This is a genomic window from Micromonospora sp. NPDC049257, from assembly GCF_040678915.1.
GTDB lineage: Bacteria > Actinomycetota > Actinomycetes > Mycobacteriales > Micromonosporaceae > Micromonospora > Micromonospora antibiotica.
Map to the genome: position 1 here is coordinate 1 of NZ_JBFAQU010000021.1, position 99,143 is coordinate 99,143.

The following is a 99,143-nucleotide window of genomic DNA, read 5'->3' on the forward strand; positions in this document are numbered from 1 at the left end:
CCGGTCTGCTCGTCGCCCAGGTCGATGCGGGACTGCTCGCCCTGCACGCCGTGCGGGATCAGCTTGCCCTTGTCCACGGCCGGCTTGTCGGCCTGGACGACGGCGACGGGGCTGGTGTCGATGGTGGGGGTGTCGCCGAGGTGCAGCGGGCCGGCGGCGAGGCCACCGGCGAAGGCGAGACCGGCGATACCGAGGACACTCTTACGCAGGATCGTGGTCATGGGGAAGCTCCTTCGGGGGGTTGACACCCACCGGGCGCCCGTGGGGACAGGCGGCTGGGGATGCAGGCACCACGTCGGGGCGCTCATGGGGGAAAGTCCGAGGGGCTCCGGTCGGGGCCTGCCGCTGACGCGGTGGCCGCACGGGCCGGAGTCAGATACAACGACCGGGGTCCCGGGGTCATTCCCGGCGGGTGGCCGGGCCGGGTGGGTGCGGTCGTGCACCGGGTGTAACGACCGGCAGTGGTCGGTCATTCCGCGTCGCGGTGGTGGGTCATTCTGCCGGAGGTGGCTGCATCGGGCCCGGTGGCGGGGCTGCCGCTGCGGCCGTCCACCGGGTGTAACGCATCCGGGCCGGCCGGGATTCCGTCAGGCGGCTCACGGCCGTCACCTCCGTCCGTTTTCCGGACCGCCAGATTCGGACATTCTTCGCCGGGCTGGCGGGCTGGCGGGCTGGCGGGCTGCCGGGCTGCCGGGCTGCCCTTATGCCTGTGCTGGGTGCGGCGTCCCCTGCATCACTGTTGCGCGGAAAGCTATATGCCTGTGCGTCATAAATATGCCTGACAGGCATAACGGAGCCCGAGGAGTTGCCCGTCCCGTGGACCATTTTCAGCCGCTCACCGGTCCGACCGGCCGGATGGCCCGGTGACCGGCGGGATGCCCTCGCCACTCGGTCAGCGGGGACGAGCCCGCCGCCACCGCACTTGCACCGTCGTGACGCCAGTCGACACGCCACCGCCCCTGCCCACCCACACCGGGTGCACCGGGCCGCGCGTGACGTGGACGGAACCGACCCGTATGTCGGTCGACGAAGGACCGGCGGGGGAAGTCGAGCAGTGCTGGCCCGGGTTCTGCCGACGGCAGATCCGCTGCCGGTGAACAGGGTGCCGCATCGGTGCCCCCGACCGGCAGGGTGGGACGGATGAGACTGCTGATGCTGGGCGGCACCGGGTTCGTCGGGTCCGCCATCGTGACCGAAGGGGTACGCCGGGGCTGGACGGTGACGGTGTTCAACCGGGGGATACACGGTGGCACCCCGCGGGGCGTACACCGGTTGCGGGGTGATCGGACCGCGCCGGGCGGGCTGGCCGAACTGGCCGGCGGCGGGTGGGACATGGTGGTCGACACCTGGGACGGCGCACCCCGCGCGGTACGCGACGCCGCCACGCTGCTGCGCTGCGCCGGGCACTACGCCTACGTCTCCAGCGGCTCCGTCTACGCCCCGCCTGTGCGCCCCGGGGTCGGTGAGGAATCGGCGGTGGTGGCGTCGGCGGCCGACGACACCGGCGACGACGACTACGCCCGGTGCAAGGCCGGTGGGGAACTGGCCGCGACCGAGGTGTTCGGGGAACGCGCCCTGCTGGTGCGGGCCGGGCTGATCCTCGGGCCGGGGGAGGACATCGGGCGGCTGCCGTGGTGGCTGCGCCGGGTGGCCCGGGGCGGTGACGTCCTCGCACCCGGCCCGGCCGACCTGCCGGTGCAGTACGTCGACGTCCGGGACCTGGCGGCCTTCACGCTCGACCGGGCCGCCGAGGGCGTGGGCGGCGCGTTCAACGTGATCAGCCGCCCGGGGCACACCACCATGGGCGAACTGCTCACCGAGGCGGTGGCGACGACCGGGGCCGACGCCCGACTGCGGTGGACCGACCCCGAGGTGCTCCTCGCCGCCGGGATCGAACCGTGGAACGACCTGCCGATCTGGATTCCGCCGGGCCACGAGTACCGCTGGTTGCAGGAGCGTGGCGTCGAGAAGGCGTACGCGGCGGGGCTGACCTGCCGTCCGGTGGCCGAGACGGTCGTGGACACCTGGCGCTGGCTGGGCCGGGTGGGGGAGGTCCCGCCCCGCGCGGGGCGGCCGGCGCGGGCGACCGTCGGCCTCGACCCGGCCCGGGAAGCCGCCCTGCTCACCGCGCACCGTCCCGGATGACCCGGACCGCGCAAGTCGAGCGTGGTACAGGCCGGGCGGCGGGGGTTCAGCCGGGTGCCACCGCCACGTCCAGCACCTCGTCCACGCTCCGCCTCGGTGTCGCCACCCCCGGCTGGCCGTATCCGATCCGCATCACCATCTGCGGCGTGCCGAAACGTCCCAGCGACAGCCGTAGCGCCTCCCGCGCCCCCGACACCTCGATCGGCTGCGACAGCATCGACACCGCGAGCCCCGCGTCGGTGGCGGTCAGCAGGACCCGCTGCAAAGCCTGCCCGGCGAGCACCTGGTCGGCGACCGTGTTGCCGGCCGCGCCGAGCACCGCCACCAGCGGTTCCGGTTCGAAGTCGCGGCCGGGGGCCCGGTCGAGGCCGCCGAAGCCCCGCGACGGCAGCAGGTCCTGCGGCTCGGTCTGCGGACCACCGGCGCGGGCCGGCACCCCGTCGGGGGCGGGCTCGGTGCGGACCCAGTCGGCGCGTTCGGCCCGGTAGGCGGGGTCGCGTTCGAGTACCCGGTGGGCGCTGCGGGCGACCTCGGCGAAGGCGTTGACGGGGCCCACCCCGATCACCAGTTCCAGCCAGCACTGTTCGGCGCGGGCCGCCTCGCCGAGCCGCCAGCGGGCGTCGGCGGGCACCGGGTCGGGCCAGAACGGCGCCCGGTTGCTGAACCGGCGGCCGATGGCCGCGTAGAGGCTCTGCTCGGTCGGGGTGGGGCGGCGCGGCAGTTCCGGGACCAGTCGGGCCAGCACGTCCGGGTCGGCCGGGTACGGTCGCAGCCGTACGGTCGCCGGGGTGCCCGCCACGGCCAGGGACAACCGCAGGTTGAACAGGGCCGCCCCGCCGGAGATCCGGGTGCCCCAACCGCTCGGGTCGGTGGCCGGCAGCCGGCGGGTCGGGTCGACCGACACCTCGATTCCGCCGTCGCGCAGTCGGAACCGCCACGGCTGGGTGTTGTGCAGGGAGGGCGCGCGGACGGCGTCCGCGACGGCGGCCCGCAGTTGCGTCTCGGTGTACCCGGTGCCCATGGTCGTGCTCCTTCCGTGGCGGTTCGTGCCGCTCCACCCCGAGCGGGGAACGTGTCGCCCCCGGCCGGCCGACGCCGCCCCCGGTTCCCGGTGGTGGTTCCCCTCCACGGTCCGTCACCGGCAGGTGGGCCGGGCAGGGCCGGACGTCCCGACCCACCGGGCCGCCCTTCCCACTGGCGGAGCGCCCCGTGCCCGACCCGCCAGGCCGGCCCAGTCGGCGTGACACGCGAGGGAGGATGGTGCGACGTGCCAGGTTAGGGACCTTCGGCCCGTGCACGAGCGCGTCCGGGCGGGTAGAAACGAGGGATGATCCGGGTGTTCCTCCTCGACGACCACGAAGTCGTCCGCCGTGGCCTGGCCGACCTGTTGCAGAGCAGCGGCGACATCGAAGTGGTCGGCGAGTCCGGCTCCGCCCAGGAGGCGTCCCGGCGGATTCCCGCCCTCCGCCCCGACGTGGCGATCCTCGACGCCCGGCTGCCCGACGGCAACGGCATCGACGTGTGCCGGGACGTCCGGGCGGTCGACTCGTCGATCAAGGGACTGATCCTCACCTCGTACGAGGACGACGAGGCGTTGTTCGCCGCGATCATGGCGGGTGCGGCGGGTTACGTCCTCAAGCAGATCCGGGGCACCGACCTGGTGGACGCGGTCCGTCGGGTCGCGGCCGGGCAGTCGCTGCTCGACCCGGCGATCACCACCCGGGTGCTGGAGCGCATCCGCAGCGGCGTCGAGCAGCCGCGCGAGCTGAAGAGCCTCACCGAGCAGGAACGCCGCATCCTGGAGTACGTCGCCGAGGGGCTGACCAACCGGGAGATCGCCGGCAAGATGTTCCTCGCCGAGAAGACCGTGAAGAACTACGTCTCCAGTGTGCTGGCCAAGCTGGGCCTGGAGCGCCGCACCCAGGCCGCCGTGCTCGCCACCCGCCTGCTCGGCCAACGCCCCTGACCCACCGACCCCGGCCGCCCGGGGGTCAGTCGCGCAGCGGGACCGACCAGTAGAGCTGGGTGCCGTGCGGCTCGATCCGGCGTACCTCGAACTCGCCGCCGTGCCGTTCGGCGCGTTCGCGCAGGTTGACCAGGCCACCCCGCGCGGCGGCCGGGTCACAGCCCACCCCGTCGTCGGTGACCGTCACGGTGACCCGGCCGGCGTCGACCCGGACGGCGACGGCGACCCGGTTGGCCTCGGCGTGGCGTACCGCGTTGGACAGCGCCTCGCGGAGCACGGCGGTGAGGTCGGGGCGGACCGGTTCCGGCACGGCGCTGTCGATGGGCCCGTCCAACTCGACGGCGGGGCGGAAGCCGAGCGACCCGGCGGCCACGTCGACCGCCTCCCGGATCTCGGTACGCAGCGCCGCGCTCATCGGGGTACGCAGCTCGAAGATGGTGCGGCGGATGTCCCGGATGGTGGCGTCGAGGTCGTCGACGGCCGCGTTGATCCGCTTGGCGACGTCGGGGCGGGCGTGCATCGCGCCGCTCTGCAGTTGCAGGCCGGTGGCGAACAGCCGCTGGATCACCACGTCGTGCAGGTCGCGGGCGATCCGCTCGCGGTCCTCCAGGACCACCAGCAGTTCCCGTTCCTCCTGGCCCCGGGCCCGTTCCATGGCCAGGGCGGCCTGGCCGGCGAAGCTGGCCAGCAGGGTGACGTCGGCGTCGGCGGCCCGGCCGGCGTCGGGCCGGTGGGCCACCACCAGCACCCCGTGCAGGGTGTCGGCGGCGGCGAGCGGGGAGACCACCGCCGGGCCGGCGACCACCGGCACCGGCCAGGGTGCCGCCTCGGCCAGGTTGTCGAGCAGTTCCCGGCGACGCTCGGTGACCGAGCCGGCGAAGCTGGTCTCGCTGGCCGGCAGCAGCGCGCCGACCAGCCCGTCGGCGTCACCGTCGGCGGAGTCGACCACCTCGACGGTGAACTGCCCGGCGTCGTCGTCGTAGAGCAGCACCAGCGCCAGCTCCGCCTCGGCGACCTCGCGGGCCCGGCGGGCCACCAGGGTCAACGCGTCGGTCCGGCGTACCTCGCCGAGCAGCACCGAGGTGATCTCGGCGGTCGCGGCCAGCCAGCGTTCCCGGCGGTGGGCCAGGGCGTAGAGCCGGGCGTTCTCGATGGCCACCCCGGCGGCGGCGGCCAGCGCCACGACGATCTCCTCGTCGTCCTCGGTGAACTCCGCCGCGCCCTGCTTCTCGGCCAGGTAGAGGTTGCCGAAGACCTGGTCGCGGATGCGCACCGGCACGCCGAGGAAGCTGTGCATCGGCGGGTGGTTCGGCGGGAAGCCGTACGACTGGGGGTGCTGGGTGATGTCGGGCATGCGGACCGGGCGGGGCTCGTCGATGAGCAGGCCGAGCACCCCCCGCCCGTGCGGCAGGTCACCGATCTTCGCGTGCAGCTCGGCGTCGATGCCGTGGGTGATGAAGTCGTGCAACAGCCGGTCGGGACCGATCACGCCGAGCGCGCCGTAACGCGCACCGACCAGCTCGCAGGCCGCCTGCACGATCCGTCGCAGGGTGCTGCGCAGGTCGAGGTCGGTGCCGATGCCGACCACCGCGTCGAGCAGCGCCCGCAGCCGCTCCCGGCTGGTCACCACGTCGCCGACCCGGTCGAGCATCTCCTGGAGCAGCTCGTCGAGGCGGACCCGGGACAACGGGCTCAGCCCCAACGAGGGGACCGGATGGTCATTGCGGGAAGCAGGGGTGCTGGCGGCCACGCGGGCGAGTTTAGCGCCCGGTGACCGCCCGGCACGAGATCGTCAGGACCGCTGGTCGCGTACCGCGGAGGTGTCGACCACCTGCGCGGCCGGCAGCCGCGGGGTGTGCGGCGGGCCGGCGTGCGCCGGGTCCGCGAGCCCGATCCGCAGCACCAGGTACGGGTAGCCGAGCCCACTGAGCAGTTGCCGCAGCTTCTGCCGGGTGCCGGGCACCTCGACCACGCCGGACAGCGGCACCACCGACACCCCGTGCCGGGTGGCGGTCAGCCACAGTGCGGAGAGTGCCTCACCGGCCTCCAGCCAGCTGTCCGGTTCGTCCTCGTCGCCGTAGAGCAGCCCGTAGACGGCGGCCTTGTCGTGCCCCGGCCCCACCGGGAGGTTGCCGGGGCTGCCGAAGTCGCGGGCCGGGACGGTGGTCTGCGGCTGGTCCTGCGGCAGCACCTCCGGCGGCAGTCCGGTGCCGGTGTCGGCCCGGTGGGTCCAGTACTGCAACTCCTCGCGCGTCTGCGGGTCCTCCGCCTCCACGGTGCCGGCGTGCGAGGCGGTGGCGGCCAGCTCCATCACCTGGTCGGCGTCGAGGATCTGCAACCGGGCGCCCTCGTCGTCCGCCGCGCGGGTGATGTCGTCGACCACCTCGGCGGGCACCGGCTCGTCGCTGACCGGCCGGCGGTCGGTGTGCCGGACCTGCATGCACTGCACCAGCCGCATCGCGTCCGGGTCGGCCCCGGCAGGGGTCAGGCCGGTCAACCGGGCCAGCAGGTCCGGTTGCTGCGGGTCGGGCAGCCGCTCGACCACCGCCGTCCAGCCTTCGGCCGCCAACGCCACCCGGGCGTGGTGCAGGGCCGCGCCGCAGCTGAGCGCCAGCAGGCGGCCCTCCGGGTCGGCGGCGGTGAGCTGCCGGTCCCGGACCACCCGCAGTTCCAGGGCGTCCGGCAGGACCCGCCAGCGCCACGGCTGGGTGTTGTGCACCGACGGGGCGTGGCCGGCCGTCGCGGCTGCCTCCGCGAGCGCGGTGGTCAGCGGGCGGTCCGTCGCGGGCGTCTGGTGGCTCATCGGCACGACCTTTCCGTTTCTCCCATCGTGCCCCACCCGGTCGGTCCACGGGCGGGGATACCGTCCCATCCTGCCCCGTCCGCCCCGGTACGGACACGGCGGCAGGTCCCACCCGGACGGGCACTTCGGCCTGTCGTTTTCCCGTTCGGCGCCACTGACGCGGTGCCGTTGGGACGATCCGCAGGTGGGCACGGAACAGCGGGAGTGCGTTCCGGGGCGACCGGTCGGCCGGCGTCGGGCGCGTTGGCGTGAGTGGACGCCGCTGACCCTGCTCGCCGGGGCGGTGCTGGTCGGGGCGGTCCTGTGGGCGGCCGGTCGGCGGGGAACGGCCGACGTGGTCTGGGCGGCGTCGACCCTGGTGGCGTTGGTGCCGGCGGTCTGGGCGGTGCTGCGTCAGCTGTGGCGGCGGCGGTTCGGGGTGGACGTGATCGCGGTGCTGGCGTTGGCCGGTGCGCTGCTCGTCGGGGAGTACCTGGCCGGTGCGGTGATCGCGGTGATGGTGGCGACGGGGCGGGCACTGGAGGCGTACGCGCAGGGGCGGGCGACCCGCGACCTGCGTGCCCTGCTGGAGCGGGCACCCCGGCGGGCACGGCGGCGTACCCCCGACGGGGGCGTCGAGGTGATCGGACTGGACCGGGTCGCGGTGGGTGACCAGCTGCTGGTCGGGCCGGGGGACGTGGTGCCGGTGGACGGTGTGTTGACGGCCCCGGCGATGCTGGACGAGTCGGTGGTGACCGGGGAGTCGCAACTGGTGGGCCGGGCCGCCGGGGAACAGGTGCCCAGCGGGGTCGTCAACGCCGGTGCCGCCGTGGGTCTGCGGGCCACCCGGGACGCGGCGGGCAGCACCTACGCGGGGATCGTCCGGCTGGCGCGGGAGGCGACCGCCCACCGGGCCCCGACGGTACGGCTCGCCGACCGGTACGCGGCGGCGTTCGTCCCGTTCACCCTGGTGCTGGCCGCGGTGGCCGGGGTGTGGTCGGGGGAGTTCGTCCGGGCGGTCGCGGTGCTGGTGGTGGCGACGCCGTGTCCGCTGCTGCTGGCCACCCCGATCGCGATCGTCTCCGGGTTGTCGCGGGTGGCCCGGCGGGGTGTCCTGGTGCGCGACGGTGGTTCGCTGGAGCTGCTCGGCCGGGCCCGTACCCTGCTGCTCGACAAGACGGGCACGCTGACGGCGGGCCGGCCCTGGGCGGCGGAGACGGTGGTCGCTCCCGGCGGCGACCGGGACGAGGTGCTGCGGCTGGCCGCGTCGGTGGAGCAGCTCTCCCCGCACGTGCTGGCCGTGGCGCTGGTGCGGCAGGCCCGCCAGCGGGGGCTGGCGTTGGCCACGCCGACGGAGGTGACCGAGGAGCCGGGGCGCGGGGTGAGCGGCCGGGTCGACGGCCGGCTGGTGCGGGTCGGGCAGCTCGGTGGTGACCTGCCCGACTGGGCGGAGCTGGCCCGGGACCGGGCCGAGTTGGCCGGCTGGTCGACGGTGTGGGTGAGCGGCGACCAGGGCCCGCTCGGCGCGATCCTGCTGGCGGACCCGGTCCGTCCCGATGCCCGCCGGACGGTACGCCGGCTGCGGGAGGCCGGGTTGTCCCGGTTGCTGCTGCTCACCGGGGACCGGCCGCGTACCGCCGAGCAGGTGGCCCGGCTGGTGGGGGTGGACGAGGTGCTGGCCCGCTGTTCGCCGCAGGAGAAGGTGGACCGGGTCCGGCGGGAGTCGCGGCGGGCGGTCACCGTGATGGTGGGTGACGGGGTGAACGACGCGCCCGCGTTGGCGGCGGCGCACGTCGGGGTGGCGATGGGGGCGACCGGGGCGACCGCGTCGGCGGACGTCGCCGACGCGGTGATCACCGTGGACCGGCTGGACCGGCTCGCCGACGCCGTCGAGATCGCCCGCCACGCCCGCCGGATCGCGGTGCAGAGCGCCGCCGTCGGGATGGGGTTGGCGGTGCTCGCGATGCTGGTCGCCGCCGCCGGTCGGCTGCCGCCGGTGGCGGGCGCCTTCCTCCAGGAGGGCATCGACGTGCTGGTCATCCTCAACGCGTTGCGGGCGTTGCATGGTGGGCTGCGCCGTCGGGACGTGCCGCCGACCACCCGCGCCCTGCTCGACCGGTACGCCGGCCAGCATGCCGGCGTACGCGACGTGCTCGCCCGGGTACGTGACACCGCCGACCTGGTGGCGACCCGGCCGACCGCCGAGGGGTGCCTGCCGGCGCTGCGCGACACGCACCGGCGGCTGACCGACGAGGTGCTGCCGCACGCCGACGCCGAGGAGCGGCAGCTCTATCCGGCGTTGGCCGGCCCGCTGGGCGGCGACGAGGCGACGGCCACGATGAGTCGGGAACACGTGGAGATCCACGGGCTGGTGGACCGGATCGGCGGTCACCTGGCCCGGGCCGACGGGCGGTTGCGCCCCGACCAGGTGCCCGACCTGCTCGCCAGCCTCTACGGACTGGACGCCGTGCTGCGCCTGCACCTGGCCGGGGAAGAGGAGGACTACCTTTCCCTCGATCCCGCCCCGCCCACCCCAGGGTCCTGATCCACTCGCCGGCTCAAACCGTCGGTACCCAGGCGGCGTCCCGCCGCTCGCGGAACGCCGCCACGCCCTCGCGGCCCTCGGCCGCCGATGTCGCGGTGTCAGGTCGTTCGGGACACCGCGACATCGGCCCGCAAGTTGATCACGCAAAGCCGCCCCGGTCGGGGTGGTCAGCGTTCGCGGACGACCGCTACCGGGCAGTGCGCGTGCTGGATGAGCTGCTGGCCGACCGAGCCGAGCAGCATCCCGCGCAGCCCGCCCCGTCCCCGGCTGCCGACCACCACGAGCTGTGCGTCCCGGCTCGCCTCGACGAGCGCGGCGGCCGGCCGGGCCGGTGCGATCTCCACCGTGACCGGCACCTGCGGGAAGGTCTCCCGCCACCCGGCGAGGGCCTGGTCGATCTCGGCCCGGTCCGCCGCGAGCCGGGCCTCGGCGTCCGGGTCGGAGGGCCGCCAGCGGTCGTCCGGCGGTTCGAAGGCCCGCAGCACCCGCAGCGGGGCGTCGCGTTGCGCGGCCCGTTCCACGGCGAACCCGAGCGCGGTGACGGCCTGATCGGAGCCGTCGTAGCCGACCACCACCGGCCCGTCGACCTTGGCCTGCGCCTCCCGCACCACCACCACGGGGCAGTGCGCGTGGGCGGCCACCGACACCGCCGTGGAGCCGGCGAGCAGACCGGTGAAGCCGCCGTGGCCCCGGCTGCCGAGCACCAGCAGCCCGGCCTCGGCGGAGCGTTCCTCCAGCACCAGCGCGGGCGGGCCGTCGAAGACCTCGCCGTGCACGGTGACGCCGGGCCAGGCGGCGGTGGCGTCCGCGGCGGCCTTGTGCACCAGTTCCTCGACCTGCCGTCGGGCGTCGTCGTCCGGCCAGACCCCGGGGGCCACCCCCGGGCCGACCCAGCCGGCGACGGTCATCCACTCGAAGACGTACGCCAGCCGGACCGGGCGTCCGCTGCGCCGCGCCTCGGCCAGCGCCCAGTCCACGGCGACGCCCGCGTCGGCGGAACCGTCGTAGCCGACCAGGATCTCGTCGGAGTTCATCGTCTCGTCCTTTCCTGGCTGGTGGGGCGTGGTGGGTCGGCCGGTGACCGGCCCACCACGGACCCCGGCGGTGTCACTGCCCGTCGAGCTGCTGCGGTTGGGTCTCCCGGATCCAGCGCCACTCGGCGACCCGGGGGTCGTCCTCACCGTGGCGGCGGGTGTGGTCGCGGCAGGCCTGCCGGGTGTCGACCATCTCCTGCCGCAGGTGGGCGGCGCGGGCGGCCAGGCCGGGCACCCGGTCGATGACGTCGATGACCAGGTGGAAGCGGTCCAGGTCGTTGAGCATCACCATGTCGAACGGCGTGGTGGTGGTGCCCTCCTCCTTGTAGCCGCGCACGTGCAGGTTGTCGTGGTTGGCCCGGCGGTAGGTGAGCCGGTGGATCAGCCACGGGTAGCCGTGGTAGGCGAAGATGATCGGCTTGTCGCGGGTGAAGATGGTGTCGAACTCGTTGTCCGGCAGGCCGTGCGGGTGCTCCGACGACGGCTGGAGCCGCATCAGGTCGACCACGTTGACGACCCGCACCTTCAGCTCGGGCAGGTGCTGGTGGAGCAGGTCGGCGGCGGCGAGGGTCTCCAGGGTCGGCACGTCACCGGCGCAGGCGAGCACCACGTCCGGCTCCTGACCGTCGTCGGTGCTGGCCCAGTCCCAGATGCCCAGGCCGCGCCGGCAGTGCTGGACCGCCTCGTCCATGGTCAGCCAGTTCGGGGCGGGCTGCTTGCCGGCCACCACCACGTTGATGTAGTGCCGGCTGCGCAGGCAGTGGTCCATGGTGGAGAGCAGGGTGTTGCCGTCCGGCGGCAGATAGACCCGGACGACCTCGGCCTTCTTGTTGACCACGTGGTCGATGAAGCCCGGGTCCTGGTGCGAGAAACCGTTGTGGTCCTGTCGCCACACGTGGCTGGACAGCAGGTAGTTCAGCGAGGCGATCGGCTCCCGCCAGGGGATGCCCCGGGTCACCTTCAACCACTTGGCGTGCTGGTTGACCATCGAGTCGACGATGTGGATGAACGCCTCGTAGCTGGTGAAGATGCCGTGCCGGCCGGTCAGCAGGTAACCCTCCAACCAGCCCTCGCAGAGGTGCTCGGAGAGCACCTCCATCACCCGGCCGTCGGGGGAGAGGTGGTCGTCGGTGGCCTCGATCCGGCCGTCGAAGGCCCGGTCGGTGACCTCGAACGCGGCACCGAGCCGGTTGGAGGCGACCTCGTCCGGGCCGAACAGCCGGAAGGTCTGCGGGTTGGCGGTGATCACGTCGCGGACCCAGGTGCCGAGCACCCCGGCCGCGCCGACCACCGGCTCACCCGGCTGCTTGACGTCGACGGCGTAGTCGCGGAAGTCCGGCAGGGTCAGGTCCCGCAGCACCCGCCCGCCGTTGGTGACCGGGTTGGCGCTCATCCGGTGCTCGCCCTTGGGCGGCAGCGCGGTCAGCTCGGCGACCGGGGCGCCGGTGGCGTCGAAGAGCTCCTCCGGACGGTAGCTGCGCAGCCAGCGCTCCAGCTCGGCCCGGTGCTCCGGGTTGTCGCGCACCTCGGCGATGGGCACCTGGTGGGCGCGGAAGGTCCCCTCGACCTGCTTGCCGTCGACCTGGGCCGGGCCGGTCCAGCCCTTCGGGGTCCGCAGGATGATCATCGGCCAGCGGGGGCGCTCGACGTGGCCGCCGGAGCGGGCCACCCGCTGGATCTCGGCGATCTCGTCGCAGGCCCGGTCCAGGGTGGCCGCGAGGAGCTGGTGCACCTGCGTCGGGTCGTCCCCGGCGACCAGGTACGGCTGGTAGCCGTGGCCGCGCATCTGGTTGAGCAGGTCCTCGGTGGGGATCCGGTCCATGACCGTCGGGTTGGCGATCTTGTAGCCGTTGAGGTGCAGGATGGGCAGCACCGCGCCGTCGCGGGCCGGGTTGAGGAAGACGCTGGACTGCCAGCTGCCCGCCAACGGGCCGGTCTCCGCCTCACCGTCGCCGATGACGCAGGCCACCAGCAGGTCCGGGTTGTCGAAGGCGGCGCCGTAGGCGTGGCTCAGGGCGTACCCCAGCTCGCCGCCCTCGTGGATCGAGCCCGGCACCTCCGGTGCGACGTGGCTCGGGATGCCGCCGGGGAAGGAGAACTGGCGGAACAGCCGCTGCATGCCGGTCTCGTCACGGCTCACCGAGTGGTACAGCTCGCTGTAGGTGCCCTCCAGCCAGGTGTTGGCGACCAGCGCCGGGCCGCCGTGGCCGGGGCCGGTGACGAAGATCGCCGACAGGTCCCGGTTGACGATGACCCGGTTGAGGTGGGCGTAGAGCAGGTTCAGGCCGGGGCTGGTGCCCCAGTGGCCGAGCAGCCGGGGCTTGACGTGCTCGGGGGCGAGCGGCTCGCGCAGCAGCGGGTTGTCGAGCAGGTAGATCTGCCCGACGGTGAGGTAGTTCGCCGCCCGCCAGTAGGCGTCCAGCCGGCGCAGCTCGTCGTCGGTCAGGGGGCTGTGCAGGTCGAGAGCGGTGTCCATGCTGCCAAAGCCTCTCGCGGGTCGGGGAGTTCTGCACCCGGAAGCGCCGATTCGCCCCGGGCAGACCCAGTCTTCGTGATTGCCCGGTCACCGGTCAGGGCCGTTGGTCCCGCCCTCGCCGGGTCGTCATGCCCCGCCCGCCCCGGCGGAAACCAACCCACGGACGACGATGACCGGCGCGGGCGCGTGGTAGAGCAGGGTCTGGCTCACCTCGCCGAGCATCCCCCGCCCCGGCTGGTCGCCCCGGGCGCCGACCAGCGCCACCTGCACCGACCGGGACTGCTCCACCAGGACGGTCCCCGGATCGCCGCGTACGGTGTGGCACTCCGCCGGCACGTCCGGATGGTGCCGGCGGGCCTGGCCGACCAGCGTGCCGAGCACGTCGTCGCCGTCGTCGGGTCGTCCCGGCTCGATCACCCGTACCGCGATGACCCGGGCCCGGCGGCGGGCGGCACAGCCGAAGGCGAAGGCGAGCGCGGCCCGGGAGCTGGGCGAGCCGTCCACGCCGACCAGCACCGGGCCCGGGGGCGGTGGGTCGCGGCGGACCACCAGCACCGGGCAGCCGGCACGGGCGGCGAGCTGCACGGCGGGCGCGTCGGCGGGTACGCAGCCGCCGCGGCCGGCCATCCCGCCGTCCCCGATGGCCACCAGGAACGCCGTCCCGGAACGGCGGATCAGGGCCTCGACCGGTGCCCCCTCGACGATCTCCCCACTGACCGGCAGCCCTGGTTCGACATCGTTCGCGGCCGTGGCGGCCCGGGCGACCAGTTCCTCGGCGGCGTCGCGGCTGCCGGCGACCGACGGGCCGGCCAACGCGGCCTCCCAGTCGAAGGCGTGCAGCAGGGCCAGGTCCCGGCCGTGCGCGGCGGCCTCCCGGGCGGCCAGCCGGACCGTCGTGAGGTCCGTCGGCGCCGGCCCGACACCGACCACCACCGGCCCGCCCGTGGACCCGGTCATCCGGTTCACCTCCCGGGCGCCCGCACCTACGCCCCGCGCCGTCCCCACCGACGCTAGTCGCGCCGGGGGGGCGGTGGAGCCCGATCAGCCGGACGGGTCGGTCCGGTCCCCGGGTGTACGCGCAGCACGATGGCGGTGGCGTTGTCGCTGCCGCCCTCGGCCAGGCTCGCGGCGAGCAGGGCGCGTACCGCCCGGGTCGGGTCCGGCTCGGCGAGCAGTTCGCGTAGCCGGTGGTAGTCGAGCTGGTCGCTGACCCCGTCGGTGCAGAGCAGCCAGGTGTCGCCGGGGCGCAGCGGCACCCCGAGCAGGTCCGGGTCGGGCCGGTCGGGGTGGCCGAGGTAACGCAGCAGTTGGTAGCGGGCGCGGGACGCCTCCCGGGAGTTCGCCGGCCACCAGCCGTGCAGCACCCCGAGCCAGGCCATCGTGTGGTCCACGGTCACCAGTTCCAGCAGCCCGTCGCGCAGCCGGTAGGCCCGGGAGTCGCCGAGCTGGACGATCCAGGCCAGTTCGCCGTCGGGCGCGGCGAGCAGCGCGGTCAGCGTGCAGCCGGCCAGCTCGTCGACGGCGGCGCCGGCCCGGCGTACCCGGATCTGGGCCTCGGTGACGGCGGCGCGCAGCTCGCGGGGGCCGACGGCCGGCCAGCCGGCGTGGACCAGTTCGCGCAGCGTGTCCCGCGCGGTGCTGCCGGCGACCCGGCTGCCCTCGCCCTCGCCCATGCCGTCGACGACCACCGCGAACGGTAGTTCCGGGTCGACGTGCAGGACGTCGAAGTTGGCCGAGTAGCGGTGACCGGCCACGGTGCCGCCGGCGATCTCCCACTCGATCCGGCCGACGGGCAGCCGGCGGGCCGCCTCGATGGGCTGGTCGGTGGTGCGGCGACGGAACACCAGCGGACGGTAGCACCGTCGCGGGCCTGGACCGGGGTGTCCGGCGTCGTGTCGGCGCAGGTCGGGTGCGTCAACTATGGTTGACAGGGCCGAATTGTCAATGTAAGTTGACAGCATGAGTCGGGCAACGGAACTCGCGGCAGCCGCCGGCAGCACCGACCCCCGGGTCGGCCTGCGCGCGGTGCTCGCCCTGCGTCGGCTCCTCGAACGGCTGGAGGTGGTCCAGGTGGACAACGCCCGACGGCAGGGCTGGTCCTGGCAGGAGATCGCCGACGCGCTCGAGGTGAGCCGGCAGGCGGTCCACAAGAAGCACGCCGGGCGACCGGCGGTCCGAGGAACCTGGGAGGAATGATGTTCGAGCGGTTCACCGATCGGGCCCGCGCCGTCGTCCGGAGCGCGGTCGAACAGGCCCAGCGCGACGGGCGACGTCCCGTCGGCACCGAACACCTGCTGCTCGCCGTCCTGGCCGACACCGATGCGCTCGCCAGCCGGGTGCTCACCTCCGCCGGCGTCGACGCCGACGACCTTCGCGCCCGGATCCGGCGGCACGTCGGTGATGGCGGGCTCGGGCTCGGCGAGGCGGACGCGGCCGCGCTGCGCGAGATCGGCATCGACCTCGCGGCCATCGTCGCCCGGATCGAGGACAACTTCGGCCCGGACGCCCTGCGCGAGGCGGTCCCGGCCCCACGTCGACGGTGGCGGCTGCGCCGGCCGGTCGGCGGGCCCTTCTCGCCCCGTTCCCGCAAGGTGCTGGAGTTGGCGCTGCGCGAGGCGCTCCGGCTGCGGCACCGGCACATCGGCACCGAACACCTGCTGCTCGGCGTGCTCCGCGAGGGTGGCGGCCTGGGGGCGGTGGTGCTGACCGAGGCGGGCGTGGACCTCGACGACCTGCGCCGACGGGTCGAGTTGGCGCTGCGGACGGCGGCCTGACCGGTCGAGTAGGTCCCAACCCGGATCAAACCTGTTTGCGGTCAATGCAACGTCGGTCGTCGTCGGGTCGCTGACCCGGCCGGGGTGCTGCACACTGACGCCGTGGACGGTGCAGAGCAGAAGCGTACGGTGACCGACGGCGACCGCGCCCCGCGCTCGGCGGTGGTGGTCAACCCGACGAAGGTGACTGATCTCGACGAGTTCCGCGCGACCGTGGACGAGGCGCTCGCCGCCGCCGGTTGGCCGGCCCCGACCTGGTACGAGACCACCGCCGAGGACCCCGGCCGGGGCCAGACCGAGCAGGCCGTCGCCGCCGGGGCCGAGCTGGTCTTCGCCTGCGGCGGCGACGGCACCGTGATGGCCTGCGTCACCGCGCTCGCCGGCACCGACGTCGAACTCGCCGTGCTGCCCCAGGGCACCGGCAACCTGCTCGCCGCCAACCTCGGGCTCTCCAACGACCTGGCCGCCGGCCTCCAGGTGGCCGTCGAGCGCGGACGACGCCGACTCGACGTCGGCGTCGTCGACGACCGGTGCTTCGCGGTGATGGCCGGGATGGGCTTCGACGCGCAGATGCTGGCCGACACCTCCGAGACCACCAAGGCCCGGATCGGCTGGCCCGCGTACGTGGTGGGGGCCGCGAAACACCTGCGGGACCGGCCGATGCGGGTCACCATCCGCATCGACGACCGGCCGCCGATGCGTCGCCGGGCCCGCTCCGTGCTGATCGCCAACGTCGGGCGGCTCCAGGGTGGGGTGCGCCTGCTCACCGAGGCCGAGCCCGACGACGGCTGGCTCGACGTCGCCGTGCTCACCCCGCGTACGCTGCGGCACTGGCTCACCATGGGCTGGGCACTGGTCCGCCGGCAGGGCAGCGTCCCGCAGATGGAGGTCCAGCGGGCCCGCAAGGTCGTCATCACCAGCAACCGGGCCCAGCCCCGGCAGCTCGACGGCGACCTGATCGCACCGGGGCGGACCCTGACCGCCGAGATCAGACCCGGGTCGCTCTGGCTCTGCGTGCCGCGCCCGGCCCAGGACCCGGATCTGGCGTACGACGCCGACGCGGCGGCGCAGCGCGGCGAGAAGCTGATCGAGGAAGCCCGCCGTGAGTAGCACCAAGCTCGTCCCCGAGACCCGGTTGATGGCGTCGGACGCACTCTCCGCCGACGACGCCTGGCGTACGCTGCGCCGGCTCGGTGGCTGGCAACTGCTGCGGGACGCGTTCATCCGGTTCCGCTACGGCGACGGGTTCAGCCACTCCCGCGCGTTCGCCCTGCAACTCTGCCTCGCCGTGGTCCCGTTCCTGATCGCGCTCACCGGCCTGATCAGCGACCTGGGTGTCGAGGAGGGCGGCCGGGTGGTCGCCGACACCGTGCTGGCGCTGACCCCCGGGCAGAGCGAGCAGGTGGTGCAGGATCTCCTCGGCGACGGGGACCGCACCGAGAGCACCGGCGAGTTGGCGTTGACCCTCGGCCTGATCACCGGCCTGGTGGCGCTGACCACCACCATGGCCCAGATCGAGCGCGGCGCCAACCGGATCTACGGCGTCGAACGGGACCGCCCCGCGCTGTGGAAGTACCTGCGCGCGGCGGTGCTCGCCGTGGTCGCCGGCCTGCCCGCGCTGGCCGGGTTCCTGATCCTGGTCGGCGGCGGGGCGATGGGCGAGTCGGTGCAGCGCCACTACGAGTGGGGTGATCTCGCCGCCGGCCTCTGGGAGGTGGTGCGCTGGCCGCTGAGCCTCGTGCTGACCGTGGTCGCGGTGGCGGTGATCTTCCGGCACGCGCCCCGACGCAAGCAGCCCGGCCTGTCCTGGCTCTACTTCGGCGCCGGCATCGCCACCGCCCTGTGGTGGCTGGCCAGCCTGCTGCTCGCCGCGTACGTCAAGTTCAGCGGCGGCTTCGGCCAGACGTACGGGGCGTTGACCGGGATGATGGCGTTGCTGCTGTGGGCCAACCTCACCGGCATGGCGCTGTTCGGCGGGTTGTCGTTCGCCGCCCAGTTGGAGGCGATGCGGATCGGCGCTCCGGAGCCGGCCCAGCCGGACCTGTGGGAGCCCGAGGCCGAGCGGGAGGAACTGCTCGACACCGGTGACATGACCGCACTCTGAGCCCGCCACACCGGACGGGCGTGTACGGGACGGCAGAATCGGGTACAGCGCGCCTCGCCACGTTGACGCAGGGAGGTGCGGGGTGACCGCGGTCAAGGACACGACGGCCCGACGGCCGCTCGGCCATTTCGCCGAACGGAGCGTCGCCGGCCTGCTGGCCGTGGCCGGCGCGGGCGTGGCCTTCGGGCTGCTGCTGATGCTCGTCCGGTTCAAGTGGAGCCCGATGTACCACGCCGACCACGAGGCGGCCGAATGGTTCAACGGGCTCGTCGCGCCGCACCACGCGTTGGTCACCGTGCTCCAGGCGGTCACCGACCTGGGTGGCCGACCGGTGCTGATCTGGCTGGTCACGATCGCCGTGGTCACCCTGCTGATCCGTCGCCAGTCCCGGCTGGCGGTCTACCTGATCGTGACCGGGGTGGGCGGGCTGATTCTCGACCCGTCGCTCAAGGCCCTGGTCGGCCGGCTCCGCCCGGTGGTCGACGTCCCGGTGGCCAGCGCACCCGGCAACAGCTTCCCCAGCGGGCACGCGCTCGGCTCGTTCGTCGCGTACGGGGCGTTGCTGCTGGTCTTCCTGCCCGCCATGGCGCCCCGTTGGCGTAAGCCGGCGATCGCCATCGTCGCCGTGCTGGTGGCGCTGATCGGGTTGACCCGGATCGCGCTCGGCGTGCACTTCGTCTCCGACGTGATCGGCGGCTGGCTGCTCGGCGCGGCCTGGCTCGGTGTCACCGCGTACGCCTTCCGGCTGTGGCGGCGCGAGCGTGGCCGGCCGGTGTCGTCGCTGAGCGAGGGGCTGGAACCGGAGGCCGGTGACAAGATCACCCCCGCCCCGGCCGAGGAGCACGTGCTGGAGCACCCGCGCTCCGCCGTAGCCGAGCTGCTGGTCGGCTGGGTGATCGTCTTCGGCGCGCTCTACGCCTTCGGCAGCTACGTCAGTTACCACGCCAAGGGCACCATTCTCGAGACCCTGGACACCGACGTCCCGCGCTGGTTCGCCGCCCGGCACACCGACTTCCTCACCGAGCTGAGCTGGTGGTGGAGCAAGTTCGGCGACACCCACGCCATCCTGATCGTCTCGCTGGTCTTCTGCCCGCTGGTGCTGGCCATCTGGAAGCGGTGGCGCCCGGTGCTCTTCGTGGTGCTGGCGCTCTTCGGCGAGCTTAGCCTGTTCCTCGCCTCGGCCCGGGTGGTGGACCGGCCCCGACCGGCGGTGGAGAACCTCGACGGGCAGATGCCCACCTCGTCCTTCCCGTCCGGGCACATCGCCGCGACCACCTGCCTCTGGCTGGTCATCGCGATCATCGTGTTCGTCCGTACCGACCGCTGGTGGCGGTGGCTCTTCGTGGCGATGGCCGTGATCATGCCGGTCGGGGTGGCGGTTTCCCGGATGTACCGGGGCATGCACCACCCGACCGACTTCATGGGCGCGCTCATCCTCAGCGGCCTGTGGATCGGCCTGCTCTACTGGGTGATCCGACCCAACGCCGACGTCTACGAGGGCAACCGGCCCGAGATCGAGTCGGAACAGGTCGACGAGCTGGACGACGAGCTGGCCAAGGCCGGCCGTCCCGGGTGAGCCGGCCACCGTGCTGCGGATGATGACCTGGAACATCAGGACCGGCGGTCGGGACCGGGCCGGCCCCGACCGGCGGGACCTGGTGTGCCGGGTCGTCACCGCGCAGGCCCCCGACGTGCTGGCCGTGCAGGAGCTGCGCGGCTTCGACCGGCCGGAGGTCCTGGCCGGGTTCGCCGACCGGGTGGGGATGCGCCCCCACCTGGCCCGCAGCTGCTTCGGCCAGCCGGTGGCGGTGCTGGTCCGCCCGCCGTGGCGCATCCGCTCCGCCGGGCCGGTCCGTCGACCGTTGCACCACGCGGCGCAGCGGGTCGAGCTGGCCACCACCGCCGGCCCGCTCACCGTGTTCGGCACCCACCTCGACCCGTACACCGGGCTGCGGCGGCGCATCGAGGCCGGCTGGCTCGCCCGTGCGGTAGGCCGCGTGCCGGGGGAGTTGGCGCTGCTCGCCGGTGACCTGAACACCCTGGACCCGGGCACCGACCACGCCGACCGGGTGGCCCGGCTGCCGGCGGCGTACCGGCGGCGGCACCTGCGCCGCGACGGGCGGACCGTGGACACCCGGGCGGTGGCCCGGCTGCTCGCCGCCGGCCTGGTCGACCTCTGGACCCACGCCGCCGGGCCGCCTGAGCTGCCCCGCGTCGGCGGGCCTGCCGATCCGACCCGCGCCGCCGGCCCGGCCGAGGTCGGGTTGACCGCGCCGACCTGGCACGGCGGTGGCGTCGAGTTCTCCGGCATGCGGCTGGACTACCTGCTCGGCACCCCGGCGCTCGCCGCCCGGCTGCGCGACGTCCACGTGGTACGCGGCGGCGACACCGAGTACGCCTCCGACCACTACCCGGTCGTCGCCGAGCTGGACCTCGACCCGGCCTGACCGCCCACCACCGAACCCGTGCAACCCTTTCCGGTCCCGCCGGCATGTCAACGGAGCCGGCTGGCGTCCGTTCTGAGTTCTCTCCCCCGTGCAACCGTTTCCATACCGGGGGCCATCCGTACGGTGACAGTGCCAGCGTCCGGGACGGGGAGTGGTCGATGCAGGCGACGCAACGGCAGGAATACGTCGACTTCGTCACGGTGGCGATTCCGAAGCTGCGCCGCACGGCGTACCTGCTCACCGGGGGCGACGCCCACCGCGCCGACGACGTCGTGCAGCAGACGCTGACCCGGCTCTACGTCAAGTGGGGTCGGGCACGGGCGGCTGACGACATCGGGGGGTACGTGCACCGGATGCTGGTCAACGCGTTCCGGCAGGAGCGCCGGTCCCGCTGGTTCGGGGTACGCCTGCTCGACCGCCCGCCGGAGCCGGAGCCCAGGGGAGTTCCACCGACCGACGCGGTGGTGAACACGGTCGCGGTGCGGGCCGCGTTGGCGGCGGTGCCACCCGGCCAGCGGATGGTGCTGGTGCTGCGCTTCTACGCCGACCTGAGCGTCGAGCAGACCGCCGAGGCGCTGGGCTGCTCGGCCGGCAACGTCAAGAGCCAGACCGCGCGGGGACTTGCTGCGCTGCGCCGGCAGTTGCCGCTGACGGAGCCGACGGAGGTGAACCGGTGATCCACGACGACGAGACCCTGGTCCGGGAGATGCTGACCCGGGCCGCCGACGACCTGCCGGCCGGGGGGCCGGGAGCAACGGTGTTGGTGACGGCGGGGGAGCGCGCGGTGCGGCGTCGCCGGCTGGCCGTCGCCGCCACGGCGGTGATCACCGCCGTGGCGTTGCTCGGCGTCACCGCACTGCTGGGAGTACGGCCGCCGCCGACCCCGGCCGACCGGACCTGGCCGCCGACGGTGGCACCCACCGCCTTCGATCCGGCCCGGCAGCTTTTCCGGTTGACCTGGCTACCGGCCGACCTGTCCGAACGGAGCCTTCGTACCACCGCTGACCGGCAGACGACCCTGGCGCTCCGCGCCACGCCGGTCGGGGTGGCCCGGACCGACTTCCGGGCCGGCAGCGTCACGGTGACCGTGGGCGCGCGGGGGGTGGACTTCTTCACCGACCAGCTGAGCCGGGACAACAGCAGCGCGGGAAAGCTGCGCAACGAGCCGACACCCTGGGCCACCCCGCCGGGCTCACCTGTCGATCCGGTGCAGGGGCACCCGGCGTTCCTGCACACCAGCCCCAACCGCCAGGAGACGGTGCTCTCCTGGCAGTACGCCCCGGACGCCTGGGTCACGATCACCGGGTTCACCCTCGACCGGCCGGCGGAGGTGCTGCGCCGGGTGGCCGCGGGGATGGTGTGGGAGCGGCAACCGGTCCGGGTGCCGTTCCGGCCGGTGGCGCTGCCGTCGGACGCCCGGCTCTACCAGGCCCACCTCAGCTGGCGGGACGGGCAATGGGGCAGGGCCGTTCTCGACTACCGGCTTCCCGGCTCCTCCGCTGCCGGTGGGGACCTGACCGTCGGCCTGGAGCGTGGCGACCAGCCGGACGACCCGACGGGCGTCGTGCAGGGCCGACCGGCGTGGATGTTCGGCCAGAACGGTGAGTCCGGCAGTTGGTCGGTCGGTGCCGTTCCCGGCTGCGCCGGCTGCCGGGGGGTGGTGGGAACGTGGAGTCCGGCGGGCAGTGCCGCGCTCGGCGGCGAGGACGGTGCCCGGGACCTGGCCGCCGCCGTCCGGCCGGTCGCCACCCACGACGACGAAGCGACCTGGCGACCGCTGTGACGCCACCCGGCGGGGGCGGGCACGCCGACCGGTCCCCGCCGTCACCCGAACCCTGGCTCGGCCGGGTCGGCGTGGCCGGCGGCCAGGACGGGGTGACCGTTCCTGCCGCCGGCCACGGCGGTCACAGGTCGCGGAGCCGGGGCAGTAGCTGCTCCTGCGCCCAGTCGAGGAACATCGGCTGGCTGTCCCCGCCGACCTGCACGATCGCCACGTGCGTGAAACCGGCGTCGACGAAGGCGCGGAACGCCTCGACGTGCCGTTCGACGTCCGGACCGCAGGGGATACCGTCGGCGACGTCCTCCTCCCGGACGAACTGGGTGGCGGCGGCGAAGGCATCCGGGTCTGGCAGGTCGGCGTTGACCTTCCAACCGTTGCCGAACCAGCGGAACTGGTCGTGCACGATCTTGCGGCACTCGGCCTCGTCGGGGCCGTAGCAGATGGCCACCTGGCCGTAGCGGGGCTGCCCGGCGCCGCCCGCGTCGTCATAGAGCTGGATGATCCGGGAGTCGGGTTCGGTGGCGACGATGCCGTCGGCGTACTCGGCGGCGAGGGCGGCAGACGACGGTCCGGATGCGGCGACGGCCATCGGTACGGGGCGCCCTGGCCGGTCCCAGACGTAGGCGTCGGGGACGTCGAAGTGGTTGCCGGAGAAGGTCAGCGTCTCGCCGTTGAGTAGCGGGCGGATGATCTGGAGCGCCTCGGAGAACATCTCGTGCCGCTGCTGCACGTGCGGCCAGCCGCCGACCACGTGTTCGTTGAGGTTCTCCCCGGCGCCGAGGCCGAGGGTGAACCGCCCGTCGGAGAGCACCCCGATGGTGCTGGCCTTCTGCGCCACCACCGCCGGGTGGTAGCGGCGGATCGGGCAGGTCACGAAGGACATCAGCTCGGCCCGGCTGGTGGCGTGGGCGACCGCGCCCAGCACCGACCAGGCGTACGGGGAGTGGCCCTGCGCGTCGAGCCACGGGTAGTAGTGGTCGGACATGACCAGCTGGTCGAAGCCGGCTGCCTCCGCCCGTACCGCGTGGTCGACCAACTGCTTGGGGCCGGTCTGTTCGCACATCAGGGTGTAGCCGACGCGGACCATCCTGGTTTCTCCTCCCGGGCGACGATCGTCACCGGATACCCCTGCGCGACGCCGGTCAACCTCGCCGGTGCGGCCGGCTCGCCCGACCGGGTGACCCTTGACGGTCCCGGGAGGGGGGTCTAGGGTCCGACTTAACCGGTTCAGGCTGGTGGTGTCGCATCCTGTGGTGGGGATGACTGCCCCCTGTGGCGGCCCATGGTCGGTGTGGGTCGCCACAGGCCCGGCGGGAAACGCGTCAGCAACTTAACCGGTTGCCTTCCCGGCTCCATCGGCATACGCTGATCCGCACGCGGCCAGGGAGTTCCGGCGGCGGCTGTCGGGCTGCAGCCGAGCGCCACCCACCAGCATCGCCACCCCGCCAGGGCAACGGGGTCGACCCTTCCTGAGGAAACCCATGAAGAAGCGACTTTCCGTCGCCGGTGTCGCCCTGCTCACCGTCCTCGCCGCCGTGTTCGCCTTCGGTCAGCCGGCCCAGGCCGCAGCCGGTTTCACGGTCTCCGGTGGCAAGCTCTACGACGCGAACGGCAACGAGTTCATCATGCGTGGTGTCAACCACGCCCACACCTGGTACCCGCAGCAGACCACCTCCTTCGCCAACATCAAGGCGCTCGGTGCGAACACCGTGCGGGTGGTCCTGGCCAGCGGTGACCGCTGGACCAAGAACACCGCCGCCGACGTCAGCAACGTCATCTCGCTCTGCAAGGCCAACAAGCTGATCTGCGTGCTGGAGGTGCACGACACCACCGGCTACGGCGAGCAGGCCGGGGCGATCACCCTGGACCGGGCGGTCGACTACTGGCTGAGCATCGCCAGCGCCCTGCAGGGCCAGGAGCGGTACGTCATCGTCAACATCGGCAACGAGCCGTACGGCAACCAGGGCTACGCCACCTGGGCCACCGACAACGCCAACGCGATCAAGCGGCTGCGGGCCGGCGGCATCACCCACACGATCATGGTGGACGCCCCGAACTGGGGTCAGGACTGGTCGTTCACCATGCGCGACAACGCGGCCGGGGTGTTCGCCGCCGACCCGCAGAAGAACACCGTCTTCTCGATCCACATGTACGGCGTCTTCGACACCGCCGCCGAGATCAGCGACTACCTGGGCCGGTTCCGCACCGCCAAGCTGCCCATCGTGGTCGGCGAGTTCGGTTTCGACCACTCCGACGGCAACCCCGACGAGGACACCATCCTGTCGTACACCCAGGCCAACGGGATCGGTTACCTCGGCTGGTCGTGGAGCGGCAACGGCGGTGGCGTGGAGTACCTCGACATGACCACCAACTTCAACCCGGCCGCCCTGACCACCTGGGGGCAGCGGATCTTCAACGGCGTCAACGGCATCAAGTCGACCGCGAAGGAGGCGTCGGTCTACTCCGGCACCACCCCGACGACGCCGCCCACCACGCCGCCGACCACCCCGCCCACGACCCCGCCGACCAGCCCGCCGCCCACCACCCCGCCGGTCACGACCCCGCCGGCGACCGGTGGCTGCACCGCGACGTACACGATCATCGGTTCGTGGCAGGGCGGGTTCCAGGGTGAGGTCAAGGTGACCGCCGGCAGCGCGGCCATCAACGGCTGGACGACGAAGTGGACCTACGCCAACGGCCAGACCGTCAGCCAGGCCTGGAACGCGACGCTGAGCAGCAGCGGCAGCACGGTGACCGCGCGCAACGTCGACTACAACGGCCGGCTCGGTGCCGGGGCCAGCGCGGCCTTCGGTTTCATCGGCAGTTGGACCGGCAGCAACCCGGCCCCCACGGTGACCTGCACCGCGAGCTGACCGCCTCCGCAGCACCGGTGGCCGGGTCCCCTGGGGCCCGGCCACCATCGTCCTCGCCGGGGTGGCGCCCTGCCTCCGGCGGCCGGTCAGTCGACCGCGTCGACCTCCAGCAGCAGGGCCTGTTCCGGGTGCAGGGCCGGCAGGTGCAGACCCACCGTCGCCAGCACCGCGCCGCCCAGCGTCACGCCGGGCAGCCAGCGGGGTTCGGTGATCTGCATCGCCGCCGGCTGCGGCACCCCATCGGCGGGCCGGACGGCGTAGCGGCGGGTCGGGTCGAGGCCGGGCAGGCGGACCGGGCCGGGGGTCTGCGTGCCGGAGGTGGCCACCCGGGACACCGCGTACACGGCGCGGGAGCGGTCGTGGGCGACCACGCCGTGCGCCTGTACGGCCGGGTCCGGATGATCGAACCGCACCACCCGCCCGGTGTGCAGTAGCGGCCGGAGCCGCTTGTGCAGGGCCACCCAGGCGGTCAGCTCGGCCCGCTCCTCGGCGTCGATCGCGACGATGTCCCATTCGATGCCGTGGTGGCCGAAGAGCGCGGTGACCGCCCGGAAGCCCAGGGTGTGCACCCGGCCGGTGGTGTGCGAACGCCCCGGGCCGATGTGTGTGCCGACCAGTTCCGGGGGCAGCAGCAGGCCGGTCCAGCGTTGGATGGACAGCCGTTCCAGGGCGTCGTTGGTGTCGCTGGCCCAGACCCGGTCGGTGCGCCGCAGGATCTCCAGGTCGACCCGGGCCCCGCCGGACGAGCAGCTCTCGATCTCCAGGTGCGGGTGCCGGGCGCGTAGCTCGTCGAAGAGCCGGTAGGCCGCCAGGGTCTGCGCGTGCACCCCGGGCCGGCCGGCGTGCCCGGCCTCGGTGAGGTCCCGGTTGTGGTCCCACTTGAGGTAACTGATCCCCGGGTTCCCGGTGAGCAGCGCGTCGAGCCGACCGAGCAGGTGCGCGTACGCCGCCGGGTTGGCCAGGTCCAGCACCTGCTGGTGCCGCCACGGCAGGGGTAGCCGGCCGGGGGCGGCGAGCACCCAGTCGGGGTGGGCGCGGTACAGCTCCGAGTCGGGGTTGACCATCTCCGGTTCGACCCAGAGCCCGAACTGCATGCCGTGCCCGCGAACATGCTCGATGAGCGGCCCCAGGCCGGCGGGCCAGACGTCGGCGTCGACCTGCCAGTCGCCCAGGCCGGCCCGGTCGTGCCGGCGGCCGGTGAACCAGCCGTCGTCGAGGACGAACCGCTCGACCCCCACCTCGGCGGCCCGGTCGGCGAGGGTCCGCAACCGGTCCAGGTCGTGGTCGAAGTAGACCGCCTCCCAGACGTTGAGGGTGACCGGGCGCGGCGTGCGAGGGTGGCCGGGTCGGGCCCGCAGGTGGGTGTGCAGCAGGTCGCTGAGCCCGTCCAGCCCGGCGGGGGAGTGCACCGCGTAGAGCAGCGGGGTGGCGTACTCGTCGCCGGGGCCGAGGACGATCTCGCCGGGGGCGAGCAGTTCCCCGCCGCCCAGGGTGGACTCCCCGGTCGGGCGGCGTTCGGCGACGGTCACGTGGTCGCCGCTCCACGCGGTGTGCACCGCCCACACCTCGCCGTGGCCGAAGCCGAACCCGGCGGTGCCGGCGACCAGCAGCAGGGTGGCGTCGTGCCCGGTGCGGCCGTGCCGCCCCTCGCGGACCCACGCGCCCTGCGACCATGTGTGCCGTTGCGGTGCGCGTTCGCGGCACCAGCGCCCGGTGAGGTCGAGCAGTTCGGTGGCGACCGGCGGCACGGGCAGCACCGGCGTCAGCTCGCGTACCTCGTAGGGTTGGTCGGCGTCGTTGCGCAGCCGGTGCCGCACGGTCAGCACCCCGACCGGGTCGAGGGTGATCTCGACGGTCAGGGTCAACCCGACGCCCGGGTCCGTCGCCCGCACGCTCACCCGCGCCGCCCCACCCGGGTCGTCGACGTCGAGGCTGTCGAGCCGGAATGCGGTGGACCAGTCGTGGCCGGCGCGGTGGCCGGCGAGGCCGGGCCGGCCGCTCCAGCCGGCGCTCGCCTCGGGCAGCAGGGACAGCACGGTCGGCGCGTCGAAGCTGCTCGGCACCACCGGCGGCACGGTGGCGTCGACCAGGGCCGGCAGGTCGTCGGCGGGCACCGGACCGAGGTCGGCCCCCCAGTGCACGATCCGGGGCAGTCCCGGGCCGCGCGCGTCGAGCACCAGGCTGGTGCGGCCCCGGCGCAGGTGAAGCACGGTGGGAAGGGTCATGGCGCTCATCTCCGGATCCGGGCACGTCGGCGGTACGGGCACGTCGGCGGCGTCGTCACTGTCGTTGCGGCGGCCAGGGGGACATCATTCGCGTGAGAGCGATATGCCTGGCGGTCATATTTATGCCTGACAGGCATATCGCTCTCATGTAAATCCATGTCCCCCCGCGCAGTCGGATACCCCAGCGCCGGGCCAGTGCCGGTGGGGGCGGGACGGTCGGGTCAGCCTTTGGACGCGCCCAGGGTCAGGCCCTTGACGAACTGCTTCTGCAACAGGAAGAAGATCACCAGGGTGGGGATGGCGACCAGCACCGAGCCGGCCGACACCAGGTTGTTGTCGGTGAAGAACTCGCCGCGCAGGTTGTTCAGCGAGCTGGTGACCGGGAACTTGTCGCCGGTGCGCATCAGCACGGTGGCCCAGAAGAACTCGTTGTAGATCCAGGTCACCTCCAGGGTGGCCAGCGCCGCCAGCGCCGGCCGGCACAGCGGCATGGTCACCTGCCAGTACTGCCGCCAGATGCTCGCCCCGTCCACCATGGCCGCCTCGTAGAGGTCGCGGGGCAGCGCCTTCATGTAGTTGCTGAGCACGAAGACGCAGAAGCCGCACTGGAAGGCGACGTTGACCAGGATCAGCCCCCAGTAGCTGTCGTAGAGCAGCTCGGAGTCGCTCATGAACTCCGGCAGCGGCACCTCGGTGAAGATCCGGAACAGCGGGATCAGCAACGCCTGCTGGGGCAGCAGGTTGGCGGCGGTGAACAGCCCGAGCAGGACGATGTTGAGTTTCCAGCTGAACCGGGCGATCACGAACGCCACGCACGAGGCGAGGAACAGGGTCAGCAGCACCGCCGGGACGGTGATGTAGACCGAGTTGAGGAAGTGCTTGCCGAACTCGGCGGTCCGCCAGGCGGTGACGTAGTTGTCGAGCGTCCAGCCGCCGAACGAGACGTACCCGTTGGCGGCGGTGTACTCGTAGGAGCGCAGTGAGGTCAGCACCGCCCAGAGGATCGGGAAGAGCCAACCGACGGCGACCGCGCCGAGGAACAGGTGCAGCGCCACCCGGGCGGGGCGCAGCGGCCGACGGCGCGGGGCGGCCTCGGACGCCGGCTCCGAGGTCGGCGGACGGGTCGTGGTCGACGCGCTCATCGCCGGTTCTCCCTCATGACGACGGCCAGGTAGACGGTGATGAAGACCAGCGAGACGGCCAGCATGATCGTCGCCAGGGCGGAGCCGAAGCCGATCCGGCTGGCCTCGCCGACGACGTTCTGGGTGACCAGGGCGGAGATCAGCTCCAGGCCGTTGCGCCCCTTGTTGATCACCCAGACCAGGTCGAACGCGCGCAGCGACTCGATCACCGTCACCACCAGCACGATGATGTTGATGGGCCGCAGCACCGGGAAGATCACCCGGAAGAAGGTGCTGGTCTCCGACGCCCCGTCGACCGAGGCGGCCTCCCGCAGTGACGGGTCGACGCCCTTGAGCCCGGCCAGGTAGAGCAGCATGATGTAGCCGACGTGCCGCCAGCCGGCCGCGACCAGCACCGCCCAGATGTTGACGTTCGGGTCGCCGTACCAGTCGGTCTGGCTGCCCAGGACGGCGTTGAGTAGACCCTGGTCCCGGGAGTAGATGAGCTGCCAGACGAAACCGATCAGCGCCAGCGACAGCACCACCGGCAGGTAGAGCGCGGTCTGGTAGAACCGGCTGCCGCGGATCTCCTTGTCGAGGAGCACGGCGAGGAACATCCCGAACGGGGTGGCGACCACGAACAGTGCGGCCAGCCAGAGCAGGTTGTTCTGCATCGCCGGCACGAACGGCGGGTAGATGTTGACCACGTCGGAGTAGTTCCGGCCACCGACCCAGTCGATCTCGCTCAGCGGGCCGATGCCGTCCCAGTCGGTGCCGGAGAGCGCCACGGTGGCCAGCGCGGGAAACCAGACCAGGGCGACCACCAGCAGCAGCGGTACGAGCACCATCAGCGTGATCACCACGCGGTCGGTGCGGGACAGGAGCCGTAGCCGCCGACCACGACCACCCCGGGTGGGGGTGGCCGGGGTCGGTGCCGGTACGGCGTGATCCGCTTGGATCAGGGGCAGGTCGGACACGACGGTCCTCCCCCTCTCGCCGTCAGCTGGTGAAGATCGACTTTTTCTGGTTCTCGATGCTGTTGACCAGCCCGTCGATGTCCTTGGGGTTCTTGATGAACTGCTGGAGCGCCGGGATGATCACCGTGGAGGCGAAGTCCGGCCGGGTGTCGCGGTCGAGGAACTGGGCGATCTCGGTGGCCGAGCCGACCAGCTCGGCGGCCTTCTTCTGCAGGGCGGTGTAGCCGCTGGTGTCCGCGCCGCTGTTGGCGACGAGGGTGGTCGGGTCGTTCTTCACCGTGATGTCGGCGGCCTCCTTGGAGCCGACGAACTCCAGCAGTTTCTTGGCGTTGGCCTCGGACTTCGGCTTGCGGGCCAGCATGTAGCCGTCGATCGGCGCGTCCAGCGCCTTGGCCCCGATGGCCGGGTCGATCTCGGGGAAGGTGAAGAAGTCGATGTCGTCCTGCTCGTCGTTGCCGAACTGCTGGGCGACGAAGAGACCGAGCAGGTACATGCCGCTCTTCTTCTGCTGCAACGACTGGGCGGCCTCCTGCCAGGTGCGGCCCAGGCTGTCCGGCTGGTGCAGCGGCAGCAGCCCGGCCCAGGTGTCGAAGACCTTCTTGACCTTGTCGGAGGTCCACGCCTCCTTGCCGGCCATCAGGTCGATGTGGAACTGGTAGCCGTTGATGCGCAGGTTGAGGATGTCGAAGGTGCCCATCGCCGGCCAGCCGTCCTTGTCGGCGAAGGCGATCGGGGTGAGCCCGTCCCGCTTCATCTGCGCGCTGAGGGCGGTGAGCTGGTCGAGTGTGGTCGGCACCTGGTAGCCGTGCTGCTTCCAGACCGACTTGCGGTAGAACATCGCCCACGGGTAGTACGACGACGGCACGAAGTACTGCTTGCCGTCGTCCCCGGTGGACGCCTTCTTGAACGCGTCGGAGTAGCCGGAGAGCTTGCCCCACAGGTCGCTGATGTCGCCGGCCAGGCCCTTCGCGGCGAAGAAGCGCATCCGGTAGCCGGCGAACCACATGAACACGTCGTCCGGCTTGCCCTGGAGGTAGTTGTTGATGTTCTCCTGGTAGGTGTTGTGGTCGACGGTGTTGATGCTGGCCGTGATGCCGGACGAGGTCTTGAACCCGTCCATCACCTTGGCGATGACCCCCTTGGGCTGCGGGTCGGACTGGTTGGAGCCGAGCGACACCTCCTTGCTGTCGCTGCCCGACCCGGAGTCGGAGCCACAGCCGGCGAGCAGCCCGGTGCCGAGCAGCGCGCCCGCGCCGACCCCGGTGAGCAGGGAGCGTCGTCCGATGCCGGCGACGGAGGACGGTACGAGCCGGGAGAGGTACTCGGCTTCGGTGCGGGGACGGGACATGGTGCCTCCTGCGGATGAAGAGGTGCGCTGCGCCCGAGGGCCGTCAGTGGTGGGGGAGGGAGTGGGGAATGCCAACATAGATCCACCGAGAATGAACATTGGCCAACACAAACTCCCGGTGGCGCTTGAAGCTACCCGTCCGTGCGGCCCTGTCAAGAGGGCAGCTCCGGATCGGTATCGGAGCGTTGGCAGGTGGCCTGGGAGGTAAACGTTGGAAAATCCGCTCGTGTTGGAAAGTGTTGACTTGATCGACCGCTAGGGGCACGCTCTGCTCTCATGCGGCAACACGGCAGCTGGCAGGGCGACGGGATCTACTTCGGCGCCGACTACAACCCCGAGCAGTGGCCCGAGCAGGTCTGGGCCGACGACGTCGCGCTCATGCGCCGGGCCGGCGTCAACCTCGTCTCGGTCGGAATCTTCTCCTGGGCCCTGCTCGAACCGTCCCCCGGGCGGTACGAGTTCGACTGGCTCGACCGCGCCCTCGACGTCCTGCACGCCGGCGGCATCCACGTCGACCTGGCCACCGCCACCGCCAGTCCGCCCCCGTGGCTGGCCCACCGGCACCCCGAGACGCTGCCGCGTGGCGTCGACGGCACCGTGCGGTGGCCCGGCGGGCGGCAGGCCTATTGCCCCAGCTCGCCGATCTTCCGCCAGCGTTCGCTGGCCCTGGTCGAGGCGGTCGCCGACCGGTACGCCGAGCACCCCGCCGTGGTGATGTGGCACGTCTCCAACGAGCTGGGCTGCCACAACGTGCACTGCTACTGCGACGTCAGCGCCGATGCGTTCCGGGAGTGGCTGCGGGAGCGCTACGGCGACCTCGACCGGCTCAACGACGCCTGGGGCACCACCTTCTGGAGCCAGCACTACTACGACTGGGCCGAGATCAACCCGCCCCGGGCGACGCTGACCATCGCCAACCCCACCCAGCAGCTCGACTTCCTCCGCTTCTCCTCCGACGAGCAGCGCGCCCAGCTCCGCGCCGAGCGGGAGGTGCTCAAGCGGCGGGTCCGCCAGCCGGTCACCACCAACTTCATGATCGGCATGGCCAAGCACATGGACTACCACTCGTGGACGTCCGACGTGGACCTGGTGTCCAACGACCACTACCTCATGGCCACCGACCCGTACGCCCACCTCGGCCTGTCGTTCGCCGCCGACCAGACCCGCAGCGTCGCCGGTGGTGGCCCGTGGCTGCTGATGGAGCACTCCACCAGCGCGGTCAACTGGCAGCCCCGCAACGTCGCCAAGACCCCCGGTCAGCTGCGCCGCAACAGCCTCACCCACGTGGCGCGCGGCGCCGACGGGGTGCTGTTCTTCCAGTGGCGGGCCTCCCGGGCCGGCGCGGAGAAGTTCCACTCCGCCCTGGTCCCGCACGCCGGAGCGGACACCAAGGTCTTCGACGAGGTCTGCCGGCTCGGCGCCGACCTCAAGGCCCTCGCCGAGGTACGCGGCAGCCGGGTCGAGGCCGAGGTGGCGATCCTGTTCGACTGGGAGGCGTGGTGGGGCGTCGAGCTGGACTCCCACCCCAGCGTCGACGTCACCTACACCGACCGGATGCGGGCGCTCTACGACGCGGTGTGGCGGGCCGGGGTCACCGCCGACGTGGTGCATCCGTCGGCCGACCTGTCCGGCTACCGGCTGGTCCTCGTCCCCACCCTCTACCTGGTCCGCGACGCCGACGCCGAGGCGCTGCGCCGGTATGTCGCCGGGGGCGGGACGGCGCTGGTGACCTACTTCAGCGGGATCGTCGACGAGCACGACCACATCCGGCTCGGCGGCTACCCGGGCGCGTTCCGGGAGCTGCTCGGGGTGCGTACCGAGGAGTTCTTCCCGCTGTTGGCCGGTGAGCAGGTGACCCTCGACGACGGGTCCACCGCCGACGTGTGGACCGAGTGGCTGCACCCGGAGGGTGCCGAGGTGGTGGCGTCCTACGAGGACGGGCCGCTGCCCGGGGTACCCGCGCTGACCCGGCACCGGGTCGGCGACGGCTCCGCCTGGTACCTGGCCACCCGGCTCGACGAGGCGGCCACCGACGCCCTGGTGGGCCGGCTGCTCACCGAGGCCGGTGCCCGCCCGCCGGTTGCCGCCCCGCCCGGCGTCGAGGTGGTCCGCCGCCGGGCCGACGACCGGTCCTGGCTGTTCGTGGTCAACCACACCGACGCCGAGGCGACCCTCGACGTGACCGGCACCGACCTGCTCACCGGGCAGCCCTGCGGCGGGACGCTGCGGGTGCCCGCCGGGGAGGTGGCCGTGGTCCGGGAGGAGCAGGCGGCGACGGGAGCGGTCCCAGCGGTGGAACCGCCCCCGGCCGCAGCGGCCTGAGCTGCGTACCGTTCCCTCGTCCGCGCGGTTGGGAGGTTCGATGCTCGCTCAGCAACGGCAGAACGCCATCCTGGAGCTGATCCGGCAGCGCGGCGGGGTGCGGGTCAGCCACCTGGTCAGCCGGTTCGGCGTCTCCGACATGACGATCCGCCGCGACCTGGAGGTGCTGGCCGAGCGGGGGCTTGTCGACAAGGTGCACGGCGGGGCGACCCTGGCCGGCCCCGGGTCGGCCGAGGAACCCGGCTTCGCCGCGAAGTCGATCCGTCAGCAGGATGAGAAACGGGCCATCGCCGGCCGGGCCGCCCGGATGGTCGAGCCCGGCATGGCCGTCGCGCTGTCGGCCGGCACCACCACCGCCGCGCTGGCCACCCTGCTCGGCGACGTCCCCGGGCTGACCGTGGTGACCAACTCGATCCCGGTCGCCGACGCGCTCTACCAGAATCCGCGCGTCGACCAGACGGTGGTGCTGACCGGCGGCATCCGTACCCCGTCGGACGCGCTGACCGGGCCGGTGGCCGAGGCGGCCATCCGTACCCTCAATGTGGATCTGCTCTTTCTCGGCGTGCACGGGATGAGCCCGCGCACCGGCTTCACCACCCCCAACCTGCTGGAGGCGGCGGTCAACCGGCGGCTGATCGGCGCGGCCCGGCACCTGGTGGTGCTGGCCGACCACACCAAGTGGGAGACGATCGGCATCGCCACCATCGCCCCGCTGGCCGAGGCCGACCTGCTGATCACCGACGCCGGGCTGCCGCCCGACGGCCGCCAGCAGATCGGCGAGCAGGTGGGTGAGCTGGTCGTCGTCGAGGTCGACTGACCCCGGCCGCCCGGCTCACCGGTCGGGGTCGCACGGCCCGTCGTGGTCGGCCCGCGCCAGGCAGCGCCGGCGGTCCGGCATGATCCGGTCACAGAACACCCACCGTCGTACGTGCTGGTCGTCCTCGGCGGACACGGTGGCCCCGGCGATCTCGACCCCCGGCACCAACGCCAACGACCGCGCCAGCGTGTACGCGAAACGCAGCGCCTGATCCTCAGCCGTGACCGTGACGGGCAGGTGCAGCACGTAGCGTGGACCGTCGTCCCTGCCGGTGTTGCTCCCGGCGGTGGTCGTGCTGTCGGCGGCGGTCGGGGGGACCGCCTGCTCACCGGGTGCCGGGTGATGGCTCACCACTGACCCCGGTTGGCCTGGGCGCTGCGGCGGTCCCGCAGCAGCCGTTTGAGCCTGGTGTTCTCCCCGGTCAGCCGGGTCACCTCCTGATGCAGGCTGGCCAGCTCCAGAGCGACCCGGAGCAGGAACCGGCGTACCTCCCGGGGGTCGAGGCCACGACGGCCGAAGCCGGCGGTGGGGAACTGGTGGTCGCGGACCAGGACCGGATGCAGCCGGGCCGGCAGGGTGCCGTCGGGGCGGGCGTCGCGGATCATCGGTCGCCTCCTGGTGGGTGCTCGATGGAGCGGCCCTGCCGTTTCGGGCAGGACCGCCCCGCCCGGCGACCGCAGCCTCATTCGGCGGTACGGCGGCCGGGCTGCCGTTGGTATGTGCAGGTGTCGTGCGGTACGGGGTCGCGGTGACCCCGGCCGCCGTGATAGATATTCAGCAAGTCGGTCGGAGCCGACAGACGAATGCGAATGCGGCTCCACGTAGAGGCCCGACGAGATCCGGTATGCGGCTGCCACCCGCGAGGCCGTCTCTCGTCACCTTCTCGGCTGTTGGCACAGCCGCGGTTACTGCGCTTGCACCGGGCGTCCCCGGGGGCCGGTGATCACCCTCACCCGAAGGCCACATTTCCAGTGGCCTCCGTGTTGGTGCAACCACACCAACGGATTTCTTTCACTGGAACCCGGAGAGGTGAGCATGGCCGCAAAGAGAGAAGCGTTCGTCCACACCTTGCGCGCGCAGTGGCTCGGTCAGCAGATGCGCGAGCTGCGGGAGAAACGCGGCCTGACCCTCAAGTACGTCGCGAAGTTCCTGGAGCGGGACTTCTCGTCACTGGCCCGGTACGAGCGGGCCGAGTGGCCGTTCCGCCGGGATCTTGTAGTGGAGCTACTTGATCTCTATGGCGTCTACGACGAGCGCGAGCGCGATCGGTTGATCCAGCTCGCCCAGGATGCCTGGCGGGTGGATCGTTGGGACAACAGCTTCGACCGGACGATCTACGACACGTCCTTCATCGACTTTCCCTGGCTGGAGTCGAGAGCGAACCAGGTCTGTACCTACGCGTCGCTGTTGATCCCTGGGCTACTCCAGACCAGGGACTACGCCGAAGCCGTCATCAGGAACGCGGAGCCGAGCTCGACCAGCGAGAGTCAGATCCGCAAGTGGGTGCAACTGCGAATAGACCGGCAACGCCTCCTTGAGGGGCCTTCCGCGACCAACCTTGCGGTGATCGTCGAAGAGTCCGCGCTCCGTCGCCCGGTGATGAGCCGTGGAGTGATGGCCGCCCAGCTCGCCCATCTGGGCCAGATGTTGACCAGGCCGACGATCGAGGTAAGGGTGCTGGCGGCCTCGCTGGGGCTCCACGCCGGCCTCGATGGAACCTTCTGGCTGTTTAAGATGCCTGCCCCATACTCCGACGTGGCGCACGCTGAAACTCTGGGCGGCCGGCTGTTCATGGAATCGGACAAGGCCCTGCGGTACGTTCACGCGTACGATCGCCTCCGGGAGGCCGCACTCAGCGTGAGCGAGTCGGCGAAGCTGATCGCAGCACTCGCAGAGGAGCTGTCATGAGCGAGATCATGCCTGAAGTGGCGTGGCACATCAGTACCAGGAGCCCGGACAACGGAGGTAACTGCGTGGAGGCGGGGCCGCTGCTTGATGGCTCTGGTCGGGTGGCTGTGCGGCACAGCAAGGCGCGTGACGCGGCGACGATCGTCTACACGGCCGACGAGTGGGCGGCCTTCGTTGACGGCGTCAAGGTCGGCGAGTTCGACTTCAACAACCGCTGACAGCAGAGGGAGGGGTTGCACCTCAAGCATCAGCCAGATCGCGTCGGCCGGGACCGGAGGGCAGACGCCTTCCGGTCCCGGCCGGCCTGCCGACGATGTTCTGCGTGTATGCCTGATAGAAGGCGAGGCCAGTGCCGGGAAACTTGAATGTCTCGACGGCGGCTGTGGGCGACCCGGTGCTGCTGATCGCTGAACCATCTACCGGAGACCTCGCCTACTTCCGACCTTCCAGGCGGAATACCCTCAAGCCGGCTTAAGCCCTGGCGCGGACTTTGACACAGGCTCTTGACGGCTGGCACGGGCGCTACCAGTACTCTTTCCGGTACGAACGCCAGCAGTCGTACAAAGAACCCTCGATAGCGCCGAGCGCATCGAGTACCGAATCTCGGTCAACCAGCTCGAAGAAGCCAAAGTTGTCAAGCTCTGACACCACCTCGTGAGCTTTGCTGGCGCTAATCTTCGAACGTGCGGCGGCTTGACGCATGGTCGGTCCGTATCTTTCTACCTTTTGAGCGGCCACTGCGGCTGTTAGGCCCCCAAGCCAGAGCAGGTCCGTTTCACTAACATCTTGTGAGCTCGCCTTAATCGAGCGAAGAGGGTGCGATTCGAGCAGAAACGTCTCAGTCCCTATGGCGACACTTTCGAATCGCCCATCAATTTCGCACTGAACGTCGCGATTCAGAATCCAAAAACTGTCAGCCCTTAACCGCTCAGATCGTTCGAGCAGTCGATGTGTTACCTCAGAGACGCGCGCAGAAGTTGGGGAAGATAGACAAATCCAACGTGGTGCATGATCGTTCCTTAAGCGGAACCGGACTTCAAGAATCTCGCCATCTAGCTTGGGAGATATCTCGCTGATTTCCCACTGGTCAAGCAGCCACCTGCCGAAAGGCGTCGACGGGGACCAGCTACAAAGCAGGGGGACATCTGGCACGATCTCTCCTGGCATACCTGCAAAACCGAGAAGTGACCTAAGCGTTGCTTGGGTTGGAAGTGATGCCAAAAAATTCTCTGTACGAGACGTAAGTGGTCCCTCTAAGGCGGCAATCTCAGGAAGTTTCGCTAACTCGCTTAGCGAAACTAGCTGACGCCCTTCATCTGACTCAATCAGATACGCTGTCACCTTATCTACGCCATCAGGAGTGCGATTATATTTGCCCCTTTGCGCCGTCTGCAGGATTGGCTGCGCAAGATGGTTAGCCTCCGCGGCAGCCCGAGTGGCCGAAAACCCCCGCGAGAGGTGCAGGCTTCGGATCTCTTCGTTGATATGTCCAATCAGGGCCGACTGCACGAAACCACTCAACGATCGATGAGCTTCCGATGGTTCGATTCCGGTGCGTGCTACGTTTGTTCTGATCGCGTCGTTATTGGTGACATCCACCAAGGCCCATACAGAGCCTGGCCCAGCGTAACCGGGCGGGGATGTCGTAACCCTAATCCCCTCGACACATGTTCCTGGTGGAATGAGTCGGTCGCTCTGGCTAGCACTCGAATGAGGATTGAGCCGCGAACTAGAGGGATAGTGGAGAATTGATGATTGCTTGAATGTTTTACTCCACCGCGTGACGTAGGCCATCTGCGCACAATCGATTTTTTCCATCCGAACTTCGGCGGCACCATCTTGCCAAAATTCAACGGAATTCTTTAACGCAGCTTCAACGCTGTCAAAGCCGACGTGAGTGAAGGATGGGCTGTCGTCCATGTATAAGCGCACATCGCACCTGGGTACAAGGATCCAGTGGCGCAGAATCTTCTCCACGTCGCCCAGCCTTGCGCTCGGCCTAATGCGCATCCTAACAGACGTGCCATGAGATTTGCTTAGGTTAGGCACTTGACTATCATCTTTTGACAATAGCCGGATAAGGTACTTTCCATGAACTGACCGGAGGGTAAGTTCTCGTGCCTTATCTTCGTCGGGGTGGCACGTGACGACTCGCACTTCATCCGCAACCATAAAAGCAGAAAGAACACCGATACCGAATCGGCTAATCGAGGTAAAGTTTGGGTTCTGCCGCTTGAACTGGGGGTCCTGGTAACGGGATGAACCTACGCGAAGAAAATTACCTTCGACTTCGGTCTGAGTCATCCCAGTTCCATTATCTGTCACTTCTAGGACTCGGCGTTCTCGACTCCAGCGTATCTCGACCTGTGGACTATAATTAGCGCTATTCAGGAACTGATACAGCCTCACTGCGTCAATGGCGTTTTGTACTATCTCTCGAACGGCAACATTACTGTTGTTGTAGAGAGTGTGACCAGTAAGAAGATCGAGAACCTTGTGTTGGTCAATCTGAAACTCGAACGGTTCTGTGATGAATCCATCAGCCACAACACTGTCCGCATTTATTGCTTTCCAGGGAAAGCGATGAGGAGTATCCTCATTGATGTTCGATGCTTCAGCCCAGCGATAGCTTTGCTTAATCTCGGAGTCTGCGTACCTCAAGTAGGACGTTAGCGCAAAGAAACCTTCTTCTTCTGTGAACTCTGCATGCACTTCGATGGTGTCGCGAGGCGCTTGGCGGTTGACCTGTCCATCGTTATTTCGAGCAGGCATGGATCGTACAGTTACAACAGCGTTCTGCTTCGCCCACTCCACCTGGCTAATAGGGTTGCTAGGGTTAATGAAGCGCATCGCCACCGACGGCGCCCGATCTTTCCGAATGTGCAGCAAATCTGCTGAGCGCAGCATAATTGCTACGTACTGAACGTTTGCTGTCTCAGCTTCGGCTTGACCGTAAGGCTTATCTACTCTGTACTTTCCGGTGTCATTAAGGTCCGCAAGGTGATGGCTCTCGCAAACCAGCGCGAGATCTTTCAGAAACGGCTGACCAACTCCACCGATACATTCTTTTATCTGCTCAACTAGAGCGGGATCAAAGCCTAGAGAGGCATCCGGTTCTCCAGCGATCCAGGAGCGGACCCTCCTCGCATGGTTCTCCCGAACGAACTCTTGGTACAAGAACTTATCTCTATCCGCCTCGTGCTCAATTTCGCCTACCCGTGATCTGTAATCACTATCCTGTGCGCCCTTCGCAGCCTGAATGTCGCTCACATAATCGCCGAAGGCTGAGGAACTGCGCCGATTATACTCGGCCTCGGTTACTAATAGGCCGAAATCGTGGAAGTACGTGGCTAGAGTAAGCAATAGCCAGTCGGCTGACGACATCTTCTTTTGGGTATCATCAGGAATAAGCCAATTGTAAAGGCCCAGCATTCCGTCTACGTGAGATATATCATGCTTCGTGTATTCCTGGAAGATTCCGAGACGACCAAAGTGAGATAAAGCTTCCGCGACTTCCGATCTAATCTTTACAAGATTTATCCCACTAAAGGCCGACAGGGCTGTGGCTTCCTGCGCGCGAAGCTCAGCCGTCGTCATCAGGGGGGGAGTCATGGCCTTGGGTCTCCTTCAAGCATAGTTCAGATGCCCCGCAGGGTAATCCCGCCAGATTAGCGATGTCATACGCGGCAGAGATGGGCTGTGGTGTGTCGGATTCACGACACTAGGGCTGATGTCTCCCGCGTACCTGGTTCCCTCGTAGGCTCCACGTACGAAAGGTCCTTGCAGTGAGATGCAATCAGTCTTACCTAGATGGTACAAGTGCAGTCTCTGAGCTGCATGTGGAGCGTTACAAGTTCATCTTGCAGCAACTGCATTCGCTCAATGAGAACGTTTACAAGATCCTTGGCATTTACCAAAGTCTCTCAACTGTGCTTGCTGGTGCGGGAGTTGCCCTCTTCGTTGGCTATAGGAAATGGGAATTATCTCCCGAACTTGCGAGATCTGGAATGATTGGAATTGCTACACTTCTCACCATTGCTGCATCGTTTACAATCCTTTTGATTGTCGTTGGCATGGTTTCGTGGTTTGACTACAGAAATGAAGAGTATCATTTCTTGACCGAAGTCTGCGGTCTTGCTTTTCGGAGTAAGCCATCACTTCGGAATATCTTTCGCTGGTATGAACCGCATGTCATTGGGTTCATTATCATCTCAACGCTGGCTTTGTGGATGCTTGTTGTCTTGCTTATGTTGCCGGTAATGAAATAGGACGCCATTTTATAGCAAACCCTTTCCGCATTACTGCCCCCTCATTCCGTTTTTAAGAGTCGAAGTTCATAAGGCTCATGTCGCCGCTTGGTGACGGGTGGCGTAAGTTGGATGTCACGCCTCGGGAACTATGTCCTGCCCCGGGTCGATGGAGACTCTTCAACAAACCCGGGGCTTGAAACCGTGTCACCTGGGCGGAGCTATTTCGCCTCGCACCAGAGTGCGGGATACCAGCGGGGGGCGCCTCCCGTCGACGGCAACCCGCGTCGGGTGTGTGACGGCGATGGTCTCGACCGCATCAGCCAGGCGGTCGAGCAACTCGTCGCGGGTGCCCTGGTCCATGTCCCGTCCCGCCGCTCGGTGTGGAAGACCCGATGACCGTTCCCTCTGCCGCCCCGCCCGTCGTCCACCAGCTGACCAGCACGTCGTGACTTTATCGTCGGGCCGGCCGGGCCCGGTCGTACGAAATTCGGTGTCGCTGGCGTTGCGGAGCCCGGTATACCCGGGAGATGCGCGAAGAAGTGCTGCCCGGCGGTAACACCACGGGCGCCGTGTTGATCGACGGTGTCGTACACAAGCGGGCGTCGCGGTGGACGGCCACCGTGCACGCGGTGCTGCGACATCTGGAGGACGCCGGGTTCGACGCCGCTCCCCGCGCGCTCGGCTTCGACGACCGGGGGCGCGAGATGCTCAGCTATCTGCCGGGGGAGACGATCGGCGGCCGGGAGCCCTGGCCCGACTGGGCGTCGGCCGACGCGATGCTGGTCCAGGTCGGCCGGTGGCTGCGCCGGGTCCACGACCTGACCGCCGGTTTCACGCCGCCGCCTGACGAGTGCTGGTTCGTCGGCCGCACGATGGGCCCCGGGCTGGTCGTCGGGCACCAGGATGCGTCCCCCTACAACGCGGTGGTGGACGGTGACCGGCTGGTCGGGTTCTGTGACTGGGACACCGCCGGCCCGTCGTCCCGGGACTGGGCTGGCGTTCTCCGCGCTGACCTGGGTGCCGCTCGCGTCGCCGCGCGACGGCAGGCCGTTGACCGACGGCGACCTGCGCGAGCGGGCCCGCCGGTTGCGTCTGCTGCTCGACGCGTACGGCTACGGGGGCGACCGGGGTGGGTTCGCCGCCGCCGTGCCGCAGCGGGCCCGCCGGCAGGCGGACGTGATCCGTCACCTGGCCGCCGCCGGGGATGCTGCCACGACCGCCCTGCTGCCCATCACGGCACTGCTCGAACGGTCCGCGACCGACGTCGAGGCCCTTCCGGCGGCCTTCTGGACGCGGTGACCGCACTCGTGGGCGGAGACGCCACCACCAGCGACTCGCTCTTGCCGAGGTGAGCGCGTCGACAACAACACGGACGCCCACGGAAACGGGTTTGGCAGGATTGCAGCCATCGGGAAGGGTGCACGCATGACCGGTCAGCGGCACGTCGGTTACCACGGCATGTGGGCGGAACCCGAAGCGGACCCCAGGTCCGCCGTCAGCCCTGAGGGCGAACTGGCAACCATCCGTGGCTACCTGTCCAATTACCGCCTGACGCTGGGCATGAAGTGCGAAGACCTCTCACCGGAGCAGTTGGCCTCCCGGTCGGTGCCGCCGTCGACGATGAGCCTGCTCGGCCTGCTCCGCCACATGGCCGCCGTGGAGCACAACTGGTTCTACCGGATCCTGCAGGGCAACCTGAACGCGCCGCCGCTCTACTGGTCCACCGAGGAACCCGACCGGGACTTCGACGGTGCGGTGGCTGACCCGAACGTCGTGGACGATGCGTTCACCACCTGGCGAGAACAGATCGCCATGGCTGACAGGTGGCTGGATTCGGTGACCGATCTCGGCGCGATGGTCAGCATGGCCAACGGCGAGCAGGTCAGCGTCCGCGACATCCTGATCCACATGGTCGAGGAGTACGCGCGGCACTGTGGCCACGCGGACCTGCTCCGCGAATGCATCGATGGACGTACGGGCCAGTAGCCGCCCGACGAGGGGTGCGCAACCCCGTGGATCGTCGCGGACGAGTTCTGGGCCGAGGTCGAAGGCGGAGGTGCGGCTACCGTGGTGAGGGGGCACTACGGGAGGAACGGGTTTGACCGAGGGGTGCACGGTGACGGTGTGCCGGGACTGTTGCTGCGGCAGCCGGACCAAGCACCCGACGGTCGATCACGACGCGCAGCTCGACGGTCTGCGAGAGGCTCTGGAGCCGGATCATCGAGTGCGGACCAGTCTGTGCCTGGACGTGTGCGCGCAGTCCAACGTGATGGTGGTGCAGCCCAGTCCGGCCGCGCGACGCCACGGGGCGCGGCCGGTCTGGTTCGGACTTGTCGCCGACGATGCCGTGGTAGCTGATCTGGTCGCCTGGGTTCGGGCCGGTGGTCCGGGTGTGGCGGCGTTGCCGGCCGTGCTGGAGTTGTCGGTGATCACGTCGCCGGTGCTCACCGGTCGGTGAGGGCGGGCGGGTCGGCGTGACCGGCTGAGGCCGGCCCGCCTGCTGTCCGCCGGCTGGTCAGGAGCGGGCCCGCTGCGAGGTGACCGGGGTGGTGAAGAAGTCGGCGAGCGCGTCGACCAGGTGCTGCGGGGCCCGGTTGAGGGCGTCGTGACCGGCGCGCGGCACCACCAGCGTGCGGGCGTGCGGTAGCGCCCCGGCCAGCGCCTCGTTGATCGGCCGGTAATAGGGCGGGCCACTGCCGCCGTAGGCCAGCAGCACCTCGGCGGTGATGCCGGCCCACCGCTGCGGCGAGCTGTCGTGCTGCTGGATCAGCGCGCTCTCGTCGAGGGTGGTCGGCAGCAGGTCGCCCATGGTGCGCCCGATCGTCGTACGCAGGAACAGCCGGCAGATGGCCACCTGGACGGCCAGTGGCAGGCGCGACGTGGCCGACTGGGTGTTGAGGCCGGCCCCGGTGATCGCCAGGGCGCGGGCGATGTCGCCCGCGTGTGCCGCCGCGCGGGCGGCGGGCACCCAGTCGAGGGGGAACAGGCCGTTGACCTGGACCGCCGGGTCATAGAGAGCGAGGCGGTCGATCGGCAGTCCACGGGCGGCGGCGCGCAGGGCCACGAAGCCGCCGCCGCTGTGGCCGAGCACGTTGCCGACCCCGGTGGCGGTCAGCAGCGCGGCGAGGTCGTCGACGTCCTGCTCGCCGTCGTAGGGCTCGGCGCGGGCCGCCGCGTCGGCCCGGCCGCGACGGTTGTAGAGGTGCACGGTGAACCGGTCGGCCAGCCGCACCGCCAGTCGGCGGTAGACCTCGATGGTGACGCCACCGCCGTGCACCACGATGATGCCCGGCCCGCTGCCGGTGGAGTGGAGCACGATCTCGGCGTCGTCGGCCGCCGGTACCCGTTGCTCGGTCCAGTGCTGTTGCATGTCGTCCTCCCCAACAAAACTGCGAACACCGTTTGCAGTTTTAGAGTGTAGCGGTGACCTCACCCGACGAGCCAGCGCGTACCCCGATCTGGTCCCGGCCGGCCCGTGGGCAGCGCGGGCCCGCGCCGACACACACCCGGGACGAGATCGTCGCCGCCGCGATCGCGACCGCCGACGCCGACGGCATCGGCGCGGTCTCCATGCGGGCGGTCGCCGCCGCGCTGCACACCGGCGCCGGCTCGCTCTACCGCTACCTGTCCTCCCGCGACGACCTGCTCGACCTGATGGTCGACCGGGCGGCGGGGGAGTTGCGCCCCTACCCGGAGGCCGGCGACGACTGGCTCGACACCATGCTGCGCCTCGCCCGGCGGCAACTCGACCTCTACCGCCGGCACCCCTGGCTGGTGGAGGTTCTGCCCCGGCCGACCGCCCCCGGCCCGCAGAGCCTGGCCTGGTTCGACCACTGCCTGGCCGTCCTGCGGCCGGTGCCGGCCGCGACCACCACCAAGTTCGAGGCGATCGCCATGATGACCGGGGTGACGTCGCTGTTCGCCCGGCAGGAGTCCGCCGCCCCGCCGGTCGGCTTCGCCGGCACCGACCTGGCGGCCTACCCGAACCTGGTCGCCGCCGTCACCGACCCGTCACCGTCCGCGCCCCGCGACCTCTTCGCGACGACGGTACGCAGCGTCCTGCGCGGCCTGCTCGTCGACGACGCCGGATAGGCTCGGACGCGCCTGATGGCGGCCCGACACCACAACCCTGCGCCCGCCCGGTCACGGGACTACGGTCCATGGGTGACACCTCCGCGGGTCGAGACGCCGTCCGGGTCGCACCGGCCCGGCCGGGTGGCGGGTAGGCCCTCCATGATCGCGCTGGTGCTGCTGACCGGGGTCGGGCCGTTCGCCACCGACGCGTACATCGCCGCCCTACCCGAACTGCGGCGCTCCCTGGACACCAGCGCCACCATGGCGCAGCTGACCCTGACCGCGTTCATCATCGGCGTGGCCGCCGGTCAGCTCCTGCTCGGCCCGGTCAGCGACGTACGGGGCCGGCGCGGCATCGTCCTGGTGAGCACCGTGAGTTTCGTGCTGCTGTCGCTGCTCTGCGCCGCCGCCCCGACCGCCGGGGTGCTGGTGCTCGCCCGGCTCGGGCAGGGGATCGCGGCCGGCACCGGGGTGGCGCTCGGCCGGGCGATGGTGACCGACGCGTGGCAGGGCGACCAGGCCGCCGCCCGGTTCGGCAGCATCGCCTCGGTGACGTTCCTCGGCCCGGTGCTGGCACCGGCCGTCGGCGGGGTGATCCTCGACCACGGCACCTGGCGTACCGTCTTCGTCGCCCTCACCGGGCTGGGGGCGGCGATGGCGGTGGCCGCGCTGGTCGGCCTGCCGGAGACGCTGCCCGCGCACCGCCGGCACGACGGCGGCCCACGCCCGGCGCTGGCGCGGATGGCCGGCCTGCTGCGCGACCGGACGGTGCTCACCAACCTGATCGTGCTCTGCCTGGCCATCGCCGGGTTCTTCACCTACATCGGCGGCTCGGCGTTCGTCTTCCAGACCGCCTACCGGGTGGACGAGTCCCGATACACCCTCATCTTCGCCACCAACGCCGCCGGCATGGCCGCCGCCGGGCTGCTGTTCCGGGTGTTGGTCAGGCGGGTAGGAGCCGGCCGGTTGCGGGCCGCCGGGCTCGCCGCGTCCACCGTGGCCACCCTCGTGCTGCTCGTCGTCGCCCTGGTCGACCGGGAGGCCGGGTGGCCGCTGGCCGTGCCGTGGACGCTGCTCGCCGTGGTGGTCGCCGGCATGGGTCTGACCCTGCCGGCCAGCACCGCGCTGACGCAGGAGGCCGGCCGGCGTTCCGCCGGCACCACCGCCGCGCTCCAGGGTGGTCTGGGTTTCCTCGCGGGCGCGCTGGTCACACCCCTCACCGGCCTCCTCGGGTACGCGAGCCTGCTGCCGATGGCGGCGGCCATGGCGGTCTTCTTCGTGGTGGCCTGCGTGATGCTGGTGCTGCTGGCCCGCCCCGGTGCGTCCTTTCAGGCACTTCACAGTCCTGGCAATTAGGGTGCGGCGGGTAACCGTGCGTGCTCCACGGTGGAGTACGCGCCGACCGTGAAGCGGGAGTTCCGATGGTCTTCAAAAAGATGCTGAGCGCGTTCGGGGTCGGTGGGCCCAGCGTCGACACCGTCCTGGCCAACCCGAACACCCGGCCCGGCCTGACCCTCGACGGCAACGTGAACCTGGTCGGCGGGGACGCCCCCGCCAACATCGAGCAGGTCGTCATCGGCCTGGTCACCCGGGTCGAGATCGAGGGCGGCGACAGCGAGTACGCCGGCGTCATGGAGTTCCACCGGATGGTGGTCAGCGGCCCGCTCCAGCTCGCGCCGAAGCAGCAGCTCGCCCTCCCGTTCCAGCTGCCGGTGCCGTGGGAGACCCCGATCACCGACGTATACGGTCAGCGTCTGCACGGCATGACCATGGGGCTGCGTACCGAGCTGGCGATCGCCCGCGCGGTCGACAAGAGCGACCTCGACCAGGTCAACGTCCACCCGCTGCCGGTGCACGAGCACATCCTCGGCGCGTTCCAGCAGCTCGGTTTCCGGTTCAAGCACGCCGACCTGGAGCGGGGTCACATCCGGGGCTCCCAGCAGACGTTGCCGTTCTACCAGGAGATCGAGTTCTTCGCCGCACCCCAGTACGCGCAGGCCATCACCGAGCTGGAGCTGACCTTCGTGACCGGCCCGCACGGGGTCGAGGTGGTGCTGGAGTGCGACAAGCGGGGTGGTTTCCTCAGCTCCGGGCACGACGTCTTCGGCCGCTACACCGTCTCCCACACCGACGTCGACCGGGTCGACTGGGTCCAGGTCGTCGACGGCTGGCTGCGCGAGACCACCTCCACGTACGGCAACCTGCGCGCCTCCTCCGGATACGGTGCCCCCACCCACGGCTACCCGATGCACGGCCACGGCCACCACGGCCGGGGCCCGGGGATGGGCGGCGTGGTGGCCGGTGCGGCGCTCGGTGTCGCCGGTGGCCTGGTCGCCGGTGAACTGATCGAGGACGCCTTCGAGGGCGACGACGACGGCGGCGACTTCGGCGGCGACGAGTGAACTGAGGTCACGTCCGGCGGACGGGCCGTCGCCGGGCGGGTCCCTGGTCCGGTGTGGACACACCGGGACGGCCGGACCCTGCTCGGCGGTCCCCCAGAGCAGCGATGGCCCCCGGGAGCAATCCCGGGGGCCATCGTCCCGCGCAGCTCGCGCTGCTCGGGTCAGCTACGGTCAGCGACGACCCTTGCGCTCCGCGCCGGAACGCCGTGCCGAACCCGCCTTCGCCAGGCCCCGGCTCACCAGGTAGGCGCCGGTCAGGGCGGTCAGGAACCACCACGCCTGCGTCGGGTTGTTGATGTTCAGGCCGTTCGTGGCGGTACCACGCCAGAAGGCGGAGATCACCACGACCGCGACTGCGGCGGCGTACACCCAGAACTCGGTCGTCAGGAACGACTGCTTGGTCTCCGTACCCGGAGACGGCATCGCTTCCCGGTGCCCGTCGTGCATCATCGGCATCTGCCGGGTCTGCTCGTTCATCATGGCGTTGCGCTGGGCGGTGTCCATCGGCCGGTTCATGGGCCTGGTGGATGCAGCCTGCGTGCTCATCTGGTCCTCCTCAGGATTTGATGAGTACCTGCGCTCCCTCACCCCGCTACCGCGGTCGGCCACGGCACGGTTCGCCTGCTGTGGCGGGGGCACCCTGGGTCTACCCCCCGACGGCGAGCAGGTAACACCGGCTCCGGCCGAAATTCCGCCGCCGCCGGGCCAGCCCTCCGGTGCCCCGACCGTGGTACGCGGCGACGCCGCGCCGACCCAGCTCCGGTCCGCCCGGGCCGAAGCGGGGTGCGGCCCACGCGTGGTCGGGGCGGGTGCGGTCCGCCCGGGGGCGGGGCGGGGTGCGGTCGCTGTCTCGACCGCCTGCTGCTGACCTGGTCCCCGGGGCTGGATGCGGTGTTTGGTCGTGCGGGCCACGGGCACGCAGCGGGTTCCGCCGAGACTCTGCGAGGTGATGGACGTGCGCGACGACGACATGATGCGGAACTCCACCCGTAAGGCCGAGGAGCGGCTCACCGCCGGGGTGTACGGCCCCGGGGCGCTCGACGAGGTGACCGTGCCCCGGGTCGACGTGACCAGAGCCCTCCAGGAGGACGACCCGGACGACGTGGCCGACGTGCCGATCGACCCGGAGGTATTGCGCGACGGTGGCCCGACCCGGGGCCAGGGGGCGGTGACCACCACCGGCGGCACCGCCGGCCCGGCCAGTGTTCGGCGGGTGGCCCGGCAGCCCGGACGACACCCGGGCACGGTCGCACCGACGACCACCGGCGACGCCACCACCGGCGGGCTGAGCACTCCGACCGGCGGCCCCGTCAGTGACCAGTCGGCCAGCGCCGTCGAGATCGGCGACTTCTCCGACGACTGACCGCACTGCTGGAGGGGCACCCGCCCCATGATCACGCTCGAACATGGATGTAGTGGTCTCCTCTCGCCGGGAGGCCACTACATCCATGTTGCAGCACGGTCTTGCCGATCACGGGCCCGGTGCGTCGGGGCCGGGGTCGGGCGTCGAAGGGGTCGGGCATCGAAGGGTGGGCGTCGAGGGATCGGGCGGACCCCACGGCGGTCGCCCGGTGAACGCGGTGGCCCTCTTCGAGAGGTGGGGGTCAAGGGGTCGGGCGGAGCACCCCCAGGCGTTGGGTGGCGCGGGTCAGCGCGACATAGAGGTCATTGCGGCCCCGGGGGGACTCGGCGACGATCCCGTCCGGGTCGACCACCAGCACCGAGTCGAACTCCAACCCCTTGGCCTGGCCGACGGTGAGCAGCACCACCCGGCTCTCCAGCTCGGGCTGCTCGCCGACCGCCGCCTCGGGCAGCGCGGCCAGCAGTACACCCGCCAGCTCGTCGGCCCGCCCGACCGGCACGATCACCCCGAGCCGCCCCTCCCGGTCATCCGGGCGGGCATCCGCACCGCCACCGTCCAGCCCGGCGGCCTCCCGACGGGCCGCCTCGACCAGTTCCACGCCGAGCCGGCCCGGCTCGACGGTCCGGTCCCACGGCGGCACCCCGCTGTGGCGTACCGAGCGGGGTGGGCGCAGCTGCGGGTCGATCCCGGCGAGCACCTCGGCGGCGACCGCCATGACCTCCGCCGGGGTGCGGTAGCTGACGGTCAGCTCCTCCAGCCGCCAGCGCCGCGCCACGTACGGTTCCAACGCCTCGGCCCAGGACGGGGTGCCGGCCAGCGCACCGGTCTGCGCCACGTCCCCCACGATCGTCATCGACCGGCTCGGACAGCGGCGCATCAGCAGCCGCCAGGCCATCGGGGTCAACTCCTGCGCCTCGTCCACGATGATGTGCCCGAACGCCCAGCTCCGGTCGGCGGCGGCCCGCTGCGCGGTGGTCAGCCGGTCGGTCTCCTCCTGCCGTTCCAGCAGCCGGTCGGCGTCGATCAGGTCGGTGACACCGAGGATCTCACCGCCTTCGGCCTCGTCCTCCACGTCGATCGAGCGGGAGCCCCGGGCGATCTCCAGCACACCCTCGGCGTACTCGCGTTGGAAGGAGCGGATGCGTTCCCGGCGGGCGGTTGCGGCCCGCTCGTCCTCGCCGAGCAGTTCGGCGGCCTCGTCCAGCAGCGGCACGTCGGCCGGCGTCCAGCCGTCGCCCGGCGGCCGGTGCAGCAGGGCACGTTCGTCGTCGGTGAGCATCGGCGCGGCGGCGGCGATCCGCTCCGGCGAGGCGTACAGGTCGGCGAGTAGCCGCTGCGGGGTGAGCACCGGCCAGAGCTGGTCCAGCGCGGCGGTGACCTCCGGTTCCTCGCGCAGTTCCCGGCGGATCTCGGCGCGGTCCGCCTCCTCCAGCAGGTTGTCCCCGCCGAGCGGATCGGCCCCGATCCGCTCGGCGACCTGCTCGGCGAGGGCGTGTACGACCTCGATGTCGAACAGGGCACGGGCCAGGTTGTGCGGGCGGTCGGTGCGCCGGACCCGGTCCCGGGCCAGGCGTACCGTCTCCGGGTCCAGCCGCAGCACCTCCCGCTGGGGCAACTCGATCTCCAGCGGCGCGTCGGGCACCCACTGCCTGTCCCGGACGGCGGCGGCGAGCACCTCGGCCAGCACCGACCGACCCTTGAGTGCGGCGGTGCGGGCCGGTTCGGCGCGGCGGGCGCTGACCCCGGGGAAGAGGTCGCCGGGGGTGCTGAGCAGCACCCCCGTCTCGGCCAGGGCCGGCAGCACCTGGGAGATGTAGCGCAGGAAGGTGGCGTTCGGCCCGACCAGCAGCACGCCCCGGGTGGAGAGCTGCTGGCGGTGGGTATAGAGCAGGTACGCGGCGCGGTGCAGCGCGACGGCCGTCTTGCCGGTGCCGGGGCCGCCCTGCACGACCAGCACCCCGGGCAGGTCGGCCCGGATGATGCGGTCCTGCTCGACCTGGATGGTCTCGACGATGTCCCGCATCCGGCCGGTCCGGCCGGCGTTGAGCGCGGCGAGCAGGGACGCCTCACCGGTCAGCTCCTCGTGCCCGGTGGGGGAGGCGGTCTCGATGTCGAGCACCTCGTCGTTGAGGCCGGTGACCTTCCGTTCCCGGGTACGCAGGTGCCGCCGCAACCGGACACCCTGCGGGTTGGCGGCGGTGGCGAGATAGAACGGCCGGGCGGCGGGAGCGCGCCAGTCCATCAGCAGCGGTTCGTAGTCGCCGTCGGTGTCGAAGATGCCGATCCGGCCGACGTAGTGCCGGCTGCCGTCGGCCCCGTCGAGCCGACCGAAGGCCAGCCCCTGTTCGACCGCCGAGAACTGCTCTACCTGGTCGGCGTACATCCGCACGGCGCTGTCACGTTGCGAGCGGTCCTGCAGGGTGCCGCCGCCGGTGCGCAGCTCGTCGGTGAGCCGTCGGGTGGCCTGCTCACGCAGGTCGTCCAGCCGGCCGTAGAGCATCGAGACGTACTCCTGCTCGCGGCCGATCTCGTCGTCGGGTTGCCGCAGCTCGTCCGGGTGCGTTGACAAGCCGTCTCCTCGTCGATTAAAATCGCTTCTGGAATGGCTTTGTGCCATTCCTTTTTGTATTTCGGGAACTGTTCAAGATACCGCCTGCGTCGGCACTCCACCAAGCCTTCACCCTGCCCCGGCCGACGCCACCTTCCCGTGGCACACCGCAGGGCGTCCCACCCGGTGTGTTGCCACCCTCCCGGCAGGCGAGGTCGGCGCTGCCGGGGTCGGACACGCCGACGGGGGCCTGTACCGGCACACGCCGACGGGGGCCCGTACCGGCTCGCGCCGGCCCGGACCCCCGAGGGTCGTAGCGTGCAGGATTCAGCCCCGCGCGGCCTGGTACAGCCGCTCCGGGGTCACCGCCCCGGCGAGCACCCGCCCGTCGTCGGTGAGTAGCACGCTGAACAGCTTCCCGGCGAACAGCCGGCCGCTGCCCCAGTCCCCGCTGACCTTCGGCAACCCGTTGAGCATGTCGAGGGCCTGCGCCGCGCCGGGTCCGTCGGCCGGTCCCGGCTTCGCCGCGTCACCGACCGGGGTGCGCGCCGCGTCCGCCGCGTCCGTCCGCGCCACCAGCACGGTGGTCCAGCCGGTCCCGACCGTACGCAGACCGGCGTCGTCGCCCGCCCCGGGCTTCGCCGCGGCCCCGGCCTTCCGGTGCGCGTCGGCCTTCGACCCGGCCCTGTCCTTCGACCTGGCCCCGTCCTTCGACCCGGCCACCGCACCCGGGAGGTCGCCGGTCGCCTCGGTCACCTTCACCCCGGGCGGCGGGTTGAAGGTGAACTGGTCGGCGTCCGGCCGGCGGTAGTCGACCTGGGTGAAGGCCATCTCGAAGGCCGGCTGGTCGGCACCGTTGGCGAGCACCTCGAACCGCAGCGGCACGTGCTCGGTCGCGTCGATGGCGATCCGCACCTGGTGCACCAGGGACGCCTGGTCACGCGGGGTCAGCACCAGCTCGTACGCGTCCCGACCGGCGACGGTGGCCGACCGGCCGGTGGTGACCAGCGTGCTCGGGTCGACGGCGGCCAGCGCCCGCTCGGCGGCCTCCTTCGGGGTGACCGGCAACGCGCCCTCCGCCGCCCGCCCGGTCGACTCCGGCAGGGTCCGGTGGGTCGCGGTGTTGGCCTTGCTGTCCCAGGTCCACACGTCCCGGCCGGAACGGATGACGTCCCGCTCACCGAGGGTGTCGAGCAACGCGACCCGCTGCCGGTCCGGACCCGAATACCAGACCCGCAGGGTGTGCGTGCCGCTGAGCAGCGCGGCATCCCCACCGGCCAGGCCGACCAGTTTCGGCAGCCCGAGATCGGCGCGCTGCACCACCGTGCCGGAGAGCCCGTCCAACCGGGCGGTCTGCAGGTCGACGAGCAACTGGGCGGCGCTGCGCGGCGGCAGCGCGGGTTCGGCGTTCGCGGCGAACGTGCCGATCGCGGCACCTCCGCCCACGACGGTGACCGCGGCGGCCAGTGGCACCAGCCACCGCAGGGTGGAACGGTTCTTCAGTACGGACATGGGGCACCTCCTGGGACCATCCTGCCCGTCGGGTGCTGTGAGCCGGCTGAGGACGGCGTCCCGGTCGGTCGCGTCGGGGTGGCACGCTGGGATGATGCGGGTGCTGGTGGTGGAGGACGAGACGCGGCTGGCGGCGGCGTTGCAGCGCGGCCTGACCGCCGAGGGGTTCGTGGTGGACACGGCGGGCACCGGGCCGGCCGGGCTGGACGCCGCCCGGCACGGCGGATACGACGCCATGATCCTCGACGTGATGCTCCCCGGCCTGTCCGGCTACGAGGTGGTCCGCCGGTTGCGCGCCGACGAGTGTTGGCTGCCGGTGCTGATGCTCTCCGCCAAGGACGGCGAGTACGACCAGGCCGACGGGTTGGACTGCGGGGCCGACGACTACCTGACCAAACCCTTCTCGTACGTGGTGCTGGTGGCCCGGCTGCGGGCGTTACTGCGCCGGGGCGCCCCGGAACGGCCGACCGTCCTCGCCGTCGGGGACCTGAGACTGGACCCGGCCCGCCGCCGGGTCACCCGCGCCGACACCGAGGTGGTGCTCACCGCCCGGGAGTTCGCACTGCTGGAGTACCTGATCCGCCGCCCCGGCGAGGTGATCTCCAAGACCGAACTGCTCGACCACGTCTGGGACGCCAGTCTGCGTACCGCACCCAACGCGGTCGAGGTGTACGTCGGCTACCTCCGCCGCAAGATCGGCCGGGACCGGTTGGAGACCGTCCGGGGTGCCGGCTACCGGTTGACCTCGTGAGACGCCCCCGCTGGCCGGTGCTCGGCCTGCGCGCCCGGCTGATGGTGCTCGGCGTGGCCGGCCTCTCCGTGGGGCTGGCCCTCGGCGGGGTGGTGCTGCTGGTCGCGCTCGGCTGGACGCTGCAACGCACCGTCGACGAGGAGGCGTTCCGCACCGCCGACGCGGTCGCCCGGCTGGCCGGCGAGAACGCCCTGCCCGACCCGCTGCCGGTGGCCGGCGGGCAGCTCCGGGTACAGGTGGTCGACTCCGCCGGGCGGATCCGGGCCGCCTCCATCGACGCCGACCGGCTGGTGCCGATGGTCCGTCCCGACCAGCTCACCGGCACCGGCCGGCAACGCACCGTGGTGCCCGGCCAACGCCTCGGCTGGGAGGGGCCGGTGCGGGTGGTGGCGGTGCCCGCCCAGTCCGCGGGGGAACCGTTGACCGTCCTGGTGGGCCGCTCCACCGTCGACATCCGACACGCCACCCAGGCCGCCCGGACCGTGCTGCTGGTCGCCTTCCCGCTGCTGGTGGGGCTGCTCGCGGTGGTCGCCTGGCGGGTGGTCGGGGCGACCCTGCGGCCGGTCGAGGCGCTGCGCAGCGGGGCAGCCGAGATCACCGGCCGGGACGCGGCCGACCGGCTGCCGGTGCCCGCCTCCCAGGACGAGATCCACCGGCTGGCGGTCACCCTCAACGACATGCTGGACCGGCTGGAGGCGGCCCGTGCCCGGCAACGGTCGTTCCTCGCCGACGCGGCACACGAGCTGCGCAGCCCGCTGACGAACATGCGTACCGAGCTGGAGGTGGCCCAGCGCCTCGGCGACCGCACCGACTGGCCGGTCGTCGCCACCGACCTGCTCGCCGACACCGAACGGCTGGGTCGGCTCGTCGACGACCTGCTGCTGCTGGCCCGACTCGACGAGCAGCCGACACCGGGGGCCGGTCACGCCCGCGAGGCGGGGCCGGTGGAGCTGGGCGGGTTGCTCGCCGAGGTCGCCGCCCGCTGGCGGGGCCCACCGCCCTCCCCCGCGACGGAGCCACCGGACGGGGACGACCCGTCCACCCCACCCGGGGCCGGCCCTTCGTCTGTCCCGTCGGATGTGGTCAGCCGGTGCGTTCCGGCTGGTGTCGGCGTTCCGCCTGTTCCGTCGGGTGGGGGCAGCTCATCGGTGCTGTCGGGTGGGGGCAGCGCGACCGTCCCGCCGGGTGTCGGGGATCCGTCCGGGCCGCCGGTCGTGCTCGTCGCTGCGGCGTCGGGGCCGGTATGGACGGTTGGCGTCCCCGACGAACTGCGCCGGGTGCTGGGCAACCTGGTCGACAACGCCGTCCGGCACGCGCGTACCCGGGTCGTGCTGGCCGTCGAGTCGACGACGGACGGGGCGTACCACCTGGTGACGGTGACCGACGACGGGCCGGGCATCCCGGTGGCGGACCGGGACCGGGTGTTCCGCCGGTTCACCCGGCTGGACGAGGGCCGGGCCCGGGACGCGGGCGGCGCCGGGCTCGGCCTGGCCATCGTCCGGGAACTGGTCCGCCGGGGTGGCGGCACGGTCGACCTCACCGACGCGAAACCCGGCCTGACAGTCCGGCTCCACCTCCCGACCCTCCCAGACCCCGACTAACCACCCCCACCCACCCCCACCCCCACCCCCACCCGAGTTGATCAAGAGGTTTGCGTCAGGATTTTCGTTGTGGGTGACGCAAACCTCTTGATCACCGCCGCGTCCAACCGATTGCCTGGGTGATCAAGAGGTTTGCGTCAAAGATCGAGGGTGGGGTGACGTAAAGCTCTTGATCAACTCCGGCGGGGGCGGGGGCGGGGGCGGGGAGGGGGGAGGCGGGAGGGGGGAGGGGGGTTAGCGGCGGGTGGTGCAGATGCGTTTGGCGCGGGCCACGACGTCGGTGGACCAGACCACGGCGACGGTGAAGCAGTAGTTGGTGGTGCGGTCCAGGCCGTGTACGACGAAGTTGTCGGTGCCGGGCGGCAGGGTCTGGAACGGGCGGGGATCCTGCCCGGCCTTGGCGGCGGAGAGGATCACCGGCCCCTCGCTCCCGGCCGGGTACGTCCAGGTCAGGGTGATGCCGTCGGGTCGGTCGCGCAGCGTCACCTTGCCTGGTGGGGTCCCCGGTGAGGCGGGTGGGACGGCGTTCGGCGTCGCGGCGGTCGGCGTTGCCCCGCTCGGTGCGACGGGCGGCGGGTCGTCGGAACTGCCCACCTGGGACACCCCGGCGATCACCGCGATCGCGCCCAGCAGCACCACCGCGACCCCGACCGCCACCAGCGGTACGGCACCCGGGCGGCGTGGGGGCGGGGCGTGCCGGCGCGGCACCAGCACGGGCAGCAGTCGGGACGGGTCCACCGGCGGCTCCGCCGGCACGACCCGGCGTACCCCGGCGGCCTCCTGCCCGGGGTGGCCCGGCGGCGGGGCGTAGGGGAATTCCCGCCGGTCGCCGGTCACCCCGGACCCGGCCGTCGTGGTGGCCGACTCGGGCGGCCAGTGACCGTCGTCCCCGCCCCAGCCTGACCTGGCCGAATAGCCAGAGCCAGCCGAATGGTCCGACCCGGCCGAATAGCCCGACCCTGCCGAATAGCCCGACCCGGCCGAGGTTTCCGATGTCGCCGGATGGTCGGACGTCGAGGGATGGCCGGATGCCGCCGGATAGCCAGGCGTCGTCGGATAACCCGATGCCGCCCGATGGTCCGACGTGGCCGGATAGCCGGTGCCGCCGGGGTGTCCGGTGCCGTCACGGGTGGGGTAGCCGGCGCCGGTCGGCTGGTCGGGGGGGTCGAAGCCCGCCGGGTGACCGAAAGCGGTGGGCCGCCCGGTGCCCTGCGGGTAGCCGGTGTCGTCGGGGGGTAGCCGCTGGCCGGGCACCGTCGGCGGGTACGCCTCGTCGGCGGGCACCACCCCGGCCGACCAGGCCGACAGGTCGGGGGGCCCTTCGGCGGGTGGTGGGGTACGGGCGGCCGGCACCACCGGCGCGTCGCGTTCCGGGGTGGGCTCGTCGTCGCAGACGTGATCCGGGTCGGCAGCCGCCCGGGCCAGCGCGGCGACCTGCCGGGCCAGCGGGTCGTCGGCGGCCAGGTGCTGGCGGGCCAGCTCGCGGGCGAGAGCGAGGTTGTCGTGCGCCTCGTCGAAACGGCCGCAGTCGCGTTGCATCGCACCGAGCCGGGCGAGCATCTTGATCCCGCTGGCGTGCCCGTCGCCGTAGACCTCGCGGTGCAGCTCCCACGCGTCCTGGAGGCGTTCGCGGGCCTGGGCGCACTGGCCCCGGGCGTACTCCACGGTGGCCAGGTCGGCGTGCGCGGCGAGCACCCGCAGCGACTCGGGGCCGTCCCAGGCGGTCAGCTCCAGGATCACCTCGGAATAGAGCCGGGCGGCGCGGGCGTCGCTGCCGACCCGGTGCAGCACCGCCGCCAGGGTGGCCGCCGTGGAGATGGTCCGCTGGTCGGAGATGCCGTACAACCGGCTCGACGCCGCGTACGCGAAGGCGGCCCAGCCGCGTGCCGAGTGTGGTTCGCCGAGGGTGACCAGCAGTCGGGCCTGGAGGCCGGCGGCCTCGGCCAGCTCGGGGGAGGCGTGGTCGGGACGGGGGTCCGCGTCGGTCAGCGCGTCGGCCAGCAGACGCTGGGCGCCGGCCAGGTCGCCGGCGGACACCAGGTGCTGCGCCTGGAGGGTCAGTTCACCGAAGCCGGAAGACACGCCCCATCGTGCTTGGCCGGCAACCGTTAGTACAACCCTTGCCGGTCGGCAACTTGGTCAAGAACCGGTCAGGTGGGCGACCAACGTCTCGCTGATCCGGCGCAGCTGGTCCACCTGGGCGGGGCTGAGCGCGTCGAACAGGTGCCGGCGTACCCCCTCGACGTGGCCGGGCGCGGCGGCGGCGAGGGCCGCGAAACCGTCGTCGGTGAGGACGGCGATCTGGCCGCGCCGGTCGGTGGGGCACTCGTCGCGGCGGACCCAGCCGGCGGTCTCCAACCGGGCGACGGCGTGCGAGAGTCGGCTGCGTGACGAGCCGGTGAGGTCGGCCAGCTCGCTCATCCGCAGCCGTCGGTCGGGCACCTCGGAGAGCCGGACCAGGATCTCGTAGTAGGCGTGCGGCATCCCGGCGTCGCGTTGCAGCTCGCGGTCGAGGGTGTCGCTCAGCGCCCGGGAGGCGGTCAGGAAGGCACGCCAGGTCTGCTGCTCGTCGTGGTCCAGCCAGCGGGTCATGACCGTCATCATAGCCGCAATGGTTGAACGCTCAACCAAAGCGCGCTACCGTGGGTGGCATGGGAATCCACCGCCTCAACCACGCCGTGCTCTACGTCTCCGACCTGCGTCGCAGCATCGACTTCTACCGCGACGTGCTGGGCTTCCGCCCGGTGCCGATGACCCCGGACGGGTTCCGGGGCGCGGCCTTCCTCCAGGCCCCCGACTCGACCAACGACCACGACCTCGGCCTGTTCGAGATCGGCGCGAACGCCGGCCGCTCGCAGGCCGGCCGGGCCACCGTCGGCCTCTACCACCTGGCCTGGGAGCTGGACACCCTCGACGAGCTGGCCGCGACCGCGCAGCGGCTGGCCGCCGCCGACGCCCTGGTCGGCACCTCCGACCACGGCACCACCAAGAGCCTCTACGGCCGCGACCCCGACGGGTTGGAGTTCGAGATCGTCTGGATCGTCCCGGCCGACCAGCTCGACGAGGACACCCTCGCCGCCCGCAAGCGGATCGGCCGGCTCGACCTCGACCGCGAACGGGCCCGCTACGGCGGCCAGACCCGGGGCGGGGTGGGGATCTCCGTCCCGGTCTGAACGGCCGTAGGGTAGAACGACAGCATGTCGATCGACGCCGTCCTGCCGGAGCTGCTCGTCCGCCAGCTCGACCACTGGCTGCCGGGGGCGCTGCACCGCTCCCGGCGGGCCACCCTCGCGCTGGCGTACGCCGGTGATCCGGGCAGCGCCGAGGCGGCCCTGCGGGTGGTGGCCGGCCACGCCGACCGGCTCCGGGGCCGGCGGCTCACCGTGCTGGTGCTCGCCGACGGCGGCCCCGAACTGCCCGCCCGGCTCGGCGTCGTCGGGGCCGGCCTGCCCGGTGACGTGGCCGTGCACGTGGTGCCCGGCGACCCGGCCCGGCTGCCGGTGGCACTCAAGGCGGCCGGCGCGGCGGGCGCACCGCTGCTCACCCTGGTCGACGGTGTGCCGCCGGACCGGGCGCTGCTGGCCGCCACGACCACCGGCCGACCGGCCGAGGTGCTGCTCACCGCCGCCACGACCACCGCCCTGCGGCCGGCCCTGACCGCCGCCGGGTTTCCGCTGGTCGCCGAGGTCGAGCTGGTGCCCGTCGACGGGTCACCGGCCAGCAGGGTGGCCTTCGGCACCGGGCTGGACAGGAGCCTGGAGGCGTTCAAGGACGCCCTCTGGGCCGCCGCCGGGTCCGGCGCCGCCGACAGGTCCAGGGTCACCCACGGGCCCGGGGCGGGCGACGAGTCCAGGGTCACCGACGGGTCCGGGGCCGCCGACGGGTCCATGGTGACCGGCGGGGGCGCTGCGATCCGCTACCGCGACCCGGCCGGCGGGCTGCTCGACGTCGCCGGGCCACCGGCGGCCGGTCCGTTGTGCGGCGAACTGCTCGCCGAGTTGACCCGGCACGGCCCGCGTACGGTGACCGAGCTGCGGCGGCACGCGCTGACCGCGACGGCGTACCGGGCGGTGGACGCCGGGCGCGCGCTCACCGAGCTGCTCGACACCGGTGCGGTCAGCCGGGACCCGGAGCACGGGCGGCTCGGCGGGGACGTGCTGATCAGCGCGGTCCCCGCCCCGGCCGCCCGGTCAACTGCCTGACCACGATGGACGCCCCGGTGGCGATCACCCCGATGCTGAACACCATCTGCACGCAGACGATCGCCTTGGCGAGCTGCCCCTGGGCGTGTACGTCGCCGTAGCCGACGGTGGTGAGGGTGGTCAGGGCGAAGTAGAGCGCGTCCAGCCGGGTGTGCAGCCCGGAGAACTGGTCCGGCCCGCTGCCCGCCACCACGTAGTCGGCCACCGCGAAGGCGAGCAGCCCGGCGACCAGCGCCACCACCAGGCGGCTCAACGACCGGACCTCGTCCTCGCCGACCGGGGCACCGGCACCGAGTTGACGGCCCACCTGGCGGGTCACCAGAAAGGTGACCACGGCGATCAACAGCAGGGTGCCCACCGCGCGCAGGGTCAGCCGCAGGCCGTTCGGATCAGGCTCCAACGGGATCAGGAAGTAGCTGACCAACAGCAGGGCGCAGGCCGCCAGGGTGTGCCGGCGTGCCCGCGCGTAGCTCCCGTCGTCGCGTGCCATGCGGCGATTCTGCTCCGTAGGGGCGGGGCCGACCCGGCGAATCCGGAACCCGACCGGTGCCCTACCGGGGCACAGACGTCGAACGGGACACCGGTGAACCACCGGTGCCCCGTTCGACGAAGGACGTCACGCCCGGGATTTGTCCTGCTTCCAGGACAGCGGCCCCGGCAGGTCGACGCGGTGCGCCTTGGCCTTGGAGTTCCAGGACCAGCGGCCGATCTTGATGCTCCACGACGAGAAGCCGTTCTCGGTGAAGTTCAGGATGATCGGCCCGTACTTCTTGCGCTTACGAAACATCAGGCCCATCGTGGCGCTCCCTTCGCGTTTCCTGTCGTCGTTGCCGTCTCAACCCGGTAGATGCCCGCATCCACCAAATCCGAAACCTGCTCCGGTCCGAGCTGGACGGACGCGGTGACTCAGCGCGGCTCCCACGCGTCGGGCAGGGTGGTCAGCCGCCGCACGTGCGTCGGGAGCCGGCCGCTGACCACCTCGGCGAGGCTCACCTCGTCGAGCACCTGTCGGACGGCGGCGCGGACGGCCACCCAGAGCCGGGGAAGGTTCTCCGCCGAGCCCTCGTACCGGGTCTCCTCGGGGCGCAGCCCGCGTACCCCGGCCAACGGGCCCTCGACGGCGCGCAGGATCGCCCCGACGGTGACCTCGCGCGGCGGTCGGGCCAGGGTGTAACCGCCCTCGGCGCCGCGCTGCGCCCGGACCACGCCGGCCCGACGCAGGTCGGCCAGGACAGCTTCGAGAAACTTGCGCGGCATGTCCTGCTCGCTGGCGATCGCCTGGGTGGAGAGCAGGGAGGGGTAGGCGGTGGCCAGGCTCAGGGCCGCTCGAACCGCATAGTCGCCGCGCGCGGAGATCTGCACCCTGCCATCATGCCCGTCCGGCGGGGGTGCAGGGGTCGCCGGGTCGACGTGGCGCGACGATCCGCTGCGGTGACCGCCCCCGGGCGGCCCGGAACGCACCCGGGCTCACCCCCACCTCCCGGGTGAAGAACCGGCCGAAGTTCGTCGGCTCGGGGAAGCCGAGCTGGCGGCCGATCCGGGCCACCGGCTCGTCGGTGGCGGCGAGCAGCCGGCGGGCCTGGAGCGCGACCCGCTCGTCGACCACCTGCTTGGCGCTGCGCCCGGTCACCGCCAGACAGGCCCTGGTCAGGGTACGCACCGAGCAGCCCAGGCGGGCCGCATAGTCCTCCACCCGGCGGGTGTACGGGTAACCCGCCTCCACCTCCCGGCAGAACCGGCGGAACGTGGCCGCCTCGGTCCGCTGCGGATCGGTGTCGTCGGGTGCCCGTTCGGAGTCGCGGGCACCGGGCAGCAGGGCCAGCCGGATGAGCAGGACGGCGAGCTGGTGCCGGAGCAGGGCGCGGGCGGCCGGGTCGTCCCGGTGCCGCCGGTGGTCCACCACGAGTTGGGAGACCTCGTTGATGACGGCGTCCTCGTCCTCACCGGTCAGCTGGTGGTGGTGCGGCACCGCGGCGGGGTCGACGTCCAGCCCGTGCAGGGCGTCGGCGTGCCAGCGCAGCACGATCGCGTCGAGCCGCGCGGGACAGCGCAACACCTGGCCGGGCGTGGCCCGCAGCAGGGTGCCGGGCCGGCAGGGCAGCGCGTGGAAGTCCAGCTCGACGATGCCGTGCCCACCGGTGACCAGGATGAGCAGATCGTTGTCGAGCAGGACCGGCCGGGGTTGGCCGGCGCCGGGGGTGAGGTCGCCCAGCTCCAAGATGTCGATCTCGGGGCTGGGCAGGTCGGGACGGGTTGCCGGGGGGAGCTGACCGGAAGGGACCATCGTCTTCGACCGTAACCGGGGACGGCCGGGGTCGCATCCCGGCGACGGGACCCGGTCGCGCTCCCGGGTGGCCCGGTCGACCGTCGCGGGGTTGTCCGCCCGCCGGGGCCGGGCTACGTTACCGATCGGTAAGGACTGCGACGTGCGATGGGGTGCTCATGACGGATCTGTTCTCGGTCGACGGCAAGACGGTCCTGGTCACCGGCGGCTCCCGGGGGATCGGGCTGATGATCGCCCGGGGCTTCGTCCGGGCCGGGGCCACCGTGGTCATCTCGTCCCGCAAGGCAGACGTGTGCGAGGCGGTGGCCAAGGAACTGTCCGCCGAGGGGCGCTGCGCGGCGATCCCCGCCGATCTCAGCGACGACGCGGGCGCCGAGGCCCTCGCCACCGCCGTCGGCGAACGGTACGACCGGCTCGACGTGCTGGTCAACAACGCGGGCGCGACCTGGGGTGCGCCGCTGGAGTCGTACCCGGACGCCGCGTTCGACAAGCTCTGGTCGGTCAACGTGAAGGCGGTTTTCCGGCTCACCACCGCACTGCTGCCGCTGCTGCGCGCGGCAGCCGACGACGACGACCCGGCCCGCGTGATCAACATCGGCTCCATCGACGGCCTCCGGGTGCCGGCCATGGAGGTGTACGCGTACTCCGCGACGAAAGCAGCCGTGCACATGCTCACCCGCAGCCTGGCCCACCAGCTCGCCGCTGAGCGGATCACGGTCAACGCGATCGCCCCGGGCCCGTTCGACAGCAAGATGATGGCCTTCGCCCTGGACGACCCGGCGTCGCGGGCGGCAATCGCCCAGCAGGTGCCGCTCGGTCGGATCGGCCGCCCCGAGGACATGGCCGGCACGGCGATCTACCTGTCGTCGCGGGCCGGGGCGTACCTGACCGGCGCGGTGATCCCGGTGGACGGCGGCATCACCACCCACGGCTGACCGGCGTACCCGACGGGTGGCCGGCCGGGCCCGGGGGCCGGCGGTCGGGCCGCGTACCGGCGGGCCAGGTCGCGTACCGGCGGCGGGGGTCGCAATGGTGCGGACTGGAAGTGGACGGCCGGAGCCGCGCGGACTCGGCAGATCCGCGCGGCTCCGGTACGGGTCGGTCAGCGGCCGGCGAGCAGCCGGGTCACCGCCGTGTCGACGTCCAGGTGCTCGGCCTCCCGGCCGCGCGGGACGACGACGTAGGTCCGGCGCAGGAAGCGCACCAGCACGCTGCGCGGGACCTCGAACAGGGCGTTACCGTCGGGCGACGACAGGGCCAGCGCGACGAAGTCGCCGCGCGGGGTGGCCCAGGGCCAGACCCGGACGTCGCCGATGCCGGCCGGCTCGTCGAGGCCGGTGACCAGCAGTTCGCGGGCGAAGGACCAGCTCACCGCCTCGCCCCCGGCCGATTCGGCGTGGAACAGGACATGGACCGCATACGGGTCAGCAGGGTCGTAACGCAGGCTGGCACGCACCGGCAATGCGGTGGCGTCAGGCGCGACGAGCCTTAGCGACGTCTCGACCTCTACGGTCGTCGGTCGGATGACACTCATGGACGTTCTCCCCCCGGCACCGCTGCGGAACGCGCGTGTCCCGCTTTTCCCATACTCAGGTGCTACTGCTGGCTACGCTCCGCCATACGCTGACTTCACCCAGTGGTGGGAAGGGGGTCCGAATCGCCGTGAGAATGTGAGAATTCTTGTAGGATTTCCGGTTCTGCCCAGTCGGGAGCCCGTCCGAAGTCGGGTGGTTCAGTCGTCGACTTACTCCGGTAACGTCCAGTGGTCTGCGCAAGTGACGGTCCAGGACGACACTGGGGGGTGAAATGGCCACGAAACGTTCCTCAGTGGATGCGGTGAGTACGGCCGAGTCGCCGAAAGTAGGGGCCCGAGCAGCCAAAAGGCGGGGTGACAGGGTGCCGATCACACCATCGGACCGGGACGGTCGGACGACCTCCGACACCGGTCGCACCGCCGGTGCCTCCCGCGCCGCCCGAGGCCGGTCCCGACCGGCCGCCAACGGTCGGGCCCGGGGCGGCGCGGGCCGGTCGGGCCGTACCGCCCTGGCCGCCCGTCCCACCGGCTGGCGCTGGCGGCTGCGCACCACCCTTGAGCTGATCCGGGCCAACCCCACCGGCCGGGTCGCCCTCAAGATATTCATCGCCGTCGCCGGGGCGCTCGTGGTGACCGTCGGCATCGCCCTCATCCCGTTGCCCGGCCCCGGCTGGCTGATCGTCATCGCCGGCCTCGCCATCTGGGCCGTCGAGTTCCACTGGGCCCGCCGACTGCTCGGCTTCACCCGCCGCCACGTCCACGCCTGGACCCGGTGGGCCACCACCAGGTCGCTGCCGGTGCGGTTCCTGCTCGGCTCCGTCGGCCTGGTCTTCGTCGCCGTGGTGCTCTGGCTCTCGCTCAAGTACAGCCTCGGCATCGATTTGGTCGCCCAACTGCTCCGCTACCTCGCCACGACCTGAACTGGCACCCCGGGTTTTTGGCTCCGCCCCACGATCGGGTAGAGTCAACGGCGCTGAGGGCGATTAGCTCAGTGGGAGAGCGCTTCGTTCACACCGAAGAGGTCGCTGGTTCGATACCAGCATCGCCCACCCTCGATATGCAAAGCTCAAGGCCCCTCGATCGAGGGGCCTTGAGTCGTTTCTGTCGATCAATACCGGTCGAGAGGCAGCGAGAAGGCAGGTGCCGGCGGCAGGCCGGTGACGCCCTTCTGTGCAACGGCAGTGGCTCAGCTCGCTGTCAGCGGGTCTGAGGCGTACCCCTGCTCCACGCACAGTGTCGCCTCGGGGTAGTGGGCGAGCACCTTCGCGCCGTCGCGCTGCGGGTCGGCCAGGCCCACCGTGACGCACCGGCCGAAGTCGGTGCCGCAGGCGGCGAGCGCGGGGAGTAGCGCGGCCAGGCGGCGGTGCATGGTCGGACCTCCAGTGGTACGGCGGGCTGCGCCCTTCGGGCACGACGGGTACAACGAACCGGCCGGTGGTCGGGGTACCGTCCGACGAGGTGGCGACCGGGTGTCGCCTGGCCCGGTGAGCTTGGAGCGGCGCTATGGTCTCGTCTGCCGACCCGCGCTTCGGTGTAGCTCTGCGTGAGTTTCGGGAGCAGCGTGGTCTGTCGCTTCGTTCCCTGGGGCAGCGTGCTCATCGGAGTAAGAGCCATCTGCACGAGTTGGAGACGGGACTCAAGGCTCCGACAGTCGACACGGCTTGTCACCTGGATCGGGTTCTCGACGCGGGAGGTGCACTCGCGCGGTTGGTGGATGCGCCGACCGACCATGCGGCCGAGGCCGGCGAGCTGAGGGCCAGAGTCGCCGCCAGCGATGTCAGCGCGGACGTGCTCGACCGGATCGAGCAGGGCGTTGACGATCTCGCCAGTGCCTACCCGACGATGACACCGACGGGTCTCCTGCCGTTGGTGCGGCGGCATCTCTCCTACGTCGGGCGGTTGTTGGAGGGGAGGGTGACGCTCGCGCAACGGAGGCGGTTGTTGGTTGCCGGTGGCTGGTTGGCGGTGCTGCGGGCGACGGTTCACATCGACCTGCGGCAACGGACTGCTGCGGTCGCCCACCTGCGAGCCGCTCGTGACCTTGCCGAACATGCTGAGCACGGCGAGATCCAGGCGTGGTGCCTCGAAACCCGGGCCTGGGATGTGCTGACTCAAGGTGACTACCAGGGAGCACTCGATCTCTCCCGTCAAGCGCAGCGGGTCGCTCCGAAGGGGAGTTCCGCCCGCATTCAGGCGACTGCTCAGGAGGCTCGCGCCTGGGCGCGGATCGGCGATGTCGGTGCGACTCGCCGAGCGTTGGACCGGGTGGAGCGGCTGACGGCGAATCTGCCCGTTCCTGAGCGGGCCGAGCACCACTATCGCTACGACCCGGCCAAGGCTGCCGCGTACGCGGCCACGACTTTGGCGTGGGCGGGTGACCCCGGTGCCGAGCAGGTGGCGCGGGCGGTGTTGGCCGAGCTGGACCCGTACGGCGATGGGGGAGCGCGGCCCCGCCGGTCCGCGTCGGCCCGCCTCGACCTCGGTCTTGCCCTGGTCGCCGCCGGTCAGCCGGACGAGGCGGTTGCCCTGGGGGCGCAGGCGGTGGCGTCCGGACGGGTGGTGCCGTCGAACTGGTGGCGTGCTGCGGAACTGCTGGCGAAGGTGGAGCAGTCGGGAGTGCCGGAGGCAGTGACACTGCGCGATGTGTGCACCGAGTTCGCACCGGGACGGCGACTATCAGCGGACAGCACACCCGGTTAGCGGACGCTCACCCTCTGGATCGGTGGCCTGCGGAGCATGAGGCTGGACCTCGCTGAAGCCGGGCACGGAACGAGGAACACCAGTGGGGTGCTGCCCTCCATGCCCTGAAGACGGAGGGCCAGCCACATGGCGGTGAACAGCGGACTCCTGCGGCGAATTGTTGGCCGGTGCTTTCCGTCGTCGCCGGTTGTTTCCGGGGTCGGAGAACGCGTCCAGGCAGTGGAGCAGGACGCCGCCCGGCGACGGTTGTTGGACCTCGCGCGCGGCGTACCACCGCGCCCGGCAACGGGTGGGAATGCCATCTCGTCGAAGCAGCGCGTTCCGTACGACGGGTATCTGTCGGCCACGGCGCTGACCCTCGCGCGCCGGCATCGACCGGTCTGGTGTTGGCGGCGATGGCGGTGGGTCTGTCGGTGCGGGGCCGAGCTGCCCTGCCACGTCCGACACCGGATTCCGATCAGCCGTGGGCACTGGCCGACCGAGGAGGAGCAGTGACCAGTCACGGCCCGGTGCCGCCGGTCTGGAGTTGCGGCGGCTGCGACCGGCCCTGGCCGTGCCCCACCCGGCGGCAGGAACTGCGCGCGGAGTACGCCGACGCGCCGGTGTCGTTGGCCCTCCACCTCGGGGCCTGCTTCGTCCGGGCGGCCGGGGACATGCCCTGGGCACCGGCCGGCCCCCTGTACCGCCGCTTCGTCGGCTGGACCAGGCAGCCGCCGGAGGTGCAGCACCGAAGTGCGGTGACCGTGCCAGCCGCACCCGACCGGCACCAGCGCCACCAGGCCGGATGACACCCGATCCGACGGGCCGGGAGTCCACTGTCTGCTGGCCGGGCAACGGTCCGGCCGGGGACCGTAGTGGCCGTCCGGCCTCGTGACACGTTCACGTCGGTGGCTGCGGGTGCGCCTGCGGGTGCGTAGGGTCGGCGACGTGAACGCCTCCCTCGACACCCTGCCGACGATCGGTGCGCCGGCAACGCGTGCGCTGACCGCAGCCGGCTACCCGACGTTGCGCGACCTCGCGGGTGTGCCGCGCGCCGAGTTGGCCGCACTGCACGGGGTGGGGCCGAAAGCGCTCGGGATCCTTCAGAGCGCACTGGAGCAGCACGATCTCAGTCTCGGGTAGGGGTGCGGCCGGGGAAGTGCGCGACGCTGCCGCCAGCCGGTTCGGTTCGGGAACCTCCGGCCGGGCCGGACCGATCGCCTCGCTTTACGCCCTGCGATGGTCATGGCACGCTTCGTAGGCGTGCGGATGCGTGCGGTTTCAGTATGGTGGGAAGGGTAGGTCGACGGGGTTCGATGGCGAACATATGGCGGCGTAGGGCGGCGTATCCACTACTCCTCTGGCTGGTGTTGGGCGCCGTCATCGCGGGCGCGTGGAAAGTGTTCGGTAGCTCCACCCTGCTGACGGTGCTGACGATCCTGTCCACGGCGGCCGCGCTACTGCCGTTGTTCAAGGAAATCCGGTCTGAACGCGACGTCGTGAGCACCCCGGAGCAGGTCGACCAGGCCGTGCGGGTGCTCGCCATCGAGGTGCGCAAGCAGTGGGACGAGGAGTCTCGTCGGCGTCAGCTCCAGGAGACGCGGCAGATGCCGGTCCGCTGGGAGGTGGCGGAACGGCCGAAAGCCCAGTCACCGCTGCCGTCCACCGGGGAGCTGCCGCGGCTGATCGACGAGTTCGTGGGGCAGCCCCGCGCCATGGTGGTCATCGGCGAACCAGGTTCGGGTAAGACGGGCCTGTGCGTCATTCTTGCCCTCGACCTGCTGAAGGAAGCAGCCGAACGAGTTCCGCTGCTGTTGCAGATCGCCTCCTGGGATCCGGCAGAGAACCTCGACAACTGGATGGTCCGGAGACTGGTGGAGGATTATCCGTTCCTGGGTAGCGAGGCGCGGTTCGGCTCCACCGCCGGCAGTGAGATCGTCACCCAGCGCCTGGTGTTGCCGATCCTGGACGGCCTGGACGAGATGGCACCGGCGCTGCGGTCCGTCGCGCTGCGGGCGCTACACAGCGACTGGTCCGACCAGCCTTTCGTGTTGACCTGCCGTACGGAGGAGTTCCTGACGGCCAACGAACAGAACCTGCTCACGGGTCTGCTGGTCGTCCGTCTTCGGCCGCTGGAACCCCAGGCCGCGGCGAACTTCCTGCTCGACGCCAGCGCCGACGCGCGGTTGGAGGAGTGGGAGCCGGTCCTGGCCGACCTGGTCGCCCATCCGTCGAACGACCTGGCACGGACCCTGACCAATCCGCTGATGCTCGCGCTCGCACGTACCGTCTACGAGGCTGAGGACGTGTCGCCGGGTGAGCTGCTCGACAGGGAGCGGTTTCCCCGGCAGCACGACGTCGAGGAGTATCTCCTGGACCGGTTCGTTCCCACGGTGTTCCGTATCCGCCCGTACCGTGGGGTGCCGAATCCGGCCCGGGTTTCCCGTCGGTGGGATCCTGCGGTCGCCCAGCAGGCGTTGGTCTTCCTGGCCATGCATCTCCAGACCCTGGGGACTCGTGACCTCGCCTGGTGGCAGCTCACCCGTGCGGTGCCCCGTCCGGTCCCGCAGGTCGTACGGGTCACGGTGGGCACGCTGGGGTGCGGTCTGCTGGGTTGGGTGATGTTCGGGTTGTTCGGCCGGCCCTTCCTGGGAGCGGCCTTCGGCCTGGGGGTGGGCTTCCTCGCCGCGCTTCCGTTGGGAAGGTTGCGGGACAAGCGGCCGCGTCGGTTCGTACCTCGGATGCTCCGCCGCGCGGATCTGGCTCCGGAGTTTCTGGTTCGGGACATCGGCTTCGGTGTGGTGGGCGCGCTGGTCGGCGGTCTGATCGTCGGTCTGCTGTTCAGCGCCGGATACGGGGTGTTGATCGGTCTGTTCTTCGGCCTGGTGTTCGGAATGGTGCGACGGTTCACCGAGCCGACCGAGACGAAGGAACCGGCCAGTCCGGGCAACGTGTTGCGCGGCGACCGCAGCACCGTGCTGTACGGGACCGTCCTGGGGGCGACGGCGGGTGGGTTGGTCGGCGGCTTCATGGGGGGCATCGTCGGGGCCGAACAGTACGGGCTGATCTATCACCTGACCCCGGTGATGGAGGGACTCCTCGGCGCCTCGGTGGGGCTGCTGCTCGGGGCTGCCGGCCTCGGGATGATGGTCTACGCCACCAGCGCGTGGGCTCAGCTCGTGTTGGCGCGGATCTGGCTGGCGTGGCGTGGCCGAACGCCGCTACGGCTGATGACGTTTCTTGCCGACGCGCACAAGCTCGGCGTGCTGCGCCAGGTGGGGCCGCTCTACCAGTTCCGGCACGGGCTGCTCCAGGACCGTCTGGGGCGGCCGGTACCGGGGCCGGTGGAAACGCCGGAGGCGGAGCCGGCGGTTCGCGGATGACGGTCGGGTGGGGCGGGGATCACGTCGCCCGCGCCGTGGTGAGTTGCACCGGCCCGCTGAGGGACCAGTGCGCCACCCGGCCGGGCCACCGGTCGCCCGACCCGGTGTCGCCCACGCCCGCGACGTAACGGGCCTGCGGAAACCGGATGCGCGCCCAGGTGATGGGTATGTCCACCGGGCGGATCTGCAGGTCGGCCAGACGTCTCCGCACGCTGTCGCTGCCGCGACCGGCACCGTCGCTGCCCCAGTAGCCGAACTCGATTCGCGCCTGCGGCGAGACGTCGGCACCGAGGTCGGTCTGCTGGTGAAGCAACCAGGCCACGTCGGCGGGGTCGGTCAGATCCACCGTGCGGACGGCGGACCGGGTTTCTTCGACGGTCACCTGTACCCGGAGCGCGACCACCTCGAAGGGGTGTCGCCGTAGCAGCTGTGACAGGGCCTCGAGCCAACTCCGTTCGAAGGCCTGTTGTCGCCGTTCGAAGATCACCAGTGCGACGGCACGCGCGAGCGTGTAGCCGATCATCGCGACAGCGGTCCAGGTCGCCAGAACGTGGTCGACCAGCAGACGATCGGCGATCACGGCGAGCGCGGCGGCCACCAGCCAGCCCAGGGTGACGTTACGGGCGTGGGCGAAGGACGACCGGTGGGAGCCGACGGTGAACCGCCGCACGAGCGCGGCCGGCCAGCCCAGTGGTGCCGGGGGTATCGGGACACCCGGCTGTACGCTGCCCGACTCGGCCAGCATCCCCTCTGCTGTCCTCACCGCCTGCCGCCTCTCGCCGGCACCCCTGCCCGCGCTGCCGTCGTGCTCCTCGGCCGCGATGACCACGCGGGCCGCTCGCCTCCCGGGTCCACCGTCCGGGAGCGATCGGCTCTCTCCGGTTCACTCTACCGGCCGCGACCACGCCCCCACCGAACGTGAAGACAAAAAGCTAAATTGTACCCGCGCGTCAGCCGCTGTCATCGGCATGGGGATTCTCCGCCACGGGACCGATGTTCCCTGCCGGCCAGAAGAGCAACCGGTGGGGCCGGCGATCGGTGGGGTCGGGTTCCGCTGCGGGGAGACGCGGGCGGGCGAGGGTGCCGGCTCGCTGCCGGTGCCGGTCGATCAGGTGATGGACCAGCCCACCCGCCAGCATCATGAACAGCATTCCGAACAGTCGGTCACGGCTGCCCCCGGGGTACCGGTGGCGGAACTCCCGGCGTAGGTGCCCGATTCGTCGGCCGGTCTCGAACAGGGTGATCGATCCCAGCGTCACCTCGGTGGTCACGCCGGTGGCGCGGTCCAGCGCCACATCGTGGTAGTCGTCCAACACCTGGAGGACGTCGCCGAGTTCCACGAGTAGCCGCTGGTCGAGCGGTGGCAGCGCCGGCCGGAGCAGCCCGAAGAGCGCTGTCGTGCCGAGCCCGCCCTTGCCGCGGGTGATGCGCCGCAGGGCCTGCCCCGAGACGACGGACCCACGCTGCTGCCGCGACTGGATCTGGAACCGGTGCATCCGGCGAAGCGCCGCATGGACCGGTGCGGAATCCTCGTGCCGCAGCACCGTCTCGATGGCGCGGTAGAGCCCCAACAGCATCGTCTCGGCATCCGACTGTGGCTGGAAGGAACCGCCGTCGAACAGGACCGTCAACCGCTCGTCCAGGTCAGGGGCGCGGAAGTTGTCGAACAGGTCATCGTACACCCGGGTGAAGGAGCTTCCCAGCACGGCCCGGTCGGCCCGGAAGGCGATGCCCGTGGCCTGCGCGTAGCCGGACATGGCCAGACACACCTTGACACTGGTGCCCAGCAGGATCCGCGAGATCTGCCGTCGTCGGCCCACACCGGTGATGCTCGCGTCGATGATCGGCCCCACCGTCCGGTCGAAGACCTCGATGATCCCGTCGACGTCGCGTCTGACGAACCGATACACGCCCGGCCAACCCAGCGCCAGTGGCGCGAGACGCAGTACCGCGACGACCTCAGTGGACACGGCCGGTGCACTCGGGCCGAGCCGACCGGGACGGCCCTGATGATTCTGGACCCGTCACCGCCGGCCACCGTGCCTGCCGGGCGGCCGGTGCGAGTGCGTTGCGGGGATCGATCGTTGCCTAGGGGCTGTTTCACGACTGTGGGGCATGTGTCGACACTATCGAAGAACATCACCGGGTGTGTTCGGCTGATGACGCGCCGGTTCGCAGTGGTGACCTCGGCGCGGGCCGGAGGGGGTCAGCACACGGCCCGGTCGTGAGCTGGGGGACGCCACGACCACTCTCGGCTTCTCCGTCACCGATTGTGCCGGGTGGTCCGGTGGTGCGGCGTACTGAATCGGGGATTCACTGTCTGTCCACTGGGGCGACCTACCCTGCCTGGCATGACATCGAAGCGTTTCGAGTTCCGTCGTGCGGTGGCGACGGTCGTCGCGTCGGTCGGCGCGGTCGCGCTGGTCGTGGCACCGACGACGCCCGCCTCGGCCTCCACCATCCGCGACGGGTGGGTGCAGCTCTGCCCCTGGGGCAACTACCGGGTGCACCTCGAATACCTGACCCTCAACAACCAGACCGTGCAGCTGGGCCCGGTCCTCGACCCGGGGGCCGACTGCTGGTGGGGGCCGGTGCCGACCGGCAGCGAGGCCACCCTGATCTCGGTCGTCGGGCACTTCAACACCAGCACCGACACCTTCCTGGTGATCGGCCCGAACCGGAAGTACGAGACGTTCTACAACGGCGTCACCGGGATCGGCATCGCCGCCGAGGGCACGACCGCCTCCGGTGGCCGTAAGGACGCGCACTACTACCGGTACTGACCCACCCGGAACAGGGGAGACGTTCATGGTCCGCGCTGCCCGCGTACTGCTGGGGCTGTTGCTCATCGCGACGGTCGCCGTGCCCCCGCCGTCGTCGGCGCAGGCAGCGGCCCGGCCGGCGGGGGTGCCGCCGTCGACAGGCGGGGCGGCGTCGCTGGTGGCGGGCGTCGCGGGGGATGCCGAGCTGACCGCCGGCAACCGGATCGGCGGGGTCGCCGGGATGCCCGACTGGTCCCGGGTCGGCTATCTCGGCGGCCAGTCGTTGCCGACCGACGGTGATCTGGCCGGCGGCGCCTGCACGATCGACCCGGCCCGGCTGGCCGGTGAGTTCGGGGTCCGCGCGGACGACTCGGTGGACGACAGCGTGGGCCTCCAGTCGGCCATCGACCGGATCAAGGCCAACTGCTCGCCGTCGGGCAACGCCCGCCGGCTCTCGCTGATCGCGCTGCCGGCCGGGCGGATCGACATCTCCCGGCAGATCTACGTCGACGCGAACTTCCTGGTGCTGCGGGGCCAGGGCGCGGGCAGCGGCGGGACCCGGGTGGTGTTCCGGCCGGACGTCAACACCCGGTACGACACGCTGACCGCCGACGGCAGCCGGTGGAACCAGGACACCATGACGTTCGGCTCGGCACCGGACACCGGCACCGGGGGCTGGATCTGGCCGGGCCGGGCGTTGTTCAAGGTGCAGACCCGCGAGGTCGCCGAACGGTACGCCGACGAGTGGTCCGCCGCCCCCGCCAACCGTAAGGACCTGTTCGAGGGCTCGATCAACCAGCACTGGGCCTCCGGCCAGAAACTGGGATCGGCCTCCACCGACCCGGGGTTCTCGGCCCGCGCCGGGCAGAACGTGATCCGGCTCGACGCCAAGGCGAAGATGGACGGCTTCCGGGTCGGCGGCTACGTCTGGGTCGGGGTGGCCAACAGCCTGCGCTTCTACGAGCAGCAGGGGCTCGCGCCGGACGACCCGGGCACCCGGGAGAACCTGCACATGCGCCAGCAGATGTTCCGGGCGACCGCCGTGAACACGTCGGCGAAGACCGTCACCCTGGACCGCCCGCTGGAGTACGACGCGCCGGTCGACTCCACCTCGGACGGCTCCGCGCCGATCGCCGGCAACGTCTACACCAGCAAGATCACCCCGCTGCGTGCGGTGGAGGGCGTCGGCTTCGAGAACTTCGCGTTCTCCCAGGAGATGTCCGGCCTGCCCAAGCTGCTCGGTGGCGTCTACCAGCCGAGCCCGACCGACGCCGTGCACAACTACGGCAACCTGGCCCCCGAGTACGCCATGCACGGCATCGCCTTCAAGTGGGCCGCGAACAGTTGGGCGCGTGGGTTGGCCGGGTCGATGACCGGCTCGCACCCGATCGTCACCGAGGTCGCCCGCAACCTCCAGATCGAGCACAACACGTTCGACGGGGCGTGGAACAAGGGCAAGGGCGGCAACGGCTACCTGCGCGGCAGCCGGGTCTGGGACTCGCTGTGGGCCTACAACACCAGCCGGAACCTGCGGCACTTCACGTTCCAGTGGTCGGCCAGCGGCAACGTGGCGTTCGGCAACGACCTGGATTCCGACCTCAACCTGCACGGCGGCTGGGAACGCTACAACCTGTTCGAGGGCAACACCGTCCGCGTCCCGTACGAGCACCGGTCCGGCAGTTGCACCGCCAACTGCGGCGGCGAGGGCGGCGAACTGGAGGACGGCACCTGGTTCCCGATCTGGTGGGCGGCGGCGGCGAAGGCGATCAAGTGGTCCGGCGCGTCCGGCCCGCAGAACGTCTTCCACCGCAACACGATGATCAAACAGTCCGTCGCCGGTGGTCCCTACCTGCCCTACGAGCCGTATTCCAGCGACGGCGCCGATGCGGAGGCGATCTACCAGTTCGGGTCCGACCAGGCGAATCCGCGCGCGTTCACCCCGCTGAGCCAGGGCGGTACGGCGATCAAGGACTGGTCCGGCCGGGAGACCGTGAACTACGCCGGCCAGGGTGTCGCGGTACGCACCGGCGAACGGTGGCCGTCGCTGTTCCTGCGCGACGTCGGCCAACTCGAACCACGCGACGGCAACCGCCGGACGGTCGTGACCTGGAACATGCAGGGCGCGGGTTCCAGCGCGGGCGGCACCTACGAGAACAAGTACGCGACCGTGACGGGTTTCCTCAGCGCGGGGGCGCTGGCGGTGGCGCTCCAGGAGGCCGGGTCGCCACCGGCCGGCAGCGCGCACGAGCGGGGCCAGTACACCCAGAACGTGTTCCAGAACAACGGTGTCTTCCCTCCGGTGTACGAGTACTACCTGGGCACCCTGCTCGGTGAACCCACCCGTCACCTGTACTGGTTGAACACGGACACCTCGACGCAGGGCCCGAACCGGGTCAACCTGGCCATCGCCACCGCCCAGCGGGCCGACCAGATCGCCCTGGTCCCCGGTCAGGCGGGCGCCCGGCCGGCACTCGGCGTGCGGATCGGTGAGACGTTCTTCTTCACCGTGCACGGCTGGTCGGGCAACGGCGCCGGCAACGACATCCCGACCACGCTAGCGAACATCCGCACGTACATCCAGAACAACCCCGGCCCGAACGGCCCGTACGAGTGGATCGTGCTCGGTGACTTCAACCGTGAGCCCCAGGATCTGCGCAACGCCCTGCCGGCCAACCAGTACGGCGTGATGGCCCCGGACGGCAACACCCACCCGACCCTCGGGCCGGTACGCACGCTTGACTACGCCGTCACCGCCTTCGGCAACGGTGCGCCGCGGCTCTTCCAGGCCCACACGGAGACGACGATCACCAACTCCGACCACCACCCGGTGACCTACGGCTTCGAGCTGCGCGCCGCCGCGCAGGTGCCGCCGCTGTCCACGCCGACGAGGCCCGGCCAGGCCCTGCTGCGCAACGCCGCCACCACCCGGGTGGCCGACGCCGAACCCAACGGCGGGTCGCTGGTCGTGGACACCGCGTACGACCCGTCGCGGGCGCAACAGTGGCGGTTGGAAGGGGACAACGAGTTCCCCGGTCACCTGCGCCTGCAACGGGTACGGGAGGGCAACTCGACCGACGACCGCTACCTGGGCCTGGCCGACGCCGCCCCGGACGCCCGCGCGGCACTGGGCTGGTCACCGTCGCTGGCCCAGCTGTGGCGGCCGGTGAGCAACGGCGACGGCACGTACACCCTGCTCAACTACCTGACCGGCCAGGCGCTCACCGCGCTGCCGGGCGACTTCCTGCTGGCCGCCCGGGACGCGACCGACTCGCCGTACCAACGGTGGTTCCTCTCCTCCTCGACGGACCTCGAACTGCGGCGGGACATCCTGCCCGTCACCGCCCCCGCCGGCACGGAGGCCGAGCTGGGGGTGGCCGGCCCGGACGGCGTCGAGGGCCGGCCGGTGCAACTGCTGCCCACCACGACCGGCACCAGGGAGTGGCAGCCGGTGCCGGCCGGGCAGCGCGGTGCCGACCGGTGCTTCTATCTGCTCCACGGCGACGAGTACCTGACGTCCACCCCCGACGGGGGCCTGCCCCGGCCCGGCGCCCACGTCGTGCTCGACGACTACGACCCGCACAGCGAGGGACAGCTCTGGTGCGTCCACCAGGACAGCACCTCGATGAGCATCTACAACAACACGGTCGTGCAGGGCCAACTCGTCCAGACCTACCTGACCGGGCACGGCCTGAACGCGCACCTGAGCGTGGAGTCCGTGCCGGACAACGGGCGCGACGGCTGGCGTTGGTGAGTGACGCCCGGTCAGCCGGCCACCGCCTCGGGCGCGCCCTGCTCTCCGGTCGGCATTGCGGCCTTTCGCGTAAGCTGAAGGCCGTCGATGTCGTCGACGGCCGGGGGTACCGAGGTGTGGCGGGGCTGATGTCGGGACAGGGCGTCGGGGGCGAGCACCGGATCCGGTCGCCAGGCGCACTGCGACTGCAGATCCTCGGCCCGCTCCGGGCCTGGCGGGACGGCGTCGAGCTGGACCCCGGCCCCCGCCAGCGGGCCTACCTGCTCGCCCTGCTCCTGGCCCGCGCCGGTGGGCCGGTCAGCGCCACCGAGCTGATCGACCTCGTCTGGGGAGACGACGCCCCCGCGACCGCGCTCAACGTCATCCACAAGTATGTCGGTGCGCTGCGCCGCCTGCTGGAGCCCGAGCTACCACCCCGCGCGGTCGGCTCCTACCTGCACCGGCACCCGACCGGCTACCGGCTGTCCGCCACGGCGCAGATGCTCGACCTGATCGCCTTCCGCGAGCACGTCGTGGCCGCCGACGCCCACCGGGTCGGAGGGCGGGGCGGGGCCGCCCTCGACGCATACCTGCGGGCGCTCGCGTTGTGGCGGGGGCCGGCCGGTGACGGGCACGTGCACCGGCCGGGTGCCGTCGCCCTCTTCGCGGCGCTGGACGGGGAGTTCCTCGCCGCCGCCGTCGTCGCCGCCGATCTGGCCGTCTCGCTGGGGCAGCCGCACCACGTGCTGGCCCCCCTGCGCCTGGCGGCGACGATGGCACCTCTGCACGAGCCGGTGCAGGCGAGCCTGGTCACCGCGTTGGCCGCCGCCGGTCAGCAGGAGCAGGCACTGGCCGTGTTCCGGGCCGTCCGCACCGACCTCGCCGAGCAACTGGGGGTCGACCCCGGCCCGGCCCTGGGGCAGGCCTACCACCGGGCGTTCGGCCCGGCGTCGACGCGGTCGGTGCCGCCCGTGGCACCCCCGCCGCAGGCCCCGACCGGTGGCGGCCTGGTCGGCCGGGCCGGCGAACTTGCGGCACTGCACCACGCGACCACGGCGGCCCTCGCCGGGGGCACCGCGCTCGTGGTCGTCCAGGGCGAGCCCGGGGTCGGCAAGACCCGGCTGCTCCGGGAGGCCACCGCAGAGGCGGAGCAGCGCGGCGCGTTCGTCGTCCGGGGGCAGTGCCCCGAGGGCGGCGGCGCCCCCTCGATGTGGCCGTGGGTGCAGGCCATCCGCGCCGTCCTCGACGGGCTGCCCGCCGGGCAACGACACACCTCGGTCGGCCGGGAACTGGGCAGCCTCCTGGAACCGCGCCGGGACGTCCTCGCCGCGCCGGTGCTGCCCGACAACGGCTTCCCGTTCCGGCTCTTCGAGCAGGTCGTCGCGATCATCGCGGCGGCCTCGGCGCAGCGGCCGATGGTGCTCGTGCTCGACGACCTGCAATGGGCTGACAGTGCGTCACTCCAACTGGTCAGCCACCTCGCGGCCCGCCTGCCCGACCGCACCACGCTGATCGGTGCGCTACGCGACCGCGCCCCCACCCCTGGCTCCGCACTGTCCCGGATGCTCGCCACGGTCAGCCGGCTCCCCGGCCACCAGCGGATCATCCTCGGCAACCTCAACGAAGCCGAGGTGGCCGAACTCATCCGCCGGGAGACCGGTGCCGTGCCCACCCCCGATGCGACCCGCGGCATCCTCGCCCGCACCGCCGGGAACCCGTTCTTCGTCCGGGAGCTGTCCCGCCTGCTCAACGACCGGCCCCGGGGGCGGGCCGGCGTGCCGGCCACCGTACGAGACGTGGTCATCGACCGGTTGGCCGGGCTGGACGCCGACGCCCGCGACCTGCTCCGGATCGCCGCGTTGATCGGCCGGGACGTGGAACTCGGACTGCTCGCCCGCGCCGCCGGCCTCGACCTCGACGGCTGCCTCGAACGGTTGGAACCGGTGCAGGCGCTCGGCATGCTGGAGAGCCGGCCGGCCGATCCGTTCTCGCTGAGGTTCGCCCACGACCTGGTGCGCGAGGCGGTGGCCGCGACGACCCGACCGGCACAGGTCGGGCAGCTGCACCTGCGCATCGCGGACGCGCTGGAACGGGGCGGGCCGGACGCCGAGACGGTGGCCGAGCGCCTCGCGCACCACCTGTGGTCCGCCGGTCTGCTCGCCGAGCCGGCCCGGACGGCCCGGGCGCTGATCCGCGCGGGCCGGCACGCGGCGGGCAAGTCGGCGCTCGACGTCGCCGAGCGACACCTGCGCGCGGCGGTGCAGGTGGCCCGCGGCGCGGGCCTCGCCGAGTGGGAGCTGGCCGCGCTGGCCCAGCTCACCGCGGTCCTCGGGATGCGGTCGATGTACGGCTTCTCGGTGACCGACCTGCTGGAGCGGGCCGAACACCTGGCCTGTGGCCTCGGCCTGGAACGGGAGGCGGCCAGCTTCCTCTACTCCCGCTGGGCCGCCCTGGTCCAGGCGATCGAGCTCGACCGCAGCGCCCCGTTGGCCCGCCGGCTGCTGCGCCGGGGCGAGGAGTCCGGCGATCCGTGGGTGCTCGCCTGCGGTCTGCACGCCTGGGGCCTGCAACAGTGGGACTACGGGGAGATCGGCGAGGCGATCCGCTGGCTCGACCGGTCCCGGGACATGATCTTCGACATCCCGCGCAGGGACGGGGACCCAGTGCGGCACGACCTCCAGCTGCTGATGGCCGCGATGCTGGCCGAGGTCACCACGTTGCACGGTGCGGTGGCGGACGGGCGGGCCCTGCTCGACGGGCTCGAAGACCTGGCCGGCGAGGACCCGTACATGGTCACGGTGTGGGCGTGCGCCGCCACCCGCATCGCGGTGATCGTCGGCGATCCGGTGCTGGCGCTGCGCGCCTCCGGGCGGGGGATCGCGGTCGATCCCGGGTTCTCCTTCGTCTTCCTCGGCACCTACCAGCGGCTGGCCCGCTACTGGGCGCTGGCGGTCACCGGCCGGGACCCGATCGGCAACGCGGACCGGGCGCGACAGCTCATCGCCTCGCACCTGCTCGACCCGCCCCGCTCGGACGTCGCCGCCTGGCACGGGCTGCTCGGCGAGATGCTCATCGCCGGTGGGGCGGTCGACGCCGCCGCGACGGCGCTCGACCAGGCCGACTTCTATCTGGAGTCCTGCGGTCAGCGCCATCCGGAAGGGCTGCTGCTCCTGCTGCGGGCCCGGCTCCTGCGGGCCCAGGGTGAGCCGGTCGAGGTCGTGACCGCCGTCGCCGAGCAGGCACGGGCGGTGTCCGCCGAGCGGGGTGCGTTCCTGCACACCCGTCGCGCCGAACGGCTCCTCGCCGAACTGGCGACCCTGCCCACGCGATAGCGGCGTCGATCGTGGCGAGCATCCTGCCGTACGGCCTCCGGCACGTCCTCGGTGACCGCTACGTGCCGTTCGGTTTCGGCACCTGACAGCACCTCGCGGCGGTGCACCGCTTGACAAGCCGCCCCGTCCGGAGTGGACGATGGGACGTGAGAATTCTCGTGGTGGGCGGCAGTGGCCTGATCGGCACCCATGTGGTCGGGGTGCTGCGCGGGCGGGGCCACACGGTCACCACGGTGGCCCGTACCGCCCAGCCGGGCGTCGACCACCTGCTCGATCTGGGGTCCGCCGCGATCGACGACCTCCGGCCGTTGCTCGCCGGCCACGACGGGGTCGTCCTCGCCACCCGGGCGGACGAGCAGCGGGTGCTGCCCCGGCCGATCCACCCGCTCCTGCGTCGGGAACTCGTCGACCCGGTGGTGCGCCTGTTCACCGCCGCCCGCGAGGAGGGGCTCACCCGGGGGGTCGTCATGGGCTCCTACTACACCCACTTCGACCGGTTGCATCCACAGTGGCGTCTCACGACCCGCCACTCGTACATTCGGTGTCGGTGGGAACAGGCCCGGGAGGGCCGGGCCGCCGCCGGCCCGGATCTGCCGGTCACCGTGCTGGAGTTGCCGTTCGTGTTCGGCCGGACCGGCGACCGGCTGCCCAACTGGGCCGGTCCGCTCGACCGGTGGGCACGGTCCCGGGCACCGCTGGCGGTTCCCGTCGGTGGAACGGCCGCCGCTTCGGCGCGCAGCGTGGCCGAGGTCGCCGTCGACGCGCTCGAACAGGCCCGGGGCGAGGACGTCCCGGTCGCCGACGAGAATCTCACCTGGGCGGCGATGATGGGCCGCATCGCCGACGCGGTCGGCCGTCCCCGTCGGGTCGGCCGCCTGCCCGCCCCCGTCGTCCGCGCCTCGCTGGGCTGCGGTGGCCTGCTGCACGGTCTCGCGCGCCGGGAGGCGGGCCTCAACCCGACCCACCTCGGCGACCTGCTGCTGGCCGACCTGTTCATCACGCCCACCACCGGCCGGTCGCTGGAACCGGCGCTGCGCGCCACCTTCGCCCCCACCGCCTAGACACGCCGCCGCCCGGCGGCGCCGGGGTCAGGCACGCCACCGCCGGGTGCGCTGCCGGTGGGCATGCCCGCGCATCGGACGTTGCCGCCGCCGCCCAGGCACGCCGCAGGATGGCCCGCGTCGGGCGGGTGGGGTGCTACAGCCACACGCAAGGTTCGCGTTAGGTCCGCCCGCGACGATCGGGCGTATGAGTGAGATCGGTCGCACGCTTCGGGTTCCGGACGCCAACCTGTACTACCAGATCTGTGGTTCCGGGCCGGTGCTGCTGATACTCCAGGGCGGGGACGGGGACGCCGACCGGGCGGCCGGTCTGGTCGAGCAGCTCGCCGACGCGTACACGGTGGTCACCTACGACCGGCGTGGCCTGTCGCGCAGCGTCATCGACCCCGACGACGGCCGTCCGGTGCCCGTGGAGACCCACGCCGACGACGTGCACCGGCTGTTGGCCGAGGTGACCTCGGAGCCGGCGGCGGTGTTCGGTTCGAGCATCGGCGGCCTCACCGGGCTGCACCTGGCCACCCGGCACCCGGAACAGGTCCGGGTGCTGGTCACGCACGAGCCGCCGATCCTCGACCTGCTGGCCGACGACATGTGCCGCACGGTCAACGCCGGTCTGGACGAGGCGGAGGAGCTGCACCGGGGCACCGGTGGCCTGCCGGCCCTGCTACGTCTGGGCGCGCTCAACGGCGTGGACTTCCGCCGGTTGGAGACCGAGCCGGGGGTGACCATGTCCCCACCCGACGAGCGGCGCACCGCGAACATCGAGTTCTTCCTGGCCCGGGACCTGCCCGCGTTCCGGGACTACCGGCTCGACATGGACGATCTCGACGCGATGAAGACTTCGCCGACCCGGGTCGTCCCGGCCGGCGGGCAGGACTCGCACGGCGTGTGGGGCTACGTCGCCGCCGAGCGCCTCGCGGCCCACCTCGGGGTGGCGACCACGGATTTCCCCGGTGGGCACGCCGGCCTGACCACCCACCCCCGCGCCTTCGCCGCCCGGCTGCGCGAGGTGCTCTCCAGTTTCGGCGTCTGACGATCGGGAGGCGAGACCATGACGACGATGGTGCACGACACGACGACGACCGGCGCGGCGACGGGACAGGCTCCGGTCCGGCAGCTCGACCGGGTGGTCATCCGCTTCGCGGGTGACTCGGGCGACGGGATGCAGCTCACCGGGGACCGGTTCACCTCGGAGACCGCCCAACTCGGCAACGACATCGCGACGCTGCCCAACTTCCCGGCCGAGATCCGGGCGCCCGCCGGCACCCTGCCGGGCGTGTCGAGCTTCCAGCTCCACTTCTCCGCCTCCGACGCCCTCACCCCCGGCGACGCACCCGACGTCCTGGTCGCGATGAACCCGGCCGCGCTCCGGGCGAACCTTGCCGACCTGCGGCGCGGCGCGGCGATCATCGTCGACACCGACGAGTTCACCGGACGCCAACTGACGAAGGTCGGTTACCGGGCCAACCCGCTGGAGGACGGTTCGCTCGACGGGTACGAGGTCCATCCGGTGCCGCTGACCACACTGACCATCGGCGCGCTCGCCGACACGGGGGTGTCGAAGCGGGACGCCGAACGGGCCAAGAACATGTTCGCGCTCGGCCTGCTGAGCTGGATCTACGCCCGTCCGTCTTCGTCGACCCTGCGGTTCCTGGAACGCAAGTTCGCCACCCGCCCGGAGTTGGCCGCCGCGAACGTCACCGCCTTCCGGGCCGGCTGGAACTACGGCGAGACCACCGAGGACTTCACCGTCCGGTACGAGGTCGCGCCGGCCCCGATGCCGCCCGGCCGGTACCGCAACATCACCGGCAACGCGGCGTTGGCGCTGGGCCTGGTGGCGGCCGGCGTCCGGTCGGAGCTGCCGGTGTTCCTCGGCGCGTACCCGATCACGCCCGCCTCGGACATCCTGCACGAGCTGTCGAAGCACAAGCGGTTCGGCATCACCACCATGCAGGCCGAGGACGAGATCGCGGCGATCGGCGCAGCTCTGGGCGCCTCCTACGGCGGGGCGCTGGGGGTGACCACCACCTCGGGGCCGGGGGTGGCGCTCAAGGGTGAGACGATCTCCCTGGCGGTCGCGCTGGAGTTGCCGCTGGTCGTCATCGACGTGCAGCGCGCCGGCCCGTCGACCGGGATGCCGACCAAGACCGAACAGGCCGACCTGGACATCGCGCTGTTCGGCCGCCACGGCGAGGCGCCACTGGCGGTGATCGCCCCGGCGACACCGGCGGACTGCTTCGCCGCGGCGATCGAGGCGGCCCGGATCGCGCTGACCTACCGCACCCCCGTCATCCTGCTGTCGGACAACTACGTGGCGAACGGCTCCGAGCCGTGGCTGCTGCCCGACGTGTCCCGGCTGCCCGACCTCCGGGTCAGCTTCGCCCGGGAACCCAACGGCCCGGACGGCCGGTTCCTGCCGTACCTGCGGGACCCGCAGACGATGGCCCGGCCGTGGGCGGTCCCGGGCACCCCGGGGTTGGCGCACCGGATCGGCGGCCTGGAGAAGGCGGACGGCACCGGCGACATCTCGTACGACCCGGCCAACCACGACCTCATGGTCCGCACCCGGGCGGCCCGCATCGCGTCGATCCCGGTGCCCGACCTGGAGGTGGAGGACCCGGACCCGGACACCCGGGTGCTGGTGCTCGGCTGGGGCTCGACGTACGGGCCGATCACGGCGGCTTGCCGGGCGCTGCGCCGACGGGGACTTGCCGTGGCGCAGGTCCACCTGCGGCACCTGAACCCCCTGCCGGCGAACCTCGGCGACGTCCTGGCCCGCTACGACCGGGTGGTCGTCCCCGAGATGAACCTGGGTCAACTCGCCCGGGTGCTGCGCGCCCGGTACCTGGTCGACGTGGTGTCCCACACCAAGGTCGAGGGTTCGCCGTTCACCACCGGCGAACTGGCGAACGTCTTCGAGAGGGTGATCGGTGATGCCTGAGGTCGCCCTGTCGTTGACCGCCCGGGACTTCCGCTCCGACCAGGAGGTCCGCTGGTGCCCCGGGTGCGGTGACTACGCCATCCTCGCCGCGGTGCAGGGGTTCCTGCCCGAGTTGGGCATCCCGCGCGAGAACATCGTCTTCATCTCCGGTATCGGCTGCTCGTCGCGCTTCCCGTACTACCTGGACACCTACGGGATGCACTCGATCCACGGGCGTGCCCCCGCCATCGCCACCGGCCTGTCCGTCAGCCGGCCCGACCTGTCGGTCTGGGTGGTCACCGGTGACGGCGACGCGCTGTCGATCGGGGGCAACCACCTGATCCATGCCCTGCGCCGCAACGTCAACCTCAAGATCCTGATGTTCAACAACCGGATCTACGGCCTGACCAAGGGGCAGTACTCGCCGACGTCCGAGCTGGGCAAGACCACCAAGTCGACGCCGGTCGGCTCGCCCGACACACCCTTCAACCCGCTCTCGCTGGCGCTCGGCGCCGAGGCGAGCTTCGTCGCCCGTACCCTGGACGCCGACCGTCAGCACCTGCAGTCGGTGCTGCGGGCCGCCGCGGCCCACCGCGGCTCGGCGTTCGTCGAGATCTACCAGAACTGCAACATCTTCAACGACGGTGCCTTCGCGCCGCTCAAGGACCCGGACGTCCGCGACGACCACCTGATCCGGCTCACCCACGGCGAGCCGATCCGGTTCGGTGCGGACGGCCGGTTCTGCGTCACGCATCCGCCGGGCGGCTTCGGGCTCGTCGTACGCCGCACCGCGGAGGTGCCGGCCGGCGAGATCGTGGTGCACGACGAGTCGGTCACCGACCCGGCGTACGCGTTCGCGCTGACCCGGCTCTCCGGCTCCGACCTGGGCACCACCCCGGTCGGCGTGTTCCGCGCCATCGACCGGCCCTGCTACGACGACACCGTACGCACGCAGCTCGCGCACGCCACCGCGACCATGCCGCACGATCCGACGGGGATGCTCGCCGAACTGCTCGACAGCGGCGACACCTGGACGATCGGCTGATCGCCGTGCACCGGAGACGAGACGGGCGGGGCCGAGGACGTCCCCGGACCGTGCGGGCCGGGGACCGGCCCGACATCGTCACCGACCGGGACGTCGGCACCGGCGCTTCCCGACCCCACCGTCGGGCACAGCCCGTCGACCGCACAGAGCCGGAGGTATGGCCATGACCACGTCGCAGGTGAAGGTTCGTCTCGAGGGCGGCCCGAACGGTTTTCCCGACGACTTTCGGGCCCGACTGGTGAGCAGCCTGGAGCCGAAGATCAAAGTCCGGTACGGCTGCGGCTACGAGCACTTCGAGCGCACCGAAGAGTCGCTGACGGCAGTCGACGGTGACGTCGTCATCTACCGCTGGACGGCGCAGACCCGCGTCGCCGAGTGACATTTCCCCCCACCCGCGGTGGCCGCCATCATCCCCCCGATGGCGGCCACCGCGCTGTTCGCACCTGATCCTTGCCCGGTAGTCGGGTCGGGCAGGTAGCGGTCGGCGCGGCCGGCGGACCTGTGCAGGGACCGGGCTCCGGGTGGACCGGGCGGGTGTGGACGGCGGTTTCGCTTTCGCGCGGCCCGGGGTTTCGCGCGGCCCGGGGTTTCGCGCGGTCCGGGGTTTCGCGGGGACCGGCCCATGTGCGCCGGGGCATCCCGTGGGGCCGGGTCCGGGTATGCCGGAAGGGTGGTGGCGGGCACGGCACTGGCACCGCCGGCGGGACGTGGCCGGCGGTGCCAGTTGGTTCCGCGAACTCAGCTCACCAGGTGACGGGAAGGGAGGTTACGCCACCGGTGAGGGTGAAGTCGCGGAACTCCAGCTCGGCTGGGGGGACAGCGAGCTGGAGGTTGGGGAAGCGGACGAGCAGCGTCGCGAACAGGCACTGCAACTCGGCCCGCGCGAGGCTCGACCCGATGCAGAACCGGGGCCCGTGCCCGAACGCGATGTGCCGGTCCGAGTCGCGGGTGATGTCGAAGCGGTCCGGGTCGACGAAGACGTCCGGGTCCCGGTTGGTCGCGGTGAAGGCCAGCAGGACCAGGTCACCGGCCGGTACGTCGGTGCCGCAGACCGTGATGTCCTGGTGGGCGTAGCGGGGCAGGACGTCCTGGGTGGACGGGGCGACCATGCGCAGCATCTCCTCGACCGCGGACGGCACCAGGCTCAGGTCGTTCTGCAGCTTCTCCCGCTGGTCGGGGTGGGTGAGCAGCAGCAGGGTGCCGAGGTCCAGCCGGGTGACCGTGGTCTCGTGGCCGGCGAAGAGCAGGCCGGCACCCATCCGGGCGATCTCGTCGTCGGTGAGGTTCTCCTGCTCGGCGACCGCGAGCAGGTCGGAGAAGACGTCCTCGCCCGGCTCGGCCCGCTTGATGTCGATCAGCCGGTACATGTAGGCGACGAGCCGTTCCCAGGCGGCCTTCGCCGCGGCGGGGTCGTCGAGCGCGGTGGCGCCGGCCGAGTAGTGCCGGAACTCGGTGCGGTCCTCCGTCGGCACGCCCAGCAGCTGGCAGATGACCAGGACCGGCAGCGGGAAGGAGAGGGCCTCGTGGAAGTCGGCCGGCTGCGGGCTCGCCGCGAGATCGTCAAGCAGCTGGTCGACGATCTCCTGCACCTGCCCGCGCAGCTTCTCCACCCGGCGGGCGGCGAACGACGGCCCGATCAGCCGCCGGAACCGCTGCCGGGCGGCGACCTCCTTGTCCGGGGTGCCCAGCGGCCCGGTCAGCACGGCCGCGTTCGCGACCCGGGCCGCCTTGGCCGGCTCCGGGTGCGATCGGCCCAGACGCGGGTCGTTGAGCAGCGTCTTGACCTCCTCGTACCGGGTGACCAGCCACGCCTCGTCACCCGCCGAGGTGCGCACCCGGACGATCGGTTGGGTGTCCCGCAGCTCGCGGAACAGGGGTGCGATGCCGTTGACGTCGAACTGGTCGCGCTCGAACGGCAGCGCGGGCAGGTCGACGACGGGCAGGTCGCTGGTGATTGTCATGGTGGATGCTCCTTAGTTGAGTGAGATCCGGTCGAGGCGCTGCCGCTGGGCCGCCCGTACGCCCTCGGCGAGTGCGATCGGCGTGGGGTTGGCGAAGATGTCGGCCAGCGCGAGCCGGACCCGCAGCCGGGCCTCGACCTGCTGGACGAGCCGGGCGGCGAGCAACGAGTGCCCCCCGGCGGTGAAGAAGTTGGACGCGGCGTGCACGTCGGCGTGGCCGAGCAGGTCCTGCCACAGGGTGATCAGCTCGTCGACCACCGGGTCGCCGCTGGCCGCCGCCGGGCGTACGGCCTCGCGTGCCCGGCGTTGCCGCTCCTCGGCGAGCCGACCCAGCGCGGGATAGTCGACCTTGTCGTTGCCGGTGGTCGGGAAGCCCGCCACGACGATGAACTCCTGCGGCACCGCGGCGTGCGGCAGCACCCCGATGGCGTGCCGCCAGAGGTCGTCGTGGACGGCGTCGTCCGGGTCGGGGCCGACGACGAACGCGACGAGTGTGCCGTCCGCGCCACCGTGCACCAGCACCGCCGCCGCGTCGACCGCCGGATGCTCACCGAGCACCGACTCGACCTCGCCCAGCTCGATCCGGTTGCCCCGCAGTTTCACCTGGCGGTCCATCCGGCCGAGCACCTCGATGGTGCCGTCCGGCCGCCAGCGGGCCAGGTCCCCGGTGCGGTAGAACCGCCCGTACCGCTCGTGCCCGCCGAACCGTTCGGCGGTCAGTTCCGGGCGGCGGTGGTAGCCGATCGCCACGCCCGCGCCGGCGATGCAGAGTTCCCCGTGCAGGCCCACCGGCAGCTCGCGACCCTCCGGGTCGACGACGAGGACCTGGGTGTTCGCGATCGGCGTACCGACGTGGACGGGCCCGCTGAACGGGGCGTCGAGCAGCGCCGCGGTGGACCAGATGGTCGTCTCCGTGGGGCCGTAGACGTTGTGCAGCTCCCGGCCGGCCCCGGCGAGTTGCCGGGCCAGCCCGGCGGGCAGCGCCTCGCCGCCGCTGAGCAGCTGGACGTCGCGTAGGACGTCCCCCGCCTGTTCGGCCACCAGCCGCCAGGTCGTCGGTGTCGCCTGCACGATGTCGACCGGATGCTGCCGCAGCACGTCCAGCAGCACCGACCCGTCGGTGCGGGCGGCGTCCGGGGCGACCACGGTCGAGCCGCCGGCCGCCAGGGGCAGGAAGAGCTCCAGGGCGGAGATGTCGAAGCTGAACGTGGTCAGCCAGAGGGTCGCGGTGCGCGCGTCGGCGTGGAGCAGGTCGACGAAGTGCTCGATCAGGTTGGCCAGCGCCCGGTGGGTGATCCAGGTGCCCTTCGGGCGTCCGGTCGACCCGGAGGTGTAGATGAGGTAGGCCGGGTCCGCACCGGCGGCGAACTCGTCGGTGGCCGGGTCGACCGGGGTCGGCTCGGCGGTGGTGACCTCCACCGGGTGCAGCACCACCCGGCCGGGCACCTCCGGCACCGGGGTGCCCGGATCGGCGATCACCACCCCCGCGCCCGAGTCGTCGAGCTGGTAGACGATCCGTTGGTACGGGTGGGCCGGGTCGATCGGCAGGTAGGCGGCCCCGGCCAGCCAGGTGCCCAGGACCGCGCCGACCAGTTCCGGACCCCGCCGGCCCAGCAGGGCGACCACCCCGCCCGGGCCCACCCCGGCCGCGCGTAGGGCCGTCCGGGTGCGCTCCGCCGCCGCCCAGATCTGGGCGTACGACACCTCGCGGTCGCCGTCGCGGACCGCCACCGCCGTCGGTGCCGCCGCGACCCGGGCGGCGATGGCCGTCAGCACCGAGGGGCTCCGCGCCGGACGGGTGGTCGCGTTCGCCGCGCCGATGGTGGCGAGGTCCGCCGGGGCGTGCAGGGGTAGCGCGTCGACCGGCTCCCCGCTGCGCTGGCCGAGCGTCACCAGCAGCGCGTCGAAGCGCGCCAGCATGGCGGTCACGTCCGCCCGCCCGAGGACCTCGGTGTAGAAGACCGCCCGTACGTCCAGCGCGCCGGCCGTCGAGATGACGAAGAACTCCAGGTCGAACTTGCTGAAACCGTTCTCCACGATGCGTCGTTGGGCCCGCAGCCCACCGAGGTCGTAGCTGGCCTGCCCCTCGTCCGGGACGTAGTTGAACAGGTGCTTGAAGACCGGGTTGCGCCAGGAACCGGTGGCCGGTCGGAACTGCGCCATCAGCGCCTCGACGGGCACCTCGCGGTGGATGATCGAGGCGAGGAACACCCCACGGGCCTCCCCGACCAGGCTGGCGAAGGTGACGCCCGGCGGGATGCGCAGCCGCAGCGGCAGCGTGTTGATGTGGTAGCCGACGGCCCGGCTGCTCTCGGCGGTCCGCAGCGAGGCGGGTGCGCCCACGACGACGTCCCGGCCCGCGCCGTGGCGGGACAGCAGCAGGCTGTACGCCGCGTAGAGGATGACCGCCTCCGGTGCCCGCAGCTGCCGGGCGAGGGTACGCACCGCGTCGTACGCCGCCGCCGACAGGCGGGCGCTGACCCGGTCGCCGGTGAGGGTCGGTTGGGCCACGTCCGGGGCCTCGCACCACAGGGCGAGCCCGGACGGGTCGAACCCGGCCAGCTGGTCCCGCCAGTAGGTGAGGCTGCGTTGGCTCGGTGCCGTCTCCAGGCAGAGCGGGGCCGGCTGCGCCAGTTCGGCGGGCGGCTCGGCGTCCTCCGAGATCGCGGTGTAGTGGGCGACCAGTTCCTCGGTCAGCACCACCGAGGAGAGGGCGTCGAAGTTGAGGTGGTGCACGGCGAGGCAGAGCACGTCCCCCTCGGGGGTGCGGAACCGTCCGGCGCGCAGCAGCGGGCTGCCGTCCATTGCGAACGGGCGACCCACGTAGTCGGTGAGCAGTTCCTCCAGGTCGGCCCGGGTGACCTCGTACTGGTCCAGCGTGATGGTGATCTCGGTCGGGCCGAGGACGTGCCGCAACAGCCCCGCCGGGGTGTCGCGGAAGACCGTACGCAGCGTGGCGTGCCGCTCCAGCAGTCGGGCGAGGGTCTCCTCCAGCTCCCAGTCCCCGAGTTCACCCTCGACGTCGAGGGCCACCGCCAGGTTGTTGACGCCGGAGCCCGGGACGAGTTGGTCGAGCATCCACAGCGCCTCCTCTTTGCGGGTGGCGGCGGCCGGCCCGGTCACGACCGTGCCCCGCCGTGGACCCGTACCCGGCCGAGCAGCTCGCGGGTGGCTGCGGCGACCGCCGGGTCGGCGAGCATCCCGGCGTGCTCGACCGGGAAGGTGATCTCGTTGCCGGCGAGGTTCGTCGGGGCCTGCGGGTTGATCGTCCGGTACCCGTTGAGGCCGCTGGTGGGGCTCGCCGAGGTGAGCACCGTCGCCCGCGACCACGCCGGCAGCGGGTCGAACTGGCCGGCGGCGCAGAGGTAGCTGATGAAGGAGCGGAAGAGGGTGACCACCTCGGCGCCGCTCGTGGCGTCCAGGCCGAGCCGGGGGAAGGCCACCGCGCCGACCTGTCCGAAGATCTCGCTGAGCCGGTCCGCCAGCGGCTCCAGGCCGGCGAGGTCGCGTTGGGCCTGCCGGCCCGCCTCCCGCGCCTCGTCCAGCTCGGTCGGCGTCAGCGAGGAGGTGGCCACCTCGATGATCTTGGCGAACTGCCAGTACATGGTCAGCGGCGTGACGGTCTCGGGGTCGAACAGGATCAGCTGGGGCTCCGGCTGCCACTGACCCACCTGCGCGGCCAGGGCCGGGGCCAGTGCGCCCCCGGCGCAGAATCCCATGACCGCCGTCACCGTACGGCCGCTGTCGCGGACCTCGTCGGCCCAGCGCTTCACGTATCCCTCGCCGCTGGGCCCGACCAACGCGTCCATGCCGAGCGGAACGGTCTCCCACACGCTCGAATCCGGTCCCAGGTGCGGTGCCAGGTCGGCGAACCGCGCCTCCGGGCGGCCGGTGGCGTCGAAGTCGATGGCCAACGCGACCTCGTCGGTGCTGCCTGTCGTCAATGCTCGCCAGGTGGTCGATTCATTCATCGTGTTTCGGTCCCCTCGCTCCACTGTCCGTCTGGGGAACGCTATGGCCGGTCACTGAAACCGTTCTAAAGCCGGACCCCGCGTCGATCGACGCCGATCTTCGCCACTGCGGACGGCAATGGGGGACGCCATCCGACCGACCCCGCTGCCTGTGCGCACCGGGGCCGGTCCGTGTCGATGGGGCTCAGCTCAGCCGCAGATCCGCCTGGATCGCCCGGGCCACCGGGGCCCAGTGCCGCAGCAGGAAGAAATGGTCGCCGGCGAACGGTTGCAGGCGGAATCCGCCGTCGGTGTGGCCCGCCCAGGCCCGCGCGTCGGCGAGCTCGACCCGGGGGTCGGAACTGCCGTGCAGCGCCGTCACCGGGCACCGCAGCCGGGGCACCCCGGCCCGGGGCGCGTACGTCTCGATCGCCCGGTAGTCGGCCCGGATGGCCGGCAACACCATCGCCGTCAGTTCCTCGTCGGCGAAGACGTCGTCGTCGGTGCCGCTGAGTTCCGCGACGTCGGCGAGCAACCCCCGGTCGTCGCGCAGGTGGACCGTCTCGTGCCGGGACACCCCGGGCGCCCGGCGGCCGGAGGCGAACAGCCACAGCGGGGCGACCCCGAGCTGTTCCAGGCGCAACGCCACCTCGAAGCCGAGGATCGCGCCCATGCTGTGCCCGAAGAGCGCCACCGGTCCGGGCACGGCCGCCCGGATCACCTCGGTCAGCAGGTCGGCCAGGGCGTCGATGGTGCCGACCGGCGGCTCATTGCGGCGGTCCTGCCGGCCGGGGTACTGCACGCACGTCACGTCCGCCTCGGCGGCGAGCAGTTCGACGAGCGGCCGGAAGAACGTCGCCGCGCCGCCGGCGTGCGGCAGGCAGATCAGGGTGGGTCCGCCGCTGCTGCGGGTGCCGAACCGGCGTAGCCAGAGGTCGGGCTCGTCGGTGCGGTACGGCGCGTTCGCCGTGGTCGTGGTCACGACGCCGCCGCCAGCGGGCTGACCAGCATCGACGGCCCGAGGTCGCGGTCCTGGAGGATGTCCTGGTGCAGATCGCGCAGGGCCTGGCAGGGCTCGATGCCGATCTCCATGTCGAGCCGCTGGCGGGCGGTGTGGAAGACGGCCAACGCCTCGGCCCGGCGGTCCGAACGGTGCAGGGCGAGCATCAGGTACTGGTATAGCTTCTCGCGTAGGGGCTGCTCGGTGATGAGGGCGGAGAGCTGGCCGACGATCTCACGGTGGCCGCCGAGGGTCAGCTCGATCTCCATCAGCTGCTCCAGGCACTCGATGCGCAGCTCGTTGAGCAGGGTGGCGTACGCGTACACGACCGGGCTGTCGATCAGTCCGCTGAACGCGGGTCCGCCCCAGAGCAGGAGGGCCCTGCGCAGGGTCTGGGCAGCCGGGAAGAACTGGCCGGCCCGGCGTAGCTGCTGGCCGAGGTGGGCCAGCCGGCGGAACTCGTCGGCGTCCAGGTCGCCCTCGGCGGTCAGGATGGTGTACCCCCGGGGCCGGGTCATGATGGCGGCGTCGTGGCCGCTGGCGCGCAGCACCTTGCGGAGCTGGGAGATGTAGACGTAGAGCGCGTCGTTGGCCCGGCTGGGCGTGTCCTCGCCCCAGATCTCGCTGAGCAACTGGTCGGAGGTGACCATCTGGTTCGTCTTCGCCAGCAGCACCGCCAGCAGGGTCTCGGTCTTGCGGGTACGTGGTGTGACGACACCGCCGACGCCATGGACCCTTATCTCGCCAAGGATCTCGTACTTCACGGATGTTCCCCCCGTCGAGTGGGCCCGCCGGCGCGGTGTCGGCGGTGCGTGGCATCGGGTGGAGTGCCGGCGCTGTCGTGGCGAGTCAGTCCGCCGTCTGGTCAACCCAAGTCACTACGCCACTGTGGCGCAGGTCGATACCGAATCAGTCCCGATCCGTTCCCGCCGGCCGCATCGCCGCAGTTCGCGGTGGGGAGGGCGGGCCGCCGGGATCCGGGAACGACGGCGGCGTGACGCCGGACGGGTGTCGTCGGTCGGTGGCGGAGGCGGCACCCGGGTGCGGCGACGGCGGTCCACGCCGGCACACCATGTCTACCCGATAGACCGAAGTCGCCACAACCGTTGGTTTTGAATGCGTTTTGCGTCATGCGCCCATAAGTGCCGCACTGTCGTCGTCCTCGCCATCTGGGACCGCAATGGTATTCATGGGTAGCGATGTGGGATCGTTCCGGTAGCGACGGTTGTGACAGTGGCATTGTCAAAACGACCGACGAACATCGGGGGAACGTCATGTTCAAGATTCGCATCCTGGGTCGGGCCGCTGTCGTATTGTGCCTGGCTGTTGGGGCCTCCGCGGTTACCGGGCTCGGCGCAGATCGCGGTCAGGTGGCTGCCGGTCAGGAGGGTCACACCGTTGTCACGGTGGTCGCCGACGGGCCGTTGCTCGACAATGGTGGACCACGCTGAGGCGCCCGCCAGCCGAATAACGTCATCGATCCGTAGCGGATTTTACGACGCCCCACCATGGCAGCGCATTGATCGATGTCGTCGGGCGGTGCTGTTTCGAGGTGCGGATGCCGTGCCCCGTGACGGTGGCCGCCCGGCACCGGGCCGGCGGTCAGTGCGCGACGGCCGACCGGGACTGCTCCAGCCGCCCGAGGTGCTGCTCCAGATCGGCGCCGGTGACGCCCATGGCACGGTAGAGGCTCAGCGCGGCCTGCCAGTCCGTCATCGCCTGATCCAGGTCCCCGAGACCCGCGTGGGCGCGCCCCATGCCGTCCAACGCGCGCGCCTGTTCGAGACGCAGACCGATCCGGTCTGCGTTCTCGTGGGCCGTCCGGTGCCGGGTCAGGGCACCGGTGAAGTCGCTGCGTTCCGTGCTGACCCGACCGAGGACGTTCTCCACCTCCGCACGCAGCGCCGGGTTCTCCAGGCCACCCAGCAGGCTCAGCGCGCTCAGTCCGTGCCGGTCGGCCTCGGCGAGCCGACCCAGCCGCATCAGGACCTCGGCGTACCGCGTCTCGAGCATGGCCCGGGCCCGGCGGCTGTTCGTGGTCTGCACCGGAACGGCCGCCAGGGTCAGCGTGGCCAGCGCGGCGGTCCCCTCGCCCAGGCTGCTCTGCGCCGAGGCGAGCCGGGTCAGGGCCGAGGCGAGGTCGGCCGGCTGGTCACGGCCGTCGAGCAGGCGTACCGCCTCACGGGCGCTCGTCACCGCCTCGGCGTGCATGCCGAGGACGTTCTGTAGCTGGCTGATGTTGCTCAGCGCATTGCCCTGCTCGGCCAGGCCGCCCATCGTACGGTGGATGGCCAGCGCCCGTTGCTGGTAGCTGAGCGCCTCCTCGAACCGGCCCATGCTGGCGCAGACGATGCCGATCCGGCCCAGGCAGGTGCCCTCCCCGACGGTGTCGTTGGTGTCCTGGGCGATGGCCAGCGCGTCGGCGTAACACTCCAGCGCCTCGGTGAACTCGCCGAGATACCAGTGCGCGATCGCCACGTTGATCAGATTCAGTCCCTCGTGGACCGGCTCGTCGATGCGGCGGGCGGCGGCTGCGGCGTTGCGGAAGGTGGCGACGTGCTCGTGCATCTCGCCCCGGACGTAGAGGAAGAAGGCCATCGTGCGGGGCAGGTGGCACAGGTGGAAGTCGTGCCCCCGGTCGGTCGCCAGGTCGATCGCGGCGAGCAGGTTGCGTCGTTCGGCCTCGAACCACTCCAGCGCCTCCGCCTGGTCGTCCAGCGGCGGAACGTCCTGCGGCGGATTCCGTACCCGGGCTTCGGTCACGAACCGACCGGGCTGGACCCGGTTCGCCGCGGTCTCCGCCGTGACGACGTAGTAGTCGAGCAACCGGTGCAGGGCGGTGGCGTTCTCGTCGTCGTCCTGGGCGAGGACGGTGCGGACGAAGTTGCGGACCAGGTCGTGCATCTCGTACCGGTCGAGCTGCCGCTGGATGAGCAACTGCGAGTCGAGCAGGTCCTCCAGGATCTGCTCGGCCCGCTCCTGCGGGACGCCCGCGAGCGCCGCGGCGGTGTAGGCGTCGCAGCTCTCCCCGGGGAACATCCCGATCAGGCGGAACATCTGCTGATGGTCGGGACCGACCCCGTGGTAGGACAGGCCGATGCTGGCCGCGACGCTGCGGTCGTCGAGGACCAGCTCCCGCATGAGCCGCCCCTCGCGGCGCAGCCGGCCGATCAGATAGCCGAGCGTCCACTTCGGGCGGTTGTGCAGCCGGGCCACGGCGATGCGCAGGGCCAGCGGCAGCCGTCCGCACGCCTCGACCAGGGCCTGCACCTCGGCCTCGGTCGCCCGGTGCCGGTCACCGAGCAGCCGGTGGACGATCGCGCTGGCCTCGTCGTCGAGCGGGGGGTCGAGGGTGATCGAGTGGGTCCCGTCCAGCCCGTTGAGCCGTGACCGGGTGGTGATCAGCACCAGACTGGTGGCCGAGCTGGGCAGCAACGGGAGGACCTGCTGGGCACTGCTGGCGTTGTCCAGCAGGATCAGCAGCGACCGGTCGGCGGTCTTGGCCCGCCACAGCGCCGACCTGCCGACCTGGTCGGTGGGGAGCTGCTCGCCCGGGGTGCCCACCGCCCGCAGCAGGATGCCCAGCGCCTCGACCGGGTCGACCGGCTCCCGGCCGTAGGTGAAGCCGTGCAGGTCCAGGAAGAGCTGACCGTCGGGGAAGCCCTTGCCCAGGCGGTGTGCGGCGTGGATCGCCAGGGTGGTCTTGCCGACGCCGCCCATTCCGTTGATCGACACGAGGGTCAGCGCCGTGGCGTCCGGTCGGGCGTAACCGACGAGCGACTCCAGGGTGTCGACGTGTCCGGTGAAGTCGACCAGGTCCCGGGGGATCGTCATCGGACGGTTCGACGACGTCACGACCCGGGCCGCGGGTGCCGACGCCCGGGTGGCGGAGCGCGGATCGAGGACCGGGTCGTTGCGCAGGATCTGCTCGTGCCGCCGGTTCAGCTCCGGCCCGGGGTCGATGCCCAACTGGTCGGCGAGCGACTGCCGGGCGTCGGCATAGACCTGGAGGGCCTCGGCCTGCCGGCCGGCCTGGTAGAGCGCGGTCATCAGCAGGACCAGCAGCCGCTCCCGCATCGGGTGCTCGGCCGCCAGCGCCCGGAGCTGGCCGACCAGGTCACCCTCCTCGCCGATCTCCAGTTGCAGGGTGATCAGACGTTCGACGGTCATCAGGCGTCGTTCGTCGGCGCGGGCCGCAGCGGTGCGTACGGTGAGGCCGTTCATGCCGCTCAGCGCGTCGCCGCGCCAGAGGGACAGGCCGGTGGACAGGGCGTCGATGGCCTCGTCGGGACGGCCGCCGTCCTCGGCGGCCCGGGCCCGGACGAGTTGTCTCTCGAAGATCTTCAGGTCGACCGCAGTGTCGTGGACGTCCATCCGGTAGCCCGGCCCGTCCGTGACGATCAGCCCGGGGGGCAGCCGCCGACGCAGGTCCGCCACGATCTTCCGGATCTGGTGCGCCGCCGTCGAGGGTGGTTGCGTCTCCCAGACGACCTGCACGAGTTGTTGCAGGGTGACGACGCATCCGGTGGCCAGCAGCAGGGCCGCGAGCACCAGTTCCTGCCGGGTGCCGCCGAGGGGTACGCGGACGCTGTCCACCCACACTTCCAGGGGACCGAGGAGTTTGAAGACAATTGGTTGATCGGCGGTGATCAACGCCTCTCGATCATCCCCGGATGGCAACGTGTCCCTCCCCAAGAGATGTGACGAATCGCAATTAATCATGTTTCGGCGAGAGTGTCAACCTGCTTTATTTCATGCTGTCGATATGGCCGTTAAGACCGTTCCGAGAATTTTGCCGAAGGTGTTTGTGTGGGCGGGCCCGGGCCGGCGGTGTCGGGCGCCGGGAACGACGTGCACGGGAGCGTTTCGAATAGAGGTCTCTTGTCGGCGATGCGACTCGCCCGCGCTGTGACTCTCCCTCATGAAAAGCCGCCCCGCAAGCACCGACACCTGCTCGTTCGTCGCGAGCGGGCGAGCTCGGACCGGCGGTCGGGGCGGTGATGGCGGCTGCGCCGACCGGATCCGTCCCGCCGGGTGGGGGCGCCGGACGGGCGGGTGCGCCACCACCGGCCCGTACCAAGATCCTCTTTAGGTCGCCGTTAGGCGGGCCGAGGACCGTTGGGGATGTTGGCCGCACCATTTCCCGAAAGCGGGTGGCAATGAAAGTCCAGAACGTCTTTGTCGCTGGTGTCGGCACGTATCTGCCGGACCGCATCACCACCGAAGAAGCCGTGAAACGCGGTTGGTACGACGAGGCGAACCGCACCCACAGCGATCTTCATTCGATCGCGGTCGCAGCGGACATGCCCGCCCCCGACATGGCGTTCCAGGCCGCCTCGGAGGCGATGAAGCGGTCCGCCCACCGCCCCGAGGACGTGGCGGCGTTGATGCACTGCCCGGTCCACTACCAGGGGCCCGACACCTGGTCCGCCCCGCACTACATCCTGCACGAGACGCTCGGCGGGCGGGGGGTGCCGGCGCTGGAGATCCACCACGGCTGCAACGGGATGCTGTCGGGGCTGCGGCTGGCTGCGGCGCAACTGATGGCCGACCCGGAGTCGACCGCCGTCCTGCTCACCGCCGCCGACAACTTCTCCACCCCGGTCGTCGACCGCTGGCGGATCAGCTCGCACTACGTGCTGGCCGACGGCGCGAGCGCCGCCCTGCTGTCCACCCGGGGCGGCTTCGCCGAACTCCTCGCGGTCGGCTCGGCGTCCAACCCGGCGGCCGAGGTCCTGCACCGGGGCGGCGAACCACTGTTCCCGCCGAGCATCACCACCGGGCAGCGGGTCGACCTCGAGGCGCGCTCCCGCTACTGGGCCGAGCAGTGGGCCAACGGGGTCACCCCACCGGTGTTCCACCTCGGCGACCTGGTCACCGAGACCGTCGACCGGGTGCTCGACGAGGCCGGGGTGACGATGGCCGGCATCGCCCGGGTCGCCCACAGCGGGGTGGCCCTCGACCAACTCCAGAACGGGATCTTCGACCCGCTGGGGATCACCGCCGAGCAGACCGTGTGGGACTTCAGCCGCACGGTCGGGCACTGCGGCGCCAGCGACCAGATTCTCGCCCTGGACCACCTGGTGACCACCGGCGCCGTCGGCCCGGGCGACCACGTCCTGCTGCTCGCGGTCGGCGTCGGCATCGAGGTCGGCTGCGCGGTAGTCAAGATCATCGAAGAGCACCGTTGAGTCGACCGGAAGGACCCACCGTGCAGCAGGAAACCACGGCAACCACACGTGAGGAGATCCGGCAGGCGATCGCCGTCGTGATCGGCCTCGACGCCGCAGCCATCGGCGACGACGCCAACCTGGTCCAGCTCGGCCTCACCTCCCTGCAACTGATGCGGCTGGTCAACGGCTGGCGTCGCGCCGGGATGCGCGTGCGCTTCGGTGACCTCGCCGCCGCACCCACCGTGACCGCCTGGTCGCAGCAGCTCGCCGACGCCGTCACCGCACCCTGACCCGACCGCCCCGACCCGACCGCCCCGACCCGACCGCCCCGAACCGGTCCGACCCGACCGCCCCGAACCGGTCCGACCCGACCGCCCTGACGGCCAGCGCCCCCGACCACCGGTCGGGGGCGCTGGCCGTGCCACCGGTCACCCGGCCGGCTCACCGAACCACGACTTGAGCGCGCCGGACAACCCCTCGGCATCCGCGACCGGATCCCCGGCCCAGGCGACGTGACCGTCCGGACGTACCAGGACGGCGTCCACCGGGATCTCCCCGGTCGGGTCCGCGTGAACCGCGTCCACCCGGTCACCCAGTGCCGCCAGGGTGCGTCCGGCCGGCTCGGGCGTCCGGCCGGCCAGGTCCAGGTAGACCCCGCGCCCGCCATGGTGCAGGTCGGCCACGCCGCCCGACGTCGTCGCCCCCGTCGCCGTGGCGGCCAGGGGCCGTACGCCGGTCAGCGGCACATGCGGCAGCCGGCGACCCGCCGGCACCGGACCGGTCGGCTCCACCCCGACGTCGTAGCGGACGTCGAGCCCGGTGGACAGCTCCAACAGGTAGGTGTTGACCTGCGGCAGGCGCAGGAGATCGGCGAAGAGGCCACGCAGCGGGGTCACCCGGTCGATCGGATGGATCAGCGCGAGCTGCGCATCGGTGGCCGCTGCCGCCCGGACCGCCTGCGGATGGCGCTCCTCGTGGTAGGTGTCCAGCAGGTCGGGGCGGCCCCACCCGGACAGCTCCGCGGCGAGCTTCCAGCCCAGGTTCACGGCGTCCTGCAGACACAGGTTGAGGCGCAGGCCGGCCAACGGATAGAAGGTGTGCGCCGAGTCGCCGGCCAGGAAGACCCGGCCGCTGCGCATCCGGTCCACGGTCCGGGTCTGGCCGCCGTAGCGACGGACCCAGCGCACCGGCGCGTCCGGGAACTCCGCCCCGGTGAGCCGGGCGATCGCCGCACGCAGCTCGGCGGTCGTCGGCGCGGTGTCGGCGGGAGGCGCGACGTCGAACTCCGCCGTGATCACCCGCAGCAGCCCCGGCCCGACCGGCACCGCCGAGTAGACGCCCCCGCCGGGGCAGAACTTCGACCCCCGGTGCTCCGGGGGCAGGTCCGCGACCGCTATCTCCACGTCGGCCACCAGGCCGCAGTTCGCCGGGCCGGCCCCCGGGAAGTCGATGCCGGCCGCCGCGCGCACCGTGCTGTCCTCGCCGTCGGCCGCCACCAGGAAGCTGCCGTGCAGGTGGTACTCGCCGCTGGGGGTGGCGACCCGGACCCGTACGCCGTCGTCGTCCTGGTGGAAGGCCGTCACCCGGTGGCCATGGCGCACGTCGGCCCCCCGGGCCACGGCGGCGTCGCCGAGCCGCCGTGCGATGAACTGGTGCCCGAGCAGCATGGCCGGCTGGTGCCGGCCGTCGAGCGGCGACATGTCCAACCACATCAGCGAGAAGTGGGTGCCCTGCACGGGGGAGACGTGCCCGCGCAGGCCGGCGAGCAGACCCCGCTGGTCGAGCAGCTCGGCGGTGGTGGTGTTGATCGCCTGTCCGGGCGACTCGTCGGTCAGGCCGGGGCTGCGCTCCAGCACGACGACGTCGATCCCCCACAGGGTCAGCTCGTGCGCGAGCATGAGCCCGGTCAGGCTCCCCCCGGCGATGATCACTGGTGCGGTCATGTGCGACTCCTTCAGCCGATGCCGAGTTCGTTGTCGATCAGGTCGAAGATCTCGTCGTCGGTCGCCGTCGAGATCGCGGTCACCTCGTCACCGGTCTCCGCCACCACGGCGGACCGCTGCTCCTCCACCCGGTCCTGGAAGCCGGCCAGCCGGGCGGCCAGCCGGCCCATCGCCGCGGCGTTGGGTGCCGCCACCGTCAGGTCGGCGGTCAGCCGGTCCAACTCGGCGAACAACACCGCGAACGGGTCCTGCTCCCGGGGCGTCAACCGTTCACCGAGGTGCCTCGCCAGCTGTGCCGGGCTCGGGTGGTCGAAGATCAGACTGGCCGAGAGCCGCAGCTGGGTCGCCGTGGCGAGCCGGTTGCGCAGCTCCACCGCCGTGAGCGAGTCGATGCCGAGGTCCTTGAACTGCCGCTCCGGGGGGATGCCCGCCGTCCCGGCATGGCCCAGGGTGATCGCCGCGTTCTCGCAGACCAGGGTCAGCAGCAGGGCGTGCCGGTCGCCGTCGGTGAGCCCGGCGAGTCGTTCGGGCAGCGGCCTGAGCGTCGCCGGACCGTCCGGCTCCGACGAGGCTGCGTCGACCGGCCCGGTCAACGCCCGGAAGAGCGGCGCGAGCAGCCCGTCACGCGCACGGGCGGCGAGGGTGGGCAGGTGCAGCCCCATCGCGACGGTCACCGGCTGCCCCAGGTCGACGGCCGCGTCGAGGGCGGTCAGGCCGTCCGCGACGTCCATCGGCCGTACGCCGATCCGGCCGAGCCGCTGGAGATCCTGCTGCTGGAGGCCGGCGCCCATCCCCGACTCGGTGTGCCACAGCCCCCACGCGATCGTGGTGCCGGCGAGCCCCAGGGTGTGGCGGTGGTGAGTCAGGGCGTCCTGGAAGGTGTTGGCCGCGGCGTAGTTGGCCTGACCGGCGTTGCCGAGGGTGCCGGTGGCGCTGCCGAAGACGACGAGGGTGACGTCGGGGTGGTGTTGGAGTGCGGTGTGGAGGGTGTGGGTGGTGTCGATTTTGGCGGTGAGGGTGGTGTGGAGGGTGTGGGGGG

Annotated in this window: 82 protein-coding genes, 1 tRNA gene and 1 pseudogene; 45 read left to right on the forward strand and 39 right to left on the reverse strand. The window is 71.5% G+C overall.

Annotated elements, in window-relative coordinates:
- Positions 1-221, reverse strand: a pseudogene (locus AB0K25_RS24450) (hypothetical protein); the annotation flags it as partial.
- 919 nt (positions 222-1,140) lie between these two features.
- Between AB0K25_RS24450 and AB0K25_RS24455 the strand changes: the two are divergent.
- Complete coding sequence (locus AB0K25_RS24455) at positions 1,141-2,145, forward strand: NAD-dependent epimerase/dehydratase family protein (RefSeq protein ID WP_363822905.1); 1,005 nt, start codon at positions 1,141-1,143, stop codon at positions 2,143-2,145.
- Positions 2,146-2,191: 46 nt separating this feature from the next.
- Here the strand turns inward: AB0K25_RS24455 and AB0K25_RS24460 are convergent, their stop codons facing one another.
- Positions 2,192-3,166 carry a nitroreductase gene (locus AB0K25_RS24460; RefSeq protein ID WP_363822908.1) on the reverse strand — a complete coding sequence of 325 codons (975 nt, stop codon included), beginning with the start codon at positions 3,164-3,166 and terminating at the stop codon, positions 2,192-2,194.
- A 306-nt stretch (positions 3,167-3,472) separates the two neighbouring features.
- On the opposite strand from AB0K25_RS24460, the gene AB0K25_RS24465 reads away from it, so the two are divergent.
- Positions 3,473-4,111 (forward strand): response regulator transcription factor, encoded by a 639-nt coding sequence (locus AB0K25_RS24465; protein ID WP_208569920.1) that lies wholly within the window; start codon positions 3,473-3,475, stop codon positions 4,109-4,111.
- 25 nt (positions 4,112-4,136) lie between these two features.
- Here the strand turns inward: AB0K25_RS24465 and AB0K25_RS24470 are convergent, their stop codons facing one another.
- A complete protein-coding gene (locus AB0K25_RS24470) occupies positions 4,137-5,807 on the reverse strand; it encodes a GAF domain-containing sensor histidine kinase (RefSeq protein ID WP_219470809.1) in 1,671 nt (556 codons plus the stop codon).
- Positions 5,808-5,903: 96 nt separating this feature from the next.
- Positions 5,904-6,914 carry a nitroreductase family protein gene (locus AB0K25_RS24475; RefSeq protein ID WP_255597936.1) on the reverse strand — a complete coding sequence of 337 codons (1,011 nt, stop codon included), beginning with the start codon at positions 6,912-6,914 and terminating at the stop codon, positions 5,904-5,906.
- A gap of 184 nt (positions 6,915-7,098) precedes the next feature.
- On the opposite strand from AB0K25_RS24475, the gene AB0K25_RS24480 reads away from it, so the two are divergent.
- On the forward strand, positions 7,099-9,438 hold the full coding sequence (locus tag AB0K25_RS24480) for a heavy metal translocating P-type ATPase (RefSeq protein ID WP_363822910.1): 2,340 nt from the start codon (positions 7,099-7,101) through the stop codon (positions 9,436-9,438).
- A gap of 167 nt (positions 9,439-9,605) precedes the next feature.
- Here the strand turns inward: AB0K25_RS24480 and AB0K25_RS24485 are convergent, their stop codons facing one another.
- From AB0K25_RS24485 to AB0K25_RS24500, 4 genes are all read right to left on the reverse strand, one after another.
- The gene (locus AB0K25_RS24485; RefSeq protein ID WP_219468841.1) at positions 9,606-10,472 is read right to left on the reverse strand and encodes a universal stress protein; all 867 of its coding nucleotides are present in this window, start codon (positions 10,470-10,472) and stop codon (positions 9,606-9,608) included.
- A 73-nt stretch (positions 10,473-10,545) separates the two neighbouring features.
- The gene (locus AB0K25_RS24490) at positions 10,546-12,948 is read right to left on the reverse strand and encodes a phosphoketolase family protein (RefSeq protein WP_219468843.1); all 2,403 of its coding nucleotides are present in this window, start codon (positions 12,946-12,948) and stop codon (positions 10,546-10,548) included.
- Positions 12,949-13,074: 126 nt separating this feature from the next.
- Positions 13,075-13,905: a universal stress protein gene (locus AB0K25_RS24495; protein WP_219468846.1), complete on the reverse strand. Its 831-nt coding sequence runs from the start codon at positions 13,903-13,905 to the stop codon at positions 13,075-13,077.
- Positions 13,906-13,958: 53 nt separating this feature from the next.
- Positions 13,959-14,792, reverse strand: a complete 834-nt coding sequence (locus AB0K25_RS24500) for a PP2C family serine/threonine-protein phosphatase (protein WP_363822913.1) — start codon at positions 14,790-14,792, stop codon at positions 13,959-13,961.
- A gap of 115 nt (positions 14,793-14,907) precedes the next feature.
- On the opposite strand from AB0K25_RS24500, the gene AB0K25_RS24505 reads away from it, so the two are divergent.
- The 8 genes from AB0K25_RS24505 to AB0K25_RS24540 all read left to right on the forward strand — a co-directional run bounded on the left by AB0K25_RS24505 (position 14,908) and on the right by AB0K25_RS24540 (position 22,056).
- Entirely contained in the window at positions 14,908-15,144 is a 237-nt protein-coding gene (locus AB0K25_RS24505; RefSeq protein WP_219468848.1) for an HTH domain-containing protein, read from the forward strand.
- The gene (locus tag AB0K25_RS24510; protein ID WP_363822916.1) at positions 15,141-15,722 is read left to right on the forward strand and encodes a Clp protease N-terminal domain-containing protein; all 582 of its coding nucleotides are present in this window, start codon (positions 15,141-15,143) and stop codon (positions 15,720-15,722) included. Before AB0K25_RS24505 ends, AB0K25_RS24510 begins: the two co-directional genes overlap by 4 nt.
- Positions 15,723-15,824: 102 nt before the next feature.
- Positions 15,825-16,832, forward strand: coding sequence for a diacylglycerol kinase family protein (locus tag AB0K25_RS24515; RefSeq protein WP_363822918.1), 1,008 nt, complete (start codon positions 15,825-15,827; stop codon positions 16,830-16,832).
- The gene (locus AB0K25_RS24520) at positions 16,825-17,826 is read left to right on the forward strand and encodes a YihY/virulence factor BrkB family protein (RefSeq protein ID WP_219468857.1); all 1,002 of its coding nucleotides are present in this window, start codon (positions 16,825-16,827) and stop codon (positions 17,824-17,826) included. Before AB0K25_RS24515 ends, AB0K25_RS24520 begins: the two co-directional genes overlap by 8 nt.
- Positions 17,827-17,908: 82 nt before the next feature.
- Complete coding sequence (locus AB0K25_RS24525; RefSeq protein ID WP_363822920.1) at positions 17,909-19,402, forward strand: phosphatase PAP2 family protein; 1,494 nt, start codon at positions 17,909-17,911, stop codon at positions 19,400-19,402.
- Between the two features lie 10 nt (positions 19,403-19,412).
- Entirely contained in the window at positions 19,413-20,273 is an 861-nt protein-coding gene (locus tag AB0K25_RS24530) for an endonuclease/exonuclease/phosphatase family protein (protein WP_363822923.1), read from the forward strand.
- A 158-nt stretch (positions 20,274-20,431) separates the two neighbouring features.
- Positions 20,432-20,950, forward strand: a complete 519-nt coding sequence (locus tag AB0K25_RS24535; RefSeq protein ID WP_363822925.1) for a SigE family RNA polymerase sigma factor — start codon at positions 20,432-20,434, stop codon at positions 20,948-20,950.
- Positions 20,947-22,056: a hypothetical protein gene (locus AB0K25_RS24540; protein ID WP_363822927.1), complete on the forward strand. Its 1,110-nt coding sequence runs from the start codon at positions 20,947-20,949 to the stop codon at positions 22,054-22,056. Before AB0K25_RS24535 ends, AB0K25_RS24540 begins: the two co-directional genes overlap by 4 nt.
- Before the next feature lie 121 nt (positions 22,057-22,177).
- Here the strand turns inward: AB0K25_RS24540 and AB0K25_RS24545 are convergent, their stop codons facing one another.
- Positions 22,178-23,140 carry a TIGR03557 family F420-dependent LLM class oxidoreductase gene (locus tag AB0K25_RS24545; RefSeq protein WP_363822929.1) on the reverse strand — a complete coding sequence of 321 codons (963 nt, stop codon included), beginning with the start codon at positions 23,138-23,140 and terminating at the stop codon, positions 22,178-22,180.
- Positions 23,141-23,534: 394 nt separating this feature from the next.
- Between AB0K25_RS24545 and AB0K25_RS24550 the strand changes: the two genes are divergently transcribed.
- Positions 23,535-24,926, forward strand: a complete 1,392-nt coding sequence (locus AB0K25_RS24550; protein WP_219468868.1) for a cellulase family glycosylhydrolase — start codon at positions 23,535-23,537, stop codon at positions 24,924-24,926.
- A gap of 86 nt (positions 24,927-25,012) precedes the next feature.
- On the opposite strand, the gene AB0K25_RS24555 is transcribed toward AB0K25_RS24550, so the two are convergent.
- The 4 genes from AB0K25_RS24555 to AB0K25_RS24570 form a co-directional block, all read right to left on the reverse strand.
- A complete protein-coding gene (locus tag AB0K25_RS24555) occupies positions 25,013-27,151 on the reverse strand; it encodes an alpha-galactosidase (protein WP_357537961.1) in 2,139 nt (712 codons plus the stop codon).
- Positions 27,152-27,372: 221 nt separating this feature from the next.
- Positions 27,373-28,293, reverse strand: coding sequence for a carbohydrate ABC transporter permease (locus AB0K25_RS24560; protein ID WP_219468871.1), 921 nt, complete (start codon positions 28,291-28,293; stop codon positions 27,373-27,375).
- Positions 28,290-29,249: a sugar ABC transporter permease gene (locus AB0K25_RS24565; protein WP_208569901.1), complete on the reverse strand. Its 960-nt coding sequence runs from the start codon at positions 29,247-29,249 to the stop codon at positions 28,290-28,292. The genes AB0K25_RS24560 and AB0K25_RS24565 overlap by 4 nt, the downstream gene beginning before the upstream one ends.
- Before the next feature lie 22 nt (positions 29,250-29,271).
- Positions 29,272-30,597, reverse strand: a complete 1,326-nt coding sequence (locus tag AB0K25_RS24570; protein ID WP_219468873.1) for an ABC transporter substrate-binding protein — start codon at positions 30,595-30,597, stop codon at positions 29,272-29,274.
- Between the two features lie 276 nt (positions 30,598-30,873).
- Between AB0K25_RS24570 and AB0K25_RS24575 the strand changes: the two genes are divergently transcribed.
- Complete coding sequence (locus tag AB0K25_RS24575) at positions 30,874-32,919, forward strand: beta-galactosidase (RefSeq protein WP_363822933.1); 2,046 nt, start codon at positions 30,874-30,876, stop codon at positions 32,917-32,919.
- Positions 32,920-32,959: 40 nt separating this feature from the next.
- Complete coding sequence (locus tag AB0K25_RS24580; protein ID WP_363822935.1) at positions 32,960-33,736, forward strand: DeoR/GlpR family DNA-binding transcription regulator; 777 nt, start codon at positions 32,960-32,962, stop codon at positions 33,734-33,736.
- 15 nt (positions 33,737-33,751) lie between these two features.
- Here the strand turns inward: AB0K25_RS24580 and AB0K25_RS24585 are convergent, their stop codons facing one another.
- Both AB0K25_RS24585 and AB0K25_RS24590 read right to left on the reverse strand, forming a co-directional pair.
- Complete coding sequence (locus tag AB0K25_RS24585; RefSeq protein ID WP_363823001.1) at positions 33,752-33,982, reverse strand: hypothetical protein; 231 nt, start codon at positions 33,980-33,982, stop codon at positions 33,752-33,754.
- 101 nt (positions 33,983-34,083) lie between these two features.
- Positions 34,084-34,341, reverse strand: a complete 258-nt coding sequence (locus AB0K25_RS24590) for a DivIVA domain-containing protein (protein WP_363822937.1) — start codon at positions 34,339-34,341, stop codon at positions 34,084-34,086.
- Between the two features lie 430 nt (positions 34,342-34,771).
- On the opposite strand from AB0K25_RS24590, the gene AB0K25_RS24595 reads away from it, so the two are divergent.
- A complete protein-coding gene (locus AB0K25_RS24595; protein WP_363822940.1) occupies positions 34,772-35,644 on the forward strand; it encodes a helix-turn-helix transcriptional regulator in 873 nt (290 codons plus the stop codon).
- Positions 35,641-35,862, forward strand: coding sequence for a DUF397 domain-containing protein (locus AB0K25_RS24600; RefSeq protein ID WP_363822942.1), 222 nt, complete (start codon positions 35,641-35,643; stop codon positions 35,860-35,862). The genes AB0K25_RS24595 and AB0K25_RS24600 overlap by 4 nt, the downstream gene beginning before the upstream one ends.
- A gap of 304 nt (positions 35,863-36,166) precedes the next feature.
- On the opposite strand, the gene AB0K25_RS24605 is transcribed toward AB0K25_RS24600, so the two are convergent.
- On the reverse strand, positions 36,167-39,256 hold the full coding sequence (locus AB0K25_RS24605; RefSeq protein WP_363822944.1) for an ATP-binding protein: 3,090 nt from the start codon (positions 39,254-39,256) through the stop codon (positions 36,167-36,169).
- 173 nt (positions 39,257-39,429) lie between these two features.
- Here AB0K25_RS24605 and AB0K25_RS24610 point away from each other — a divergent pair, with 173 nt between their 5' ends.
- From AB0K25_RS24610 to AB0K25_RS24625, 4 genes are all read left to right on the forward strand, one after another.
- Positions 39,430-39,912 carry a hypothetical protein gene (locus AB0K25_RS24610; RefSeq protein WP_363822947.1) on the forward strand — a complete coding sequence of 161 codons (483 nt, stop codon included), beginning with the start codon at positions 39,430-39,432 and terminating at the stop codon, positions 39,910-39,912.
- Positions 39,913-40,848: 936 nt separating this feature from the next.
- Positions 40,849-41,193, forward strand: coding sequence for a hypothetical protein (locus AB0K25_RS24615; RefSeq protein WP_363822949.1), 345 nt, complete (start codon positions 40,849-40,851; stop codon positions 41,191-41,193).
- Positions 41,194-41,319: 126 nt separating this feature from the next.
- The gene (locus AB0K25_RS24620; RefSeq protein WP_363822952.1) at positions 41,320-41,880 is read left to right on the forward strand and encodes a DinB family protein; all 561 of its coding nucleotides are present in this window, start codon (positions 41,320-41,322) and stop codon (positions 41,878-41,880) included.
- Positions 41,881-42,010: 130 nt separating this feature from the next.
- Positions 42,011-42,352: a hypothetical protein gene (locus tag AB0K25_RS24625; protein ID WP_363823004.1), complete on the forward strand. Its 342-nt coding sequence runs from the start codon at positions 42,011-42,013 to the stop codon at positions 42,350-42,352.
- Positions 42,353-42,409: 57 nt separating this feature from the next.
- Here AB0K25_RS24625 and AB0K25_RS24630 read toward each other — a convergent pair whose 3' ends face one another.
- Positions 42,410-43,264 (reverse strand): alpha/beta hydrolase, encoded by an 855-nt coding sequence (locus tag AB0K25_RS24630; protein WP_357537989.1) that lies wholly within the window; start codon positions 43,262-43,264, stop codon positions 42,410-42,412.
- A 53-nt stretch (positions 43,265-43,317) separates the two neighbouring features.
- On the opposite strand from AB0K25_RS24630, the gene AB0K25_RS24635 reads away from it, so the two are divergent.
- The 3 genes from AB0K25_RS24635 (at position 43,318) to AB0K25_RS24645 (ending at position 46,370) form a co-directional block, all read left to right on the forward strand.
- On the forward strand, positions 43,318-43,986 hold the full coding sequence (locus tag AB0K25_RS24635) for a TetR/AcrR family transcriptional regulator (protein WP_357537991.1): 669 nt from the start codon (positions 43,318-43,320) through the stop codon (positions 43,984-43,986).
- A 72-nt stretch (positions 43,987-44,058) separates the two neighbouring features.
- Positions 44,059-45,324: a multidrug effflux MFS transporter gene (locus tag AB0K25_RS24640; protein ID WP_363822956.1), complete on the forward strand. Its 1,266-nt coding sequence runs from the start codon at positions 44,059-44,061 to the stop codon at positions 45,322-45,324.
- A gap of 65 nt (positions 45,325-45,389) precedes the next feature.
- Positions 45,390-46,370, forward strand: coding sequence for a sporulation protein (locus AB0K25_RS24645; protein ID WP_357537995.1), 981 nt, complete (start codon positions 45,390-45,392; stop codon positions 46,368-46,370).
- Positions 46,371-46,541: 171 nt separating this feature from the next.
- Here the strand turns inward: AB0K25_RS24645 and AB0K25_RS24650 are convergent, their stop codons facing one another.
- Positions 46,542-46,826 carry a hypothetical protein gene (locus AB0K25_RS24650; protein WP_208569925.1) on the reverse strand — a complete coding sequence of 95 codons (285 nt, stop codon included), beginning with the start codon at positions 46,824-46,826 and terminating at the stop codon, positions 46,542-46,544.
- 514 nt (positions 46,827-47,340) lie between these two features.
- Between AB0K25_RS24650 and AB0K25_RS24655 the strand changes: the two genes are divergently transcribed.
- Positions 47,341-47,733: a hypothetical protein gene (locus tag AB0K25_RS24655; RefSeq protein ID WP_219470819.1), complete on the forward strand. Its 393-nt coding sequence runs from the start codon at positions 47,341-47,343 to the stop codon at positions 47,731-47,733.
- A 241-nt stretch (positions 47,734-47,974) separates the two neighbouring features.
- On the opposite strand, the gene AB0K25_RS24660 is transcribed toward AB0K25_RS24655, so the two are convergent.
- Positions 47,975-50,233 carry an ATP-binding domain-containing protein gene (locus AB0K25_RS24660; RefSeq protein ID WP_357538031.1) on the reverse strand — a complete coding sequence of 753 codons (2,259 nt, stop codon included), beginning with the start codon at positions 50,231-50,233 and terminating at the stop codon, positions 47,975-47,977.
- A gap of 375 nt (positions 50,234-50,608) precedes the next feature.
- On the reverse strand, positions 50,609-51,793 hold the full coding sequence (locus AB0K25_RS24665; RefSeq protein ID WP_363822959.1) for a sigma-E factor regulatory protein RseB domain-containing protein: 1,185 nt from the start codon (positions 51,791-51,793) through the stop codon (positions 50,609-50,611).
- Between the two features lie 94 nt (positions 51,794-51,887).
- Here AB0K25_RS24665 and AB0K25_RS24670 point away from each other — a divergent pair, with 94 nt between their 5' ends.
- Both AB0K25_RS24670 and AB0K25_RS24675 read left to right on the forward strand, forming a co-directional pair.
- Positions 51,888-52,544 carry a response regulator transcription factor gene (locus AB0K25_RS24670; RefSeq protein WP_208569879.1) on the forward strand — a complete coding sequence of 219 codons (657 nt, stop codon included), beginning with the start codon at positions 51,888-51,890 and terminating at the stop codon, positions 52,542-52,544.
- Between the two features lie 41 nt (positions 52,545-52,585).
- A complete protein-coding gene (locus AB0K25_RS24675; RefSeq protein ID WP_363823008.1) occupies positions 52,586-54,145 on the forward strand; it encodes an ATP-binding protein in 1,560 nt (519 codons plus the stop codon).
- A gap of 234 nt (positions 54,146-54,379) precedes the next feature.
- Here the strand turns inward: AB0K25_RS24675 and AB0K25_RS24680 are convergent, their stop codons facing one another.
- Positions 54,380-56,227 carry a tetratricopeptide repeat protein gene (locus tag AB0K25_RS24680; protein WP_363822962.1) on the reverse strand — a complete coding sequence of 616 codons (1,848 nt, stop codon included), beginning with the start codon at positions 56,225-56,227 and terminating at the stop codon, positions 54,380-54,382.
- A 57-nt stretch (positions 56,228-56,284) separates the two neighbouring features.
- A complete protein-coding gene (locus AB0K25_RS24685) occupies positions 56,285-56,746 on the reverse strand; it encodes a MarR family transcriptional regulator (protein WP_208569877.1) in 462 nt (153 codons plus the stop codon).
- Between the two features lie 50 nt (positions 56,747-56,796).
- On the opposite strand from AB0K25_RS24685, the gene AB0K25_RS24690 reads away from it, so the two are divergent.
- A complete protein-coding gene (locus AB0K25_RS24690; RefSeq protein ID WP_208569876.1) occupies positions 56,797-57,318 on the forward strand; it encodes a VOC family protein in 522 nt (173 codons plus the stop codon).
- 24 nt (positions 57,319-57,342) lie between these two features.
- Positions 57,343-58,347, forward strand: coding sequence for a hypothetical protein (locus tag AB0K25_RS24695; RefSeq protein ID WP_219468940.1), 1,005 nt, complete (start codon positions 57,343-57,345; stop codon positions 58,345-58,347).
- On the opposite strand, the gene AB0K25_RS24700 is transcribed toward AB0K25_RS24695, so the two are convergent.
- From AB0K25_RS24700 to AB0K25_RS24715, 4 genes are all read right to left on the reverse strand, one after another.
- Complete coding sequence (locus AB0K25_RS24700; RefSeq protein ID WP_219468943.1) at positions 58,307-58,837, reverse strand: potassium channel family protein; 531 nt, start codon at positions 58,835-58,837, stop codon at positions 58,307-58,309. The genes AB0K25_RS24695 and AB0K25_RS24700 overlap by 41 nt on opposite strands.
- 126 nt (positions 58,838-58,963) lie before the next feature.
- Positions 58,964-59,143: a DUF4236 domain-containing protein gene (locus AB0K25_RS24705; protein ID WP_208569874.1), complete on the reverse strand. Its 180-nt coding sequence runs from the start codon at positions 59,141-59,143 to the stop codon at positions 58,964-58,966.
- A gap of 110 nt (positions 59,144-59,253) precedes the next feature.
- Positions 59,254-59,709, reverse strand: coding sequence for an Rrf2 family transcriptional regulator (locus tag AB0K25_RS24710; protein WP_208569873.1), 456 nt, complete (start codon positions 59,707-59,709; stop codon positions 59,254-59,256).
- A 7-nt stretch (positions 59,710-59,716) separates the two neighbouring features.
- Positions 59,717-60,631 (reverse strand): AraC family transcriptional regulator, encoded by a 915-nt coding sequence (locus AB0K25_RS24715; protein WP_357538002.1) that lies wholly within the window; start codon positions 60,629-60,631, stop codon positions 59,717-59,719.
- Positions 60,632-60,789: 158 nt separating this feature from the next.
- Here AB0K25_RS24715 and AB0K25_RS24720 point away from each other — a divergent pair, with 158 nt between their 5' ends.
- Positions 60,790-61,566 (forward strand): glucose 1-dehydrogenase, encoded by a 777-nt coding sequence (locus AB0K25_RS24720; RefSeq protein ID WP_219468949.1) that lies wholly within the window; start codon positions 60,790-60,792, stop codon positions 61,564-61,566.
- A 167-nt stretch (positions 61,567-61,733) separates the two neighbouring features.
- Here AB0K25_RS24720 and AB0K25_RS24725 read toward each other — a convergent pair whose 3' ends face one another.
- Positions 61,734-62,165 (reverse strand): SsgA family sporulation/cell division regulator, encoded by a 432-nt coding sequence (locus AB0K25_RS24725; RefSeq protein WP_053653619.1) that lies wholly within the window; start codon positions 62,163-62,165, stop codon positions 61,734-61,736.
- Between the two features lie 272 nt (positions 62,166-62,437).
- On the opposite strand from AB0K25_RS24725, the gene AB0K25_RS24730 reads away from it, so the two are divergent.
- Positions 62,438-63,085: a TIGR02611 family protein gene (locus AB0K25_RS24730; protein WP_208569870.1), complete on the forward strand. Its 648-nt coding sequence runs from the start codon at positions 62,438-62,440 to the stop codon at positions 63,083-63,085.
- A 57-nt stretch (positions 63,086-63,142) separates the two neighbouring features.
- Positions 63,143-63,214 (forward strand) — tRNA-Val (locus AB0K25_RS24735).
- A gap of 137 nt (positions 63,215-63,351) precedes the next feature.
- On the opposite strand, the gene AB0K25_RS24740 is transcribed toward AB0K25_RS24735, so the two are convergent.
- Complete coding sequence (locus AB0K25_RS24740; protein WP_219468953.1) at positions 63,352-63,534, reverse strand: hypothetical protein; 183 nt, start codon at positions 63,532-63,534, stop codon at positions 63,352-63,354.
- A 134-nt stretch (positions 63,535-63,668) separates the two neighbouring features.
- Here AB0K25_RS24740 and AB0K25_RS24745 point away from each other — a divergent pair, with 134 nt between their 5' ends.
- From AB0K25_RS24745 to AB0K25_RS24760, 4 genes are all read left to right on the forward strand, one after another.
- Complete coding sequence (locus AB0K25_RS24745) at positions 63,669-64,865, forward strand: helix-turn-helix transcriptional regulator (RefSeq protein WP_219468956.1); 1,197 nt, start codon at positions 63,669-63,671, stop codon at positions 64,863-64,865.
- Between the two features lie 491 nt (positions 64,866-65,356).
- On the forward strand, positions 65,357-65,653 hold the full coding sequence (locus AB0K25_RS24750; RefSeq protein ID WP_219468959.1) for a hypothetical protein: 297 nt from the start codon (positions 65,357-65,359) through the stop codon (positions 65,651-65,653).
- A gap of 139 nt (positions 65,654-65,792) precedes the next feature.
- On the forward strand, positions 65,793-65,987 hold the full coding sequence (locus tag AB0K25_RS24755) for a helix-hairpin-helix domain-containing protein (RefSeq protein ID WP_219468962.1): 195 nt from the start codon (positions 65,793-65,795) through the stop codon (positions 65,985-65,987).
- Between the two features lie 284 nt (positions 65,988-66,271).
- The gene (locus AB0K25_RS24760; RefSeq protein ID WP_363822974.1) at positions 66,272-68,227 is read left to right on the forward strand and encodes a hypothetical protein; all 1,956 of its coding nucleotides are present in this window, start codon (positions 66,272-66,274) and stop codon (positions 68,225-68,227) included.
- A gap of 19 nt (positions 68,228-68,246) precedes the next feature.
- Here the strand turns inward: AB0K25_RS24760 and AB0K25_RS24765 are convergent, their stop codons facing one another.
- Both AB0K25_RS24765 and AB0K25_RS24770 read right to left on the reverse strand, forming a co-directional pair.
- Entirely contained in the window at positions 68,247-68,825 is a 579-nt protein-coding gene (locus AB0K25_RS24765) for a hypothetical protein (RefSeq protein ID WP_219468968.1), read from the reverse strand.
- Positions 68,826-69,177: 352 nt separating this feature from the next.
- Positions 69,178-70,197, reverse strand: coding sequence for a class 1 isoprenoid biosynthesis enzyme (locus AB0K25_RS24770; RefSeq protein WP_219468970.1), 1,020 nt, complete (start codon positions 70,195-70,197; stop codon positions 69,178-69,180).
- A gap of 381 nt (positions 70,198-70,578) precedes the next feature.
- On the opposite strand from AB0K25_RS24770, the gene AB0K25_RS24775 reads away from it, so the two are divergent.
- From AB0K25_RS24775 to AB0K25_RS24810, 8 genes are all read left to right on the forward strand, one after another.
- Positions 70,579-71,010: a hypothetical protein gene (locus tag AB0K25_RS24775; protein WP_219468973.1), complete on the forward strand. Its 432-nt coding sequence runs from the start codon at positions 70,579-70,581 to the stop codon at positions 71,008-71,010.
- Positions 71,011-71,035: 25 nt separating this feature from the next.
- Positions 71,036-74,740 (forward strand): hypothetical protein, encoded by a 3,705-nt coding sequence (locus AB0K25_RS24780; protein ID WP_363822978.1) that lies wholly within the window; start codon positions 71,036-71,038, stop codon positions 74,738-74,740.
- A 128-nt stretch (positions 74,741-74,868) separates the two neighbouring features.
- On the forward strand, positions 74,869-78,051 hold the full coding sequence (locus AB0K25_RS24785; RefSeq protein WP_363822981.1) for an AAA family ATPase: 3,183 nt from the start codon (positions 74,869-74,871) through the stop codon (positions 78,049-78,051).
- 146 nt (positions 78,052-78,197) lie between these two features.
- A complete protein-coding gene (locus AB0K25_RS24790) occupies positions 78,198-79,112 on the forward strand; it encodes an NAD(P)H-binding protein (RefSeq protein WP_363822983.1) in 915 nt (304 codons plus the stop codon).
- Between the two features lie 187 nt (positions 79,113-79,299).
- A complete protein-coding gene (locus AB0K25_RS24795) occupies positions 79,300-80,145 on the forward strand; it encodes an alpha/beta hydrolase (RefSeq protein WP_219468984.1) in 846 nt (281 codons plus the stop codon).
- Positions 80,146-80,172: 27 nt separating this feature from the next.
- A complete protein-coding gene (locus AB0K25_RS24800) occupies positions 80,173-82,053 on the forward strand; it encodes a 2-oxoacid:acceptor oxidoreductase subunit alpha (RefSeq protein ID WP_219470823.1) in 1,881 nt (626 codons plus the stop codon).
- Positions 82,043-83,077 carry a 2-oxoacid:ferredoxin oxidoreductase subunit beta gene (locus AB0K25_RS24805; protein ID WP_208569860.1) on the forward strand — a complete coding sequence of 345 codons (1,035 nt, stop codon included), beginning with the start codon at positions 82,043-82,045 and terminating at the stop codon, positions 83,075-83,077. The genes AB0K25_RS24800 and AB0K25_RS24805 overlap by 11 nt, the downstream gene beginning before the upstream one ends.
- Before the next feature lie 163 nt (positions 83,078-83,240).
- On the forward strand, positions 83,241-83,456 hold the full coding sequence (locus AB0K25_RS24810; protein WP_244253270.1) for a DUF5988 family protein: 216 nt from the start codon (positions 83,241-83,243) through the stop codon (positions 83,454-83,456).
- Between the two features lie 364 nt (positions 83,457-83,820).
- On the opposite strand, the gene AB0K25_RS24815 is transcribed toward AB0K25_RS24810, so the two are convergent.
- The 7 genes from AB0K25_RS24815 to AB0K25_RS24845 form a co-directional block, all read right to left on the reverse strand.
- On the reverse strand, positions 83,821-85,038 hold the full coding sequence (locus AB0K25_RS24815) for a cytochrome P450 (protein WP_208569858.1): 1,218 nt from the start codon (positions 85,036-85,038) through the stop codon (positions 83,821-83,823).
- A 12-nt stretch (positions 85,039-85,050) separates the two neighbouring features.
- Complete coding sequence (locus tag AB0K25_RS24820; protein WP_363822988.1) at positions 85,051-88,161, reverse strand: amino acid adenylation domain-containing protein; 3,111 nt, start codon at positions 88,159-88,161, stop codon at positions 85,051-85,053.
- Entirely contained in the window at positions 88,158-89,009 is an 852-nt protein-coding gene (locus AB0K25_RS24825) for a hypothetical protein (protein WP_219468992.1), read from the reverse strand. Before AB0K25_RS24825 ends, AB0K25_RS24820 begins: the two co-directional genes overlap by 4 nt.
- A 184-nt stretch (positions 89,010-89,193) precedes the next feature.
- The gene (locus tag AB0K25_RS24830) at positions 89,194-89,970 is read right to left on the reverse strand and encodes an alpha/beta fold hydrolase (protein ID WP_219468994.1); all 777 of its coding nucleotides are present in this window, start codon (positions 89,968-89,970) and stop codon (positions 89,194-89,196) included.
- A complete protein-coding gene (locus AB0K25_RS24835; protein WP_219468996.1) occupies positions 89,967-90,752 on the reverse strand; it encodes an AfsR/SARP family transcriptional regulator in 786 nt (261 codons plus the stop codon). Before AB0K25_RS24835 ends, AB0K25_RS24830 begins: the two co-directional genes overlap by 4 nt.
- A gap of 423 nt (positions 90,753-91,175) precedes the next feature.
- Positions 91,176-91,382, reverse strand: coding sequence for a hypothetical protein (locus tag AB0K25_RS24840; RefSeq protein WP_363822992.1), 207 nt, complete (start codon positions 91,380-91,382; stop codon positions 91,176-91,178).
- Between the two features lie 208 nt (positions 91,383-91,590).
- Positions 91,591-94,584 (reverse strand): BTAD domain-containing putative transcriptional regulator, encoded by a 2,994-nt coding sequence (locus AB0K25_RS24845; RefSeq protein ID WP_363822995.1) that lies wholly within the window; start codon positions 94,582-94,584, stop codon positions 91,591-91,593.
- Positions 94,585-95,147: 563 nt separating this feature from the next.
- On the opposite strand from AB0K25_RS24845, the gene AB0K25_RS24850 reads away from it, so the two are divergent.
- Positions 95,148-96,179 carry a ketoacyl-ACP synthase III family protein gene (locus tag AB0K25_RS24850; RefSeq protein WP_255599180.1) on the forward strand — a complete coding sequence of 344 codons (1,032 nt, stop codon included), beginning with the start codon at positions 95,148-95,150 and terminating at the stop codon, positions 96,177-96,179.
- A 20-nt stretch (positions 96,180-96,199) separates the two neighbouring features.
- Complete coding sequence (locus AB0K25_RS24855) at positions 96,200-96,451, forward strand: phosphopantetheine-binding protein (RefSeq protein WP_208569850.1); 252 nt, start codon at positions 96,200-96,202, stop codon at positions 96,449-96,451.
- 138 nt (positions 96,452-96,589) lie between these two features.
- Here the strand turns inward: AB0K25_RS24855 and AB0K25_RS24860 are convergent, their stop codons facing one another.
- Together AB0K25_RS24860 and AB0K25_RS24865 are read right to left on the reverse strand one after the other, a co-directional pair.
- Positions 96,590-98,104: an FAD-dependent monooxygenase gene (locus AB0K25_RS24860; RefSeq protein WP_357538018.1), complete on the reverse strand. Its 1,515-nt coding sequence runs from the start codon at positions 98,102-98,104 to the stop codon at positions 96,590-96,592.
- Between the two features lie 11 nt (positions 98,105-98,115).
- Positions 98,116-99,143 (reverse strand): KR domain-containing protein (locus AB0K25_RS24865; RefSeq protein WP_363822998.1); only part of this gene is annotated, 1,028 nt, incomplete at its 5' end.

Bases quoted from the DNA above. Each gene is read 5' to 3' on its own strand.
- AB0K25_RS24800 (WP_219470823.1), top strand. From the start codon at position 80,173: ATGGTGCACGACACGACGACGACCGGCGCGGCGACGGGACAGGCTCCG.
- AB0K25_RS24455 (WP_363822905.1), top strand. From the start codon at position 1,141: ATGAGACTGCTGATGCTGGGCGGCACCGGGTTCGTCGGGTCCGCCATC.
- AB0K25_RS24510 (WP_363822916.1), top strand. From the start codon at position 15,141: ATGATGTTCGAGCGGTTCACCGATCGGGCCCGCGCCGTCGTCCGGAGC.
- AB0K25_RS24555 (WP_357537961.1), bottom strand. From the start codon at position 27,151: ATGACCCTTCCCACCGTGCTTCACCTGCGCCGGGGCCGCACCAGCCTG.
- AB0K25_RS24785 (WP_363822981.1), top strand. From the start codon at position 74,869: ATGTCGGGACAGGGCGTCGGGGGCGAGCACCGGATCCGGTCGCCAGGC.
- AB0K25_RS24725 (WP_053653619.1), bottom strand. From the start codon at position 62,165: ATGAGTGTCATCCGACCGACGACCGTAGAGGTCGAGACGTCGCTAAGG.
- AB0K25_RS24495 (WP_219468846.1), bottom strand. From the start codon at position 13,905: ATGACCGGGTCCACGGGCGGGCCGGTGGTGGTCGGTGTCGGGCCGGCG.
- AB0K25_RS24545 (WP_363822929.1), bottom strand. From the start codon at position 23,140: ATGGTCCGCGTCGGCTACACCCTGATGTGCGAACAGACCGGCCCCAAG.
- AB0K25_RS24780 (WP_363822978.1), top strand. From the start codon at position 71,036: ATGGTCCGCGCTGCCCGCGTACTGCTGGGGCTGTTGCTCATCGCGACG.
- AB0K25_RS24485 (WP_219468841.1), bottom strand. From the start codon at position 10,472: ATGAACTCCGACGAGATCCTGGTCGGCTACGACGGTTCCGCCGACGCG.
- AB0K25_RS24560 (WP_219468871.1), bottom strand. From the start codon at position 28,293: ATGAGCGCGTCGACCACGACCCGTCCGCCGACCTCGGAGCCGGCGTCC.
- AB0K25_RS24660 (WP_357538031.1), bottom strand. From the start codon at position 50,233: ATGCTCTACGGCCGGCTGGACGACCTGCGTGAGCAGGCCACCCGACGG.
- AB0K25_RS24715 (WP_357538002.1), bottom strand. From the start codon at position 60,631: ATGGTCCCTTCCGGTCAGCTCCCCCCGGCAACCCGTCCCGACCTGCCC.
- AB0K25_RS24575 (WP_363822933.1), top strand. From the start codon at position 30,874: ATGCGGCAACACGGCAGCTGGCAGGGCGACGGGATCTACTTCGGCGCC.
- AB0K25_RS24825 (WP_219468992.1), bottom strand. From the start codon at position 89,009: ATGAATGAATCGACCACCTGGCGAGCATTGACGACAGGCAGCACCGAC.
- AB0K25_RS24850 (WP_255599180.1), top strand. From the start codon at position 95,148: ATGAAAGTCCAGAACGTCTTTGTCGCTGGTGTCGGCACGTATCTGCCG.
- AB0K25_RS24645 (WP_357537995.1), top strand. From the start codon at position 45,390: ATGGTCTTCAAAAAGATGCTGAGCGCGTTCGGGGTCGGTGGGCCCAGC.
- AB0K25_RS24775 (WP_219468973.1), top strand. From the start codon at position 70,579: ATGACATCGAAGCGTTTCGAGTTCCGTCGTGCGGTGGCGACGGTCGTC.
- AB0K25_RS24740 (WP_219468953.1), bottom strand. From the start codon at position 63,534: ATGCACCGCCGCCTGGCCGCGCTACTCCCCGCGCTCGCCGCCTGCGGC.
- AB0K25_RS24670 (WP_208569879.1), top strand. From the start codon at position 51,888: ATGCGGGTGCTGGTGGTGGAGGACGAGACGCGGCTGGCGGCGGCGTTG.
- AB0K25_RS24570 (WP_219468873.1), bottom strand. From the start codon at position 30,597: ATGTCCCGTCCCCGCACCGAAGCCGAGTACCTCTCCCGGCTCGTACCG.
- AB0K25_RS24535 (WP_363822925.1), top strand. From the start codon at position 20,432: ATGCAGGCGACGCAACGGCAGGAATACGTCGACTTCGTCACGGTGGCG.
- AB0K25_RS24745 (WP_219468956.1), top strand. From the start codon at position 63,669: ATGGTCTCGTCTGCCGACCCGCGCTTCGGTGTAGCTCTGCGTGAGTTT.
- AB0K25_RS24605 (WP_363822944.1), bottom strand. From the start codon at position 39,256: ATGACTCCCCCCCTGATGACGACGGCTGAGCTTCGCGCGCAGGAAGCC.
- AB0K25_RS24580 (WP_363822935.1), top strand. From the start codon at position 32,960: ATGCTCGCTCAGCAACGGCAGAACGCCATCCTGGAGCTGATCCGGCAG.
- AB0K25_RS24695 (WP_219468940.1), top strand. From the start codon at position 57,343: ATGTCGATCGACGCCGTCCTGCCGGAGCTGCTCGTCCGCCAGCTCGAC.
- AB0K25_RS24685 (WP_208569877.1), bottom strand. From the start codon at position 56,746: ATGACGGTCATGACCCGCTGGCTGGACCACGACGAGCAGCAGACCTGG.
- AB0K25_RS24465 (WP_208569920.1), top strand. From the start codon at position 3,473: ATGATCCGGGTGTTCCTCCTCGACGACCACGAAGTCGTCCGCCGTGGC.
- AB0K25_RS24665 (WP_363822959.1), bottom strand. From the start codon at position 51,793: ATGTCCGTACTGAAGAACCGTTCCACCCTGCGGTGGCTGGTGCCACTG.
- AB0K25_RS24730 (WP_208569870.1), top strand. From the start codon at position 62,438: ATGGCCACGAAACGTTCCTCAGTGGATGCGGTGAGTACGGCCGAGTCG.
- AB0K25_RS24490 (WP_219468843.1), bottom strand. From the start codon at position 12,948: ATGGACACCGCTCTCGACCTGCACAGCCCCCTGACCGACGACGAGCTG.
- AB0K25_RS24600 (WP_363822942.1), top strand. From the start codon at position 35,641: ATGAGCGAGATCATGCCTGAAGTGGCGTGGCACATCAGTACCAGGAGC.
- AB0K25_RS24810 (WP_244253270.1), top strand. From the start codon at position 83,241: ATGACCACGTCGCAGGTGAAGGTTCGTCTCGAGGGCGGCCCGAACGGT.
- AB0K25_RS24675 (WP_363823008.1), top strand. From the start codon at position 52,586: ATGGTGCTCGGCGTGGCCGGCCTCTCCGTGGGGCTGGCCCTCGGCGGG.
- AB0K25_RS24650 (WP_208569925.1), bottom strand. From the start codon at position 46,826: ATGCCGATGATGCACGACGGGCACCGGGAAGCGATGCCGTCTCCGGGT.
- AB0K25_RS24705 (WP_208569874.1), bottom strand. From the start codon at position 59,143: ATGGGCCTGATGTTTCGTAAGCGCAAGAAGTACGGGCCGATCATCCTG.
- AB0K25_RS24815 (WP_208569858.1), bottom strand. From the start codon at position 85,038: ATGACAATCACCAGCGACCTGCCCGTCGTCGACCTGCCCGCGCTGCCG.
- AB0K25_RS24460 (WP_363822908.1), bottom strand. From the start codon at position 3,166: ATGGGCACCGGGTACACCGAGACGCAACTGCGGGCCGCCGTCGCGGAC.
- AB0K25_RS24620 (WP_363822952.1), top strand. From the start codon at position 41,320: ATGACCGGTCAGCGGCACGTCGGTTACCACGGCATGTGGGCGGAACCC.
- AB0K25_RS24690 (WP_208569876.1), top strand. From the start codon at position 56,797: ATGGGAATCCACCGCCTCAACCACGCCGTGCTCTACGTCTCCGACCTG.
- AB0K25_RS24595 (WP_363822940.1), top strand. From the start codon at position 34,772: ATGGCCGCAAAGAGAGAAGCGTTCGTCCACACCTTGCGCGCGCAGTGG.
- AB0K25_RS24700 (WP_219468943.1), bottom strand. From the start codon at position 58,837: ATGGCACGCGACGACGGGAGCTACGCGCGGGCACGCCGGCACACCCTG.
- AB0K25_RS24795 (WP_219468984.1), top strand. From the start codon at position 79,300: ATGAGTGAGATCGGTCGCACGCTTCGGGTTCCGGACGCCAACCTGTAC.
- AB0K25_RS24655 (WP_219470819.1), top strand. From the start codon at position 47,341: ATGATGCGGAACTCCACCCGTAAGGCCGAGGAGCGGCTCACCGCCGGG.
- AB0K25_RS24720 (WP_219468949.1), top strand. From the start codon at position 60,790: ATGACGGATCTGTTCTCGGTCGACGGCAAGACGGTCCTGGTCACCGGC.
- AB0K25_RS24505 (WP_219468848.1), top strand. From the start codon at position 14,908: ATGAGTCGGGCAACGGAACTCGCGGCAGCCGCCGGCAGCACCGACCCC.
- AB0K25_RS24590 (WP_363822937.1), bottom strand. From the start codon at position 34,341: ATGATCCGCGACGCCCGCCCCGACGGCACCCTGCCGGCCCGGCTGCAT.
- AB0K25_RS24860 (WP_357538018.1), bottom strand. From the start codon at position 98,104: ATGACCGCACCAGTGATCATCGCCGGGGGGAGCCTGACCGGGCTCATG.
- AB0K25_RS24550 (WP_219468868.1), top strand. From the start codon at position 23,535: ATGAAGAAGCGACTTTCCGTCGCCGGTGTCGCCCTGCTCACCGTCCTC.
- AB0K25_RS24475 (WP_255597936.1), bottom strand. From the start codon at position 6,914: ATGAGCCACCAGACGCCCGCGACGGACCGCCCGCTGACCACCGCGCTC.
- AB0K25_RS24630 (WP_357537989.1), bottom strand. From the start codon at position 43,264: ATGCAACAGCACTGGACCGAGCAACGGGTACCGGCGGCCGACGACGCC.